The sequence below is a fragment of the Solibacillus palustris genome, assembly GCF_022549215.1.
GTDB lineage: Bacteria > Bacillota > Bacilli > Bacillales_A > Planococcaceae > Solibacillus > Solibacillus daqui.
The window spans coordinates 1-115,343 of sequence record NZ_JAKZFC010000005.1 but is presented as its reverse complement, the minus strand read 5'-3'; the positions used below and the strand labels follow the sequence as shown (position 1 = coordinate 115,343).

112 protein-coding genes, 17 tRNA genes, 1 rRNA gene, 1 pseudogene and 1 other annotated feature (1 of these 132 running past the window's edge) are annotated in these 115,343 nt (G+C 37.6%); of the genes and pseudogenes, 34 read left to right on the top strand and 97 right to left on the bottom strand.

Translation table 11 applies throughout. The features are described from left to right. The 3 genes in view from LZ480_RS13450 to LZ480_RS13445 are tightly spaced (at most 14 nt apart) and all read right to left on the bottom strand, a layout consistent with a single transcriptional unit that may run on beyond the window. Nucleotides 1–234, bottom strand: the 5' portion of a protein-coding gene (locus LZ480_RS13450; RefSeq protein WP_241370011.1) for a TPM domain-containing protein. Its footprint begins 537 nt before the window's first position; only the first 234 of its 771 coding nucleotides appear in the window; the start codon lies at nucleotides 232–234; its stop codon lies beyond the left edge, outside the window. Nucleotides 235–248: 14 nt separating this feature from the next. Beyond that, entirely contained in the window at nucleotides 249–383 is a 135-nt protein-coding gene (locus LZ480_RS19910) for a hypothetical protein (protein ID WP_255731447.1), read from the bottom strand. Between the two features lies 1 nt (nucleotide 384). After that, nucleotides 385–981: a LemA family protein gene (locus LZ480_RS13445; RefSeq protein WP_241370009.1), complete on the bottom strand. Its 597-nt coding sequence runs from the start codon at nucleotides 979–981 to the stop codon at nucleotides 385–387. 92 nt (nucleotides 982–1,073) lie between these two features. Here LZ480_RS13445 and LZ480_RS13440 point away from each other — a divergent pair, with 92 nt between their 5' ends. Continuing rightward, on the top strand, nucleotides 1,074–1,685 hold the full coding sequence (locus LZ480_RS13440) for a spore coat protein (protein WP_241370007.1): 612 nt from the start codon (nucleotides 1,074–1,076) through the stop codon (nucleotides 1,683–1,685). A gap of 284 nt (nucleotides 1,686–1,969) precedes the next feature. Here the strand turns inward: LZ480_RS13440 and LZ480_RS13435 are convergent, their stop codons facing one another. The 8 genes from LZ480_RS13435 to LZ480_RS13400 all read right to left on the bottom strand — a co-directional run bounded on the left by LZ480_RS13435 (nucleotide 1,970) and on the right by LZ480_RS13400 (nucleotide 13,547). After that, complete coding sequence (locus LZ480_RS13435; protein ID WP_241370005.1) at nucleotides 1,970–2,182, bottom strand: hypothetical protein; 213 nt, start codon at nucleotides 2,180–2,182, stop codon at nucleotides 1,970–1,972. 20 nt (nucleotides 2,183–2,202) lie between these two features. Beyond that, nucleotides 2,203–3,684 (bottom strand): NCS1 family transporter, encoded by a 1,482-nt coding sequence (locus tag LZ480_RS13430; protein ID WP_241370003.1) that lies wholly within the window; start codon nucleotides 3,682–3,684, stop codon nucleotides 2,203–2,205. Nucleotides 3,685–3,719: 35 nt separating this feature from the next. After that, nucleotides 3,720–5,003: an NAD-dependent dihydropyrimidine dehydrogenase subunit PreA gene (gene preA / locus LZ480_RS13425; RefSeq protein WP_241370001.1), complete on the bottom strand. Its 1,284-nt coding sequence runs from the start codon at nucleotides 5,001–5,003 to the stop codon at nucleotides 3,720–3,722. Nucleotides 5,004–5,014: 11 nt separating this feature from the next. Then, complete coding sequence (locus LZ480_RS13420; protein ID WP_241370218.1) at nucleotides 5,015–6,352, bottom strand: NAD(P)-dependent oxidoreductase; 1,338 nt, start codon at nucleotides 6,350–6,352, stop codon at nucleotides 5,015–5,017. A gap of 59 nt (nucleotides 6,353–6,411) precedes the next feature. Then, nucleotides 6,412–7,809 (bottom strand): dihydropyrimidinase, encoded by a 1,398-nt coding sequence (gene hydA, locus LZ480_RS13415; RefSeq protein ID WP_241369999.1) that lies wholly within the window; start codon nucleotides 7,807–7,809, stop codon nucleotides 6,412–6,414. A gap of 1,204 nt (nucleotides 7,810–9,013) precedes the next feature. Next, nucleotides 9,014–10,531 (bottom strand): CoA-acylating methylmalonate-semialdehyde dehydrogenase, encoded by a 1,518-nt coding sequence (locus LZ480_RS13410; protein WP_241369997.1) that lies wholly within the window; start codon nucleotides 10,529–10,531, stop codon nucleotides 9,014–9,016. A gap of 17 nt (nucleotides 10,532–10,548) precedes the next feature. Next, entirely contained in the window at nucleotides 10,549–11,904 is a 1,356-nt protein-coding gene (locus LZ480_RS13405) for an aspartate aminotransferase family protein (protein WP_241369996.1), read from the bottom strand. 107 nt (nucleotides 11,905–12,011) lie between these two features. Next, complete coding sequence (locus LZ480_RS13400) at nucleotides 12,012–13,547, bottom strand: PucR family transcriptional regulator (RefSeq protein ID WP_241369994.1); 1,536 nt, start codon at nucleotides 13,545–13,547, stop codon at nucleotides 12,012–12,014. A gap of 130 nt (nucleotides 13,548–13,677) precedes the next feature. On the opposite strand from LZ480_RS13400, the gene LZ480_RS13395 reads away from it, so the two are divergent. Next, entirely contained in the window at nucleotides 13,678–14,925 is a 1,248-nt protein-coding gene (locus tag LZ480_RS13395; protein WP_241369992.1) for a Zn-dependent hydrolase, read from the top strand. Between the two features lie 573 nt (nucleotides 14,926–15,498). On the opposite strand, the gene LZ480_RS13390 is transcribed toward LZ480_RS13395, so the two are convergent. Next, nucleotides 15,499–15,570 (bottom strand) — tRNA-Arg (locus LZ480_RS13390). Between the two features lie 183 nt (nucleotides 15,571–15,753). Here LZ480_RS13390 and clpP point away from each other — a divergent pair. Next, entirely contained in the window at nucleotides 15,754–16,347 is a 594-nt protein-coding gene (gene clpP / locus LZ480_RS13385; protein WP_241369989.1) for an ATP-dependent Clp endopeptidase proteolytic subunit ClpP, read from the top strand. A 447-nt stretch (nucleotides 16,348–16,794) separates the two neighbouring features. Here the strand turns inward: clpP and LZ480_RS13380 are convergent, their stop codons facing one another. From LZ480_RS13380 to LZ480_RS13280, 21 genes are all read right to left on the bottom strand, one after another. Then, nucleotides 16,795–17,052: an HPr family phosphocarrier protein gene (locus LZ480_RS13380; RefSeq protein WP_241369988.1), complete on the bottom strand. Its 258-nt coding sequence runs from the start codon at nucleotides 17,050–17,052 to the stop codon at nucleotides 16,795–16,797. A gap of 107 nt (nucleotides 17,053–17,159) precedes the next feature. After that, nucleotides 17,160–18,101 (bottom strand): DNA-binding protein WhiA, encoded by a 942-nt coding sequence (gene whiA / locus LZ480_RS13375; protein WP_241369986.1) that lies wholly within the window; start codon nucleotides 18,099–18,101, stop codon nucleotides 17,160–17,162. A gap of 48 nt (nucleotides 18,102–18,149) precedes the next feature. Continuing rightward, complete coding sequence (locus tag LZ480_RS13370; protein ID WP_241369985.1) at nucleotides 18,150–19,115, bottom strand: gluconeogenesis factor YvcK family protein; 966 nt, start codon at nucleotides 19,113–19,115, stop codon at nucleotides 18,150–18,152. Nucleotides 19,116–19,119: 4 nt separating this feature from the next. Continuing rightward, the gene (gene rapZ / locus LZ480_RS13365; RefSeq protein WP_332844042.1) at nucleotides 19,120–20,001 is read right to left on the bottom strand and encodes an RNase adapter RapZ; all 882 of its coding nucleotides are present in this window, start codon (nucleotides 19,999–20,001) and stop codon (nucleotides 19,120–19,122) included. A 15-nt stretch (nucleotides 20,002–20,016) separates the two neighbouring features. After that, entirely contained in the window at nucleotides 20,017–20,487 is a 471-nt protein-coding gene (locus LZ480_RS13360) for an NUDIX hydrolase (protein WP_241369982.1), read from the bottom strand. A 242-nt stretch (nucleotides 20,488–20,729) separates the two neighbouring features. Then, entirely contained in the window at nucleotides 20,730–21,674 is a 945-nt protein-coding gene (gene trxB / locus LZ480_RS13355; RefSeq protein ID WP_241369981.1) for a thioredoxin-disulfide reductase, read from the bottom strand. Between the two features lie 76 nt (nucleotides 21,675–21,750). Beyond that, complete coding sequence (locus LZ480_RS13350) at nucleotides 21,751–23,283, bottom strand: tetratricopeptide repeat protein (protein ID WP_241369979.1); 1,533 nt, start codon at nucleotides 23,281–23,283, stop codon at nucleotides 21,751–21,753. Nucleotides 23,284–23,459: 176 nt separating this feature from the next. After that, entirely contained in the window at nucleotides 23,460–24,083 is a 624-nt protein-coding gene (gene hisIE, locus LZ480_RS13345; protein WP_241369977.1) for a bifunctional phosphoribosyl-AMP cyclohydrolase/phosphoribosyl-ATP diphosphatase HisIE, read from the bottom strand. Beyond that, complete coding sequence (gene hisF / locus LZ480_RS13340; protein ID WP_241369975.1) at nucleotides 24,080–24,838, bottom strand: imidazole glycerol phosphate synthase subunit HisF; 759 nt, start codon at nucleotides 24,836–24,838, stop codon at nucleotides 24,080–24,082. The genes hisIE and hisF overlap by 4 nt, the downstream gene beginning before the upstream one ends. Then, nucleotides 24,832–25,452 carry an imidazole glycerol phosphate synthase subunit HisH gene (gene hisH / locus LZ480_RS13335; protein WP_332844041.1) on the bottom strand — a complete coding sequence of 207 codons (621 nt, stop codon included), beginning with the start codon at nucleotides 25,450–25,452 and terminating at the stop codon, nucleotides 24,832–24,834. Before hisH ends, hisF begins: the two co-directional genes overlap by 7 nt. Further along, the gene (gene hisB, locus LZ480_RS13330) at nucleotides 25,449–26,039 is read right to left on the bottom strand and encodes an imidazoleglycerol-phosphate dehydratase HisB (RefSeq protein ID WP_241369973.1); all 591 of its coding nucleotides are present in this window, start codon (nucleotides 26,037–26,039) and stop codon (nucleotides 25,449–25,451) included. Before hisB ends, hisH begins: the two co-directional genes overlap by 4 nt. Then, the gene (gene hisD / locus LZ480_RS13325; RefSeq protein WP_241369972.1) at nucleotides 26,039–27,322 is read right to left on the bottom strand and encodes a histidinol dehydrogenase; all 1,284 of its coding nucleotides are present in this window, start codon (nucleotides 27,320–27,322) and stop codon (nucleotides 26,039–26,041) included. Before hisD ends, hisB begins: the two co-directional genes overlap by 1 nt. Nucleotides 27,323–27,335: 13 nt before the next feature. After that, nucleotides 27,336–27,959: an ATP phosphoribosyltransferase gene (gene hisG, locus LZ480_RS13320; protein ID WP_241369970.1), complete on the bottom strand. Its 624-nt coding sequence runs from the start codon at nucleotides 27,957–27,959 to the stop codon at nucleotides 27,336–27,338. A 2-nt stretch (nucleotides 27,960–27,961) separates the two neighbouring features. Next, nucleotides 27,962–29,122, bottom strand: coding sequence for an ATP phosphoribosyltransferase regulatory subunit (locus LZ480_RS13315; protein ID WP_241369969.1), 1,161 nt, complete (start codon nucleotides 29,120–29,122; stop codon nucleotides 27,962–27,964). 277 nt (nucleotides 29,123–29,399) lie between these two features. Continuing rightward, on the bottom strand, nucleotides 29,400–29,933 hold the full coding sequence (locus LZ480_RS13310) for an acyltransferase (protein WP_241369967.1): 534 nt from the start codon (nucleotides 29,931–29,933) through the stop codon (nucleotides 29,400–29,402). A 2-nt stretch (nucleotides 29,934–29,935) separates the two neighbouring features. Then, on the bottom strand, nucleotides 29,936–30,577 hold the full coding sequence (gene ppaX / locus LZ480_RS13305) for a pyrophosphatase PpaX (RefSeq protein ID WP_241369965.1): 642 nt from the start codon (nucleotides 30,575–30,577) through the stop codon (nucleotides 29,936–29,938). Nucleotides 30,578–30,634: 57 nt separating this feature from the next. Further along, on the bottom strand, nucleotides 30,635–31,501 hold the full coding sequence (gene lgt, locus LZ480_RS13300) for a prolipoprotein diacylglyceryl transferase (RefSeq protein ID WP_241369963.1): 867 nt from the start codon (nucleotides 31,499–31,501) through the stop codon (nucleotides 30,635–30,637). A 60-nt stretch (nucleotides 31,502–31,561) separates the two neighbouring features. Next, nucleotides 31,562–32,500, bottom strand: coding sequence for an HPr(Ser) kinase/phosphatase (gene hprK / locus LZ480_RS13295; RefSeq protein WP_241369961.1), 939 nt, complete (start codon nucleotides 32,498–32,500; stop codon nucleotides 31,562–31,564). A 136-nt stretch (nucleotides 32,501–32,636) separates the two neighbouring features. Next, nucleotides 32,637–32,954 carry a cytochrome c551 gene (gene cccB, locus LZ480_RS13290; protein ID WP_241369959.1) on the bottom strand — a complete coding sequence of 106 codons (318 nt, stop codon included), beginning with the start codon at nucleotides 32,952–32,954 and terminating at the stop codon, nucleotides 32,637–32,639. A gap of 52 nt (nucleotides 32,955–33,006) precedes the next feature. Next, nucleotides 33,007–33,870 (bottom strand): YitT family protein, encoded by an 864-nt coding sequence (locus LZ480_RS13285; protein WP_241369957.1) that lies wholly within the window; start codon nucleotides 33,868–33,870, stop codon nucleotides 33,007–33,009. A gap of 239 nt (nucleotides 33,871–34,109) precedes the next feature. Further along, the gene (locus LZ480_RS13280; RefSeq protein WP_241369956.1) at nucleotides 34,110–35,090 is read right to left on the bottom strand and encodes an ABC transporter substrate-binding protein; all 981 of its coding nucleotides are present in this window, start codon (nucleotides 35,088–35,090) and stop codon (nucleotides 34,110–34,112) included. A gap of 182 nt (nucleotides 35,091–35,272) precedes the next feature. Here LZ480_RS13280 and LZ480_RS13275 point away from each other — a divergent pair, with 182 nt between their 5' ends. Genes LZ480_RS13275 through LZ480_RS13265 form a run of 3 tightly spaced genes read left to right on the top strand, consistent with a single transcriptional unit; the run spans nucleotide 35,273 to nucleotide 38,138 of the window. Further along, on the top strand, nucleotides 35,273–36,274 hold the full coding sequence (locus LZ480_RS13275) for a FecCD family ABC transporter permease (protein ID WP_241369954.1): 1,002 nt from the start codon (nucleotides 35,273–35,275) through the stop codon (nucleotides 36,272–36,274). Beyond that, nucleotides 36,274–37,329: a FecCD family ABC transporter permease gene (locus tag LZ480_RS13270; protein ID WP_241369952.1), complete on the top strand. Its 1,056-nt coding sequence runs from the start codon at nucleotides 36,274–36,276 to the stop codon at nucleotides 37,327–37,329. Before LZ480_RS13275 ends, LZ480_RS13270 begins: the two co-directional genes overlap by 1 nt. 14 nt (nucleotides 37,330–37,343) lie before the next feature. Continuing rightward, entirely contained in the window at nucleotides 37,344–38,138 is a 795-nt protein-coding gene (locus tag LZ480_RS13265) for an ABC transporter ATP-binding protein (RefSeq protein ID WP_241369950.1), read from the top strand. Between the two features lie 138 nt (nucleotides 38,139–38,276). On the opposite strand, the gene LZ480_RS13260 is transcribed toward LZ480_RS13265, so the two are convergent. Beyond that, entirely contained in the window at nucleotides 38,277–39,515 is a 1,239-nt protein-coding gene (locus LZ480_RS13260; protein ID WP_241369948.1) for an EAL and HDOD domain-containing protein, read from the bottom strand. Between the two features lie 98 nt (nucleotides 39,516–39,613). Here LZ480_RS13260 and LZ480_RS13255 point away from each other — a divergent pair, with 98 nt between their 5' ends. After that, the gene (locus LZ480_RS13255; protein WP_241369946.1) at nucleotides 39,614–40,390 is read left to right on the top strand and encodes an enoyl-CoA hydratase-related protein; all 777 of its coding nucleotides are present in this window, start codon (nucleotides 39,614–39,616) and stop codon (nucleotides 40,388–40,390) included. Nucleotides 40,391–40,496: 106 nt separating this feature from the next. Here the strand turns inward: LZ480_RS13255 and LZ480_RS13250 are convergent, their stop codons facing one another. The 9 genes from LZ480_RS13250 to LZ480_RS13210 form a co-directional block, all read right to left on the bottom strand. Then, the gene (locus LZ480_RS13250; protein ID WP_241369944.1) at nucleotides 40,497–41,135 is read right to left on the bottom strand and encodes a DedA family protein; all 639 of its coding nucleotides are present in this window, start codon (nucleotides 41,133–41,135) and stop codon (nucleotides 40,497–40,499) included. 211 nt (nucleotides 41,136–41,346) lie between these two features. Further along, the gene (locus LZ480_RS13245; protein WP_241369942.1) at nucleotides 41,347–43,320 is read right to left on the bottom strand and encodes a S9 family peptidase; all 1,974 of its coding nucleotides are present in this window, start codon (nucleotides 43,318–43,320) and stop codon (nucleotides 41,347–41,349) included. Nucleotides 43,321–43,437: 117 nt separating this feature from the next. Then, the gene (locus LZ480_RS13240) at nucleotides 43,438–44,988 is read right to left on the bottom strand and encodes a fatty acid--CoA ligase family protein (RefSeq protein ID WP_241369940.1); all 1,551 of its coding nucleotides are present in this window, start codon (nucleotides 44,986–44,988) and stop codon (nucleotides 43,438–43,440) included. A gap of 138 nt (nucleotides 44,989–45,126) precedes the next feature. Further along, entirely contained in the window at nucleotides 45,127–47,067 is a 1,941-nt protein-coding gene (locus LZ480_RS13235) for an FtsX-like permease family protein (protein ID WP_241369938.1), read from the bottom strand. Next, complete coding sequence (locus tag LZ480_RS13230; protein WP_241369936.1) at nucleotides 47,033–47,806, bottom strand: ABC transporter ATP-binding protein; 774 nt, start codon at nucleotides 47,804–47,806, stop codon at nucleotides 47,033–47,035. The genes LZ480_RS13235 and LZ480_RS13230 overlap by 35 nt, the downstream gene beginning before the upstream one ends. Before the next feature lie 16 nt (nucleotides 47,807–47,822). Beyond that, nucleotides 47,823–48,245 (bottom strand): hypothetical protein, encoded by a 423-nt coding sequence (locus LZ480_RS13225; protein ID WP_241369934.1) that lies wholly within the window; start codon nucleotides 48,243–48,245, stop codon nucleotides 47,823–47,825. A 10-nt stretch (nucleotides 48,246–48,255) separates the two neighbouring features. Beyond that, nucleotides 48,256–49,239, bottom strand: coding sequence for a sensor histidine kinase (locus LZ480_RS13220; protein WP_241369932.1), 984 nt, complete (start codon nucleotides 49,237–49,239; stop codon nucleotides 48,256–48,258). Continuing rightward, a complete protein-coding gene (locus LZ480_RS13215) occupies nucleotides 49,239–49,943 on the bottom strand; it encodes a response regulator transcription factor (protein ID WP_241369930.1) in 705 nt (234 codons plus the stop codon). Before LZ480_RS13215 ends, LZ480_RS13220 begins: the two co-directional genes overlap by 1 nt. 687 nt (nucleotides 49,944–50,630) lie before the next feature. Then, on the bottom strand, nucleotides 50,631–51,623 hold the full coding sequence (locus LZ480_RS13210; protein ID WP_241369928.1) for a lipoate--protein ligase: 993 nt from the start codon (nucleotides 51,621–51,623) through the stop codon (nucleotides 50,631–50,633). A gap of 139 nt (nucleotides 51,624–51,762) precedes the next feature. Here LZ480_RS13210 and yhfH point away from each other — a divergent pair, with 139 nt between their 5' ends. Next, a complete protein-coding gene (gene yhfH, locus LZ480_RS13205; RefSeq protein ID WP_241369927.1) occupies nucleotides 51,763–51,888 on the top strand; it encodes a protein YhfH in 126 nt (41 codons plus the stop codon). Nucleotides 51,889–52,041: 153 nt separating this feature from the next. Here the strand turns inward: yhfH and LZ480_RS20010 are convergent, their stop codons facing one another. The 9 genes from LZ480_RS20010 to hemE form a co-directional block, all read right to left on the bottom strand. Continuing rightward, complete coding sequence (locus tag LZ480_RS20010) at nucleotides 52,042–54,228, bottom strand: YhgE/Pip family protein (protein WP_241369925.1); 2,187 nt, start codon at nucleotides 54,226–54,228, stop codon at nucleotides 52,042–52,044. 89 nt (nucleotides 54,229–54,317) lie between these two features. Continuing rightward, complete coding sequence (locus LZ480_RS13195) at nucleotides 54,318–54,893, bottom strand: TetR/AcrR family transcriptional regulator (RefSeq protein ID WP_241369923.1); 576 nt, start codon at nucleotides 54,891–54,893, stop codon at nucleotides 54,318–54,320. 88 nt (nucleotides 54,894–54,981) lie between these two features. Then, nucleotides 54,982–55,488 (bottom strand): FixH family protein, encoded by a 507-nt coding sequence (locus LZ480_RS13190; RefSeq protein WP_241369922.1) that lies wholly within the window; start codon nucleotides 55,486–55,488, stop codon nucleotides 54,982–54,984. Continuing rightward, nucleotides 55,488–56,876, bottom strand: coding sequence for a sensor histidine kinase (locus tag LZ480_RS13185; protein WP_241369920.1), 1,389 nt, complete (start codon nucleotides 56,874–56,876; stop codon nucleotides 55,488–55,490). Before LZ480_RS13185 ends, LZ480_RS13190 begins: the two co-directional genes overlap by 1 nt. Further along, the gene (locus LZ480_RS13180) at nucleotides 56,873–57,571 is read right to left on the bottom strand and encodes a response regulator transcription factor (RefSeq protein ID WP_241369919.1); all 699 of its coding nucleotides are present in this window, start codon (nucleotides 57,569–57,571) and stop codon (nucleotides 56,873–56,875) included. Before LZ480_RS13180 ends, LZ480_RS13185 begins: the two co-directional genes overlap by 4 nt. A 5-nt stretch (nucleotides 57,572–57,576) precedes the next feature. Beyond that, nucleotides 57,577–58,527, bottom strand: a complete 951-nt coding sequence (locus tag LZ480_RS13175) for a YncE family protein (RefSeq protein ID WP_241369917.1) — start codon at nucleotides 58,525–58,527, stop codon at nucleotides 57,577–57,579. Between the two features lie 339 nt (nucleotides 58,528–58,866). Beyond that, nucleotides 58,867–60,291, bottom strand: a complete 1,425-nt coding sequence (gene hemG / locus LZ480_RS13170; protein WP_241369915.1) for a protoporphyrinogen oxidase — start codon at nucleotides 60,289–60,291, stop codon at nucleotides 58,867–58,869. A gap of 14 nt (nucleotides 60,292–60,305) precedes the next feature. Beyond that, a complete protein-coding gene (gene hemH, locus LZ480_RS13165; protein WP_241369913.1) occupies nucleotides 60,306–61,238 on the bottom strand; it encodes a ferrochelatase in 933 nt (310 codons plus the stop codon). 173 nt (nucleotides 61,239–61,411) lie between these two features. Next, nucleotides 61,412–62,464: a uroporphyrinogen decarboxylase gene (hemE, locus tag LZ480_RS13160; protein ID WP_241369912.1), complete on the bottom strand. Its 1,053-nt coding sequence runs from the start codon at nucleotides 62,462–62,464 to the stop codon at nucleotides 61,412–61,414. 215 nt (nucleotides 62,465–62,679) lie between these two features. On the opposite strand from hemE, the gene LZ480_RS13155 reads away from it, so the two are divergent. The 4 genes from LZ480_RS13155 to LZ480_RS13140 all read left to right on the top strand — a co-directional run bounded on the left by LZ480_RS13155 (nucleotide 62,680) and on the right by LZ480_RS13140 (nucleotide 65,476). Continuing rightward, a complete protein-coding gene (locus LZ480_RS13155; protein ID WP_241369909.1) occupies nucleotides 62,680–63,186 on the top strand; it encodes a Target of RNAIII-activating protein in 507 nt (168 codons plus the stop codon). Between the two features lie 298 nt (nucleotides 63,187–63,484). Next, nucleotides 63,485–64,039: a chromate transporter gene (locus LZ480_RS13150; RefSeq protein ID WP_408641620.1), complete on the top strand. Its 555-nt coding sequence runs from the start codon at nucleotides 63,485–63,487 to the stop codon at nucleotides 64,037–64,039. After that, nucleotides 64,036–64,563, top strand: coding sequence for a chromate transporter (locus tag LZ480_RS13145; RefSeq protein WP_241369907.1), 528 nt, complete (start codon nucleotides 64,036–64,038; stop codon nucleotides 64,561–64,563). The genes LZ480_RS13150 and LZ480_RS13145 overlap by 4 nt, the downstream gene beginning before the upstream one ends. 61 nt (nucleotides 64,564–64,624) lie before the next feature. Then, complete coding sequence (locus LZ480_RS13140; RefSeq protein ID WP_241369906.1) at nucleotides 64,625–65,476, top strand: flagellin N-terminal helical domain-containing protein; 852 nt, start codon at nucleotides 64,625–64,627, stop codon at nucleotides 65,474–65,476. Between the two features lie 22 nt (nucleotides 65,477–65,498). Here LZ480_RS13140 and LZ480_RS13135 read toward each other — a convergent pair whose 3' ends face one another. Beyond that, nucleotides 65,499–66,677: an ABC transporter permease gene (locus LZ480_RS13135; protein WP_241369904.1), complete on the bottom strand. Its 1,179-nt coding sequence runs from the start codon at nucleotides 66,675–66,677 to the stop codon at nucleotides 65,499–65,501. Next, a complete protein-coding gene (locus tag LZ480_RS13130) occupies nucleotides 66,661–67,410 on the bottom strand; it encodes an ABC transporter ATP-binding protein (protein WP_241369903.1) in 750 nt (249 codons plus the stop codon). The genes LZ480_RS13135 and LZ480_RS13130 overlap by 17 nt, the downstream gene beginning before the upstream one ends. Nucleotides 67,411–67,564: 154 nt before the next feature. Between LZ480_RS13130 and LZ480_RS13125 the strand changes: the two are divergent. The 5 genes and pseudogenes from LZ480_RS13125 to LZ480_RS13105 all read left to right on the top strand — a co-directional run. After that, nucleotides 67,565–67,999: pseudogene (locus LZ480_RS13125) on the top strand (HIT family protein); the annotation flags it as partial. A gap of 129 nt (nucleotides 68,000–68,128) precedes the next feature. Beyond that, nucleotides 68,129–68,500, top strand: coding sequence for a YtxH domain-containing protein (locus LZ480_RS13120; protein ID WP_241369899.1), 372 nt, complete (start codon nucleotides 68,129–68,131; stop codon nucleotides 68,498–68,500). Between the two features lie 181 nt (nucleotides 68,501–68,681). After that, complete coding sequence (locus tag LZ480_RS13115) at nucleotides 68,682–69,254, top strand: HTH-type transcriptional regulator Hpr (RefSeq protein ID WP_241370214.1); 573 nt, start codon at nucleotides 68,682–68,684, stop codon at nucleotides 69,252–69,254. A gap of 195 nt (nucleotides 69,255–69,449) precedes the next feature. Next, the gene (locus LZ480_RS13110; RefSeq protein WP_241369897.1) at nucleotides 69,450–69,992 is read left to right on the top strand and encodes a DUF3267 domain-containing protein; all 543 of its coding nucleotides are present in this window, start codon (nucleotides 69,450–69,452) and stop codon (nucleotides 69,990–69,992) included. A gap of 28 nt (nucleotides 69,993–70,020) precedes the next feature. Next, nucleotides 70,021–70,206, top strand: coding sequence for a hypothetical protein (locus LZ480_RS13105; protein WP_241369896.1), 186 nt, complete (start codon nucleotides 70,021–70,023; stop codon nucleotides 70,204–70,206). 97 nt (nucleotides 70,207–70,303) lie between these two features. On the opposite strand, the gene LZ480_RS13100 is transcribed toward LZ480_RS13105, so the two are convergent. Beyond that, nucleotides 70,304–70,408, bottom strand: coding sequence for a YjcZ family sporulation protein (locus tag LZ480_RS13100; RefSeq protein WP_241369894.1), 105 nt, complete (start codon nucleotides 70,406–70,408; stop codon nucleotides 70,304–70,306). Nucleotides 70,409–70,549: 141 nt separating this feature from the next. Between LZ480_RS13100 and LZ480_RS13095 the strand changes: the two genes are divergently transcribed. Continuing rightward, nucleotides 70,550–71,401, top strand: coding sequence for a peptidylprolyl isomerase (locus LZ480_RS13095; RefSeq protein WP_241369892.1), 852 nt, complete (start codon nucleotides 70,550–70,552; stop codon nucleotides 71,399–71,401). Between the two features lie 46 nt (nucleotides 71,402–71,447). Here LZ480_RS13095 and LZ480_RS13090 read toward each other — a convergent pair whose 3' ends face one another. Further along, nucleotides 71,448–71,783 carry a zinc ribbon domain-containing protein YjdM gene (locus tag LZ480_RS13090; RefSeq protein ID WP_241369890.1) on the bottom strand — a complete coding sequence of 112 codons (336 nt, stop codon included), beginning with the start codon at nucleotides 71,781–71,783 and terminating at the stop codon, nucleotides 71,448–71,450. Nucleotides 71,784–71,896: 113 nt separating this feature from the next. Further along, complete coding sequence (locus LZ480_RS13085) at nucleotides 71,897–72,667, bottom strand: formate/nitrite transporter family protein (protein ID WP_241369888.1); 771 nt, start codon at nucleotides 72,665–72,667, stop codon at nucleotides 71,897–71,899. Nucleotides 72,668–73,166: 499 nt separating this feature from the next. Between LZ480_RS13085 and serC the strand changes: the two genes are divergently transcribed. Further along, on the top strand, nucleotides 73,167–74,264 hold the full coding sequence (gene serC / locus LZ480_RS13080; protein ID WP_241369886.1) for a 3-phosphoserine/phosphohydroxythreonine transaminase: 1,098 nt from the start codon (nucleotides 73,167–73,169) through the stop codon (nucleotides 74,262–74,264). A gap of 381 nt (nucleotides 74,265–74,645) precedes the next feature. Further along, entirely contained in the window at nucleotides 74,646–75,896 is a 1,251-nt protein-coding gene (locus LZ480_RS13075) for an MFS transporter (RefSeq protein ID WP_241369884.1), read from the top strand. Nucleotides 75,897–76,219: 323 nt separating this feature from the next. Here LZ480_RS13075 and yhaM read toward each other — a convergent pair whose 3' ends face one another. Further along, a complete protein-coding gene (gene yhaM, locus LZ480_RS13070; RefSeq protein ID WP_241369883.1) occupies nucleotides 76,220–77,155 on the bottom strand; it encodes a 3'-5' exoribonuclease YhaM in 936 nt (311 codons plus the stop codon). A gap of 197 nt (nucleotides 77,156–77,352) precedes the next feature. On the opposite strand from yhaM, the gene LZ480_RS13065 reads away from it, so the two are divergent. Further along, a complete protein-coding gene (locus LZ480_RS13065) occupies nucleotides 77,353–77,538 on the top strand; it encodes a YhzD family protein (protein WP_241369881.1) in 186 nt (61 codons plus the stop codon). A gap of 57 nt (nucleotides 77,539–77,595) precedes the next feature. On the opposite strand, the gene LZ480_RS13060 is transcribed toward LZ480_RS13065, so the two are convergent. The 3 genes from LZ480_RS13060 to LZ480_RS13050 all read right to left on the bottom strand — a co-directional run bounded on the left by LZ480_RS13060 (nucleotide 77,596) and on the right by LZ480_RS13050 (nucleotide 81,374). Then, entirely contained in the window at nucleotides 77,596–78,765 is a 1,170-nt protein-coding gene (locus LZ480_RS13060; protein WP_241369880.1) for a hypothetical protein, read from the bottom strand. Nucleotides 78,766–78,887: 122 nt separating this feature from the next. Further along, nucleotides 78,888–79,667, bottom strand: coding sequence for an enoyl-CoA hydratase (locus LZ480_RS13055; RefSeq protein ID WP_241369878.1), 780 nt, complete (start codon nucleotides 79,665–79,667; stop codon nucleotides 78,888–78,890). A gap of 60 nt (nucleotides 79,668–79,727) precedes the next feature. After that, the gene (locus LZ480_RS13050; protein ID WP_241369876.1) at nucleotides 79,728–81,374 is read right to left on the bottom strand and encodes an FAD-binding dehydrogenase; all 1,647 of its coding nucleotides are present in this window, start codon (nucleotides 81,372–81,374) and stop codon (nucleotides 79,728–79,730) included. A gap of 674 nt (nucleotides 81,375–82,048) precedes the next feature. Then, nucleotides 82,049–82,294 (top strand) — a binding site (T-box leader). Between the two features lie 76 nt (nucleotides 82,295–82,370). Between LZ480_RS13050 and serA the strand changes: the two genes are divergently transcribed. Next, nucleotides 82,371–83,993, top strand: a complete 1,623-nt coding sequence (serA, locus tag LZ480_RS13045) for a phosphoglycerate dehydrogenase (RefSeq protein ID WP_241369875.1) — start codon at nucleotides 82,371–82,373, stop codon at nucleotides 83,991–83,993. Between the two features lie 314 nt (nucleotides 83,994–84,307). Continuing rightward, nucleotides 84,308–85,549 carry a polysaccharide deacetylase family protein gene (locus LZ480_RS13040; protein WP_241369873.1) on the top strand — a complete coding sequence of 414 codons (1,242 nt, stop codon included), beginning with the start codon at nucleotides 84,308–84,310 and terminating at the stop codon, nucleotides 85,547–85,549. Nucleotides 85,550–85,590: 41 nt separating this feature from the next. Here the strand turns inward: LZ480_RS13040 and LZ480_RS13035 are convergent, their stop codons facing one another. The 5 genes from LZ480_RS13035 to LZ480_RS13015 all read right to left on the bottom strand — a co-directional run bounded on the left by LZ480_RS13035 (nucleotide 85,591) and on the right by LZ480_RS13015 (nucleotide 90,120). After that, the gene (locus LZ480_RS13035) at nucleotides 85,591–85,968 is read right to left on the bottom strand and encodes a DNA polymerase III subunit delta (protein WP_241369871.1); all 378 of its coding nucleotides are present in this window, start codon (nucleotides 85,966–85,968) and stop codon (nucleotides 85,591–85,593) included. 117 nt (nucleotides 85,969–86,085) lie between these two features. Continuing rightward, the gene (locus tag LZ480_RS13030) at nucleotides 86,086–86,874 is read right to left on the bottom strand and encodes an HAD family hydrolase (protein WP_241369870.1); all 789 of its coding nucleotides are present in this window, start codon (nucleotides 86,872–86,874) and stop codon (nucleotides 86,086–86,088) included. 144 nt (nucleotides 86,875–87,018) lie between these two features. Continuing rightward, nucleotides 87,019–87,270, bottom strand: coding sequence for a DUF3006 domain-containing protein (locus tag LZ480_RS13025; protein ID WP_241369868.1), 252 nt, complete (start codon nucleotides 87,268–87,270; stop codon nucleotides 87,019–87,021). Beyond that, a complete protein-coding gene (locus LZ480_RS13020; RefSeq protein WP_241369867.1) occupies nucleotides 87,257–88,447 on the bottom strand; it encodes an MBL fold metallo-hydrolase in 1,191 nt (396 codons plus the stop codon). Before LZ480_RS13020 ends, LZ480_RS13025 begins: the two co-directional genes overlap by 14 nt. Nucleotides 88,448–88,614: 167 nt before the next feature. Beyond that, nucleotides 88,615–90,120 (bottom strand): coproporphyrinogen III oxidase, encoded by a 1,506-nt coding sequence (locus tag LZ480_RS13015; protein ID WP_241369866.1) that lies wholly within the window; start codon nucleotides 90,118–90,120, stop codon nucleotides 88,615–88,617. Nucleotides 90,121–90,588: 468 nt separating this feature from the next. Here LZ480_RS13015 and LZ480_RS13010 point away from each other — a divergent pair, with 468 nt between their 5' ends. Then, complete coding sequence (locus LZ480_RS13010) at nucleotides 90,589–90,963, top strand: hypothetical protein (protein ID WP_241369865.1); 375 nt, start codon at nucleotides 90,589–90,591, stop codon at nucleotides 90,961–90,963. Between the two features lie 31 nt (nucleotides 90,964–90,994). Here the strand turns inward: LZ480_RS13010 and LZ480_RS13005 are convergent, their stop codons facing one another. Further along, entirely contained in the window at nucleotides 90,995–91,339 is a 345-nt protein-coding gene (locus tag LZ480_RS13005; protein WP_241369863.1) for a YlbF family regulator, read from the bottom strand. Between the two features lie 21 nt (nucleotides 91,340–91,360). Next, nucleotides 91,361–92,506, bottom strand: a complete 1,146-nt coding sequence (locus LZ480_RS13000; protein WP_241369861.1) for a DUF445 domain-containing protein — start codon at nucleotides 92,504–92,506, stop codon at nucleotides 91,361–91,363. A 107-nt stretch (nucleotides 92,507–92,613) separates the two neighbouring features. Between LZ480_RS13000 and LZ480_RS12995 the strand changes: the two genes are divergently transcribed. Both LZ480_RS12995 and LZ480_RS12990 read left to right on the top strand, forming a co-directional pair. Further along, nucleotides 92,614–92,823 carry a YheE family protein gene (locus LZ480_RS12995; protein ID WP_241369860.1) on the top strand — a complete coding sequence of 70 codons (210 nt, stop codon included), beginning with the start codon at nucleotides 92,614–92,616 and terminating at the stop codon, nucleotides 92,821–92,823. A gap of 704 nt (nucleotides 92,824–93,527) precedes the next feature. Further along, nucleotides 93,528–94,832: a hemolysin family protein gene (locus LZ480_RS12990; RefSeq protein ID WP_241370213.1), complete on the top strand. Its 1,305-nt coding sequence runs from the start codon at nucleotides 93,528–93,530 to the stop codon at nucleotides 94,830–94,832. Nucleotides 94,833–94,899: 67 nt separating this feature from the next. Here LZ480_RS12990 and LZ480_RS12985 read toward each other — a convergent pair whose 3' ends face one another. The 5 genes from LZ480_RS12985 to LZ480_RS12965 all read right to left on the bottom strand — a co-directional run bounded on the left by LZ480_RS12985 (nucleotide 94,900) and on the right by LZ480_RS12965 (nucleotide 100,442). Further along, nucleotides 94,900–95,550 (bottom strand): response regulator, encoded by a 651-nt coding sequence (locus LZ480_RS12985; protein ID WP_241369859.1) that lies wholly within the window; start codon nucleotides 95,548–95,550, stop codon nucleotides 94,900–94,902. A gap of 11 nt (nucleotides 95,551–95,561) precedes the next feature. Then, complete coding sequence (locus LZ480_RS12980) at nucleotides 95,562–96,674, bottom strand: GAF domain-containing sensor histidine kinase (protein WP_241369858.1); 1,113 nt, start codon at nucleotides 96,672–96,674, stop codon at nucleotides 95,562–95,564. 340 nt (nucleotides 96,675–97,014) lie between these two features. Then, complete coding sequence (locus LZ480_RS12975; RefSeq protein ID WP_241369857.1) at nucleotides 97,015–98,295, bottom strand: DUF4179 domain-containing protein; 1,281 nt, start codon at nucleotides 98,293–98,295, stop codon at nucleotides 97,015–97,017. Between the two features lie 2 nt (nucleotides 98,296–98,297). Beyond that, nucleotides 98,298–98,798, bottom strand: a complete 501-nt coding sequence (locus tag LZ480_RS12970) for a sigma-70 family RNA polymerase sigma factor (protein ID WP_241369856.1) — start codon at nucleotides 98,796–98,798, stop codon at nucleotides 98,298–98,300. A 102-nt stretch (nucleotides 98,799–98,900) separates the two neighbouring features. Next, on the bottom strand, nucleotides 98,901–100,442 hold the full coding sequence (locus LZ480_RS12965; RefSeq protein ID WP_241369855.1) for a carbon-nitrogen hydrolase family protein: 1,542 nt from the start codon (nucleotides 100,440–100,442) through the stop codon (nucleotides 98,901–98,903). Nucleotides 100,443–100,616: 174 nt separating this feature from the next. Between LZ480_RS12965 and LZ480_RS12960 the strand changes: the two genes are divergently transcribed. From LZ480_RS12960 to LZ480_RS12950, 3 genes are read left to right on the top strand one after another with little or no spacing between them, the layout of a single operon-like run. Further along, the gene (locus tag LZ480_RS12960; RefSeq protein WP_241369854.1) at nucleotides 100,617–101,042 is read left to right on the top strand and encodes a disulfide oxidoreductase; all 426 of its coding nucleotides are present in this window, start codon (nucleotides 100,617–100,619) and stop codon (nucleotides 101,040–101,042) included. A 1-nt stretch (nucleotide 101,043) separates the two neighbouring features. Further along, on the top strand, nucleotides 101,044–101,514 hold the full coding sequence (locus LZ480_RS12955; protein WP_241369853.1) for a thioredoxin family protein: 471 nt from the start codon (nucleotides 101,044–101,046) through the stop codon (nucleotides 101,512–101,514). A 60-nt stretch (nucleotides 101,515–101,574) separates the two neighbouring features. Next, nucleotides 101,575–102,408, top strand: a complete 834-nt coding sequence (locus tag LZ480_RS12950; RefSeq protein ID WP_241369851.1) for an RluA family pseudouridine synthase — start codon at nucleotides 101,575–101,577, stop codon at nucleotides 102,406–102,408. A gap of 50 nt (nucleotides 102,409–102,458) precedes the next feature. On the opposite strand, the gene LZ480_RS12945 is transcribed toward LZ480_RS12950, so the two are convergent. Then, nucleotides 102,459–103,010, bottom strand: coding sequence for an acyl dehydratase (locus LZ480_RS12945; protein WP_241369850.1), 552 nt, complete (start codon nucleotides 103,008–103,010; stop codon nucleotides 102,459–102,461). Nucleotides 103,011–103,043: 33 nt separating this feature from the next. Beyond that, nucleotides 103,044–103,874, bottom strand: a complete 831-nt coding sequence (locus LZ480_RS12940; protein ID WP_255731438.1) for an aldo/keto reductase — start codon at nucleotides 103,872–103,874, stop codon at nucleotides 103,044–103,046. Nucleotides 103,875–104,105: 231 nt separating this feature from the next. Here LZ480_RS12940 and LZ480_RS12935 point away from each other — a divergent pair, with 231 nt between their 5' ends. After that, a complete protein-coding gene (locus LZ480_RS12935) occupies nucleotides 104,106–105,722 on the top strand; it encodes a long-chain fatty acid--CoA ligase (RefSeq protein WP_241369849.1) in 1,617 nt (538 codons plus the stop codon). Between the two features lie 54 nt (nucleotides 105,723–105,776). On the opposite strand, the gene LZ480_RS12930 is transcribed toward LZ480_RS12935, so the two are convergent. Next, nucleotides 105,777–105,938 (bottom strand): hypothetical protein, encoded by a 162-nt coding sequence (locus tag LZ480_RS12930; RefSeq protein WP_241369848.1) that lies wholly within the window; start codon nucleotides 105,936–105,938, stop codon nucleotides 105,777–105,779. A 380-nt stretch (nucleotides 105,939–106,318) separates the two neighbouring features. On the opposite strand from LZ480_RS12930, the gene LZ480_RS12925 reads away from it, so the two are divergent. Together LZ480_RS12925 and LZ480_RS12920 are read left to right on the top strand one after the other, a co-directional pair. Continuing rightward, nucleotides 106,319–107,206 carry a VOC family protein gene (locus LZ480_RS12925; protein ID WP_241369847.1) on the top strand — a complete coding sequence of 296 codons (888 nt, stop codon included), beginning with the start codon at nucleotides 106,319–106,321 and terminating at the stop codon, nucleotides 107,204–107,206. A gap of 104 nt (nucleotides 107,207–107,310) precedes the next feature. Next, nucleotides 107,311–108,078, top strand: coding sequence for a sporulation protein (locus LZ480_RS12920; protein WP_241369846.1), 768 nt, complete (start codon nucleotides 107,311–107,313; stop codon nucleotides 108,076–108,078). Nucleotides 108,079–108,258: 180 nt separating this feature from the next. On the opposite strand, the gene trmL is transcribed toward LZ480_RS12920, so the two are convergent. Both trmL and queG read right to left on the bottom strand, forming a co-directional pair. After that, the gene (gene trmL, locus LZ480_RS12915; protein ID WP_241369845.1) at nucleotides 108,259–108,732 is read right to left on the bottom strand and encodes a tRNA (uridine(34)/cytosine(34)/5-carboxymethylaminomethyluridine(34)-2'-O)-methyltransferase TrmL; all 474 of its coding nucleotides are present in this window, start codon (nucleotides 108,730–108,732) and stop codon (nucleotides 108,259–108,261) included. Nucleotides 108,733–108,752: 20 nt separating this feature from the next. After that, a complete protein-coding gene (queG, locus tag LZ480_RS12910) occupies nucleotides 108,753–109,883 on the bottom strand; it encodes a tRNA epoxyqueuosine(34) reductase QueG (protein ID WP_241369844.1) in 1,131 nt (376 codons plus the stop codon). 92 nt (nucleotides 109,884–109,975) lie between these two features. On the opposite strand from queG, the gene LZ480_RS12905 reads away from it, so the two are divergent. Both LZ480_RS12905 and LZ480_RS12900 read left to right on the top strand, forming a co-directional pair. Further along, on the top strand, nucleotides 109,976–110,665 hold the full coding sequence (locus LZ480_RS12905; RefSeq protein WP_241369843.1) for a B3/B4 domain-containing protein: 690 nt from the start codon (nucleotides 109,976–109,978) through the stop codon (nucleotides 110,663–110,665). Nucleotides 110,666–110,678: 13 nt separating this feature from the next. After that, entirely contained in the window at nucleotides 110,679–111,188 is a 510-nt protein-coding gene (locus LZ480_RS12900) for a hypothetical protein (protein ID WP_241369842.1), read from the top strand. 257 nt (nucleotides 111,189–111,445) lie between these two features. Here the strand turns inward: LZ480_RS12900 and LZ480_RS12895 are convergent, their stop codons facing one another. The 19 genes from LZ480_RS12895 to rrf form a co-directional block, all read right to left on the bottom strand. Continuing rightward, nucleotides 111,446–112,357 carry a S66 peptidase family protein gene (locus LZ480_RS12895; protein WP_241369841.1) on the bottom strand — a complete coding sequence of 304 codons (912 nt, stop codon included), beginning with the start codon at nucleotides 112,355–112,357 and terminating at the stop codon, nucleotides 111,446–111,448. A 249-nt stretch (nucleotides 112,358–112,606) separates the two neighbouring features. After that, entirely contained in the window at nucleotides 112,607–113,320 is a 714-nt protein-coding gene (gene nagB / locus LZ480_RS12890) for a glucosamine-6-phosphate deaminase (RefSeq protein ID WP_408641624.1), read from the bottom strand. Nucleotides 113,321–113,612: 292 nt separating this feature from the next. Beyond that, a tRNA-Leu gene (locus LZ480_RS12885) sits at nucleotides 113,613–113,694 on the bottom strand. Nucleotides 113,695–113,743: 49 nt separating this feature from the next. Next, nucleotides 113,744–113,817: transfer RNA gene (locus LZ480_RS12880), tRNA-Cys, on the bottom strand. Nucleotides 113,818–113,824: 7 nt separating this feature from the next. After that, nucleotides 113,825–113,899: transfer RNA gene (locus LZ480_RS12875), tRNA-Gly, on the bottom strand. Between the two features lie 7 nt (nucleotides 113,900–113,906). Continuing rightward, nucleotides 113,907–113,981, bottom strand: a tRNA-Gln gene (locus LZ480_RS12870). Nucleotides 113,982–114,008: 27 nt separating this feature from the next. Beyond that, a tRNA-His gene (locus LZ480_RS12865) sits at nucleotides 114,009–114,084 on the bottom strand. A 33-nt stretch (nucleotides 114,085–114,117) separates the two neighbouring features. Further along, nucleotides 114,118–114,193: transfer RNA gene (locus tag LZ480_RS12860), tRNA-His, on the bottom strand. 27 nt (nucleotides 114,194–114,220) lie between these two features. Beyond that, nucleotides 114,221–114,294: transfer RNA gene (locus tag LZ480_RS12855), tRNA-Trp, on the bottom strand. An 8-nt stretch (nucleotides 114,295–114,302) separates the two neighbouring features. Then, nucleotides 114,303–114,386: transfer RNA gene (locus tag LZ480_RS12850), tRNA-Tyr, on the bottom strand. A 6-nt stretch (nucleotides 114,387–114,392) separates the two neighbouring features. After that, nucleotides 114,393–114,468, bottom strand: a tRNA-Thr gene (locus LZ480_RS12845). Nucleotides 114,469–114,475: 7 nt separating this feature from the next. Next, nucleotides 114,476–114,551: transfer RNA gene (locus tag LZ480_RS12840), tRNA-Phe, on the bottom strand. Nucleotides 114,552–114,574: 23 nt separating this feature from the next. Next, nucleotides 114,575–114,650, bottom strand: a tRNA-Asp gene (locus LZ480_RS12835). A 3-nt stretch (nucleotides 114,651–114,653) separates the two neighbouring features. Next, a tRNA-Met gene (locus LZ480_RS12830) sits at nucleotides 114,654–114,728 on the bottom strand. 21 nt (nucleotides 114,729–114,749) lie between these two features. Beyond that, nucleotides 114,750–114,825 (bottom strand) — tRNA-Val (locus LZ480_RS12825). 27 nt (nucleotides 114,826–114,852) lie between these two features. After that, a tRNA-Glu gene (locus LZ480_RS12820) sits at nucleotides 114,853–114,927 on the bottom strand. 15 nt (nucleotides 114,928–114,942) lie between these two features. Next, nucleotides 114,943–115,034, bottom strand: a tRNA-Ser gene (locus LZ480_RS12815). A 10-nt stretch (nucleotides 115,035–115,044) separates the two neighbouring features. Next, a tRNA-Asn gene (locus LZ480_RS12810) sits at nucleotides 115,045–115,120 on the bottom strand. Between the two features lie 14 nt (nucleotides 115,121–115,134). Further along, nucleotides 115,135–115,250, bottom strand: a 5S ribosomal RNA gene (gene rrf, locus LZ480_RS12805). Between the last annotated feature and the right edge of the window lie 93 nt (nucleotides 115,251–115,343).

The following is a 115,343-nucleotide window of genomic DNA, read 5'->3' as shown; positions in this document are numbered from 1 at the left end:
AAATTCATACGGTTCCAAGCCACCAATCGTATCAATCGTCATCATCACAATGACATTTCCTGTTGATCCTTCAAGTGCTTTTGCTGCTTGAATTAATTTTTGCTCAACGTCATCCGAGATAACATTTCCGTAATCATAAACATACGAATTATAAGCGGGCTTTTGTGGAATTATCGCAAATGTTTGTAATGGCATTACGACTAAGAATAATGCCAATAACAATAGCTTTTTCATATGCCCTTCCCCCTTTAGAAGCTGCGATCTAAACTGCCTCCTCCACCTGAATACGAACTATTCGAGCGTGAATCATACGAGCTATTATCATAGGAATAGTTTGCAGCTTCCTGTATTTTACGATTACGCTCTTCTTCCTCTTTTTTCAAATTACTCACCACTTCCAAAATCAACAGATGGCGACTCTTTTACACCCTCTTTAATTTCAAAGTAATCTTTTTTCTCAAAACCAAACATACTAGCAATCAAGTTACTTGGGAAGCGACGTACATCACTATTAAACGTTTGAACAGTATCATTATAATCTTTACGTGCAACCGCTAAACGATTTTCCGTTCCAGCCAGTTCATCCATTAAACGTGTAAATTGTACATTCGCTTTCAACTCTGGATAATTCTCTACAATGACTAATAAGCGCGACAATGCAGAAGATAAATCATTATTTGCATCTGCGGCTTCTTCTATTGTATTGGCATTTCCATATTCTGTACGTGCATTAGCTATTTGTGTAAATACTTCTTCCTCATGGCTTGTATAGCCTTTTACGGTATTTACTAAATTGGGAATTAAATCAAATCTGCGTTGTAATTGGTTTTCAACTTGCGCCCAAGTAGCTTCCACCTTTTCCTCACCTGTTACTAAACTGTTATATTTTGGCACAATCATTACTACCGCAATAACGACGATCGCTACAATTGCAATGAGCGCAATGAGTAACGCACTTCCCTTTTGATTTTTCACATGCATAACAAACACCCTCTCTTTGAAAATTACGTATAAAAAATTTTTTATTCTCCACAATAAGAACGTACGAAATTTCTAAAAATGGAGGTTTATAAATGTATACCCAATCATCACAATCTCAAGACAATCAAATGCCTTTCTCGCAGAACCACGGTGCCCACGAGTTACTTGATGTTCACGAAGTACTTAGTTCCATGATCGCCGGACTGAATCAATATGTACTACTACGCGACCATGTACAAGATAGTGAGCTATTAAATATTATGGATCGTCAGTACGCTTTCATGCTTGATGAATACAATATTACGATGGAGGCATACAAAACAGGCCATGACCCACAGCATCCAACTCGTAGCTACAATATGCAAATGGGTAATGACACAAAATATGGCTTGACACCAGGTACCCCGAAAGCACCAATGACTGCTGCAAGCGAGATAAATGATGCTGTCATTTCAGGCTTCATGTTAGGCTGTCATAAAGCTGGTGCAACAGGTAAAACTGCTGCTGCACTCGAAACAACAAATCCAGTCGTACGCAGGGTTTTACAAGATTCTGTCCCCAACTGCATCGAAATGGCGTATGAAGTTTCACTTTACGAAAACAAAAAAGGTTTTTACCAAGTACCACAATTATCTGAGCAAGATATGAACGCAATGCTCAATAGGTACGGCCAAGCACAAAAAGCGAAAAACATGCCAAACTAAAATCATTTCTCTTACCAAGTATACGGATGATTTAATCAAAAGTTTCTATTTGCCATAAAAATACAGAGCATGCGCACAAAATAAAGGCGCATGCTCTTTTTGTAATTTTTATCTAACGTAGCTAATGAAGAATCTTCTTTCTTCTGAACCTAATCCACTTCACCATGAACATCCACAGTTCCTACTGCCAAGATTGTAGTGGGCTTATACCACTGAGTTGTTGTACACTCCGGGCACAATAAAACTAGTACTTTTATTCTCGACAAAAGTACTAGTTTTCAAAGTTACTTATTTAGTTGTTCATGTAACTTAGAAGAAAAATATTTTCTCGACTCTGCCATTTTAATATGCAATATTATCTCATCTTTCGTTTCTTCATTCATAAATGTAACATATGCGCCCTCTAAGTCTTCGGTAATATTTGTGAAAATATAGTTTTGCGCAAGTAGTTGATCAATTTGCTGAACTTCCTTTTCGACAAACTGAAATTCTGACATAATCCCACCTCTTTGACATGTTATTCTGTAGAAACTGTTGATGGAACATTAATTGGTTCTGCTTCCACATCAATCTCCCAGCTGCGTCCCGTTGTAATTCCTAAATAATCTTCATCACTTGGATTCACTATTTCAGCTTGCGGATACTTTTTGAACCACCAGAACTTCGCTAAAATAAAGTAAATGGCAGCACCTACAAAAAAGCCGATTAATGAAGAATACGCTGGCCAAATATTAGCGATCAGCCCACCAATAATCCAAGCAATAAGTCCCGCTAAATTTACACCTTTTAAATAACGATATTGCCCATTTACTTCATATAAATCTTTTACATTTACACGACGTTTTCGAAGTAAATAATAATCCGCAAATAAAATACCGACAATAGAAGATAAAATACCACCAATAATAAGGAGCACGCTATTTAAAATATCGAACAAACTCCACGGTTGAACAACCGTTCCAACAATCCCTGCAATAACTACCCCTACCCAGAAAGGCACTTTTGGTCCGCCGATATTCGAAAAAATGGTAGCTGCTGGAATTACGTTTGCAGAAGTATTTGTCGACCATTGAGCTAAGACAATCATCGATAATAGCATTACAAGTACAAATCCACCCGCTGCCTGCTGGAGTGCATTAATTGGGTCACCCGAGCCTGTTGCCATATAACATACCGCTCCGATTACAACCATTAATGTATTAAAAGCAGGTTGAACAACAAGAGAACCTAATAATTGCGTTTTATTTCGTTTGAACCAGTTGCGTTCATATTTTGGTGCTTTAAAGTGACGAGAAAGCGTTGGCATATCGGCAGCCAATGTCGCCCAAAAGCCCATAATTGCTGTTGCGATAACCATAAATGCGGTAAACTGTTCAAAGCCTGTTTGTGGTGCTTCCACCCAAGACCATACTGCCTTTCCTTGTTCCTTTGCTTCGGCAGACAATTGTAAATACATCCAAATCGAGATGAAGATAATGATTGGCGCTGCGAAATCTGCAAAACGCTCGATCGACTTAATCCCCAATGATACATTTAGCAATTGTAACCCGGCAAATACGATGAAACATACAAACCAATTATCAAAACCAATCAAAATATTTAAAATTCCATTTATTGCGGCAGCACCAAAAAACGTATTAATACCAAACCAACATGAAGCGGTAAATGCACGGGCAAATGATGGTAAATGGGTTCCGATTGTACCAAATGGAGCCCGCATGTATACCGGAAACGATAAACCATGCTCTACACCGATATCACCGATAATTACCATAAATATTCCGATTAATACAGACCCAACTAATGTCGCCAATATTAACATTGGCATACTTAAATTAATAATACCTCCAGCACCGATTGCAAATGCTGCTAATACAATGGCCATACCCACCCAAATTACACCAAAACCTAACATCCCTATATTACGGTTTTCATACTTAATAGGCAGTAAATCAGGAGACTTTAAGTAATTATCACTTGAACTTTTGGATTTTGACATGCTACACCTCATTTAATTAGATTTCTTTAAACTAATTAACGGACAACATTTGAATTATTCGCACTGAATCCTGCAAGTAATGATTGTCTTTCATTCCATGTCATTGTTGCTTGTGTACGAGGTAATTCTTTCATCGTAATTGCACCTTCAGCCGGACAAACAATGGAGCATAAATTACAACCAACACAGTCCTCTTCTCGAACTTTTAACATTGGACGCCCATTTTCCGAATACAAATCGATACATTGATGAGAAGTATCTTCGCAAGCTATATGACATTTATTACAATTAATACAGATGTCATTATTAATTTCTGCGACAATTTTATAATTTAAATCTAAATCCCCCCAATCCGAATATTTCGGGACTGTTTTTCCAACTAAATCCGTTACTGAAGCTAAGCCTTTTTCATCTAAATAATTGCTTAAACCATCAATCATATCTTCTACAATACTAAATCCATGATGCATGGCTGCTGTACAAATTTGTACGCTTGTAGAACCCATCAAAATAAATTCTGCTGCATCTTGCCAATTTGATATTCCACCAATGCCTGAAATCGGTACGTTTATTAATGGGTTTCTAGCACATTCCCCTACCATATTTAGTGCAATCGGTTTAACGGCTGGTCCACAATAACCTCCGTGTGCACCTTTATTTCCGACATGCGGAATCGTATTCCAAGAGTTTAAATCCACTCCGGCTAAACTATTAATCGTATTAATCATACTAATGGCGTCTGCACCACCACGAATCGCCGCTTCTGCTGTTAGGGTAATATCTGTAATATTTGGTGTTAACTTCACGATTACCGGAACTTCAGCATACTCTTTTGCCCAATAAGTTTGCTTTTCTACTAGTTCTGGCACCTGCCCTGAAGCGGAGCCCATTCCGCGTTCGGCCATTCCATGTGGACAACCAAAATTCAATTCAAAGCCATCAACACCGACAGCTTGTACTTTCTTAACGATTTCATGCCATTTTTCAGCCTTTGGTTCAACCATTAACGACGCAATAATCGCATGATTTGGAAATCGTTTCTTTGTTTCATAAATTTCTTTTAAATTCACTTCTAATGGACGGTCTGTAATTAACTCAATATTGTTAAAGCCTGCAACTCGTTGTCCATTAAAACTAACAGCTGCAAAACGTGATGTAACGTTTAATATAGGATCCCCCAATGTTTTCCAAACTGCGCCACCCCAGCCTGCCTCAAACGCCCTTTGCACTTGGTAACCCGAGTTAGTTGGTGGTGCCGATGCTAGCCAAAATGGATTTGGTGACTTAATGCCTGCGAAATTAATCGATAAATCTGCCATTTGAAAACCCCCTATGCAATTTCTGATTTTGCGTTCAGTTCATTATGAATTGCGTATGCCGAATCTTTTCCTTGTTGCGCCGCGGACACGACCGTTGCTTCACCATAGCCATTGCCATAAATAACGTCACCGCAAGCATAGATTTTCGGATTTGATGTTTTCAAACTATTAATGTCTACATCAATCACACCACGTGTATTCGCTAATCCTAAATGCTCAATCAGTTCATAATGTTTCGTTTGACCAATTGCTCGAATGACTGCATCTGTTTCAATGACAAATTCAGAGTTAGGAATTTCCGTTAACTTTCCTTTTCCATTCTCTATATCTGTTAACTTCATTTTCACACATTCCATTCCAATGACTTGACCATTTTCATTGCCAATAATTCGTTTAGGTAGTGATAACCATCTGAATTCCACACCGTCCAGTTTGGCAAATTCATATTCAAAATCATAGGCCGTCATTTCTTTGGAGGTACGACGGTAAACAATTTGCACTTGCTCCGCATCTAAACGGACCGAGCAGGTTGCAGCATCTATCGCTGTATTCCCAGCACCAATGACAACTACTTTTTTCCCTACTACCTTATCAGTAAATGTAGCTTTTGATTCTTTTACATAATCAATCGCATCATATACGCCCTCTAAGTTTTCACCCTCAATGCCAAGCATCGGTACTTTCCCCATCCCGACCGCTACGATAATGCGGTCAAAATTGGCAAGTAGTTCATCTACGAGCACATCTTCCCCTATTTTTGTGTTTGTTTTTATTTCTACACCTAGGTTTTGTACTTGCTGCACTTCCCATTCAACGACATCTTGTGGTAAGCGGAATGAAACAATACCGTAGTAATTTAAACCGCCTGCTTTTTCATCTGCTTCATAAATCGTTACGGCATATCCTAATAACGCCAATTCACGTGCGGCAGATAAACCTGCGGGGCCACTCCCGATAATTGCGATTTTCTTACCATTTTGCGGTTGTGGTGTAAATAATTTTACGTTCGATTCACGTAGCCAATCAGTTGCATAGCGTTGCAAATGACCAATTTGAATTGGTTTTTCCTCACTATTTAATACACAAGCTCCCTCACAAAGCTCGATTGTTGGACAAACTCTCGCACAACTTGCACCTACAGGATTTGACTCCATAATGACGCGAGCAGAACCCTTCATATTATTCGAAGCAATTTTCTTTATAAAGCTTGGAATATTAATACTTGTTGGACAGGCTTGAATACAAGGTGCGTCGTAGCAATATAAACATCGATTTGCTTCAACCGTTGCGGTATATGTTGTTAAGCCACCAAACATTTCTTCAAAGTTTTTTGATAAATCATTACTCATTTTCATAACAATCCTCTCCCCAGTGTGATTTGTTATTACTTGTCTAGTGGGATCAATACTTATGAAGATACTTTAGTTGTGTTCTTTACTTCTCGTCGGATATACTTGCCACTTCCAAGTTTACCTACGAATTTTTTTTCTTTAATTACGTATTCACCACGTACTAAAACGCTTGTCGGTTCACCTGTTACTTCCAACCCTTCAAATGCGTTATAGTCCACATTCATGTGATGCGTTTCCGCTGAAATCGTACGTTTAACTGTCGGATCAAATAAGACAATATCGGCATCTGATCCAATCGCAATCGTTCCCTTTTGCGGGAATAATCCGAAAATCTTTGCGGACTGTGTAGAAATCATATCAACAAATTCATTAATTGAAATTCGGCCTTTTTCTACGCCTTCTGAATATAAAACAGAGAAGCGATCCTCAATAAATGGCCCTCCATTTGGAATTTTCGAGAAATCATCTTTCCCTAATGATTTTTTGCCGTTAAAGCTGAAAGAGCATTGATCTGAACCAATTGTTTGTAGTTGCTTCGCTTTCAATGCATTCCATAATACTTCCTGATGCTCTTTCGGGCGTAAAGGTGGTGACCATACATATTTTGCCCCTTCAAAGTCCGGCTTTGCTAATGCTGATTGGTCCAACACTAAATAAGGCGGGCATGTTTCACCTAAAACATTGTAGCCTTTATTGCGCGCTGAAATAATTTCATCAACGGCTTCTTTACATGTAACATGTACAACATATAATTGCGCTCCCGCTAAATTTGCAAGTTCAATCGCACGTTTTGTCGCTTCTCCCTCTACTTCTGGAGGACGCGTTAATGCATGATAAATTGGAGCTGTATTGCCTTTCGCTTTCGCCTCTTCTACTAGCTCATCAATAACCGAGCCATTTTCACAGTGCACCATTACCGTTGCACCTAGCTCTTTTCCAACTTTAAATGCTTGGAATAATGTACGATCTGTTGCCTGGAATTCTTTTGCATATGCTAAAAATACTTTAATTGAACTAATCCCGCCTCGTTCTAGCGCTTCAGGTAATTCTTTTAGACGTTGCTCATTTAAATCACCAATCATTAGGTGGAAACCGTAGTCAATAACCGCCTTTTCTTTCGATTTGCTATGCCATGTATCAATGGCATCCATTAAAGTAGGAGAACCGGCACTAATACAGAAATCAATAATTGTTGTCGTTCCTCCAAATGCTGCTGCAATCGTCCCTGACTCCCAATCATCATCGGTAACGGTATTATTAAAAGGCATATCTAAATGGGTATGCGGATCAATTCCTCCTGGGAAAACAAGCTTTCCTGAAGCATCAATAATTTCCGCATCTTCCTCTTGTATACTCGGTGCAATTTGCGTAATTACCCCGTCTTCGATTAATAAATCTGCTTTATACGTATCGGCAGCCGTTACAATAGTTCCTCCAGTTACGATTTTCTTCATAATTTCTCCTCCTAGTTGCTAAAATTATTTATCAAAAACTCTATTAAAGAATTGATAAAACAACAGAATACAAAATATTCAGACTATCAATGATGTGCTTATCCTACATTAATGCGCCCACTTAAAATGATAAGTGTTTGGAGACAGCTAAATGAGGGATCCACTATCCCTATAAGCACGCTTGGTGAAAGCTAATGCTCGAAATAAGATGAAGAATATCCCGTCGAGCAAAGAAAATTTCACTTTATGCAATTAAATATATTTATGAAAAGAATTTTGATAATATCCATACGTTGGACAAATCTGATGTGAACTAAAGCTTAAATAACTTTTGCGGGAAAGCGTACTACTAAATATTTTTAGCAAGAACAATTTCATAGAATGAGGGAAAGATGTTTTATATTTTGAATAATAATCTAACGTTGAGCAAATTCACTAACAGAAAATGGATTAATTACAGTGTTACTTTTTTTGGCGGGCTACGGCATGACCGCATTATGGCCACGTGGTACGTGTCCATACTACTGTCTTTAATGCCGCATGCAATGCCCGCCATACTAAAATGTTGCGTTTTAATTTAGTTAAAAGCGTCCAATGCTGCCGCTTGCGCATTCGCGAGGCGGCGGGGATACATAAAATATGTCGCTGTTTACAATATTGTATCTTCAATTAAATGTTATCTCTGTAAATAAAAACTAGCTATTTTGAATGTCTTAAAATAAAACCATTTTTAGATGAAAGTAGACTTTATTTCAATAACTAAGATTAATTCAGCACACTTCATTAAATAGCTTTGTAATAAAAGCCCTCTTTAGTTATATAGTAGAGTGCCGCTAAGAGAAGGGGCGGACTCCTTGGGGATAAAGCGTGCGCGGAAAAAAACAAAGTTGCTCCTGCGGTTACTCGTCGCAAAGCGTTTGTCAACGCTTTGGAGCCACCCCCCCAGGAAAGCATGCCCCGTAGCGTAGCAGAACGAATTATTTTATCTGCGTGTACTTCATTCCAAATATTGTATTAGAAAATACTCATTGTGAATAGTAATTTTAATTTTACAAGATGGATTGTTGCGATTTAATATACACTACGTAATGTAATTTATATTAAATTGTGGACATTTTGTAAAAGTAATAATGAATAAAGGAGCAATTCCATTATTACTTATCCAAAATGTAATAAAGCATATGCTCCTTTTCAATCCATCTATTTAATTATTGCTAGGGAAGGCAAATGTAGATTCGGTTTTTTCTGTTACTTCAATCCAACGCTCTGAAATCGTCTTCGTTTTCGTATAAAAGCGGGCTTGATCTGGTCCAAACATATGGCCTTCACCGAAACGAGAGCCTTTGAAACCGGCAAAATTGTGGTAACCTACTGGTATTGGAATTGGCACGTTTACGCCAACCATCCCTACGTCAATTTCGGTTGTAAACTTGCGTGCAGCTGCACCGTCATTCGTAAAGATCGTTACACCATTTGCTAATTCTTGCGAGTTAATGACAGCAATTGCTTCCGCTAAAGAAGCTACGCGCACAACATTTCGAGCGGGACCGAATACTTCTAATTCGAAAATATCCATTTCCGTTGTAATATTATCTAATAATGTGGGACCTACAAAGTAACCATTTGAATTTTCCGCCATGTTTAATGTACGCCCATCATTGACCACCGTTGCCCCTTGCTGCTCCGCTCGATCAATCGCTTTTAAAATTCCCTCTTTGGATTCTTTCGAAATGACCGGACCGAAATCTGTTCCTTCTTCGGTATAACTACCGACTTTTAACTTACTAATTTTCTCTTTTAAAATTGCTACTAATTTATTTGCCGTCTCTTCGCCAACCGGCATAATTGTAGAAATGGCCATACAGCGTTGAGAGGCCGCTCCATATGCCGCTCCGATAAATGCATTTGCTACTTGCTCTATATCTGCATCGGGCATGACAACCATATTATTTTTACCACCACCAAGTGCAGTTACACGCTTTCCATATTTTGAGCCAGTCTCGTAAATATATTTCGCTATCGGCGTTGAACCTACAAATGAAATTGCTTGCACCGATGGATTTTCTAATAGTTCATTTACGGCCTCTTTACTACCATTTACTACTGTCCAAATGCCATCAGGTAAGCCCGCCTTTTTCCATAATTCACTGACAAATAACGCTGTCATCGGTACTTTTTCAGAAGCCTTTAAAATAACGGCATTCCCAACAGCTACAGCCATCGAAGTTTGCGCTAACGGAACCATAATTGGGAAGTTAAACGGCGATATCGCAGCAACAACCCCTAAAGGATATTTTGCCGAATACGAATTAATTTGACCGCCTACATTGACAGAGTATTCCCCCTTCATTAAATGCGGCGCTCCAATAGCTAAATCAACGGATTCCAATCCACGAATAATTTCACCGCGCGCATCTTCTAAAGTTTTTCCGCTTTCTGTACAAATGATATTTAGTAACTGATCTATGTTTTCTGTTATGAGTTGACGAAAACGTATGATAACTTCTACTCGTTTAGCAACGGCGATATCACGCCATGCAGGGAATGCAGCCTCAGCCGCGGCAATTGCTTCACTCGTTTCCTCGGCAGTTGCAAGTGGCACTTCTGCAATCACTTCACCCGTTGATGGATTATATACATTTGCATAATTACCACTTTTACCTTCTACTAATTGCCCATTAATGAAATGCGTTAATTTTTTTACTGAAACCGCTTCTGCCATATGAGAAATTCCTCCTTTTACTTAATGCTGTTTACAGCTTCGATAAATGTATTGGCAATAAAGTTCATTTCTTCAAACGTAATTGAAAGTGGTGGGGATAATGTTAAAACATTATTAAAGTTCGCAACGGTCACACCATTTTTCCCAATGATTAATCCTTTTGCCTTACAATAAGCAATAACGGCATTTACTTTATGGATATCTAATGGTTTTTTCGTTGCTTTATCTTCAACAAGCTCAATTCCTAGCAACAAACCTTTCCCACGAATATCTCCAACATATGGGTGGTCATTTAAATTATTCTGTAAGTATTGCATCAGTTCTGTACCTAGCTTTACAGATTGTTCAAATAAATTTTCACGTTCCATAATTTCGATATTTTTTAAAGCAACTGAACACGCTACTGGCGAGCCGCCAAATGTATTTACATGACGCAAAAACTCGTAGTCTCCATTGCTTGTGAATTGTTCATAGATTTCACGACGTACAGCTGTAGCAGATAATGGCATATAGGCACTCGTCAGCCCTTTAGCCATAGTCACAATATCCGGTTTAATTCCATAATTTTGGAATCCGAAAGCTTTACCTGTACGACCAAAGCCACAAATTACTTCATCAACAATGAGCAACGTACCATGCTTTTCACATACTTCTTTCACACCTTTTAAGTAGGCCTCATTCGGTACGATTACACCGCCACCCGTAATGATTGGCTCCATAATAACGGCAGCCACTGTTTCTGACATTTCCCACGTAATCGTTTGATCAATTGTGTTGACACTTGGTAATGTCGTTGGATCATTATTTTGCATCTCTTCAGGATTGCGATATTGATCAGGTGGTGCAACGTGTAGGAAGCCTGGTGCAAGCGGCTCATATTTATATTTTCGTTGTGCTTGGCCTGTTGCTGCAAGCGAGCCCATTGTATTTCCATGATACGCGCGGTAACGAGAGATAATTTTATAGCGATTTGTTTCACCTTTTTGTTGATAATATTGACGAGCGATTTTAAATGCTACTTCATTCGCCTCGGAACCGCTATTCGAATAAAAGACAACATATTCATCGCCTAATAATTCACTAATTTTTTGACTTAATAAAATCGATGGTGTATGACCATAAGAAAGTGGTGTATAGGAGTTTTTAATCATCTGTTCATATGCTACTTCTGCCATTTCCTTACGTCCATACCCAATATTAGTACACCAAAGTCCTGCCATTGCATCTAAATATTTGTTACCATCAATATCTGTCACCCAAGCGCCTTCAGCTTGTTCAACAATGAAAGTTGCTTCAGGATTATAAGGTTTCATTGAATGCCATACGTATTTTTCATCATTTGCTTTCCAGTTATACTCAACTGATTGACTCATGAACATCCCTCCTAATTTTCAACACTTACACTTATTTTCTCTTATTAGAATTAGTAGGGCACTATACATTGTGTAAAACAATTATTTCAACGTATTTCACATTTAGCTCATTCTTTCGTTCTGACCTGATTTTGTTTTGTCATTAATAGCATAATTTCAAGGCATAAACGATTTTCGTAATTCATGAAATCACTACCAATTACTTGTTCAATTTTTTCAAGACGATGATAAAGCGTTTGACGAACAATAAATAATTTTTCGGCAGTTTCTTTCTTTAAGCCATTACACTGCAAATACATATTTAATGTTTGAATTAAGTTACTATTATGCTTGCGGTCATACAGTCGAAGCTTCTCTACTTTTTCATTGGCCATTTGCATCAGAATCGAATTATTTTGTAAAACTTTCACCATGTGATAAAGTGTCAGTTCATCATAAAAATAAGAAAGCTTCATATTTTTCATCCTTATTTGTAAGGAATCTTGCGCCGTTTGATAGCTTTCGGTCAGCTCATTATAGTTGTACACATATTTTCCTACCGCAAATAATGTATCCAGTCGGTATTGATTCACAATTTCATCCATCGCACGTTTCATGCGTTCCTTATACGTATTTTCTTGCAATAAATCACTTAAAATAAAAATTAAACAATGCGACTGCTCGACAATAAACGTATAAAAACCTTCTTTTTGTAAGGATTGGCGCAAATTAATTTTATAGTTTGTTAAATCCGTCTTTTTGTTTTCCTTTCGTAGTTGATGAATCATAACTAACCAACCATTTTGTGTTAAATTACGTTCAATTTCTTCTAAAAAATAGCCCATTTCTTCATTGCTATTTTTCCCTTCTAACCATTTTTCGAAAAATTTACGGTGCTCACTTTCGAGCTTCTCTTCAATATATAAATCTCTTAAAACAAATTGAGACAAAGTAACGACCGTTCTATCCAAAATTAAAATATCTAAATCGGTAATTTCCTTTCTTTCTGAATAAATATAGACGGTGCCATACGCTTGATCAAATATATTCAATTCATTGCTCGCACGGTACTTATCTCCTAGCTTCACAATGCAATCTTTTGAATTTTCAGTTTTTTTATCCGGGATTGATAGGCTTGCTCCTGTATTTATTTCAAAAAATACATTTACATTTAAATACTTTTGCATATATTGAAGGATCTTTACTTTATCATTTACTTTTAAAACATATTTATTAATTTTTTGGGAATAGTCTTCTAACTGTTTTAAAATATCGTATTGATGATGAATAATAACTGTATGTAAATCCTGTGTAATTTCAACAAACGGCACAATTTCTTCAAAAATAATTAAGGGGAAATCCAATTGGTTCGCTAGCTTTCTGACGCTTTCAGGAATTTCTTTTATATACATGCCAAGCTCCACACAAAGTCCTGCCACACCTAAATCGCTCAATTGCTGGACAAATTGAAGAAATCCTTTCTCGTTATCTTTTAAAACGACTCCAGTTGTCAGTAGTAATTCATTGCCCTTTATTAATTGTTTCACATCGGTAACTTCCATTATGTGTATCCATTTAATGACACGGCTTAAGCCAGTATTGCCTGCAACTACTTTGGAACATTCAAAATATTTTCGCTGTAAAACCTCTTGAACCGTTAACATTTATGACCCCCCTCAAAATTTACATATTGTACATGCTATTATTGTAATATTTTACAATATGTATATACAAACATATTTTATAATAATGATATAGTAAAAATGAATTGCTGACTTTAAAGGAGGTTAACCATTGTTCAAAACGAATCGTGAACGACTTAAAAAAAATATTGAGTTATTTAGTCAAATTGGTGCTACCGAAAATAATGGGGTCACACGTTTAAGTCTTTCTGCTGAAGATATTATGGCGCGCGACAAATTAAAATCTATTTGCGAGCAGCTTGGAATGATCGTTACAGTTGATGACATGGGCACAATGTATGCAACACTGCCTTGTAAAACAAATAACTTACCTATCGTGATGGGCTCACATTTAGATTCCGTTATTAAAGGCGGACGCTTTGACGGCGTTCTTGGCGTATTAACGGCTTTAGAAGCAGTAGAAACGATTATCGATGCTAATATTGAACTTAATCATCCTTTAACAATTGTGAATTTTACAAACGAAGAAGGCGCCCGTTTTGAACCTTCACTAATGGCTTCTGGGGTGCTTTCAGGAAAATTCGAGAAGGAGAAAATGTTAGCTTCAATCGATCGCGAAGGTATAACATTTGAAAATGCGTTAGAAAAAAGTGGCTATAAAGGCGAAGAAGTAAATCGTTTAACCAAAGCGCATGCCTACTTGGAACTTCATATTGAACAAGGTCCCGTTCTGGAGCATTACAACAAAGAAATTGGTGTTGTAGAAGGTGTTCTAGGAATGGTATGTTATGACATAACTTTAACTGGGGAATCCAATCATGCAGGTACAACCCCTATTTCCATGCGTAAGGATAGCATGTTTGCCGCGATGCAGATTATTTCGATCTTACAAAATAAATTAAAGCAGCTTCCTGAGGATCTCGTTTATACGATTGGTCGTATTAACGCCTATCCAAATATTCACACCGTCATTCCAAGCCATGTAACTTTCTCATTAGAATCCCGCCATCAAGACCCTACAGTTATTCAACAAGTAGAACAAATTATTTTTGATTTACCAAAAGAAATTGAAAATTGTCAGCTTGAATATACGAAATTATGGAATCGTGATACGGTCTATTTTGCTCCTACAGTAATTAATGCCGTAGCAGCAAGTGCCGAAGAATTAGGCTATTCTCGCCACCATATATTTAGTGGGGCTGGTCATGATGCGCAATTTATCGCACAATTTATCCCTTCTACAATGATTTTCGTACCAAGTGCAAAAGGCTACAGTCACCGCGAAGATGAATTTACTTCATATGAGGCATGTTCAAAAGGGGCTGATGTTCTAGTGAATGCTGTATTAAAAGTTGCAAATCATGCCCTATCACAAGCAAATTCAGCTAATGCCTTTTAATATATAACAAACATCCCCCAAAATCCGTCCTGTCCAAAATTGCAAGACGGATTTTTTAGTGCCTGTATTTATTTCTTTACACAAAAAAACTGTTTCTTCGGCATTGTGCTTTTGAAACAGTTTTGAATTCTTCATGTTATTTGTTTGAATGAATTATTGAAAAGAATGAATTTAGGATAAAAAGAAACGGTACAGTGAATCTTTTTATCCTAGTAAAACTTCACTCTCCGTTGTAAAAACTCAAAACTACAATTCGATTTTTTACAACAGCTATAAAAAGTATATTAAAACAGTAAAATGGTGCCCACGAATGGACCTAATAACAGTGTGTAGTGCCTTTGATTATTTGTTCTAATTAGCAACTTTCACCATTAACACGACATTTACTAATTTACTAATTTTCGACACACTTTTCAAGTATTATTTCTCATAATAATAAAGAAATTAAGTATTTGAAGAGTTTTTCCAATGTTTAATTTATCCGAAAGCGGGAAACGTATTCATGTAAAAAATCCCCTTAACAACCATTCGTGCCGAAATGGAAAAAATAGTGAGAAATGTCGATTGAATAAGCGCCCTCGGAGGGAATCGAACCCCCATTTTAAGAACCGGAATCTTACGTGCTATCCATTACACCACGAGGACATTATAATATTTATCTAGCATTCCCATTATACAAAGTGCACTGATTGTTTTCAACTGTTAAAAAGCAGACTTTATATTTGACCATAATTGACTAATACGTGTATGATAGGTTTACAGCTGAAATACTTACCAAATTCAGCAAAGGTATACGAAAATAGGCTTTAACAAAGGGAGGATTTTTCAATGAACTTAATTCCTACAGTTATTGAACAAACAAACCGCGGCGAACGTGCATATGATATTTACTCACGTTTATTAAAAGACCGTATCATTTTATTAGGTAGCGCAATCGACGATAACGTTGCCAACTCAATCGTAGCTCAGCTTTTATTTTTAGAAGCAGAAGATCCAGATAAGGATATCTACTTATACATCAACTCTCCAGGTGGTTCAATTACTTCTGGTATGGCGATTTACGATACAATGAACTTCATTAAACCTGATGTATCAACAATTTGTATCGGTATGGCAGCTTCTATGGGCGCATTCCTATTATCGGCTGGTGCACAAGGTAAACGTATTGCCTTACCAAACGCCGAAGTAATGATTCACCAACCACTTGGTGGTGCACAAGGGCAAGCGACTGAAATTGAAATCGCGGCAAAACGTATTTTATTCTTACGTGAAAAATTAAACAAAATTATGGCCGAAAACAGTGGTCAACCATACGAAACATTAGCGCGCGACACAGACCGTGATAACTTCATGACTGCTGAGCAAGCAAAAGAATACGGTTTAATCGATAAAATCTACGAGCGTAACCAACTTAAAAAATAATTTTTATTAAAAGCGACAGAGCGATTCTGCCGCTTTTTTGTTTTAAAATTAGCTTGTGTAAACAACAAGAGGTAGCACTAGATAACACAACTCGCGCTAATATCGCCCGAGCTGATTAGTATAGCCATTCTAACTGTTATTCGATATTTGTAGCCTGATATTTTTCTTTATTCAATCGCTTCAGTAAGTCTAGTAATACCCCATGTTGATCTACTGGAATGTTCTCTAAAAGCCTATCCGCAATTTCATTTTGTAAAACACGCGAAAAAATTTAACAAGGTTACTTAATAAATCGTCCCTAAATAATGAGTAACCTCACTATTAAATTTCATTATTATCTATTCATTATTGTTTTTATAGCAAATTAACTCTATCTCACTTTACATACAAAAAAGAAGTGCTCATGAAATTATTTCACGAACACCTCTATGATTACGCTTTCAAAAATTAATCTGCTTTTTCGATTAATAGCTGTAGCGCATGCATCGCTTTTTCTTCATCATGCCCATCTGCGCTTAGCGTCACTGTCGTACCTTTTGCTACCGCTAAGCTCATAATGCCCATGATCGATTTGGCATTCACCTTTTTCGCTTCTTTTTCTAAAAAGACATCTGATTTATAACGATTCGCTTCTTGAACGAATAGTGCAGCTTGTCTTGCTTGTAATCCTGATTTTAGCTTGACCTCTACTTGTTTTTCGATCATTTTGAAATACACCCTTTCACATCCGTACATCACCTTATTTATTTCATCTTATCGAAATTATCCGAAAAGAACAACAATAGAATGCAATATTTCGAAAACTTGCCTTTCTAAATCTGCTCTCCGCGACGAAGTGCTTCCGCGATTTCATCGATTTTGCGTAAGCGGTGATTCACGCCCGATTTACTAACAACTCCCGTTGAAACCATTTCACCTAGTTCTTTTAACGTGACATCTTGATACTCGACACGTAATCGTGCAATTTCCCGTAGTTTTTCTGGCAACTGATCTAAACCAATCGCGTTGTCAATAAAACGAATATTATCGACCTGGCGTAATGCCGCGCCGATTGTTTTATTTAAATTAGCAGTTTCACAGTTTACAATGCGGTTTACACTATTACGCATATCGCGTACAATTCTGACATCCTCAAACTTTAACATAGCTGAAGTCGCACCTACTAAATTTAAAAAGTCCGAAATTTTTTCTGCCTCTTTTAAATACGTGACAAAGCCCTTTTTACGTTCAATCGTTTTCGCGTTCAAATCATAGTGGTTCATCAGATCAGCCAACGCCTCCCCGTGCTCCTTATAAAGCGAATAAATCTCTAAATGATACGAAGACGTTTCCGGGTTATTCACTGAACCACCGGCTAAAAACGCACCACGTAAATAAGCACGGCGCTGATTATTTTTTGGAATGATCGACTGTGCAATTGTATGATTGAACTCGAAAGAATTCGAAACAATTTCTAAATCCGCTAAAATTTCACGAGCCCCTTCACGTACACGGCAAATGTATACATTGTTTTTCTTTAGGCGCATTTTTTTGCGTACTAACAACTCAACATTATAAGGATAAAGCTTTTTAACAATTGTATAAAGTCTACGTGCAATCGCTGCATTTTCCGTTTGTACATCTAAACTTAATTGACGATTGGCAAAACTTAAGGATCCATTCATTCGTATAAGGGCGGACACTTCAGCTTTTAAGCTTGTGTCATCCGCTTCAATTTGCGTGAGCTCTTTTTTTGTTTCTGATGCAAATGACATTTCGGTGTTCCCCCTTTCTAGCAAACTATGTAGTATTTAGTACTGCATTTATTGTTGCTTTTGTGCGGCATAATCACATAGCCAATCTGCTAAATTTTTTGCATCATGACGTACTGTGCCGTCTTCAATAAGTGCAATTTCTTTTTTTATTATTTTCAAACCCATTTGAGTTAATTTTTCAACATCAAAATGTACGGGATCTGCATTTTCTTCACGATAATGAGCGTAAATTGCAGGAGGTAAATCTTTTTCATTAAACAACACGGATTCGATAAAGGATTCACCAACATGTTCATGAATTGCTTCTATGTGCTGTGATACTGAATAATTGATTGTTTCTCCTTGCTGCGTCATTAAGTTTGCAATATATATTTTTTCGCCTTTTGCCTTTACGACCGCTTGCCCGATTCCTTTTACTAAAAGGTTTGGAATAATACTAGTATATAAACTTCCTGGACCAATTAAAATAAAATCGGCACGTTCAATCGCATGTATTGCTGCTGGCAACGGCTTTAAATTACTTGGTTCTAAAAAAACACGTTTAATAGGCGCATGACCTGATGGAATTTTGGATTCTCCAACAATTGTTGTTCCGTCCGTTAGTTCGGCATGCAGTGTCACTTTTTTATTTGCAGCTGGAACGACCTTACCGTGAACATTTAATACCTTACTCATTTCAGCAATGGCATGGTTAAAGTCACCTGTAATTTCGGTAAGCGCTGTTAGCATTAAATTGCCTAAAGAATGTCCATTCAAATCATTGGACTGCGAAAAGCGAAACTGAAACATTTGCTCGACTAATGGTTCCACATCAGATAGCGCCGCAATAACGTTTCGTACATCCCCAGGTGGTGGTATATCATAGTCATCTCGTAGTCGCCCAGAAGAGCCACCATCATCTGCTACTGTAACAATCGCTGTAATATCAAACGAATGCAGCTTTAATCCCCGTAGCACTGTCGATAGCCCTGTGCCTCCCCCAATGACTACGATGCGCGTTTTCTTTTTTTTCATGCTATCAATCCTTCCTATGATTGATATCTCTGTGTGAAATAATAACTCGATCATTTTTTGTTAAAAACTTACCAAAGTATTCTGCAAGTGTTACGGAGCGGTGTTGACCACCTGTACAGCCAAATGCAATAACAAGCTGTGATTTCCCTTCATTACGGTACTGTGGAATCATAAAGGCAAACAGGTCAGTTAATTTAGCAATAAGCTGCTGTGTTTCATCAGTTGCTAATACGTACGATGAAACTTCTGTTTGAAGCCCTGTTTTATGACGAAGTTCTTCCACATAATAAGGATTTTTTAAAAAGCGCACATCAAATACTAAATCGGCATCAATTGGAATACCATGCTTAAAGCCAAACGACATGACATTTACTGAAAACGAGGGGCTACTTTGATTATCAAACTCTTGAGCGATGCGCTCACGTAATTCACGCGGTTTTAACGAAGAAGTATTAACAATCGTTTTTGCTCGTCCTTTTAATTCAGATAATAATTGGCGCTCTAACTGGATTCCTTCAAGTGGTAACCCTTGAGGAGCTAATGGGTGTGAGCGGCGTGATTCTTTATATCGGCGCACAAGCGTGGCATCATCCGAATCTAAATATAAAATACGTGCTAATAAATCCTCTTCTTCTAAAAGAGTATCTAGCGTTTCAATTAACGAATCGAAAAACTCACGCCCACGTAAATCCATCACAACAGCAATACGGGATATTTTCTTTTCAGATTCCTTCATTAACGCCAAAAAAGTAATTAATAAATCTGGCGGTAAATTATCAACACAGTAATAGCCTAAATCTTCAAAGCTATGAACAGCAACTGTTTTACCTGCGCCCGACATCCCTGTAATAATGACCAACTCATGTGTATAGCTCAAACTCCCCACAGTATTTCTCCTCCTCTAGTTTTCTTCGATTGAATTTTGGATTTTTTCGCTAATCAACTCAAAATCTTCTGTATATTCAAATGTACCATATTGTATACCTTTGTTTAACGCTGCAAACAATAAATTAGTTCGATCACCTTCAGCCATCGGAAGTTCGTTGATACTGTCAATGGAATGCCAACCTAAAATTCCTTCGCGTGTTTCAATAAATTGTGTACCTTCCACATCATTTGCAACAAATGTATACAGCATCCACTCGTCGACTACTATATCTTCATTTTTAATAACCATTGTATATATGCCTTTTAAATGAGCAGCTTTTGGTGTTAAGTTTGTTTCTTCTTGAAATTCGCGTACAGCGGATTCATAGATGGACTCCCCTAACTCCATTTTCCCTCCTGGCGCAACAAACCAACCGCGCCTCGGCTTTTGGAGTAATAATACTTTTCCATCCTTTATAGCTAATAAATTCGTAATACGTTGCATATTTAACACCTCAATTCTTTCATGTAAGCTTACTTCTATTATACCTTGTCCTATGCATTCCGTAAAAGCACACGTTTCCATTTAATGTATACCAAAACGCCAACTACGCAAAAAGAGGTCGCTTCGGCGTAGGTACGCTCGAAACAACCTTAAACAAATTTGATTATAAGGGGGTTAAAACGAATTCATATGTTTAGTATACCCTACCTTTGTAACGATTCGATTACAATTATGTTAAAGAATTATTGATTTATTTTTTCTTTTAATTCTTCGATGTAATGTTGTGCTGATTGCGCTGCGATACTACCATCACCTGTTGCTGTAACAATTTGACGAAGCATTTTGTCTCGAACGTCACCAGCTGCATAAATACCTGGCACTGCTGTCTCCATTTTTTCGTTTGTTACAATATAGCCCGCATCATTAAGAATGTTTAACGGTGCAAATGGTGCAGTTAACGGCAGCATACCCACATATACGAAAACGCCGTCAGTTTCTACTTGAGATTCTGAACCATCTTCTGTTGATACTAACGTTACTTTACCTACTTTACCACCGACTTCGTGAATTTCGCTAACTGTTGAATTCCAAATGAAGTCGATTTTTTCATTTGCAAATGCACGGTCTTGTAAGATTTTTTGTGCACGTAATTTATCACGACGGTGAACGATTGTTACTTTATCCGCAAAACGAGTTAAGTAAACGCCCTCTTCTACTGCCGAGTCACCACCACCGATAACGATTAAGTTCTTTTGTTTGAAGAACGCACCGTCACATACAGCACAGTAACTTACGCCACGACCGCCAAGCTCTGTTTCGCCTGGAATGCCTAATTTTTTATATTCTGCACCTGTTGTAATAATAATTGTGCGTGTTTTATATTGTTTTTTGCCTGAAATGATTGTTTTGTAGTCTTCACCGTCAATGATTTCTGAAACATCACCGTATGCGTATTCTGCACCGAATTTCTTCGCGTGTTCGAACATTTTCGTTGAAAGTTCAGGACCTAAAATTGTATCAAAACCTGGGTAGTTTTCTACAGCTTCTGTGCTCGCCATTTGACCACCTGGAATCCCACGTTCAATCATTAATGTTGATAAATTTGCGCGAGATGTATAAACGGCAGCTGTCATCCCTGCTGGACCAGCTCCGATAATGACAACATCATAAATTTTTTCTTCTGACATGAAAATCCTCCTCTTGCGTGTACCAATTCCTAGTATTTATCGTATAAGATTACTGTAACAAATACAAATTTACTGCTTATTCATAGTCGGTTGGTACAAAATTATATAATTCATCGTTATATTTCGTTAAAGTCGATGTGGAAATACCATATTTCTCAGCCATTTCCTTTTTGGTTACTTTATTTTCAATTGCTACATGAAATGAATATTCAATTGATGCTGCTAATGCCGCGCTATTTTTGAATGCATAGCCTTGCTTAAATGCTATTTCCCCAAGTGCAAACCAAGTGCTTAAAATTTGTGCGACCTCTAAATTAATAGCTTCATTTGTTTGGACGATTAATTCTGCAACTTGCATAAAGCTTAAAAATGTCTGTTCTTCCTTACAGGCTTGATTAAATTCGTATTCAAGAGCATACGCCAAGCTTAATTTTTCAAGTTCAGAAAAACTTGTCACATTTAATAATGTAGGATGGGCCACAATTTCTTGCCTATGCGCAGAACGTTTCAGCAAAAATAATCCGAACAATCGGCTCGATTCGTGCTCATCTGATAATTGACGAATGATGAAATCACGATGGTTTTCTGCAGAGTTACCCATTCGCCCAACTTCACCATGCAACCATGGCTCCATGCCTTCTTTTGTCGGGTCGATTTTAATGAGTGTTTGCCACGCCTCATTTGCTCTTTGTTTGTGTCCAGTGAAATGTGCTGATTGCGCCAACCAAAAATAAAATCCAGCGTCGCCCTCATAGCCACGCTTACTCATCGAACGTAACCACTTGTATGCACTTTCATATTCACCAATTAATGCAAAAGTAGCACCTAGCTTATAACGATTATCCCAATCATATGGCTGAATTTTATTTAAAAGTTCTAGTAAATTACCAAGCTCTTCATTGTTTTTTTCGTAGTAAGCAAATACCGCTAAATTACATAAAGCATGCAAGTTCCCTTGGTTTTCACGTAGCACTTTGTATAGTAGCGCACGCGCTTGCTCGGCTTCACCAATGTAAAAGTATGCCAGTGCTAAATTATTATAGGCGTTCCACAAATCCGGAAACTCCTCTATTGTCTGCTCCAACACTTCAATTGCAGACTGAAAATTACCTTGTTCCATTAGACGGCGTGCTTTTTCTTGTGCAACGAGCTTCTCGCCATCATACTCATCCATGTCTTCGATTGCCTCTGATTCCGATACATAATCAAAGAAGTCCAAAATTTCTGTAGCATCTTCAATATATGTACCATTTGGATCCATCTCTAAATATTTCGCTGCATATTTTTGTGCATCTGCAATATGTCCGATACAGCCTGAAACTTCAGCTAACATAAACACAATTTCTGCCTCATTTGGCTCAATACTATATGCCGTATGAATCAATTCATACGCATGGTCGAAATTTTGTAATTCCATTTCTAAAATGCCATATTGTAATAGCACATGTGCGTCATCTTGGCTTAAATCTGCGGCACGTTTAATGTACTTATACGCCTTATCCATTTCATCACGATCTATCGCTTTTAATGCTTTATTGTAGTAATAATCACCATTCGGAACAAACGACACGACATTAGTAGATTTTTCTTTTAAACGTTTATTTTCCAATAAAATTCCTCCGAGTAAATTTCCGTTCGTTTACTTTATATGAAAGGCTATACTTGTTTTTATACAAAGAAATAAGGAACGAGCATGGTGTCGTTCCTTAATCAATTCTTATTATTATAGCATATTTATGCTCATTAGCATAAAACCTCACATTACAAAGTCGTGAAATTTGCTCATTATTTTTGTGGTTTTTTACCTTCGTGACGTTTTTGTAGTACTTCTAACACCTCATACACATCTATTTTTTGTTCCTGTAGTAAAACTAATAGGTGATAGATGAGGTCTGCTGCTTCCCATTTCACTTCTTCTTTATCACGATTTTTCGCACCAATTACTACTTCAGTCGCCTCTTCCCCGACTTTTTTACAAATTTTATCGATTCCTTTTTCAAATAGGTACGTAGTATATGCACCTTCTGGCATATCGATTTCGCGCTGTCTAATAACTTCAACTAATTGCGGTAAAATTGCCACTGACCCTGGGCGTACATTATCTACAATTGTTTCAGTAAAGCATGATGTTGTACCGTTATGGCAAGCTGGGCCTTCTGGAAGCACCTCGATTACTAACGCGTCTTGATCACAGTCCGCTTTAATTGATACAACTTGTTGCGTGTTACCGCTCGTTGCACCTTTATGCCATAATTCGTTGCGTGAGCGAGAGAAGAACCATGTTTCGTTCGTTTCAATCGTTTTTTGTAATGATTCCTCGTTCATATAAGCTACTGTTAATACTTCTTTTGTTTGTGCATCTTGGACTACAGCAGGAATTAAACCTTGCTCATTAAACTTTACATTCATCGTACGTGAACCCCTTTTTCTTGTAAGTAGCTTTTTACTTCGGCTACGCTCGTTTCTTTATAGTGGAAAATGCTTGCAGCAAGTGCAGCATCTGTATCAACATCTTGAAGTACTTCACGGAAGTGTTCGGCATTACCAGCACCGCCACTTGCAATAACCGGCACAGTTACAGCATCACGTACCGCTTTTGTAAGCGCCAAATCGAAACCTGATTTTTCGCCGTCTTGATTCATCGACGTTAGTAAAATCTCACCCGCACCAAGTCGAACTGCTTCTTTTGCCCAGTCGACTGCTTTCCACTCGGTTTTATTGCGACCGCCATGTGTATAAACCATCCATGTCGCATCTTCTTCTGAGTAACGCGCATCAATCGCACAAACGATGCACTGTGAACCGAAATAATCAGAGCCTTCTTTAATTAGCTCTGGGCGTTCTAGTGCAGACGTGTTTACAGATACTTTATCAGCACCTGCACGTAAAATACGTTTCATATCATCTAATGTACGAATGCCACCACCAACTGTAAATGGAATGGCTAATGTGGACGCTGTTTGGCGTACCACGTCCACCATCGTTTCGCGCCCTTCATGTGAGGCCGAAATATCTAAAAATACAAGCTCATCTGCACCTTGCTCATCATAAAATTTCGCTAGCTCAACTGGATCACCTGCATCGCGCAGCTCCACAAACTGTACACCTTTTACAACACGGCCTTCTTTTACATCGAGGCACGGAATAATTCGTTTCGTTAACATACTGTATCCATAACCCCTTTCGCCCACGCTGTTAATAAGTGCACACCAAACTGACCTGATTTTTCAGGATGGAACTGCATGCCTGTAAAGTTTTCCTCTGAAACAATTCCTGGTACCTGTATATTTTCATAATCCGCATAAGCAACGAGTTCCTCGACATTCATATCGCTCGCATAAAATGAGTGCACAAAATACACATGACGCGCTTCTGGTAATGATTGCACATTTAGCCAATTGGGTGTTTGTTGTAACTCCAAATTATTCCACCCCATATGTGGAATGCGCGAAACTCCTTCAAAACGCTTTATACGACCAGTGAAAATGCCAAGTCCCTTTGTTTGTGTAACTTCATCACTTTCTTCAAATAACAGCTGCATCCCTAAACAAATTCCTAGTAGTGGCTTTTTTGTTGTTTGAATGAAATCGATTAAATCCGTTTCTTCTAGGCGTTTCATTGCATCTGGAAATGCACCAACACCTGGTAGTACTAATGCATCAACCGCTTGCAATTGCGCTTTATCACTTGTAACAATAACTTCAGCATCAAGCTTTTTTAACGCCTGCTCAACGCTGAATAGATTACCCATTCCGTAGTCAATTACACCAATTTTCACGTTAACAGCCCCTTCGTTGATGGCACACCTTTTACGCGTGGGTCAATTTGGATTGCATCATCTAACGCACGTGCTACTGCTTTAAAGATGGCCTCAATAATATGGTGTGTATTTAGACCATAAGGCACGAGAACATGCAAATTAATGCGAGCCTCTAATGCAAACTTCCATAAAAATTCATGTACTAATTCTGTATCAAATGTACCAACTTTAGCATTAAGAGTTGGTGTCACACGATACTCTAAATGTGGGCGATTCGAACAATCAACTATAACTTGTGCTAACGCGTCATCCATTGGTACAAAAGCATTCCCATAACGTTTAATCCCTTTTTTGTCACCTAATGCTTCGCGGAATACTTGACCTAATACGATACCGATGTCTTCTGTTGTATGGTGATCGTCAATCCACGTGTCGCCATTAGCAATAATTTTGCCATCAAACAAACCGTGCTTAATGAAAAGGTCGAGCATATGGTCCATAAAACCAACGCCTGTTTCAATTTCTGCTTGACCTGTACCGTCTAAAGTTAGTTCTACTGCGATTTTTGTTTCATTCGTATTTCGTTCGATTTTTGCAAAACGCATTATGCTTCGTCTCCTTTATCCCATCCACGTGATTCTACTGCACGAGCATGTCCTTCTAACCCTTCTAAACGAGCTAGTCTGGCAATTTTTGACGCATTTTGTTGCCATGTTTTTTGACTATAATACACAACGCTCGTACGTTTTATGAAATCATCAACATTTAAGCCACTTGCAAAACGTGCTGTTGAGTTTGTTGGTAACACGTGGTTTGTTCCTGCAAAGTAATCTCCCACTGGCTCCGAGCTATAACGCCCGATGAATATCGCACCTGCATGCGTAACCATCTGTGATACTTGCTCTGCATTTTCCGTTACAACTTCTAAATGCTCAGGCGCTAAAGAGTTTACCGCACGTACAGCTTCTTCGATTGATTCTGCCACATATATTTGACCAAAGTTTTCAATCGCTTTACGTGCGATTGCTTCACGTGGTAATCTACTTAACTGTATTTCAACTTGCTCGGCTACTTCATCGGCTAAATCATCACTCGTCGTAATTAATACTGCGCACGCTAATGTATCATGCTCGGCTTGTGATAAAAGATCCGCTGCAATTTCATCCGCATAGGCTGTATCATCTGCTAATACGCAAATTTCTGAAGGACCGGCAATCATATCAATCGCCACTTCACCGAACACTTCACGTTTTGCTAAGGCGACGTAAATATTACCTGGACCTGTAATTTTATCAACCGGTGCAATCGTTTCTGTACCATAAGCAAGTGCGGCAATCGCCTGTGCACCGCCCGCTTTATAAATTTCTGTAACCCCTAAAATATGTCCTGCTACTAACACGGCTTCTGGTAATTTACCATCCTTACCAGCAGGTGATGTAATAACGATTCGTTTTACGCCCGCTACTTGCGCCGGGATCACATTCATTAGTACCGAAGATGGATACGTTGCTGAACCACCTGGTACATATAAACCAACCGCATCAAGTGCTGTAATACGCTGCGCTAAATAAGAACCATCAGCAAGCGGTAATTGGAATCCGTTACGCTTTTGTTCATTATGATACAGACGAATATTGTCAGCTGCTTCTTGTAAATCCATATATAATTGGGAGTCAAAATTATTTACTGCATCTGTAATTTCCTGCTTAGTCACACGTAAGTTTTCTGGTGCAAAACCGTCCCATTTTTCACTATAGTATTTAATCGCCGCATCGCCTTTTGCACGAACATCTGCAATGACTTCACGTACGGTTTGCAGTTGCTGTTCGTTGCCTTGCTCTAGCTGGCGTTTTAACGAAATATCACTTGTTAACGTTGTAATTTTCATAACGAAGCCTCTCTTATTTCACACATTTTTTTAAGCGTGTTACTAAGTCTTGAATACGCTCGCTCTTCATACGGTAGCTTACTGGATTGGCAATTAAACGTGAAGAAACCTCTGCAATGCGCTCATATTCGATTAAGCCGTTTTCCTTTAATGTACGACCTGTTGAAACGATATCAACAATACGATCTGATAAGCCAATCATTGGTGCTAATTCAATCGAACCGTTTAATTCGATAATTTCCACTTGCTCGCCGATCCCTTTGTAATATTTCATCGCGATGTTTGGATATTTTGTCGCTATGCGTGGTGCAATTTCGTTCATTGTTGTATTGGGTAACCCAGCTGATGCGATATAGCATTCACTAATTTTTAAATCGAGTAGCTCATGGACTGTACGTGCTTGTTCGAGTAAAACGTCCTTACCAGCAATGCCGATATCTGCAACGCCATGCTCTACATAAACCGGTACGTCCATTGGCTTTGCTAAAATGAAGCTAATTTGTTCTTCTGGAATTTCAATCATCAGCTTGCGAGTCATTTCTACTTCTTCTGGAAGGTTAAAGCCTGCTTCTTGTAACATCACATATGCTTCTTCAAAAATACGACCTTTTGGCATCGCAATAGTTAGTGCTTTCATGCTTATGCCTCCTTGCTTTTAAATTCGTTTACTAGTTTAAATTGTGCTTTAAGTGCATTCACATTTTCGATACCTTCATATGCTTGGAATGTCACTTGTTTACCTTGTTCACGTAAAAGTTGCGCCAGTGTCATTGCTTCAGAAAAACGCTCCGCTGAGAATAATACAAGCACATCATTGTTGTCGATTTCGATTTTTGGCATCGCTTCAAATACACGATCTACACGTAAGCCAAAGCCTGTTGCACCAACCTGTGAACCGAAATGCTCTAAGAGTCCATCATAGCGACCACCATTACCTAATGGGAATCCACTCCCTGATGCAAACACTTCAAATAACATCCCTGTGTAATAGCTCATATGACTTGAAAGTGTAAAATCAAAGGCGATATACGGCTCATAGCCCGCAGCATCTAAAATACGCGATAAATTACGCATATATTCAAGTGCCTCGTTTTTACGTACATATTTTTCAATTGCTTCAATTGAAGGTAGGCTAATCGCTTCTTCAATGTAAGCCAGTAAAGCATCCGATTTTGTTTTCGGTAAATCAAAAGCAAGTACCGCCTCTTCAAAGCCTACATAATTGCGTTTTACAAGGAGTTCATTTAACGCCTTTGCTTGTTGTTCACTTTCTGTATAGTCTTTTAAAATGCAACTTAATACACCTGCATGACCAATTGTTACTTTGAAATCTTCAATGTTATAGGCCTTTACTAAATCAATCGCTGTCATAATGACTTCTGCATCAGCAAAAACACTTGAATCTCCAATTAGTTCGATGCCCATTTGATCGAATTCTGCTGGGCGGCCACCTTCGCGCTGTTGTGCACGAAACACATTGGCAAAATAAGCTAGGCGTTGTGGAATTTTTTCTTTTAATAATTTCGATGTCGCTATACGCGCAATCGGTGTTGTCATATCTGGTCGTAATACAAGCGTATTTCCTTGATTATCAACTAATTTAAAAAGACGCGCATCTGAAATTGCCGATGCTTTGCCGACTGTATCGTAATATTCAACAGAAGGGGTTTTAATAAATTCGTAGCCGCGTCCTCGAAGTAGCTCTCGTCCTGTTGAGCGGATTTGTTCTAATTTTTCGTAGATATTGGGAAATGTATCGCGCATCCCAAGAGGTTTTTCAAACATTTTAATTGCTGACATTTTGACACATCCTAAACTTTAAATAAGATTTCCGTTCCGATCTTCACTTTAATCTGCTAGAGTGATAAATCACTAGTGTATGAAAGTATTTTACTGCTAGAACTGATTACAGTCAACCCACTATTCTTAATAGATTTATTAAATTGAATTTTCTGATATATTTCATTATACACCAATTTCTCATCAACTTTGACGTGACATACTGGATCCCATTACGTCATTAGTATTTGTGCGTAAGAAAAAAGCAAAACCTCTAGAATGAGATTTTGCCTTTGTATTATTTATTTTGCCAAACCGGATTGTCTGATTTTTTACGCTCTGCCATCTCTTCTGCAGTAAAAATAATACGCATTGGATTTCCACCAGCCATCGCCCCAGCCGGTACATCTTTATGAACAAGCGTCGCGGCTGAAACAATCGCACCGTCACCTATTTTAACCCCCGGTAAAATGGTTGAATTTGCACCAATCATGACATGACTACCAATTTCAACATCACCTAAACGATATTCTTCAATCAAATATTCATGCGCTAATATTGTCGTATTAAAACCTATTATCGTGTTATCACCAACTGAAATTCGTTCCGGAAACATCGAATCTGGCATGACCATTAACGCTATTGACGTTTGTTTACCAATTTTCATTTTTAAAAAAGTACGATATAGCCAATTTTTCACTGATAAAAACGGTGTGATTCGACCAATTTGAATAACCGTAAAGCATTTCATAATTTTCCAAAACGACACCGTCTCATAGACATTCCACAATGAATTCGCACCTTGTACACGGTAGCGCTCCGTTCGTCTCATCGCTATTCCCCTTTCACAATTTCAAGTAAGTCGCGCATATGATGCAGCATATATGTCGGTTCGAAAGTTTTTAAAAAATCGACACCTTTTGCAGACCATGCCACCCCTGCTGTACGCACACCAGCATTTTTTCCCCCTTCAATATCATGCGAATTATCACCAATCATAATCGCTTCTTCTTTTGGTACTCCTAATTTTTCTAGTGCTAATAATACTGGTTCAGGATGCGGCTTTACATGCTCAACATCATCTACTCCTACAATCACTTCAAATAAGTGCTCTGCTTTTAAGATATTTAAGCCACGTGCTAAGCCCTCACCACTTTTTGTCGAAACAATTGCTAATTTAATACCCATTGTATGAAGCGCTTCTAATGTTTCAAGTACAGCATCATAGCCTGTGACAAGTGCGTCGTGATTCGCTGCATTCCATTCTTTATACTTAGCAATCATCTCATCGGTTTCACCTGGCGTTATTTCGTCAAATGTCTGCTTCAATGACGGACCAATGAATTGTAAGCAGTCTTGTGTCGAATATTTCCCCGGAAATTTTTCGTCAAAAATATACATAAACGTTTGAACAATTAAGTCATTGGTATTTAATAACGTACCATCAAAATCAAATAAAAGTGCGGTTGTTTTCATTTTATTGCCTCTTTCTTGTAAAAAACCGTTCGCAACAATTGCAAACGGTCTACATCATTATTTCTTTTTCGTTTGTTTTTTCTTCGCCGGTGTTGTCGTTGCTTTATCTTTATCTAAATAATAAATAGCAGGTTTCACATTCACACGGCGGTAAATAATACAAATTAATCCGACTGCAAAGCCAATGATCGAAACAACTTGTGCTGAACGTAAGTCACCTACTAAATATAAGCTGTCTGTACGTAAACCTTCGATAAAGAAGCGTCCAAATGAATACCACATTAAATAGAAGAAAAACATTTCGCCGCGACGCCAGTTCCACTTGCGGGCGAATAATAAAATAATTAAGCCGATGACATTCCATAATGACTCATATAAGAATGTTGGATGAACATATGTACCATCTTCTTTAATATACATTTGCTCAATAATCCAGTTTGGTAAAAATAAATTTTCTAAAAAACTGCGGCTAACAGGCCCACCATATGCTTCTTGATTGACGAAGTTGCCCCAACGACCAATAATTTGACCAATCAAAATACTCGGTGCAGCGATATCTGCCAAATGTAAAAAACTCGTTTTACGTTTTCTCGTAAAAATGTAAGCCGTAATAAATGCTCCAATTAGCGCTCCATGAATGGCAATTCCACCATTCCAAATTTCAATAATACGGCCCGGATTTTGGCTATAATAATCCCATTTCATTGAAACGTAATAGATACGCGCACATAAAATCGAAATCGGCACTGCCCAAAGTAATAAATCAGCAATATACTCTGAATCATAACCATGGCGCACCGATTCACGCTGCGCAATAAAATAAGCAAGTACAATTCCTAATCCAATTAAAACTCCGTACCAGTACACCGGGATAGGTCCCAAATGAAAGGCAACAGGGTTAATGGCTAAAACAACTGATGACATAATATTCTCCCTTCAATTACAGCATTATCACGTTGACGTATATGCAGTTCCAACAACTGATTAAAAATCATCCATTTCATCTCTAGGAACAAGCATATCATCTAATCGACGTGAAAATTCCTCCGCTGCATTCACACCCATTTTTTTCAGGCGATAATTCATTGCAGCAACTTCAATAATTACCGATACATTTCGTCCAGGCTGTACTGGAACGGTTAGCTTTGTAACCTCGGTATCAATGATTCTCATTTTTTCTTCATCTAATCCTAGACGATCGTAAAACTTATTAGGATCCCAGTTCTCTAGTTCAATAATTAAAGTAATGCGTTTATACGGACGCACAGCACTTGCGCCAAATAACGTCATAATATCAATTATACCTATACCACGAATTTCAAGTAAGTGTTCCAGTAATGGCGGTGGACTACCAATTAACATATTTTCACCTTCTTGGCGAATTTCCACACTATCATCGGCAACAAGACGATGACCTTTTTTCACAAGTTCAAGTGCAGTTTCACTTTTCCCTACTCCACTTTTCCCCATAATTAATACGCCAATACCATATACATCGACAAGTACACCATGCATCGCTGTCGTTGGTGCTAACTTACTTTCTAAAAAGTTCGTTAATCGGCTTGAAAAACGAGTTGTTGTTAGGGACGTGATCAGTACAGGCACATGATTTTCATTGGAAGCATCGATTAATTCCTGTGGCACTTCCAAACCACGTGAAATAATAATTGCTGGTGTTTGCTCAGAACATAAACGCTTCATGCGGCTTACTTTTTCATCTTTAGGCAGCATTTCAAAAAACGATAGCTCGGTTTTTCCTAACAATTGCACACGATTTGCCGGATAGTGTGTGAAATAACCTGCCATCTCTAGCCCTGGGCGGGAAATATCACTTGTAGTAATATAGCGCCCAATTCCTACTTCTCCACTTACTAATTCCAACTGAAATTTTTCCATAACATCTCTTGTGATTACTTGAATCATGAATTTGATACTCTCCTATCTTCAACCCATCTCCACTGTATTTTAACATGTAACCAACAATTGCTATATAATCTGAACTTAATTTTTTGAAAATAAAAACGATGAAGCCTATTCGCCCCACCGTTTTATAGATAAATTACTTTAATCCTGATAAATATTCAGCTGCAGCTTCAGCTTTTTCTCCTTTAATAATACCAGGAGGCATGCGATCCTTACCATTTAAAATAATATCTAAAATTTCTTCTTGCGTGTAAGTAGCGCCTAATTTATCTAACGCTGGCGCACTTCCACCTTGTAATTGACCACCATGACAAGTTGCACAAGATTGCTGTACGATTTTTTTACCATCCAATTCTGCTGTTTCTCCGTTTGATGATTCTGAATCACCGCCACCACATGCTGCTAAAAATAGTGCAGACCCTAATACAATTGTAGAAAGTAAACTTTTCTTCATTCTGAACCCCTCCAAAAATGAACTTTTCTATTCGTTCACTAGTATAACAAATTTACGCTTGTTTGAAACCTTCTCCCAACACTTCATATGCGTCCGAAACAATAACAAACGCTAGTGGGTCAACATCTTTCAACACTTGTTTCAGCTTTGTGAACTCTGTTTGATAGACAACAACCATCAGCACTGGGCGATTTTCACCTGTATACCCACCAATTGCAGACAGCTTCGTAACACCACGGTTAACTTCTTTATAAATTGCATCACGCACTTCGTTTTCCCTTTGTGTAATAATATAGACCATTTTAGATTGACTAAAACCGAGTTGAATAATATCAATTGTTTTTGTTGTCACATAAAGGCCAATAAGTGCATATAACCCTTTTTCTAAATCAAATACAATTGCCGCGCTCACTGCAATAATTCCGTCAATTAACAGCACGCTCGTTCCAAGGGTTAGACCTGTATATTTCGTAATAATCTGTGCTAACAAGTCTGTTCCACCAGTAGATGCATTACCCTTAAACACTAAACCAATTCCGAAACCAACGATGATTCCACCAAAAATTGAACCTAATAACGGATTTAGTGTCCAAGGCTCCCAATCCTCTGTGAAAATAACGAACATTGGTAACGCCAATGTCCCTACTAGAGACTTCACACCAAATTTCTTCCCTAGAACTAAAACACCTGCAATGAATAATGGTATATTAAACGCATATTGTACAATCCCCGCATTCCAACCAAACATACCGTGTAATATTGTACTAATTCCGCTAACTCCACCAGAGGCGACTTGGTTTGGGAATAAAAAAACATTGAAACCAAGTGCAATCACCGCTGCACCAACAATTACAAATATATATTCCTGTATAACATTTTTCACAGAATTACGTGATTGATAAACTGTCTTTTCCATGTAAATCCTCACTTCTTTTCCAAATTCCATTGAATTATAGCAAATTCATTCATAAAAGAGAACTTCATTACGTTAAAGGAAATATAGTTAAACATTGCACAAAATACAAATAGTATTTCAGTATAGCTTTTAGTAGGGACGATAAATGAAAAACGCTATACTTTCATCATTATGTCGATAAAAGTATAGCGTTTTTTATTCATATAATAAGTGAAGTGCCTTTTAGATATAAAAAACTTTTATTTCGTAAAGATTTCTTCTATTTGGTCAAGCATAATGTTAGCTGCTAATATACCACCTGCAGTATTCCAAATTACATCGTCAACTTTATGTGCATTTCCTTTTTGTACAGCAGTTAGATTTTTCCAAAGTGGATCTTGTGTCCACTCTGTTTCAGTAGCTAATGCTGAATTATCATCTTTTGGCATGTAAGTAAAGTAGAAAATTACATCTCCATCCATTTTCGGAATTACTTCTTTTCCAACTTCAACAGCTAAATTCCCTAATTTTGCATTATCTTTAAATAATTCAGCTTGGGCTGGTACACGTTTGAATCCTAATGAATCAAAAATAACTCCTGAGAATGAATCAGTATAATAGATTCGAGATTTATCAGCCATAAAACGGACAAATGAAACTTCTTGATTTGTTTTATCGCCTAAATTCCCTTTGACAGATTGTACTTTATCATCGTAAGCTTTTAAAACTTCTTCACCTTTAGCTTCTAGATTTACTGCTTTTGCATATAGTTTGAAGTTTTCTTTCCAATCACCACGTAATGTTTCTGAGAATACTGTTGGAGCAATTTTGCTCAGTTTTTCGTAGTCTTTTTCTTGTCTTAATTTATTCCCAATGATTAAATCGGGCTTCAATGAAGCAATTTTTTCAATATTGACTTCGCTTTCAGTGCCTACAACTTCAACACCTTCCATATCGTCCTTAATATGATCGTACCAAGGATCACCTGTCCAAGATTGAACTGCTCCAACTGGCTTAATACCTAAAGCTAAAATTGCTTCTGTTCCTTCATTTGTTAAAACAACCACACGTTTTGGTGTATCTTGTACCTCTGTTGTACCCATAGCTTGTTGTACAGTGTACGCTTTACTCTCATTTGATTTTTGTTCTTTCGGTTCTTCTTTTGTATTGCCACATGCAGCTAGGGCAAATACAGCCACTATTGCAAGCAATACTAGTAATTTACGAAATACTTTTTGCATCTTTTCTTCCCCCAATGTATGTGATAGAATGTTTAAGTAGATTTTTGAAAATGAGAATCAATTTCATTTACTTGAGAACGATAATAATAATATTGTAAGAATCTCTTGCTGTCAATAAATAAAAAATAAAATTTTATTTTTTATTGTAAAAACAATCTATTTAGAAAAGAGTTTGACATTATATGATTTTTAAAAGTAATTTTTCAAAAATGATTGCATTAATAGTTGGAGCGCTACTTTTACTTTTATGCATGGGCATAAGTATTGTATATGGTTATGCAGATACTTCCATCCAAACAACGTATCAATCATTTACACAATTCAATAATTCTAACGAACACATCATCATTCAAAACGTTCGCATCCCGAGAGCTCTCATTGCTACTTGTGTGGGTGCTTCCTTAGCTATAACTGGAGTACTTATGCAAACATTAACGAAGAATCCTTTAGCTTCGCCTGGGATACTAGGAATTAATGCGGGAGCCGGCTTCGCAGTCGTATTTGCAATGATTTTCTTCCATATATCAAGTCTGCAATCTTTTGCATGGATTGCATTTTTAGGTGCAACAATTGCAGCACTAGCTGTTTATGGCATTAGTTCGTCAGGTAGAGATGCAATAACCCCTGTCAAAATAACTTTAGCTGGAGCAGCTATTAGTGCTTTATTTGCGTCTTTTACTCAAGGGTTACTAGCAACAAATGAAGCAGAGCTCGACCAAGTACTATTCTGGTTGGCTGGATCTGTACAAGGGAGAAAGCTTGAAATCTTACTTGCTGTACTACCCTATTTAGTATTTGGTTGGATTGCCGCTCTACTGATTTCTTCAAAAATGAATATTCTTGCGCTTGGAGATGATGTAGCAAAAGGATTAGGGTTACCTTTAGGATTCATGAAGGTAGCGGTTGGTCTTATTGTTATTCTATTAGCCGGTGGTTCAGTTGCAATTGCTGGTCCTATAGGTTTTATTGGGATTGTGGTACCCCACTTTGCCCGAAAGTTTGTTGGTACAGATCATCGTTGGGTTATCCCAATGGCTGCTTTATTAGGTGGCATTCTTTTACTACTTGCAGACGTAACAGCCCGTTATATCATCATGCCTCAAGAAGTACCAGTAGGAGTTATGACAGCAATAATCGGGACACCTTTCTTTATTTACCTTGCGCGAAAAGGTGGAAAAAAATAATGAAGCATTTCAAACCCATTCGTTTATTACAAAATAAAATATCCTTTTTACTTGATGTGAGAGCCTCAAAAAAAATATCGATTATTAGCATTATTGCAATAGCTGTTTTCTTATTTAGTGCTTCATTAGGTGAATCATTTATTAATCCTGTTAAGGTGTTTCAAGTTCTTATGGGTAAAGGTACTGAATTCGATCAATTAATTATTGTCGATTTCCGATTGCCAAGAATTTTTATTGCTGCTTTTGCAGGAATGGCATTGGCAGTAGCAGGTGCCATTTTACAAGGAATTATTAAAAATCCACTAGCTTCTCCTGATATAATTGGCATTTCAGCTGGTGGTAGTGTTGCTGTTGTTGGTTTTTTAGCCATTTTCAGTGATTCTAATCATTCTTTAACAGTTAGTATTGAATGGCTACCACTAGCTGGTTTTATCGGCGCTACTTTCGTTGGTATGATCGTGTACCTATTTGCTTGGAAAGATGGTGTAACACCCAACCGCCTTGTATTAATCGGTATCGGTGTTTCTGCTTTTATGCAAGCTATCACAACGATGCTGATGATTATTGGTCCCATTTATAAGGCAAGTGAAGCGAATAAGTGGATAACAGGAAGTGTTAAAAGTGCAACTTGGGAACAGGTTCAAATAATTATCCCAGTGATACTGGCACTTCTACTTATCACAATCTTTATTACACGACAATTAAATGTCCAAGAACTGGGTGATGATATGGCGGGGAGTTTAGGACAATCTGTTCAAAAAACACGTCTCCTTTTATTAATCCTAAGCTCGAGTTTAGTAGCCAGCGCCATTTCTTTCGCTGGTGCAATAGGGTTTGTCGGTTTAATGGCACCACATATTGCTCGACGCATTGTAGGTCCATCATTTAGTGTTTTAATACCAACATCCGCAGCAATAGGCGCATTACTCGTTATGGTTGCAGACATTATTGGTCGCACTGCATTTAGTCCATTAGAAGTACCAGCTGGTGTATTTACCGCTGCCATTGGTGCTCCTTACTTCATCTATTTATTATTTAGAAACCCTAGGAAATAAAGGAGTCAGATTGCATGACTGAATCTATAGAAACAAAATCACTTACACTTAGTTATGGTGATATAAACATCATTGAAAATCTAGATTTGTCTATTCCAATGAATGAGATTACCGTGTTAATTGGTGCCAATGGTTGCGGAAAATCTACGCTTTTACGCTCAATTGCACGATTATTAAAACCGAAGCAAGGATCTGTATTATTAGATGGATCGGACATTTTTAAGTTATCAACAAAACAAGTAGCAAAAAAACTCTCCATTCTCCCTCAGTCACCCGTAGCACCGGAGGGATTGACAGTTCTACAACTTGTTAAGCAAGGCCGTTATCCTCATCAAAGCTGGAGAAAACAATGGACACCAAAAGATGAGGAAATAGTTTTGAATGCATTAAAAGCAACTGGTGTTGAACACCTTCAAGATAAATCCGTGGACGAGCTTTCTGGTGGTCAACGTCAACGCGCATGGATTGCGATGACTCTTGCACAAGATACAGATATAATTTTGTTAGATGAACCAACAACATACTTGGATTTAACACATCAAATAGAAGTATTAGATCTGCTATTTGAATTAAATCAACAGCAAAATCGAACAATTATTATGGTCCTTCATGATATAAATCTCGCATGTCGTTATGCCGATCACATCATAACTGTTCGTAATCAGACAGTATTTAATCAAGGAAAACCTAAAGAAATAATGACTTCCACATTGGTAAAACATGTATTTGATCTTAAATGTAAAATGATTGATGATCCGATCTTCGGTACACCTTTATGTATTCCATATGGTAAAGGGCATAAAATCTAAAATAAGGCACTTCTTGTTCGATTTTGAACAGGAAGTGCCTTATTGATTTAACTATACCTTATTCTTTTTCATGGAGCAGCTCAATATGCATTTCATATTAACCGAAGATCATTGCGACATCTTCATCTTTGTTTATTATTAATTCATATCAATTGCTTCATTCACCCAGACACGCGCTTCTTCATATATCGGTATAATCTTATCTTTCGAAATGTTTAATTGTCGCGCTAGAGGTACGATTTCCGCCCAATTTAGTTTGCTTAGCGCAATGCTAAATTGCAAATATGGCGTCATTTCCGTCTCGGCACCGCTAATCGTTTCTATAATATTTTCGGCTAAAGGCAGTTGCACTAAAATCGAATTGATTGGACGATTTAATAATGCGTCTATTAATGAAAATAACCCAATTAAAAAATACTCTGAATAATTATTTTGATAATTTAATCGCGCACATTTTTCGCATACTTTCGCTCTGAATAACGAAGCATATATTAATTCATTGAATACCTCGCCTTTTTTCTGTATATCTGACTCGTGCATCGCTAGTAAGTAAATCCATTTTCGAAGCTCTGTTAGCCCCAGTAATATTATTGCCTGCTTAATAGAACGAACTTTCGATTTCGAACGCTTCGATGAATTATTAATTAGCTTTAATAGGCGATAAGTTAATGAGATTTCCCGTTCGATATATTCAACTAACATATCAATATTCGTATTTTCATCACGCATTAACGAAATAATTTGGAAATATTGAAATAGGTTTGCCGGTATGTCTGTAGCTTTTAAAATTTGCGGTCGTTGAAAGAAATAACCTTGAAACAATGAATATCCTAAATACTTTGCCTGTTCATATACCTCACGTGTTTCTACTTTTTCTGCAAGTAGTTGAATATGCGGGAAATTGGCTTTTACTTTATTTTCAATAATGGCTCTCTCTTGTTCAGATGTCTGTATAAAATCAAGTTTAATATAGTCTACTAACTCAAATAAATTGTCATAGATGAGCACGCTTTCGTCCATCGTAAAATCATCTAATGCTAGTTTAAAACCATTGCGCTTTATTGTTTTAAGTCGATCAATTAATGCTGGAGTAATTGGGATATTCTCTAAAAGTTCAATTACTACTTTTGTCGGATTAAAAAAATGAAGCTCCTCCTGCATAATCAAATTTTCTGTAAAATTGATAAAAGATGGGAGACCATTCGATACTTCCTTAAAACCAATCGTTATAAACGAATTGATCAAAACATCTATGGTCGCTTTATCGGAATCAATTTGAGAAAATTTATTTACATCATTGTTTCGATATAAAAGCTCATACGCAACAATTTCTTCTTCACTATTAAATATAGGTTGCCTGCCGATGAAAACTTCCATTTTAAATTCCCTTCCTCAATTTTATTTAGATTCATTGTATTTTTCTTATTTTCCATTGTACTATAAAGTAGATTAACAAAATATAGGAGGTTATAATTGTGAACACTATAAAATATGAGCAAAAAGATTTTATCGCCTATGTTACATTAGATCGTTCTGATATGTTAAATGCTTTTAACTTTGAAATGCTAGAGCAATTACGCAAAGTAATTGAATCGATTCAAATTCACCCTGATATTCGACTTGTAATTATTACCGGCGCTGGTGATAAAGCCTTTTCAGTTGGAGCGGATTTAAAGGAACGTAAAACTTTGCCTGATACACTTGTTAAACGAAATTTAAATCGCTTTGGCGAGGTGTTTTCACTCATTGAGCAATTGCCACAGCCAACAATTTGTGTCTTGAATGGCTATGCTTTTGGTGGTGGTCTTGAACTAGCGCTTGCTTGTGATTTCCGTATTGCCGCAGATTCCATTACACTTGGCTTAACGGAAACAAGCCTCGGGATTATCCCAGGCGCAGGTGGTACGCAACGTTTACCGCGCTTAATCGGCGAAGCAAAGGCACTAGAATTAATCTTAACTGCCAAACGTATGACAGCCACAGAAGCACTACACTATGGCGTAGTCACAAAAATTGCACCAAGAGAACAGTTACATGAGATAACAGCAGAGTTCGCAGCAGTCATTTTAAAAAATGCACCAATCGCCATTCAACAGGCAAAATTTGCTGTAAAGCAAGGTATGAAAACAGATATTCAAACCGGATTACAAATAGAACGTAAAGCTTATGAACTTACGATTCCAACAGATGATCGCATTGAAGCACTTAACGCCTTTGCAGAAAAAAGACCTCCTCAGTTCCGAGGAAAATAAGGTCTTTTAAATGCTTATGAATACTTTATGTATTTCTCTTTCTATATTCATAAATCAATAGTTAATACAAAAGGGCATCGCTAAATGTTTAGCAATGCCCTTTTCATTATTTTTTACGTGCTTTTAGTGCACCAATAATTGCTGGTAATACTGAAATCACAATAATTAAAATAAGTACTAACGAGAAGTTTTCTTTAATAATTGGAATATTACCGAAGAAGTAGCCGAGCAGCGTACAACTCATTACCCATAAAAACGCACCTAATACGTTATAGAATAGGAAGTAACGATAGTTCATGCGACTTGCACCGGCAACAAACGGAATGAATGTACGAATAAATGGCATGAAACGTGCAATAACAATCGTTTTACCGCCATGTTTATTAAAGAAGCGCTGTGCAATTTCTAAACGCTCACGATTAATAACTCGTCCGATAAAACTGTTTTCCGGAATAGACATCCCTACTTTATGTCCAATATGATAATTGACTGTATCCCCGAGAACTGCTGCCGCGAAAAAGATAATCAATAATGTATATAAATTAAATGCACCTAATGCGGCCAGAGTACCACTCGCAAATAATAGTGAATCCCCCGGTAAAAATGGCATAATCACTATGCCTGTTTCAACGAACACAATCGTAAATAAAATCCCGTACGACCAATTCCCAAACTGTTGGATAATTTCAACAAGATGTTCGTCGATGTGTAAAATAAAATCAATTAACCCATAAATGATTGACATCGTTACTCTCTCTTTTCTGCTAAATTATTTTTTTATTTTACCATACTATGAAAGTGATGGTTGATTATTTCGTCTATGTAAAGACGTTTAGTACGTTGAATTGTTGCCACAACTCAATGTTTGCTAAACAAATTTACAAAACTGTAATATTACTTTGCAATTAGAAACAAAATGAAAAGGCATCCACTTTCGATGGATACCCTTTTTCATGTTATAAATATTTAATAAACCAACCCGTAATTTGAGCTAAACGCTCTACTCGTAAGCTCGGAATCCCTGTACGTGATAAGTTATGGTCACTTTCTGGGAAGCGAACAAATGCTACTTCTTTACCCATACGTTTTAGTGTAATGTATAATTGCTCTGCTTGCTCTATTGGACAACGGAAATCACGTTCGCTATGCAAAATTAATAGCGGTGTTTCCACATTTGCTGCGTACTTTAATGGTGAGTGATGCCATAGCTTTTCGACATTATTCATATCGGCAAGCATTTGCCATTCTGTGAAGTAATAGCCAATATCCGATACCCCATTAAAACTAATCCAGTTTGAAATTGAACGTTGTGTTACCGCTGCTTTAAAGCGGGTAGTATGTCCTACCGCCCAGTTTGTCATGAAGCCACCGTAGCTACCACCCGTTAAGCCAAGACGCGCCTCATCAATCCAATCATAGTTGGCTAACGCATAATCTAATCCAGCCATAATATCTTCATAGTCTCCGCCACCATAATCACCGCGCACTGCATCTACAAAGCTTTGCGAATAGCCATGACTACCACGTGGGTTTACATATAAGACGCCATAGCCTTGAGCTGCTAATAGCTGCATTTCGTGGAAGAATGTGTTGGCATAAAGTGTATGTGGTCCGCCATGAACTTCTACAATTAGTGGATACTTTTCACCCGCAATGTAATTTGCTGGTTTCATAATCCATCCATGCACAGTGAAGCCATCTTTTGTTGGATAAACAATTGCCTCTGGTGTTGAAAGTGTTGTGTTTGCTAGAAATTCGGCATTAAATGTTGTTAATTGTTTGCGCTCACCTGTTGTAATATCAAAATCAAATAGCTCTCCAGGAAATGTTGGATTTGATACGGTCATTAATGCACGATTACCATTTTTAAAAATCGCATAGCCATATACGTGTTCATTTTCAGGGGATGCCGGATAAATCGCCCCTTCAAGCGTTGCATAGTACAAACGAACATCACCTTCTGTTGACACTTGGAAATACAAATCATTGTTTTCCGTCCACATGACAGTTGGTGCTGATGCAGCTTGTTGAGTGTCTCCTACCGCATAATCCCCTACTGGTACATCAAACATTTCTGTTAGCTTTTGTCTATTTTTTGATTGTGTATCGTAAATATAGACATGACCATGCGTTGCGTTTTTAAATGTTTGATCTGAACCGCCAAATGCAATATAGCGGTCATCAAATGAAAACGCAGCGTCTCCATAATAACCATCTTCCTCGATTAACATTATTTCTTCTTTTGTGTCCACATCTACTAAATAAAGCGGTGTGCGGAATACATCATCAGTGTTGTCAACTCTGTTTACTGCTACTACTAGCGTTTTCCCATCATGTGAAATTCCTTGTAAGCTATGTGAATAAGGTGCATCTGTATATGCCGTTACTTCTTTTGAGCTCAATTCAACAACAGCAATTTGTGCATGGCGATTTTGAGGTAATAGCCCTAAGCTATCGGCTTTATACTTCATTTTGTCGACTACATATGCTTTCGGAAATTTTTTATCTTCCTTTTCTTCCTCGTCAGTAATTGCTAGCCCTTCTTTGACTGAAGTTGTCAGCCAAATCTTTTCACCGCAAGGGCTCCATAAAAATGAGTTAACCCCATTTGGTAATGTCGTAAGTTCTTGCGCTTCGCCTCCGCGACTATTTAATAAATAGAGCTGTTGTTTTTCGCCACGCTTCACTAAAAATGCCACTAGTTTACCATTCGGCGACCAAGCTGGACTTGAGATTCGTTCGTTTCCAAATGTCCATTGTGTCAAATGGCCTGATGCTAATTCAATGTGAAATAAATGGGCATTATAATTATTTTCTTTTTCGTTCATTTGTGTACGAATAAATAGCGCTTCCTGCTCATTTGGCGCTAGCACTGGATTGGTAATCGATTGTAGTTCAAATAAGCTTTCTTTTGTTACAAAGTTTGTCATAAGTCACCTCATTATTATTTCGGATTACGTAATATATAGTTTACCAGTTTTTATTTAAAATTCAAAATATAAAATAAATAACACTTACCACCAATCAAAGCGGTAAGTGTCGAATTATTAGGCTTTCATCGCTTCTTTTAAGGAACGACGCAAAATTTTACCTGTCGTATTTTTTGGTAACTCATCAATAATTTCGATGACTGTAGGTACTTTATATTTTACGATATGCTGCGCGCAGTATTCTTGAATATTTTCTACTGTTAATGAAGGATCCTTTAGTACAACATAAGCATGCACTGCCTCACCGAAGTTTGGATCTGGGAAGCCGACAACAGCCGCTTCTACAATACCGCTGTGTGAATACAACACTTCCTCTACTTCACGAGGATATACATTAAAACCACCTACAATAATTAAATCCTTTTTGCGATCCACGATAAAGAAATAATCTTCTTCGTCTTTTCGTGCTAAGTCACCTGTATATAGCCAGCCATCGCGAATCGTAACCGCTGTTTCTTCTGGCATTTTATAATAGCCCTTCATCACATTTGGTCCACGAACGATTAATTCGCCTACCTCACCAATTGCGACTTCTTGACCAGTTTCATCAACAACTTTATTTTCTACATTAATGATTGCTTGTCCGATTGAACCAGGCTTACGGTCACGATCAATTGGATTAAAACAAGTAACTGGTGAAGCTTCTGACAGACCATAACCTTCTGAAATTCGTACATTAAACTTATTTTCAAAGTTATGTAGTAATGATACTGGCAATGAAGATCCACCTGAAATCGCTACGCGTAATGTAGATAATGCACTTACATCGCCACCTTCAAATTGGTATAAGAAGTTAAACATTGTCGGTACGCCTGCAAATACCGTTGCTTTATGGGTAACAGCTAACTCAAAAATTTCACCTGGGCTAAAGCGTGGCGCTAATAAAATTGTAGCTCCACGTGTTAATGGCGCATTCACTACTACCGTTAATGCGAATACGTGGAATACCGGTAACGTGGCAATAACACGATCTTCATGTGTCATTTTTAAATAATCACCAATATCTCGTGCATTTGAATAAAGATTATTATGTGTTAACATCGCACCTTTCGGATGACCTGTAGTACCTGATGTATACAAAATAATCGCTGTATCATCTGGTGCCACTTCTACTGGGTCAACAGAACGTGTTGCACCCGCTAACACTTGTGTAAATAATTTTGTTTTCACTTTCACTGTGTCAGATAACGCTGCATATTTCTCGCCAATATCAGGTGTCGTTTCGCATACGATGTAATTTGTCACTTGTGGGAATCCTTGCACCCCTGCCTCCACAAGCGGTAATAACATATCTAGTGCGATAACAACCTTTACATCACCATTTTTAATAATGTACGAAATTTCGTCTGCTGTATAAATTGGGTTGATTGGAATAGCAACTGCCCCAATACGCATTGACGCGTACAAACTAATGATAAAATGCGGTGTATTGCCGAGTAAAAGGCCGATATGATCTCCCTTTTGTACACCTAAATCTTTTAGAGCTCCAGCAAAACGTGAAATTGTTTGCTCTAATTCTCCATAAGAAGTGCCCTTCCCTAAAAAGTGATACGCTGTTTTTTCTGGTTGTTCGAAAGCTTGTTGTCGTACTTTTTCAACTAAATTCAATACACCCATCCCCTTTTCACGTAAAATGAAAGAATATTCACTTTAATAGAAGTATAAAATAAGTATATTAATAAAACAACATCAATTTCTGCGTTATTACATAAATATTGTTTTTAATACACTTTTCCCAATTTTTCATTACCCACTAATATGCGAAATATAGCGCCAACGAATTAAGAAGAAATAGACAATTTGGATAAATATAAAGCTCGTAAATGAAAACACCACCTCTTTTGCGATGGACAAATTCATATAATCATTTAACACCATTTGCACGACATAAAATGCAAATGCGCTGTGCATCAGGGCTAATCCCCACGGTAAGAAAAATTGAATGACTAAATTCCGAGTGACAATTCGGTTCATTTCTTTGTCTGTTAACCCAATTCGCTTTAATGTATTAAACTGCTTTTTCTCTCGATCTAAGTTTGCATAAATTTTGAAATACACAAAACTACCCGAAGCAAGTAAAAATACAGCAACTACCAAAATTCCAACAAGTGTCAATAATGAGTACGTAGCTAATATATAAGAATAATTTAGCCCTGCATTTTCAAAATAAAATGGCAATGAGTAATTTCTATTCAGCACATACTCACTTGCAACCATTTGCTGAATACCTAGTCCAACAAATTCGGTTTCATTCCAATTCGGAATATCAAACGTAAATAAATGGTAGCCAGGCTCAACATCTGGTGCACGTTCGAATTCATTTACTAGCTTTTCAAAATCTTCGTCACTAATAATAATCGAATTACTACTAATCATCGCCGCTGGGAAAAACATTTGCGGGTACACACTATTAATCGTTAGTGCAACATTATTTTCCTTTAATGTTGTGTGCACAACCGTTTCACGAAGCTCTTTTATTGAATCCTCCGAATACGGAATGAACATTGCTTCTCCACTATTCAAACTAACAAGCGGGTATTTATACGAAAACAGCAAATGATTAACATCAGTTTCCCGAAAAACCTCTACCGGATTCGATGTAAAAGTAGACGTTTGACGCACTACGGAAAAGCGTGTCATATGATAACTAATACCGTTTTGCTCTAGATCCTTAATAATTGAAAGTACATGTTCGATTTCATAAGGATTATCGATTTCCCCCTTATAAATAATGCCAATTGGGTTGATTTTATCATATTGAGATGTGTAGGATGACATCGCAGATAACACGCCTACTGTCAAAAACGCCAATGTCGAAACAAGTGTCACGACAAAAAACATTCGCGAATTTACACGCAGGACTTGTACTTGATCGGCAATCAATACCATACGGGATTGCTTCCAGTACACATGCTTGCGTCGCTTAATACGGTCAATTACGAGTAACGTCGTATCTGAAAAGAAATAATACGTACCAAACGTCACAAATATCGGAATAAGTAACGTATACGTAAAAATAGACGATTTAGTTGTTAAAAGTGCCAAGCTATATCCAACAACGATTAATACAATACCCAAAATTGCTTTGCATTTCGAATATGACTGCTCAATTTCAATCGATTGCTGTCCACGAATCAAATCGCGGATCTTTAAGTCAGGAATAAACATCATACTAATCGTCGAAATAATGACAAATGCACTTAAATAAACAAAAAGAGTAAGTACAAAAGGTTCCCACGAGAAATACATTGGCAATGCCGATAAATTCAAAATTTCTCGCACTATCATAAAGAAAAAATTCGAAAAAGCAAAACCAAAAACGATGCCCAACAAACACGAAAACAGCCCGATTGTCATCGTTTCAATGAAAATTAACTTTCCAAGCTGATGACGACTCATGCCGAGCTGTAGTAATATTGCAAATTCCTTCGAACGTGCTTCTAAAAATGCACGCAACGAATAGTAAATAAAAAACCATGAAAATAACACGAGTATAATTTCCGCAAAAACCATGCCCGCAATCGAGACTTCTCCTAAAAAGCCACTTTCAATTTCAGGGTGAAACATGAGCATTGAGTAAATAAAAAAAACAAACACACTAAAAAAGGTGGCCATAAAAAACGCCGCATAATTTCGGAAATTGCGGAAAACGTTACGGTAAGCGAATTGAAGAAAAGTCACCAACATGTCCCCCTAGTAGGCTTAGTACATTTAATATGCGTTGGAAAAACGTTTGACGACGGTCATCCTTATAGATTTCATTGAAAAATTCACCATCTTTTATAAAAATGACACGGTCACAATAACTAGCAGCGATCGGATCATGCGTCACCATTAATATGGTCGTCTTGTTTTCTTTATTCATTTTTACAAGTAGCTCTAACACTTCACGAGATGCATTGGAATCTAAATTCCCTGTAGGCTCATCTGCTAAAACCAGCATCGGATCATGGATAAGTGCACGTGCAATTGCTGTACGCTGCGCCTGCCCACCTGATATTTCGTTTGGACGCTTATGCAAAATTTGCGTTAAATCTAGCTTATCACTTAAGAATGCAAGACGTTCTTCCATCACTTTAATTGGCTGTTCATCAAGCGTTAATGGCAAAATAATATTTTCCTCCACCGTTAACGTTGGCAATAAATTGAATTCTTGAAATACAAAACCTAACTGTCTACGGCGAAAATAAGCCAGTTCCTCACTCGTAAATTTTTGTGGTTTCATACCATCAAAAACGACTTCACCCGAAGTTGGTACATCAATCATCGACACAACATTCATAAGCGTTGTTTTCCCACTACCAGATGGTCCCATAATGGCAACAAATTCACCCTTTTCAACCTCAAAACTTAACTGATTGAGTGCACGGTTTGTTACTTTACCCTCATAAACTTTCGTCACTTCATGTATTTGTAAGATTGACATAATTACTCCTTCATACTTAAACTTCCATTTTCACTTCTAGTACCCAAGGCAGCACCACTTCAAAGCTAATTTCAATGATTGAACCTATCATTACGATAGGTACCATATCAAATTCAGATGTTAACGAAAAACAATGTGTATCCAATACGATATCCCACGCATCTAGTTCCCCTTCAATCACTTCACCGATAATATGATATTTACCTGAATACATTATCGCTGCATTATTATTAACATGAAGGCTCTCTAACTGACTTGGCTTAGCTAGGTCAATTCCTAGTTTATTTGCAAACTCAAGTACAACTGGACCCATATGATTTTCGCATGCTTCAACAAAATTACGACACTCTTCACTTTCACAAAGGTAGCTATTGAATTCAAACGCCATTTTCGTATTTTCTATATCTATCGCTAATAACCAATCTTCTATTTGTACCATCGCGCTCCTCCTAAGATTGAAAAATCACTTCGATTTGAGTTCCTTTGTCTACTTCTGATGTAATTACAAGTTGATGTCCGAGCCTATCACAAATTTCCTTTGCAATATAGAGCCCCATGCCAGTAGACTCTCCTGTTTTGCGCCCATTTTCGCCTGTATAAAAAGCCTTTGTCACACGCGAAAGGTCAGCCATTGGAATGCCGATACCTTCATCACGAATCATTAGATGAATTTGATGCTCTATTTTTTTAGCTGAAATATAAATTTTTTTATTTGGCTCAAATGTATATTTCACGGCATTTGTGATGAATTGCTCTAAAAAAAAGCGCAACCACTTCAAATCACTCATGACGACAATCGCCTCATCTACTTCCACTTCAGGAAACACTCGATTCGCGATAAATAAACGCTTATTGTCATTTACTGCTGTCATTACTGCTGATTTTAATGAAATTTGGACGATTTGCATATCGTCGGAAAAGTTTTCTAGCCTTGCATGCATAAGTACCATCTCTAACCCACGTTTTAACCGTTCGACTTCTTCTTGTACACTTTTTTTATCTAGTTCTTCTTCCTGCTGTAAAAGTAGCTCTAAAATGGATACAGGGGTTTTCATTTGATGTACCCACTGATTCATAAATTTATATTGCCTTGATTGTGTCGCATATAACGTTTGTACTTCATGCTGATAAATTTTATAGAGCTCTGATAAATACTGTTCTGTAATGGCGTACTCAGATGTTTTTGAATTTTTTTGCAGCGCATCCTCCATCCTTACCGGTAACTCTACGATTTTTGCTAAATATCTGCGACGTAGCATATAGCGCACCACTAAAAACGATGTAATTAATAACATACTAATCGCAATAACATAAATGGCCGTACTTACATTTCTTAAGCCATCCAACCAAAAAAGCACAAGTAAAAATGCTATTAATACCACTTGAAACAAAACATAGGAAATATGCTCTCTTATAAATAACTTTATAGCCACTACATTTCCTCCGCGCTTAAAAGAAAGCGATATCCAGCCCCACGCACAGTTTCAATGCTTGATATTATGCCGTAATCCGCTAGCTTTTTGCGCACACGCGTCATATTAACATTCAGCGTATTTTCATCTACAAACGCTTGATCATCCCACAGTTCTTCCAATAACTGATCCCGAGACACGACTTTTGGAGCCTGTCCCATTAACAACCCAAGAATAATACACTCCTTTTTTTGTAGCGGTACAATTAATTCTTTCAATTGTAAATCCATGCGCTCCAAATAAAGTGTGAGCTGTCCTTGAACCACGGTGCGCTCTTCTTGACGTGCCGAATATTCACCGTAAGTACGACGTAGATGACTGCGAATTTTTGCAAGTACAATTTCATAGTTAAATGGCTTTGTAATAAAATCATCGCCTCCATTTTCTAGCGCAAAGATTTGATCCATTTCCCCTGAACGTGCCGAAATAAAAATAATTGGGCATTTTGTATAAGAACGTAATTTACGGCACCAATAATAGCCGTCGTATAAAGGTAAATTGATATCTAATAAAATCATATGAGGTGCAAACGCCACGCATTGTTCGCTTATTGTTTCAAAGTCTTGAACTGTCTCCACATCATACTGATACTTCCTCAATGTATCTGCTAGTAATGAGGCGATTTTCGGATCATCCTCTACGATAAAAATCCGATGCTTTTCCATCACCAATGCCTCCTTTATATTTCTAAAATCTGTCTATACAGTTGGTTCTATTGTAACAAAAAAACAGAGCACTCGAAAATACAAGTGCTCTGTTTTATAAATTGAACTTTTATTTTAAAAACTAACATTTAGCAAATGTACTAACAGAAAATGAATTAAGCACAGTGCTACTTATTTTTGGCGGGCTACGGCATGACCGCATGCAAGGCCCGCCAAACGAAAATGTTACTTTTTCCCATATAATTAAGAACGCAAAATGTTGCCGCTTGCGCTATCGCGAGGCGGCGGAGATGAAGAAAATAGTACGCTGTTTACAATTTGTATCTTTGATTAACAATTAGCTTTGTAAATAAAAATTGCAATTTTAGTATTTCAAAAATAAAATCATCTTTAGACGAAATTAGCTTTTTTTCAATTACAAAGTTCAATTCAGCACACTTCATTCAAACACTTTGTAATAATAACCAACTCTAGTTTTATAGTAGAGTGCCGCGAAGTGAAGGGGCGGACTCCTTGGGGATTAAGTGTGCGCGGAAAATCCACTATATGCTTGCCGCCGTAGTGGCAAGCATATAGTTAGTTGGAGCCACGCCCCCAGGAAAGCATGCCCCGTAGCGTAGCAGAACGGATTTTATTAGATAAACGGACTTGATTCCAAACTTTGTATTGAAAATTGCTCGTTGTGAGTTAATAAATCAGCTGTAAAAAATCCTCTTCTGTAATCCCACCAAAGTATGTTGGAATATCGAGATCTTTTAGCACTTCCCCGATTGCTGTACGGTCGTACTTTGTACCGATTAAGTGCTGTGCTACTTCTTCTACATCGCCAACCCCAAAGAAATCACCGAAAATGGTTACATCTTCAATAATCCCTTTGTTTACTTCTAGTCGAATATCGATGCTACCAGATGGAAAGCGTTTTGTTTTTTGGATATTGAATCGTGGTGATTTACCGTAATTCCATTCCCATAATTGATAGCGATTTTTTGAAATTTCGTGGATATTTTCCCAATCTTCCTCTGTTAGCTCATAGTATTGAATGTTTTCTTCGCCACCGAAAATAGATTTTAAAATTTCGCTGCGGAACTGTTCTACAGTAATTTTTTCAGGTAAAAAATCAATAATGTTCGCTACACGAGATCGAACCGATTTAATGCCTTTTGATTCGATTTTGTCTTGTTTTACTTTTAATGAATTCACAACAGCGTCAATGTCTAAATCAAACATTAATGTGCCGTGACTAAACATACGGCCACGCGTTGAGTATTGCGCATTACCAGACACTTTTTTACCTTCAGCTAAAATATCGTTACGACCGGATAATTCAGAGTTTACCCCTAATTTTGCAAGCGCATCTACTACAGGCTGTGTGAATTTTTTGTAGTTGCTGAAGCTGTTTCCATCGTCTTTTGTAAGGAAGCTGAAATTTAAGTTGTTTAAATCATGGTATACTGCGCCACCACCAGAAAGACGGCGAACAACTAAAATATCATTTGCTTCTACGTAGTCTGTGTTAATTTCCTCAATGGTATTTTGATTTTTGCCAATGATAATCGAAGGCTGATTGATATAGAACAGTAAAAAATCATCCTTCTCAATATCCATGTTTTTTAATACGTACTCTTCTATTGCTAAATTAATTCGTGGATCTGTAATTCCTTTATTGTCGATAAAATACAAGATGGTCACTCCTTCACAAATTGTCCATAATTATTTTAACCTAAATTTTATGTTTTGTGTTGACGAATCTCAACTGTTATAATACAATATAAAATATAAACAGAAGTAATATAACAGACATTAAAAGGAGGCACACACAATGTTAGAAAACGTAGTGGAATTTTTCAAAAACTTACCAGATAAAATTTGCGTATCATGCGGTGATAAAATTGAAGAACAAAGCGAGTGCTACAGCAACAATTGTGAAAAATGCAACTCTCTTTAATTCTTACTCACTGTTTAACTAATCTTTAAATACCTTCATCTTAGACTAAGATGAACCTAAAACGCTTACTTCAAACCATAAGCTCGCTCAAAGCTTATGGTTTTTTTCTGCATAAAACAAGCGCACGGAACAAAAATTCCATGCGCTTGTTTTTTATGCTTCTGTATGATGTTTTGAATAACGTTTTTTGTGTACTAATGCGAAGTAACCAAATGTAATCACTAAGCATGATAGCATTACAGCTGCTAATAATGACCAATTGAACATTAAGAATGTTGTATCACCTGTTGAAATAGCTGCTTTGAAGCCTTGAACAGAGAACGTCATCGGTAAAATTTTATTGAAGATTTGTAATTGCTCTGGTACTAATTCGATTGGGAATGTACCTGCACTTGTTGTTAATTGTAGAATTAACACAATGATCGCTATAAAGCGGCCAGGGTCACCGAATATTGACACAAGCATTTGAACAATTGCTAGGAAAGTAAAGCTTGTTAAAATTGTTGTCAAAATAAACTGTGGCATGCTATGAACTTCTAGCCCTAATCCCCAAACAACAATAGCTACGGATAATAGTGATTGCATAATACCGACACCCATTAATACAGTCACCTTACTTACAAACCAACTTGCACCTGTTTTTGGGATAATTGCTGGTTCCACAAGTGGGAAAACAATTGAAATTAATAATGCGCCTACAAATAACCCTAATGAAATAAAGTATGGTGCAAATCCTGTACCATAGTTTGGTACGTGGTTTACTGCTTCTTTTTCAACTTCCACTGGAGAACTTACCATGTCATACGTATCTTCTGTTGGATTAACGTCTACTTTTCCACCAGCTTCTGATAAATTATCAGTTAATGTAGTAGTTCCATCTTTTAACTCTTTTGTACCATCTACTAATGTAGTAGAACCTTGTGCTAATTCACCTGATTTTTCGGCAAGTAAGCTTGTGCCATCATTTAATTGGTTTGAGCCATCTGCTAAAGTATTTAACCCTTGTGCTAATGCATTTGCTCCTGTTGAAGCACTTGTTGCACCTGCGCTTAATTCATTTAACTTATTAGCGATTGTTGTAGTGCCTTCTGCAAGAGAAGTTGCACCATCTGTAAGTTGAGCAGAATTTTGTTGTAACTGTCCAACACCTGCACTCACTTGTTGTTGACCCGCATTTAATTTATCGGCACCTGCGCTAATGGCCGCGATTTTATCGTCTAAACCGTTCGTACCTTCATTTAATTGGTTTAAACCACCACTTACTTGTTTACTACCTGCTTGTAATTGTGACAATGCTGTTTTTAATGCGGCTTGATTTTCTTCTGGTAGCGTTGGAATAATTGCTTCTAGCTGAGTAGCTAATTGATCAATGCCTCCTGCTACATTGGTAGATCCATCAGCTAATGCTTTAATTTTGTCATCAATATTAGTTGTGCCCTGAGTTAGTAATGATAAATTTTCTGCTAAATTAGCCTGGCCAGTTGTTAACTCTTTTTGGCCGCCTGCTATTTGAGCAACCCCATTCGTATAGCTCGTAATGCCCTGTTGTAATGCATTAGCACCATCTGCGGCTGTTTGTGCTCCGACTGCTAATTGTTTACCGCCATCTGCAATTTTTGCTACTCCGGTTGCTAATTCATTAGCACCATCTGCGGCTGTTTGTGCACCCGCTGTTAATGTATTTGTACCTTCTGATAATTCAACTGAGCTTGAAGCCAATTGCTCTAAATAACCTTTGAATTCATCCGCACCATCTGCTAATTTTTTTGCACCTTCATCTAATTTTCCAGCGCCATCAGCTGCTTCAACGAAACCGTCTCCAAGTTGGGTAATTGAATCGAATAAACTTTCAGCATAGATTGTGGAAACTTGCTTATTTACTTCCGCCTTAATAAGCTCCATTGCAGATTCACCAATTTGAGCACTTAAAAAGTTAAAACCTTCATTTGGAATGTAATCAATCACTAATTTTTGTGGTTGTTCATCTAATAAAGTTGTGGCATGCTCAGAAAAGTTTTCTGGAATTTTAATTAAAATATAATATTTTTGATCTAATAATTGTTGATTGGCATCTTTTGCATCGATTTCTTCAAATTGAAATTGCTTACTATCTACGAGCGTGTCAACTAATAGTTGACCCATCTCCATTGTTTCACCGTTCATCGAAGTACCTTTGTCTTCATTGACAATTGCTACGGGCATGCTATCTAAATTTGAGTACGGATCCCAAAACGCCCATAAGAACATGCCACTATACATGACTGGCACGAAAAGTACAGCAATTACAGAAATCAGCATTTTTTTCGTTTTAAAAATTTTAAGCCATTCCGCTTTTATCACACTATTTCCTCCTTATAATACCCAATGACCGAAAACGTCATTGGGTCATTTCACTACAAAAAGAAACTCACTTCACATGGAAGTGAACGTTACTTTTTCTTTGCTAAACCACGGAAAATTGTTTTACTGAATAAGGTCAAAATCTCTTGTTCTTTAAGTGGCTCATGATGTGTCAACTGCCAATCTACAATAAAGGCTAAATATGATTTGAACAATAAATAAGCTACATGCTCAGGGTTACAATCAATTATTTCATCTTTGGTAATCCCATTACGAATACGCATTGATACATACGAAATAATTTCTGCTTCAATTTTTAAAAGCATTTGCTGTACTTCTGGTGTACGTAGCGCTTTTTCTTCTTCTATCAATTTTGCAAATAGCATATGTTGCTCACGGAAGTGGAGCATTTTTACTAAGGCGGTATGCGCATTTTGCATAAAGCTTGCGTTATGATCGATGAGTTGATCTGTTTCATATTTCATTTCGTTAATAAGATGCAACACTACCTCTCGAAATAGCTCTTCTTTATTTGAGAAAAACGTATAAATTGTCCCTTTACCAACATTAGCGATTTTCGCTACTTGTTCAATAGTCGTCGCTTTATAACCAAATAATGAGAACGATTTTGTAGCAGCTTGTAAAATTTCATATCGACGATCCATAAATCCACCTCCTTAAAACAAAAGTGACCAGAAAACCATTCCGGTCATCCAGTCATCATTATACACCGTTCATTTTATTTTGCAACAATTAATGATTGTGATCTTCTTCTTTTTCTTTGTCTTTATCTTTTTCTTCGTTTTTATGTTCTGAATGCCCCATAGAGTTTGAGCTTGTGTCTTCTAATACCTTGCTCATATCTGGCTTCCCTACAACAAGCTCTTGTTTTGGCATGACATGCATACCACGCGCTGTTGTATGAGCGAACATATAGTAAACCCCGTCATGATCGAATGTATAATCCACTGCGTATACACCATCTGACGTTAATTCTCCAAATAGCATCTTTCCTTGTTCACGCATTCCTGATTCCCATACTTCGAATTTCACTTCATCTGCATCATCAACCGCTTCTTCATTTTGCGTAATACGTGCAGCTAATTGAATCGGTTCACCTGCAGATAATAATTTGGCTGTTTGAATTTCAACTTCAACAATTGCCGGTGCTTCAGTATTGGCATCCGTTTGAAGTTCTTCTTCACCACAGCCAAATAATAAAAACGGTACTGCTACAACACTATAAATCCATTTTTTCATCATGATTCCTCCATTAATGGGAGCGTTACGATTACGCGTGTCCCTTGTTCGCTTTTGCTTTCAATTTTTAATGTTCCGTTATGTTGTTTGACGATTTGCTCTACAATTGACAGCCCAAGTCCACTCCCACCATCTGCTCGACTGCGCGCCTTATTCACACGATAAAAGCGCTCTGTTACATGAGGTAAGTCATCTTTTGGGATACCTATCCCAAAATCCTGTACTGTAATTACAGCTTGATTTTCTCGTTTGGACGTTGTAATGATAATCTGTGCTTGCTCATGTGAGTAACGAATCGCATTTTCAATCACATTGATCCATACTTGTTGTTGCTTTTGCTCATCGCCAAGTACGATGAGTTCTTCATCAAAATTTTGTATAATTTGAATTTGCTTATTCATTACTTGTTGGCTCAATAAACAAATCGCATCACGCAGATTCTCAGCCAATACAAGTGGATCAAATTCACTTGCCGTAATATCATCTTTTCGTGCTAGCTGCATTAACTCATTCGTTAAACGTTCCATACGCGACGCTTCTCGTGAAATAATTTGAATAGCCTCTTCTCTTTGTTGCACATCAACTAGTCCATTTTGAATGGCTTCACTATAACCCTTGACATAGCTAATTGGTGTACGCAGTTCATGCGAAACGGTTGCTAAAAAGGATTTTTGCGCTTCATCTTCTCGTTGAATAGCTGCTGCCATTTGGTTAAAAGCTGCTGATAGACTTCCAATTTCATCATTTGATGTAACTGTTACCCGCGTTTCATATTGGCCTGTTGTCATTTTCCCTACTGCTCGCTGTAATTTTGCAAGTGGCTGCAATATTTTACGCATTCCATAGTAAACAAAAAACGCTGCAACTATTAAGAACATCACCGCCCCCGTTACAAGTAAAATGACTTCTTGTTGGGCTAGCTCTGAAATTTTAGCAAGTGGATAATACACATAAATAATACCCTCTAAACGATTTTGGTCGGTGAATGGTAAAATGACAGAAATGATTTGACGCTCAAAACGTTCCTCATAGCCTATTTTCGTAACACCCTTCCCCTGCAACAGCTGCTGCCTTTCATCCACACCAATCAGTGCATCATAATCAATTTCAAACGGAACACAGGCACTTAGCTCACGCGGATTACGTACCGCAAAAATTTCAAGATTTGAGTAAGCGGCGTACGCATCAATTTCAGCTATGAGCTCATCCGTAACTTTTCCACCTGTATATTTTGTTTGCAGCTTTTCGCCTACTTCAATCATTGTAGTCTTCGTATCTTCTACATATAGTTGCTCATATAAAAAATGTGTAAATATAAACATGAACACAACCGTCGCACTTAAAAACAGCACAATCAGCAACCAAATTTTTGACGACAGCTTTTTCATAAATTCTTTTCAAAGCGATAGCCTACTCCCCAAACGGTTTGGATATAATCGCTTGCTTCCTTTGATTTTTTTCCTAATTTAATGCGCAACGTTTTAATATGCGTATCTACAGTGCGTGTGCCACCAGAATAATTCAAATTCCAAATATGCTCTAGTAACTGTTCACGTGAATACACATTATTTGGATGCTTCATAAATAAATACAGCAGTTCAAATTCTTTTAATGTTAACGCAATTAATTCATCCTCGATACATACTTTGCGCGATATTTCATCCATTTTGATTACACCGTGTTGTAGAAACTGTACTTCGGTCTCTTGAATTAGAGTCCCTGTGCGTCGTAATACGGCATAAATACGTGCTACTAATTCCTCTGCAGTAAATGGTTTTACAATATAGTCATCACCACCAATCATAAGTCCCTTTACTTTATCGTCTTTCGCATCACGTGCCGTTAAGAATATAATCGGTACTTTGTCCATGGTCATGGCATGAATCGCTTTACATACTTCAAAGCCATCTTCACCAGGCATCATGACATCTAAAAGCACTAAATCAATCGAATGTTGACTAATTGCTTGATAGGCTTCTGCCCCATTTTCGGCATGAATCGTTTGGAAGCCTGATTTTACTATTACTAAATCAATGAGCTGACGCATATTATATTCATCATCAACAATTAATATCGTCGTCATTGTTGTCACTCCCTTACTAATAACTGAAATGCACCTTTTCCTGTATCGACTGTTTCAATAATATGAGCATGCTCTGCCACATAAAGCGTTTGATCATCATAGCCCGCTACAACCAATCGACCATCAAAATAAGCAACCGAAAACGGATTAGCCGCAACTTCTTGTTGCCAATTGATAGTTCCATCCAACGAAGTACTATAAACCATATTCGAGCCATGACTAGCAATAATTACTTCTTGTTCCTGCTGTATTAATGTGATTGGCATCACCGGTACAGCAATTTCTTTTTTCACCATACCTGTTGTTAAATCGAATACTTGCACCATTTCGTTTGGCTTACTTCCTTGTCCATGTCCACCTAACCAAAGCTCATTTGTTTCTTCCACAATTAGTGCTCCTTGAGATGAACTTTCAATCAGCCATTCATCGATTGCCTTAAATGTTGTTGTATCAATAACGGAAAGGAATGTATCTTTATAATTCACAACATAAAGCATATTTTCATGCAACGCCATGGACATTGGATAATTGCGGAGCTTCAAACTTTGTTGTAACTCACCCGTTACTGAATAACTTGTTAATTCATTTGTTTTACTATTTGTCAAATAAATGGCATGTGCTTGTTCATCATAAAGTGCATTTGTCGTGCCAATACCTGTTTTCAATTTGACTATTTGCTTCCCTGAAGAAAGGTCATAGAGTTCGGCTTCGTCAAGCTGATGGCCATAAAGCAAAATTGCGTTTGTTCCAACTAACGTCGCCCCTGTATATGTATTATCCAAATCCCATGTCGCTATCAATGCAAAGTCTTCATCATAAAACGTAATCGAAGGTTCTAAAATATTGACAGAGGCTAAAAAACTTTGATGTTCATCAATTGCGTCAAAAACTGATTCATTACACCCAGTCAAAACTAACAGGTAGCATACTACAAATAATGCTTTAAAAAATTTCATGGCGTAAACACCTCGTATTTAAGCGTACTAAATAAATGTGAAATTTGCATGAAATGAAAAGGATAAATTTGTGAAATTTACATACAAAAAACGCTGGACTAAAAGCAGACACTTTTAATTCAGCGTTTTCGTTCTATTTGAATGGATGAACAATCAATTACGTCTCGGCGTAATTTCATCCAGATTTTTTCGAGTTTGTCCGAAAAAAATCTGTGACATCCGCCGGAGGCATTAACTTGCTTCAGCCGGTGTTTGAACCCACACAGAATGAAGGACATACTTGGCATTCGTCCCCCACTTACAAAAGTGGATGACTTCAGCTGAAGCAAGTTAAATTGATTATTTCCCCTGTGTAAGCTGCGAGATAATTCGCTCGGCTGTTTCTTTTCCTTGGGTTACACAATCTGGAATACTAATGCCTTCATATGAGCTACCAGTCAAATAGACATTCGGAAATTCCTTGCAAAACTGTGCTTTCAATAGCTGAACACGTTCTTCATGACCAATTGTATACTGTGGCATCGATTCTTTCCAACGTGCGACTATCATTAATGATGGCCTCTCATTTAAGCCAATCGCCTTTTTTAAATCCTGTAGCACAATTTTTTCGATTTCACTATCTGATAATTCCACAATCGATTCATCACCGACACGTCCAATATAGACGCGTATTAATTCATGACCTTCAGGTGCAACATGGTCAAATTTACGATTGCTCCATGTACATGTTGTGATGGCAAAATCACTATTACGGGATACAAAGAAATTCATAGCATCGGTATACTTCTGCACTACTTCTCTATCAAAGGCTAGTGTCACAGTTGCAATCGTTGCGTAATTCATTGTATCCATATTATGAAGTGTTTCTGAATCCCGGAATATTTTTTTGGTTACATTAAATGGTGTCGTCACAACGATTTGATCAGCTTGAATGGACGTCCCATCATTTAAATACAGCTGTTGTGTTAAATCCGTGTTTTTTTCGATTGTATCCACTTTTAAGCCTTTTAAAATTGTGACGTTTGTTAACGCAGCTTCTAAAGATTCCACCATCGTTTCTAAGCCACCATCAAACGATTCATAATGAATTTCACCTGGCATATCGAATAGCGCATAAATGCCTCTCCCTGTCTTTTTCATTCCAAGTAAAAGGCTTCCATAATCTTTCTCTAACTGGTAAAACTGCGGGAACATAGATTGCATACTTACATGATCGACATCACCAGCATAAGTTCCTGCTATCACAGGTTCGACAAGATTTTCTACCAGTTCCTTACCGAAACGACGACGGAAAAAGTCGCTAATAGGCTCATCCTTCTCATGCGATAATTTTGGTAAAAGTAAATCTCCAGCCGCGCGAATTTTACCACTTAAAGAAAGAAAATTCGAAGTCAACACAGATAAGATTTTAGGTGACCCCCCAAGCAATAAATTACTTGGGATTTGGTGAAGTTTGTTGCCGATTGCGATAAATGTTCGACCGTTATTATTTTGTATAATTTTATGTTCGATTTTTAAATCACGTGCTAAACTATGAACACTGTTACTTGTATCAAAAAACGATTCAGGGCCACGTTCAATTATGTAGCCATTTTTACGAACAGTGTGGATTTTTCCACCTAGACGTAATGACGATTCAATTAACACAATTTCTAATGATAAATCGTCTTCCATCGCTTTTTGCTGTAAATAGTATGCCGTCGTTAAGCCCGTAATTCCACCGCCAACGATTACAATCTTACTCCTTTTTAAAGTCACCTTCATCATCACTCTCTATATTATTTCGCTAATTTTTTATCGATTGCATCTACCATCGCATCGATGAATAACGGATGCGTGTTTGGCATTGCAGGACGATAATAGCTAGCGCCAATTTCATCACACACTACTTTACATTCAATATCGTTATCGTAAAGAACTTCTAAGTGTTCTGTTACGAAACCAACAGGTGTATAAATGAATGATTTGTAGCCTTTTTGTTCGTATAATTCTTTTGTTAAATCTTGTACATCTGGTCCTAGCCATGGTTCTGGTGTTTGACCAGCTGATTGCCAACCTACTTCCACGTTTTCAATATCAGAGGCCGCTTCGATTAAACGAGCTGTTTCGATTAATTGCTCTTCATATGGATCGCCAGCTAATTTAATTTTTTCTGGTAATGAGTGGTTAGACACGATTAAGCACGCAGTTTTGCGCTCTTCTTCAGTCATTTTTGCTAATTCACCATTTACTGCTTGTTTCCAAAACTCAATGAATTTTGGTTCGTTATACCACGCTTCTACAGAAGTGATATTTAATGTGCCACCTAATTTTTCAGCCGCTTCTTTTGCACGACCGTTATAAGATTTAATTGAGAATGTTGAGAAGTGTGGTGCAAGTACGATTGATACCGCTTCTGTAATGCCTTCGTTCATCATTGCTTCTACTGCATCTTCTACGAATGGCTCGATATGTTTTAAACCAATGAATAATTTATATTCTACTTCGTCTTGTACCTCATTTAAGCGTGCACAAAGAGCTTCGGCCTGTGCTTTTGTCATTTTTGCAAGGGGAGAAATCCCACCAATTGCGCGGTAACGCTCCGTTAAATCATCAATATGCTCTTGTGATGGCTTGCGACCGTGACGAATATGTGTGTAATAACGTTCAATATCTTCTTCTTTATATGGTGTGCCATATGCCATGACTAATAAACCACGTACTTGTTTCATGTTTTATCACCTCAAAATATTATTATCCCGCATTAAAGGTCAGTAAGACGTCCACTTCAAACTGGCAAGTGTTAGGAGACAGGTAAGTGGGCGATTCACAGTCCCTAAAAGCCGGATTGGTGAAAGCTAATGCTCAGTGAGGATTAAAGCCCCCCACCGAGCAAAGCTTCAATTTATCCGCGCTTTGCTATTTGCTCACGGCTATAATCATGAACAAATGTCGTTAAACGTTTTAATACAGCTGGATCTACTTCTGGGAATACACCGTGGCCTAAGTTGAAAATATGACCATTTGAATGTGCTAAACCTTGATCCACAATATCTTTTGCACGCGCTTCTAATACATTCCAATCTGAAATTAGTAATGTTGGGTCTAAGTTCCCTTGTACAGCTTTCGTTATACCTCGTGCTCCTGCTTCACGAATTGGTAAACGCCAGTCTAATCCCACAACATCAATTGGAAGGTCGTGCCACTCATTTACTAAGTGAGATGCACCGACACCAAATTGAATTAACGGTACATTTAGTGCACGTAACTCGCCGAAAATACGTGTCATTATAGGCTTGATGAAAATACGGTAATCTTCAACACTTAAAGCACCAACCCACGAATCGAAAATTTGGATTGCCTTTGCGCCAGCTTCTACTTGGGCTGAAATATCCATAATGATCATATCTGCAAGCTTGTCCATTAACTTAAACCAAGCTTGTGGTTGTGATACCATAAATGATTTTGTCTTTGCGTAGTTACGGCTTGGACCACCTTCAATCATATAGCTAGCTAATGTGAATGGTGCGCCTCCAAAACCGATTAACGGTACATTTAATTGTTCTTGCGTTAACATTTTGATTGTTTCAAGTACATAAGGTGTATGCTCTTTTGCATTGAACTCGCCTAGCTTTTCAACATCCGCTACAGAACGAATTGGGTTTGAAATAACTGGTCCTACACCTGCTTTAATTTTTACATCGACACCGATGCCTGGTAGCGGTGTTACGATATCTTTATAAAGAATCGCAGCATCTACGTTATATTGTTCAACTGGTAAACGTGTTACATAAGCACATAATTCCGGTTGCATTGTAATTTCTTCTAATGAGTATTTTTCTTTAATTTCACGATATTCAGGCTGTGAACGTCCTGCCTGGCGCATAAACCAAACTGGCGTATGATCGACTTGCTCCCCACGAGCTGCACGTAATAATGTATCGTTAAATTTCGTCATGTTTGATGTTACTCCTTATCAAATAGAATTTCTTGATTTTTCCAATCCATAAAAACGTCATTGATATCCATTATCGACTATAAACTTTTCTATAGAAAATGTATAGATTTCTTAAGTAAATGTCATAAAATCGCCCTTAACGCCACATAACATTTTGACAAAAAGCTGGAACAGCTTTATAAATGAAAATAATAGAATAAAGGAGGTTTAAACTTATGAACTTTTATGTAACATCTGGTACACCAGATTATATGGAGAAATTAATCGAAAAAAATGCACAACACCCTTTAATCCTACTACATGGTAATGGTAATTCAGTCGTTTTACATGAAAGCGACAAAAAATCCATTTTTGCTGTCCCAAGAAAATTCGAGGTAATCGCTCAAAAAGGGCAGTTTGAACAAAAAGGCTATTTCACTTTTTACAATATGCCTATTATGTCAGATGAGCGCCCAGTTTTCGAGGAAAAAGCACTAAATACCCTTTCATTGCTTGATTCAAACGATGCTGTCATCGCATATCGTTTGTTACGTCCTATTAAAGAAGAAACGTATTTGTTCATTACTCAATGGGGTGGACCAGTCTCCTATGAAGTTTGGAAAAATAGCGCAGTCTATGCAGAACGTTTTGCACCTCTTTTCGAAAGCAAAGCAGCCGTACTTCAATCAATGTTCAATTCACCTTCCTATATTACGACATATAATGCACCACCAAAAGAATAATGCCCGTATAAGAAAAGCGCTAAAGCGCCCTTCCAGCCCCGAGTGGGCAAAACGCCACGTCCATGTGGCATGCCCCCAATGACTCACGTCGTGTGAGCCTCAGACATTGGAGAGCCCTCCTGCAAAAGTAAACGCACCCCCACTTTTGCAGGAGGGATCTAATGGTGCGAGGGGCTGGTGCTTTAGCCTAGACACTTTGAAAAAATTATACTTTCTTATATTATAAGAAAGCTGTGGGGGCAATATTTTTTCTCACAGCTTTTGTATTGTGAAAAACTAAGTCATGATGGAGGAAATCATGTTGGCTAAACAATTACATATATTTATCGCCTTTTTTCGTTCTGGTATTCTAGGCTTTGGCGGTGGTCCTACAACGATTCCACTCGTACATAAAGAAGTCGTCAAAACATATGGTTGGATGACAGATGAAGAATTTGCTGATGTCATTTCAATCGGTAACACATTGCCTGGCCCAATCGCTACAAAAATGGCTGGCTATATTGGCTACCGAATTGGTGGCTGGCCTGGGCTAATTACCGCCCTATTTGCAACGGTTGTACCAACTGTAATACTAATCATTTTATTATTAAGTTCATTAAAACAATTTCATGAATCAAAATTTGTCAGTGGCATGACAAACGGAGTTATCCCAGTAGTGGCTGTGATGATGGGTGTGTTAACGTACGATTTCTTAAAAAAATCAAAAGCTTCTCTCGGTTTCAAAATTGCTGCACTTATATTTATCGTGAGCTTTATTGCCATTATTCTTTTAAATATTCATCCGGGCATTGTTATTTCTATTTTATTGGTGCTTGCTATTGCATTACCTGTTAAAGGAGGTCAAGAATCATGACTTACCTCCATTTATTTATCGCTTTTTTCTTTCCGAATATTTTAGCGTATGGCGGGGGACCCTCTGCAATCCCATTAATCGAGCATGAAGTTGTAGAAAAATATGAGTGGATGTCTAAAACTGAATTTAGCGAACTGTTGGCACTTGCCAATTCATTACCCGGACCAATTGCTACAAAAATGGCTGGCTATATTGGCTTTGAAGTAGCTGGTGTTTTAGGAAGCATTGTTGCCTTATTTGCAACAATTGCGCCATCACTTGCATTGATGCTACTATTATTAAATTTGTTGTATAAACATAGTAACTCACCACGTGTTAAACGTTTATCGAGCTTTGTATTACCTGCAATTGCGGTACTAATGCTATCGTTATCATTTGATTTTTTACAAACATCATATAAACATAACAATTGGATTCCAACGGTACTACTTGTTGTCGCTAGCTACTTCGCATTAGAAAAGTTTAAAATTCATCCTGCATTCGTTATTTTAGCAGGACTTTTAATTGGTGGATTATTTTTATAATGGAAAATTACGTAAGATTGCCGATATAACCCATGAGTATGTTTTATGGGAGGGGAGCAACATGCGTATTGGAAGCTGGAGCAGTGCTGGACTTGCGATTTATAACAACTATAACCGCCAGTATAACGCAATGAATAAAGCACTGTATCGTATTTCCACAGGGTATCGAATCAATAGTGCTGCTGACGATGCGGCAGGACTTGCCATTTCTGAAAAAATGCGCGCACAAATCCGTGGTTTAAATATGGCAGGTAAAAATATTCAAGATGGCATTTCGCTCATTCAAACGGCTGAAGGTGCACTAAACGAAACCCATGCCATTATACAACGAATGCGTGAATTGTCGGTACAGGCAAGTAACGATACATTAACTGACGATGACCGAAAGCTACTCGATATCGAATTCCAAGAGCTAAAAAAAGAAATTACCCGCATTTCTACCGATACCGAATTCAATACCCGCACATTATTAAACGGTGACTATAAAGATAGCGGTTTGAAAATTCAGGTTGGTGCCAACAGTGGGCAAAATATTGAAGTATTAATTGGTGAAGTAAGTAGCTCCTCATTAGGCTTAGACGGTTTATCAATTGCAACAAGAGAAGATGCAGAAAAATCACTGAGTCAATTGGACAAATCATTAAACCAAACGTCAATGGAACGTGCTCGTTTAGGAGCTTATCAAAACCGATTAGAACATGCCTATAATGTGACTATGAACACATCTGAAAATTTAACAGCTGCGGAATCACGCATTCGTGACGCGGATATCGCAAAGGAAATGATGAATTTCACTAAGGCAAGCATTTTAATGCAGGCTACACAATATGCCATGCAACTACACATGCAACAAGCACATTCTATTCTAGATTTACTAAACTCCGGTTTATCACCGAAAAAAAGATGGGGTTAGCTATTCGCTAAAACCCCATCTTTTATTTTGACATACGCAATGTCAATTCACTTACAACAATCATTACGACAGGAACTATAAAAAACAGCGGCTGCATGATCGCGCATAACATCACTATGATTGCTTGTACAACACTTAATTGACGCAATAACTTTGCAACTGCCTGCTTTCTTGTATCGCGTGCAATTGGATAGAGCATATCCATTCGGAACTCACCAGCGTTCATCAGCGCATATTTTATTTGTAATGTCGTTGCAAAGGCCATTGCTGCTACAACAATCCATGTCACAAATGGAATCGAAATAAATAGTGCAATCCCCCCTGCAATTGCAGTTAAACGCACCCATAAGTAAAAGTGGTCATCCGTACGAATAAACGTACGATAAACTAAGTATGCTTGTGTATTTCCCTTTTTGAATGCAATCGTTTTATAGGCAACATCTAACCATGCACGACGCTTTACCGAACCTTTTAAATGCGGTACATCAGTAAAATAGTTGGCAAAACGGTAAAAGCCCATCATACGATTTTGCTCAAGCTTAATAAAATGCTCATATGGCACAGGATTGTTCACCGTTTTTTTCTTTAAGACAAAAATGTAATACGCTAGCATTACTAAAAATACTGAAGCAATAAAACCATCCGCTAATGACATTTGAATTCCTAAAATTGTTACAATTACACGTACAAAACGATCCAATAGCACCGCTTTGCCACGATTGACAAAACGATAATAAAACTCCGCACGCACATTAAGCCACTTTAAAACTGCTACAAATACGACCGTTAACCATAGTGATAATACCGATAAATCGGTCACTGCTTTTAATAATGGAATTGAAACAATAAAAAGCACAACAGGCACAAGCACTTGCGACCAAAAAGTCCAATTCATCGCTTTATGAAAATACCCTTGCATCTGACTTTCAAGCGGCAGTAAATACACTTGGTCTGGCTCTTTTAATAATGTTACAGGCCGACTAAACGCAATCACAAATCCGATAATAACCGCAATTATCCACTCCGCAGGGAAATCCGGCTCAACCACTTTTAGCCACTCGCTATATTGATAGCCCCCTGCCCCAACAATAAAGACAAGCACAATGGCAATATGACCTGTAAAGATGAAGCGCATATATTTCATCACTTCGCCAATATAGTGCTCAAATCGCTTTCCCCATACACTATGCATGTTGTTCATTGTCTTGCTCCTTTGTCATCGCAATGTACAGATCATCTAGTGTCGCAGTCGGCATATTAAACGCTTTTCGTAAATCATCCATTGTTCCTTGTGCACGTACACGACCCTCATGTAATAAAATAATGCGATCACAATGCTTTTCTGCAGTTGATAAAATATGTGTCGACATTAATATCGAAGCACCCGCCCTTTTTTTATCGTCCATTTGGTCAAGTAAAGATTGAATACCAAGTGGGTCTAGTCCTACAAACGGTTCATCGATAATATACAAACTTGGATTCACTAAAAATGCGCACATAATCATCACTTTTTGGCGCATACCTTTTGAAAAGTGCGAAGGAAACCAGTTTAAACGCTTTTCCATACGAAATTCTTTTAATAGGCTTTCTGAACGGTCTTTTAATGTTTTTTCATCTAATCCATAGGCCATCGCCGTTAACTCTAAATGCTCTTTTAATGTCAATTCTTCATATAATACAGGTGTTTCAGGAATATATGAAAAACTTGAACGGTACTTATCCATATCCTCTTTTAATGTTACACCGTTTAGACGAATTTCTCCTGCACGAGGTAAAAGCGTTCCGATAATATGCTTAATCGTGGTACTTTTCCCTGCCCCATTTAGCCCAATCAAGCCGACAAGCTCACCTTTATTTATTTCAAACGATAAATCTTGAATAACAGGCTTTTTTGTATAGCCGCCTGTTACATTTTGAAGTTGTAAAATCGTCATAGTGGTCACTCCTTTTTCTAAATTTTAGTTTATCAAAAGCTTTTGAAGTTGAACACCGAATGTACCCATTTGGTGAATGGAAAATGAAATTTTTCCTATATAATAAGATAGTTTTCCATATTTTCTATGTTAAAATGAAAGGAAATATCACGGAAAAGGAGCGACTAAAATGAGTGATTGCTTATTTTGTAAAATTATTGCCGGAGAAATTCCAAGTTTAAAAGTATATGAGGATGAGCATGTATATGCATTTATGGACATCATGCCCTTGACTAAAGGACATACCTTATTAATTCCAAAAACACATTGCAAGGATCTTTTTGAAATGCCAGAAGATGTTGCCCGTAATTTATATGCAGCCGCACCAAAAGTAGCCAACGCGATTAAATCTGCATTCAATCCTGTAGGTATGAATACAATTAACAACAATGGCGCAGAAGCGGGTCAAACGGTGTTCCACTATCATCTTCACCTTGTACCACGTTATGACGAGACAGACGGCTTAAAAGTACAATGGAACGGTCGCCAAGCTGAATTCCCGCCTGAAGTACTTACAGAACTTTCAGCACAAATTAAAGCAAATCTATAATCATCTGGGGGTACGAAAGTCATTCACTTTTAGTACCGCTTTTTTATCCAAATACAGACAGTCTATGTTTACTATAATTAGAATATGGAAATGAGTATATCAATAACACTCTCGAAAGGACGTAATTCAATGAAAGCAAAATCATTTCTTATAGGGTTAACAACTGGATTAGTTAGTGGCGCTGTAGTTGTATTATTTTCAGCTCCACAATCTGGTGCACAGCTCCGTCAATATATTGCTAGCAACACGACAGGGGCAAAATCAAAATTACAAGATGTACAAGCCGAAATAGGCAATGTAAAACAGTCGATTGGAACGCTAAAATCCGAAGCACAGAATAGTATACCTAGTATAATAAATGAATTGAAGGATAACTTCACAGCATTTAAAACTGAAATCGAGCCAGAATCAGAAAAGTTAAAACAAGAAATCGAAAATTTACAGAATTCTATAAAAGAAATCGAGAAAATTATCCCTCAAAGCAAAAATATCGCACAATGAACAATCATTCACGATTAATTCTTTAGAACTATTCCACTCGTAAAAATAGGGTGTTTTAATTCCAAAAATATCATTTTCTAGTATTTTTAAATCAACATTTAATTATTCGATTTTTCTAACTTTAAACTTTTTTCTTTTATTGCTATAATATTTTCAAAATGATAAATGAAAGAAGAAGGTGATTGCTTTGACAGAAGATTTATACTCACAAAGAGAGGCTATGCTATTTAGCCAAAGAGTGGCACAATTATCAAAAGCCCTTTGGAAAGCTATCGAAAAAGATTGGCAAACATGGATTAAGCCTTTTGATTTAAACATTAATGAGCACCACATTTTATGGATTTCGTACCACTTAAAAGGTGCCTCGATTTCAGATGTAGCTAAATTTGGTGTCATGCATGTATCTACTGCTTTTAATTTTTCAAAAAAATTAGAAGAACGTGGATTACTCACTTTCTCTAAACGCGATGAAGATAAACGTAATACATACGTGGAGCTGACACCAGCTGGCGCAGAGCTAATTTTATGTATGTATGAACATTATCACGATACAGAACATACTATTTTACAAGGTGCGCTTCCATTAAAAGAATTATATGGTCGCTTCCCTGAATTTTTAGATGTGATGGCTGTCATCCGAAATATTTACGGTGACGACTTCATCGAAATCTTTGAACGCTCATTTTTCAACTTTAAAGAAACGATCGATGAAACAGGCAAAAAAGTTATTACTGCACCTGCATCTACACTATAACCAACTGTTTACGAAGAAATGTCCTCATCTAAAATTTGAAGACATTTCTTTTTTAGTGTATAAAAAAGTATAGGGTTTAAAAAAAATACATCATTATGCTTAAAATGTGTTTATTACTTTTAGTTTAATGGGAAAACATAGAAAGAGGCCGTCTAAAAAACGTTTTCGAGACGAGCCCCACATAGGAGGATATCTGTGCACTGTTGGAAAACCATTAATATCGAACGCGAGTACGGAACAACACGACTTTATTTACTAGCGATCATCCTGTTCGTTCTTGTATTTTGCTTTTCATACATTGCGTTTAGCTTTAATTTCACAGGGCGGCATATGGATCGTTATTTATGGTTGGTCTTTTTAATTGTGACGGTTATTTACCCCCTTCATAAATATTTGCATTATATCGCGCTATTTCATCACAAAAAATCGCTCGTTTTTCGCTTTAAAATTCAATATCATTTCGTACCCATTTTTTATATGCGATTGCAACATGGCATTCCGAAACGTTCTTACATTTTCGCGTTAATAACACCATTCGCTGTACTGAACACTGCATTTATTGTTGGGGGCTTCCTCTTACCAGAGTTTGCACATTATTTTAGTGTGCTGCTTGCTTATCATAGTAGTATTTGTTTAATGGACTTTTTATATATCAAAAATTTAAAGTCCGCACCAAACAATGCTATAATTGAGGAAACACCAAGAGGATATGAAATTTTAGTACCACTTGATCTTTAATTTTTTTGTTTAGAGGGGAGGAATAAATTTGTTACTTCTTATCGTAATTTTATTTTCAGTAATATACTTATTCCAAATTAATCGAATGACGGCCGCATTATGTAGTCGCCGCGAAATTCCAGAAGAAAAACAACCTAAAATTTTCCGCACTATTAATGTACTCATTACCATTTTATTAATTTCCATGTATGTGGAAGTTCTGTTAGCCGTTTAACTTATAAATTACTCACATTCACAACATTTAAAGGTGATGCGCTTAAAATATGCGCATCACCTTTTAAGTCACATAGCTATTGTAACTTACCTAAAAATTAGTAAAGAAACGCTGCGCCAACGATAATTAATAAGATAAATAACACAACGATTAACGCAAAGCCTGAACCATGACCGCCACCATTGTAGCCACTGCCGCCCATACTAACACCTCCTTTCTCCCTTTATCCTATGCACCTGCTTTTGTAAAACTTAGGCAACCTCGGCATGCAACCATTTTGTTTTTAAAGCGTTTATGTTATAGTAACAAAAGATTTAAAGTTCAGTTAGGAGCGTAATCAAACATGAAAAAAACTCTTTTAGCATTAACATTCGCTGCATCTCTAGGTTTAGCAGCATGTAGTAATCCTGGAGATGAAGTAGTCGTTTCAACAAGCGTAGGTGACATTACGCAAGAGGAATTTTATAACTCAATTAAAGAAATTGCTGGTGATCAGCTTTTACAACAAGTAGTTATCGAACAAATCTTAAACGACAAATATGAAGTAACAGACAAAGAGGTAGACAAAGAATTAGCTGCTGTTAAAGAACAATACGGCGATAGCTACGAAGCTGCAATAGCTCAAAGTAACTTAACAGAAGATATGTTAAAAACGAACATCCGCTTCAGCTTATTACAAGAAAAAGCGACAAAAGATGTTGAAGTAACAGATGAGGAAATTCAAAAGTACTATGACCAAGCCTCTCAAGAATTAAATGCTCGTCACATTTTAGTTGAAGACGAAGCATTAGCTAAAGAGATAGTTGCAAAACTAAAAGCTGGTGAAGATTTCGCTAAATTAGCGAAAGAATACTCTACAGATACTGGTTCTGCTGAAAAAGGCGGCGAATTAGGTTGGTTCTCAGTAGGAACTATGGTTGAACAATTCAACGATGCAGCGTATGCTTTAGAAGTCAATGAAATTAGTGAACCTGTAAAATCTGACTTCGGTTACCATATCATTCAAGTTACAGACAAACGTGCTGTAAAAGACTACGGTACACTTGAAGAGAAAAAAGAAGAAATTCGCGATGCAATCGCTGCTACAAAAGGCGACTGGAATAAAAAAATGGCTGAGTTAATCAAAGAATCAAAAGTTGAAGTAAAAGACAAAGACTTAAAAGGTGCTTTCGAAGGCATAACATCAGCGGAATAATCTAAATAGAAAAAGCGAAGTCCAACAAATTGGACTTCGCTTTTTTTTAGTTTTTCTTTACAAATTCTGATTTTAATTTCATTGCACCAAAGCCATCGATTTTGCAGTCGATGTTGTGATCGCCTTCCACAAGACGAATATTCTTTACGCGTGTACCAATTTTTAATGTAGATGAACTACCTTTTACTTTTAAATCTTTTATGACTGTTACTGTATCACCATCAACAAGTAAATTGCCATTCGCATCACATACAACTAAGCCCTCTTCTTCTATAACTTCAGCAGTTTGAGGCCATTCATGTGCACATTCAGGACATACAAAATTTGCACCATCTTCATACGTATATTCAGAGCCACATTGTGGACATTTAGGATATTCCATTTTACATACCTCCAGCATTTATTCTTCTTCATACTGTCATACTTCTCACCAAGAAACAACTTTAGCTCAATAATTCACGCAAATTCTACAAAATTCACCCAATTTTATCATTATTAGTATTCGCGATTTCCAGTTTCCGTTAACCAAAACGCAACTCCTAATAATGCGCCACCTAGTGCATTACCTATTGTTACTGGAATTAAATTATGAAAAAAATGATCGATTGAAAATACAGCACCCTGTGGAATCATTGATGCTACAGAAAACACCATCATATTGGCAATACTATGCTCGAACCCACCTAGTATAAACGGAAAGATACAACAAAAAATCAACGCAATTTTCGCTGTTTCACTTTTCACGCGATATGTACACCAAACTGCCAAACATACTAAAACATTGCAATAGATTCCACGAAACAATAGCTCACTAAAACTAGCAGACGTTTTTAGATGCGTTACTTTTTCAACATAGGCAGCTAAATCCCCTACAACATAGCCGGTCATCACTAATAACCACGCACAAAGATAAGCTCCGACAAAATTGCCACCATAACTAACTATCCAAACTTTTACTAAATCAAGCCACGATGTTCGTTTTTCTAAAGCTCCTATTGTCATGACCAAATTATTGCCGGTAAACAAATCAACGCCACCTAGCATAACCATGCAAAGCGCAATTCCAAATACTGCTGCTTGTATAATCTTTACATAAGGCACTTCTGCAGGTGTGAGCATCCCGCCAATAACGATAAACGTTAACATACCAAATCCTATAAAAAGCCCACCAAGTAAAGCCAACATCAAATAACTAAAAACACTTCGATTTACTATATTTACTTTCTTTTGTGCTACTGCTACAATTGCTTGAAAAGTTTCATTCAAAAGAAATACCTCATTCCCAATAAGTATTCTATCAATTACGCCTCGGCGTAATTGCGTCCAGATTTTTTCAAGCTCGGGGCCACAGGACGTGGGTCAGTCAGCCGTTGTCACACGATGTGACGTCTTTAGGCTGACTTCCTCTTTTAAAATTCACCTAAAAAATCTGTGACATCCGCCGGAGCTTAACTTGATTCAGCCGGAGTTTGAACTCCCGCTGAATCAAGTTAAATTATACCAAGTTAATTAACAACATGTGTGTGGAAGTTCCAAATACATTATTTTTCTTAACATTCGAATATAAATCACGCTTAATATTCTAATTAAAGCCCACAAAACCGAACATTATTTTTTCACTCAATACAAAAATTCGTGAATTTGATATATGTTCTGCTCTTTTTTGTTTGTTGTAAAAATTATTTTAAGAATTTTCCCACTTTAAATGTAAAAGGGTATATTATCAAGTAAGAGATTATTTAACTTTACACAAGGAGTGTTTCCATTGACATTTACTACAAAACGCGCATTTAACTTTAATGCAGGTCCATCTGCATTACCACTTGAAGTTTTACAAAAAGCACAAGCCGAGTTAGTTGACTTCCAAGGAACTGGCATGTCAGTTATGGAGCTTAGTCACCGCAGTGCAACTTTTGAGGCTGTACATAATGAGGCCATTGCACGCTTACGTAAGCTTTTCGAAATTCCTGAAAACTACGAAGTGTTATTTTTACAAGGTGGCGCAAGCTTACAATTCACAATGATTCCAATGAACTTTTTACAAGAAGGTAAAAAAGCAAGTTACATCCAAACAGGTGCTTGGTCAGAAAAAGCGTTTAAAGAAGCAAAATTTTTCGGTACACCAGTTGAAGCGGCAAGCACAAAAGAAAATAACTACAAAAACATCCCTGCTATTGAGAATATCAACATTGATCCAGAAGCAGCATATGTTCACTTAACTTCGAACAATACAATTTTCGGTACACAGTGGAAGACATTCCCGACAACTGGCGATATTCCGTTAATCGCGGATATGAGTTCTGATATTTTATCGAAAAAAGTAGACGTAAGTAATTTTTCAATGATTTACGCTGGCGCACAGAAAAACTTAGGTCCTTCTGGTGTAACAGTCGTGATTGCACGCAAAGACTTATTAGAAAAAGCAAACACAAACATTCCAACAATGTTACAATACGCAACACATGTAAAAAACAATTCCCTTTATAACACGCCACCAACATTCGGTATTTATATGTTAGGTGAAGTATTAAAATGGGTGGAAGAGCAGGGCGGTTTAGACGTAATTGAAAAGCGTAACGAGGAAAAAGCTGCATACATTTACGATGTTATCGACAACTCAAATGGCTTCTACTACGGTCACGCAACAGAAGATTCTCGTTCACTGATGAACATTACATTCCGTGTAGCTGACGAAGAATTAGAAAAAAAATTCTTAGCTGAAGCAAAAGAAGCGGGCTTTGTTGGCTTAAATGGTCACCGTTCAGTTGGTGGTTGCCGCGCATCTGCTTACAACTCAGTACCTGTTGAAGCATGTAAGGCACTTGCTGATTTCATGGTAAAATTCCAACAAGATAATCAGTAATTCTTAAAAAATTGAAAATGCTCCCGAGTATACGGGAGCATTTTTTAGTCGATGGTGAAACATAATTTTTCCAATGAAATCCACATAAGAAAAGCGCTTAAGCGCCCTTTTAGCTCCGAGTGGGCAAAACGCCACGTCCATGTGGCATGCCCCCAATGACTCACATCGTGTGAGCCTCAGACATTGGATAGCCCAACTAGAAAGTATGCGCTTTTCCGACTTTCGACGGCGGGATCTAATGGTACGAGGAGTTGGCGCTTTAGCCTAGACATTGTTACAACGGAAAAAATTATACTTTCTTATATTTTAATAAAAACATCAAATCGCGCCAAAATAGCTCGATTTGATGTTTTTCTAATCTCTACATTTGGGGGTGTAGCTTTGAAAAAATGGCATTATAGTTGGATTATTTTAGCTGTTACATTTGTATCGATTATCGTTGCTGGCATTATCCGTTCTTCTGCTGGTGTATTTATCGACCCATTTGAGCAAGATTTTGGTTGGAGCCGTCCGTCGATTTCCTTTGCATTTGCCGTTAGTTTATTTTTATACGGCTTTTCTGGTCCATTTATGGCCGCATTCGTTGAAAAGTACGGCTTAAAACGCATGATGCTTGGCTCAATGTTCCTATTATCCATCGCGCTAGCTTGTACATCTATCATGCAAAAGGAATGGCAGCTTATCCTCATTTGGGGCGTCATGATGGGGATTGGCTCGGGATTATTTTTAACGGTATTAAGTACACAGGTGGCTAATCGTTGGTTCGATAAACAACGCGGTTTAGCTGTAGGTATATTAACTGCTGCAACTGCAACAGGACAGCTAATATTGCTTCCCGTTCTTGCAACATTAATAGAACAATATTCATGGCAAACAGCAATCATGTTAATCTTCATTTTAAGTTTGCTAATGCTAATAATCATTGCGCTCTTTATGCGTAATGATCCGAGCGAAATAAATATCAGTCCGTATGGTAGTGATGAAGTCATTGAACCTGTAAGGGCAACTATTGGCAACCCATTTAAAATGGCTTTAAGCGCTTTAGCTGAGGGTTTAAAGGTAAAAGAGTTTTGGCTATTAGCGGGAAGCTTTTTTATTTGTGGGCTATCTACAAGTGGTCTTATTGGGACGCACTTTATTTCGTACTGCATTAGCTTTGGTATTCCTGTCGTAACTGCTGCTGCAATGTTATCTTTTATGGGCGTTTTCGATTTAATTGGCACGACGCTTTCTGGTTGGCTTACTGACCGTATCGATAATCGTTGGCTACTATTTTGGTATTATTCATTACGTGGGCTGTCATTATTAGCGTTACCATTCGCTTTAGCAAGTGGTTCCTATACATGGTTAATCATTTTTTCTATTTTTTATGGACTTGACTGGATTGCTACTGTACCGCCGACAATCGGCTTAACACGTCAACGCTTCGGCATTGAAAAAAGTGCCATGATGTACGGCTGGATGGTCGCAGCTCATCAAGTAGGTGCTGGGGTTGCCGCTTATTTTGGGGGCATTGTTTTTGAAGCAATGGGTTCGTATAAAATAGCGTTCTTATTAGCAGGTGGTTTCTGCTTACTTGCTAGTTTGTTTGTTATCGTGATAAAAAAAAAGCCAATTCTATCAGCTAGATAAAATAAGCATGGGCCGTAAAAGACGACCCATGCTATTTTATCAATTACGCCTCGGCGTAATTGCGTCCAGATTTTTTCAAGCTCGCTTGAAAAAATCCCCTAAAAAATCTGTGACATCCGCTGGTGCTTAGGCCAACACGATGTTGGTCACTCAGGCGTTGCCGCACGACGCGGCGTTCTTAGCCTGAGTTCCCCTATTCAGCCGGGATTGAACTCCCCACTGAATAGAATTACATATTTGACATTCATCCCCCACTTATAGAAGTAGGGGACTTCTGTACCTGTCGCTTTGCTTATGATACAAAAAGAATTTTAAGAATCAAGTTAAATTGTTGGCTTATAGAACGAACGATTATCTAATGGGAATAATCGCTCTGTAAATTCGCCTGGCTTTGTTTTATCAAGTGCACGCGTAAGCATGTTCATTTTTGCATCGATATTATCGATGTAATGTAAAATTTCAGCTTCTTGAATCATCGGCTTTTTCGGGCTTCCCCACTCTTCTTTTCCGTGGTGTGATAATACTAAATGTTGCAGTAACATCACTTCTTCGCCTTCAATTTTTAATTCTGTTGCCGCTTGACCAATTTCATTGACCATTATTGAAATATGTCCTAATAAGTTCCCTTCTACCGTATACATTGTGCCAACTGGACCGCTTAACTCTATTACTTTACCAATATCGTGTAAAATAACACCTGAATATAATAGGTCACGGTTTAATGTTGGGTATAAATCGCAGATCGCCTCGCTTAATTTCAACATTGAAACGACATGGTCAATTAAGCCTGATGCGTAATCGTGGTGATTTTTCGTTGCCGCTGGATAAACGATTAGGCGGTCTTGATATTTCTTTACTAGAAAACGAGTAATTCGTAAAATATTTGGATTTTGAATTTGGAAGAAATATTGTGTAAGCTCTTCTAATAGCTGTTCTTTTGGTACGGCTGATGTTGGTAGTAAGTCACTAATAGTAACTCCCTCATCTTCACGCGCTGGACGAATTTGTTTTACACGCAGTTGATTTTTACCGCGATAATCATGAATTTCGCCACCCACTTTTACGATGGATTGTGCACGATATAAATTTTCGTGTTCATCATTCGTATCCCATAGTTTCGCTTCAATGTCCCCACTTCGATCTTGCAAAATAAGCGACATAAATGGCTTCCCTACTGTAGTAACACCTTTTTTAGCTTCTTTAATTAACAAATATTGATCGACTTGATCCCCAGGTTGAAGTTTCGTAATTCCATTCACAGGCAATCGCTCCTTTATTACTCTATTACAAGTAATTGTAACATGTAAATACGAATGATACCGACTAAAAGACTGTACAATTGTTCATGAACATTTCAATAATACAAATATTTTCTAACAAAAGTAGAATTGTACCGTGAATTGTCGAAATATTTTATGTATAATGTAAATATCTTGCTTAAAAAGGGTGGTTTAATATGGAGAATTATCGTTTTACAGCTTTTGAAAAAACAGGTGAAACTTTATTTGATGAAGTTTGGACTTTTGATAATGACCAAACAGCAAAAGTTGAGGGTCAAAAACAAATCGACGAAAAAGGGATTGCCGAAAAAACTCATCGCTTAGTAAACTCACAAGGTAAATTAATTTTATTTCACGTGTAAACTGGCCTATACAAAGTCAAAAGGTGGACATCCTAATAGCCTGGATATCCACCTTTTTTATGTTAGTCGCTCAATCATTTCATATAGCTCTTGATTGGTTGGTACTTGTAAAAACATACGTTGACGTACGATACGATCCATTTCCTTTTCAATCATCCCACATGCAAATGCTTCACGATTATCCGAAGCGTACATATTACGAAATTCTTGTGGCATATTATATATTTCATTAAAATCATGCAATACTTGCTGCAGTTCATCTTCATTCAATAAATATTGTTGTGCTAAATTGACAAGTTCTTCATTAAAAATATCGAGCATTTTTACTACATCATCTTTAATAACGAAATCTAACACTTTTTGCATTAGCTTTGTAGTAACAACACTACCTAAAATAAGTCCAATAATGCCGCCAATTAAACTAATAACCGCTGTGCTTACATTTGGGATGGTAAAGCCGATTCCTCCACCAATAACTAAGCCTGCAATACTCCCAACAACATTTGCTGCTGTTTTCGAGACATTTTTAAATAGTTGTGCTGGTGACATTTGACCTTTTATCATTCGTACTATATCTACGCTCGACATAATACCTGTTACAATTGCACCTGTCACAACATTGGCATTCAATAAGGTAATGGCTTTTTTTGCCGCAATCGAGCTATACATCACTTTTTTCGTTGCCGAGCCCGCCATTTTTTTTACGACCGCTTTGGCACCGTTCTTTTTTATTGCCCCAACAATACCAGCATCTAATTCAATATGATCAATTAGATTTACAAGCTGTATATGCTGCTCTATCACTTCTTCTGCAAATAATTCACCAACAACCGTTAAACCCGTAAAAACAGCATTTTCAACAGCAACTTCTCGTTCAGCACCATTCCATTTACTTTGTGCAAACGAAATAGCTGTACTCATGCCAATCGTTTCTTCAAAAAGATAAATCATTCCTTGTGTATCCATCGTTAAATGATGGACATTACCAGCTTCCGCAATATGGCGCACCTGCTGATAAGTGAATGCACCTTGCTTAATATAATCATTATTATTAAAATGCGCTGAAATCTGCTCAAATTGTTCGAATGGTACTTCAAAATAATTAATTTGACCTTCATCTAGCTGCTTTAATTCAACTTCACAGATTGCAATCGTTTGTTCCACAGTTGGACAATATACATTATGCAATACTTGTCGTTGTTTTTTAGAAAGCAGTATTTGTTCCACAAGGCTACCTCCATTTTTTAAATTCTTCATTATCATAATGGCAATCAGGAATGTTGTACAGATTTTTGTTCTGCGATAAAATTGTAAAAAAGGACTAGCACATCACATGCTAGCCCTCCTAACTATTCTCCTACAAACTGTGGTATACGTTTTGCTACAAATGCTTGAATGCCTTCTAAATGATCTTTTGTTTGACGCATTTTTACTTGCCCTTCTGACTCGCCTTGTAAAATTTGCTCAAGCGTACTTAAATTGGCATTATGCAAAATTTGCTTCGTTTCAATCATCGCTAAAATTGGTGAAGCTAATAACTTCCCAACAATTTGGTCTACTACAACACTAGCTGTACCATCAGCCACATTGTAGTCAACTAAACCAAGTGCTAATGCTTGTTCACCATCTAACATTTTACCTTCCCAAATCATTTGCTTCGCCTTTACTGTACCAAGACGCTCCTTCATGAAGAAATGCCCTGCGCCATCTGGTATTAAGCCAATTCCAATAAAATTCATCGCAAGCTTACTTGACTCTTCAGCTACAATAAAATCACTGCCTAATGCCAAACTAAACCCTAATCCAGCCGAAGCACCGTGTATTTGGGCAATCGTAATCATCGGAAGCGTATAATAGGCTTTTACTAAACGTGCAATATCTCCCATGATGGTACCAAAATCTGAAAAATCATCCGAAGCAACCATCATCTTTACATCGCCACCAGCAGAAAATACTTTTCCTTCCCCTTTGACCACAAGTACTTGAACTTCTTTTTCATTATGCAGTGCCTCAAAGCAATCTGCTAATTCGCGCATCATTGTAAAATCCATGGCATTCATTGCGCTTGGTCGATTTAACGTAACTGTCGCTTTTCTCTCTGCTACTTCTAATTGAATAGTTTCATACATTGTTCAAACACCCCTTTTTATGAATAACCATTCATTTCGACAACGTGTAGCATTTTCCCTTTATTTACTCAAAAATTTCCCAACTTGAAGCCCTGTATACAGACAGCCACCAAGAAATGTACCTTCTAAAGAACGGTAGCCATGGACACCGCCTCCCCCAAAGCCACTTACTTCACCCGCTGCAAAAAGTCCGGAAATTGGGTCACCATACTCATTCAACACTTGCCCATTTAAATTCGTTTGCAGTCCACCCAATGTTTTTCGCGTTAAAATATTTAAACGCACGGCAATCAGTGGGCCAGCTTTTGAATCTAATAATTTATGTGGCTTCGCTGCACGTATTAATTTATCTCCAATATAATTTCGTGCACCATGGATTGCTGTAATTTGCGCATCCTTGGAGAATTTATTTTCAATCTCACGGTCACGCGCCAAAATTTGCTCCTTTATGTGCATAAAGTCTAGCAGCTCACTTCCAACAAGCTCATTCATCCCCATTACTAAATCCTTCAGATTATCTGCGACAACAAAATCCTCTCCATTATCCTTAAAAGCTTGCACAGCTGCTGGGGGACCTGGTAATACACGTTTCAACACTTCTTTAATACTTTTATTTGTTAAGTCTGAATTTTGTTCAGAACCTGATAATGCAAATTCTTTTTCGATTATTTTTTCGGTTAATATAAACCATGAGTAGTCATAGCCTGTTTTTTGAATTGCTTCAAGGGTACTAAGCGTATCAAAGCCAGGAAAATTCGGCGCTGTAAAACGATTTCCCACCGCATCAAACCACATAGATGATGGCCCCGGTAAAATGCGAATGCCGTGATTTTGCCAAATCGGATTCCAATTTTTCAACCCTTCCGTGTAATGCCACATCCGATCACGATTGACGATGCGCCCTCCAATTTGCTCGGTAATTTCGAGCATTTTTCCATCAACATATGCCGGTACGCCAGATACCATATTTTCAGGGGGGGTTCCTAGTCGTGCTGGCCAATTTTTCTTCACTAATTCGATATTGGCACCAATTCCCCCACTTGCAACGACTACGGCATCTGCATGATATTCAAAATGATCAATCACGACACGCGAACTTTCTTCACCTCGTGCTATGGTAGCCGCTTCTAATATATTGCCACGAATGCCTGACACCTCTCCGTCTATTGTTATTAGTTCGGTTACTTGATGACGTGGCTTGTAATCGATTTTCCCTTCACTCACCGCTTGTAATACTTGGTTGGAAAATGGCTCAACCAAGCCCGGTCCAGTTCCCCAAACAATGTGAAAGCGCGGAACAGAATTTCCATGCCCCCCAGCAAGTGAACCACCACGTTCGGCCCATCCCACTACCGGAAAAAAACGAATGCCTTTTGATTGTAGCCAACTATATTTTTCACCAGCCGCAAAATCTACATAGGCTTTAGCCCATTCATATGCCAAAACATCTTCATCTTCTAAACGGTCAAATCCAGCAGTGCCAATCCAATCTTGCCAGGCTAATGCCTTACTATCTTTTATCCCAAGTCTTCTTTGTTCAGGTGAATCAACTAAAAATAATCCTCCAAATGACCAAAACGCCTGCCCACCAATTGAATTTTCAGGCTCCTGATCAACAAGTAATACTTTTTTATTTGCATCAATTAATTCACAAGCAGCTACTAGACCAGCAATTCCGGCTCCAACAACTATGACATCATAACGCACTCAAAATGCCCCCTTTATTTCCCACAATTAAACTGGCTTCAGCAAACTCTTTTGTACAATAAGCAAAGCGACAGGTCAGAAGTCCCCTATTTCTATTAGAAGGGTAATAAATGCCAAGTATGACTTCATTCAGTGAAAGTTCAAATCCTGGCTGACTAGATGAACGAAGGAAAAAATAAGGAACAAATACCAATGGCGCCACGTCCTGTGACAACGCCTTCGTGATCAACTTTGTATTGACCTATTGCCCATCAGATATCACAGATGTTTAGAGATTTTTTTAAGAAAACTTGAAAAAATCTGGACGCAATTCCCCCAAGGTATAATTGATAATTTCGTGCTCGTTTATATATCCCCTTCTAAATGGGAAGAAATAAAATTAGTCATAAAAATTTTTTTGTGACAAAATTATGTCACAAAAATAAAAAACGAATTCCATCTTTATAATTTCACCCGTAATATTTTCAGTAAATTCAATCAAAAGGCATAATACCAACATCGTTAGCGCTTACATCTAAAAATCCAAAAAACGAATATTAAATCCTATTAAACGTAAAATAGTTCGTATTTATACGTTTACAAGTTAATGGAAACGAAAAAATTTTCAGAAAATCGAATATACCGTTGACAAAGGTGAACATTCGGGTTTATGATGTTATCAAATTTAATCACGATAAACTATTGCGATAGAGACATGCTTTTCGATTTGTATAGCAAAGAGAGCTGGTGGTTGGTGTAAACCAGTATATACGACGATAAAGTTCCACTCTTGAATAGAATAGCTGAAAATGTTAGTAGGTTATTCCGTCCCATGCACGTTACGCATATGGATGAGGTTGTACGAGTATTTATCTGAATATTACGTCAACAAATAAGGGTGGTACCGCGATTCTGATATTTCTTAGCCTTTCGCCCCTTACAGTGACATGTAAGGGACGGAAGGCTTTTTATTTTATTTCAAAAAATGGATAAACCATTAAGGGAGAGAATTTTATTATGGCAACTGAAGTTATCGAAAAAGGCACAAAAACAATTAACGTATTTATTGCAGATCCGCTTAGTGAAGATGGGATTTTCCCATTACGTCAAGAAACGGAATTAGACTTAAATATTATTATCGACACTGGCCTTGCTCCTGAAGAATTAATCGCAAAAATCGCTAACGTAGATGTACTCCTTGTTCGTTCTCAAACAACGGTTACCCGCGAAGTAATAGAAGCTGCGAAAAACTTAAAACTAATCGGTCGCGCTGGTGTTGGTGTAGATAATATTGATTTAACAGCTGCAACAGAACACGGAATTATTGTTGTAAACGCACCAGACGGTAACACAAACTCTGCTGCTGAACATACAATTGCAATGATGACATCTTTAGCACGTTACATTCCACAAGCATTCAACACACTTAAAAACGGTAAATGGGACCGTAAATCTTATGTTGGTGTTGAGTTAAAAAATAAAACATTAGGCGTTATTGGTATGGGCCGTATCGGTGCGGAAGTAGCATACCGTGCAAAAGGTCAACGCATGAACGTTATCGCTTATGACCCATTCTTAACAGAGGAACGCGCAAAAGAGCTTGGCATAACAAAAGGAACAGTTGACGAAGTATGTGCAGCTGCTGAATTCATCACAGTACACACGCCGTTATTACCTGAAACTCGCAATATCATTAACAAAGAACGTTTTGCGATTATGAAAGACGGCGTTCGTATTATTAACTGTGCACGTGGCGGTATTATTAACGAGGACGATTTATATGATGCAATCGTAGCAGGCAAAGTAGCAGGTGCAGCACTAGACGTATTCGTGGAAGAGCCAGCTACAGATCACAAATTACTAACATTACCACAAGTAATTGCAACGCCTCACTTAGGTGCATCTACAGTAGAAGCTCAAGAATCAGTTGCAGTAGACGTATCAAACGATATTATTAAATTTTATAAAACAGGTACTGTTACAAACCCAGTAAACATGCCATCAATTCCAAAAGAAAAACTTGCGCAAGTTGAACCATTCTTTGCATTAGCTGAAAAACTTGGAAAATTCTTAATCCAAGTAACTGAAGAAGGCATTCAACAATTAAATATTTCTTATGCAGGTGAAGTAGCTAATTTTGATGTTCGCCCATTAACTGCAAATGCTATTAAAGGTTTACTTTCTACTAACCACGGCTCTCACGTAAATGATGTAAACGCACGTTATTTAGCTGAGCGTATCGGTATGCAAATTAACGAACACAAAACAACAACTGCAAAAGGTTTTACAAACTTAATTACAGTTGAAATTATCACAGAAACAGAAAAACACACAGTTGCAGGTACTCTATTAAACGGGCTTGGTGCTCGTATCGTTAAAGTTGAAGGTTTCGTAGTAGACGTGGTTCCTGAAGGCAACCTACTTTACATCAAAAACCAAGACAAACCAGGTTCAATCGGCCGTGTAGCGACTAAGTTAGCCGAAAAAGACATTAACATTGCAACGATGCAAGTAGGTCGCGACCATGTTGGTGGTTCTGCAGTTATGATGCTTGCTGTTGATAATGAAGTAACAACTGAAGATTTAGTCTATGTTGCACAACTTGAAAATATCGACGAAGTAAAAGCGATTTCTCTATAATTTCATTACGAAAACGGATAAGCAAAATTCAATGCTTATCCGTTTTTTTATTTGATTTACAATTCAATTTAGTAAATGAATATTTAACTTGCTTCAGCGGGGGGGGCAAACCCACACTGAAACAAGTTAATCCCCGGCGGATGTCACAGATTTTTTTGAGGATTTTTTCGAGCCTGCTCGAAAAACTCAGGACGCAATTACTCCGGGGCGTAATTAATCTAGGGTTTATTCATATTTTGCGTAAAGAATTGTATACTTGTAGTATTAAGTGAATTTTTAACAATTCATTCTAACTCGATGAAGGAGTTTTCTACATGAAAAAATTAATTTTTTGCGCAGTTATAATGGTACTGTTTAGTTTATATTTATCTCTTTATTCCAGTGCTGCAACTAACGCTAATATTAAAATGACAACGAATAAGAGTGAATTGTTCGATGATTCATTGCAATTAGTTATGCATGAATTACCTCAAAATGTGCCCGTTATTGTGTTGGAAGAGCAGGAACAATGGTCAAAAGTTCAATACAAAGAGCAAATTGGCTACATTAATAACGAACTATTAACTACTGTGCAAGCAAAATATATGCTCGTGCATTCTAAAGCAGATTGGCCAATTTATCTAAGTGATGCGCAGCAAGGACAACTGCTTGGAAGAATTTATTTGAACAGTATTGTAGAAGTGTTCCCTAGCAATTCACCTAATTATATTTTTATCCGCTATGGTCATTTAGCCGGCTATGTAGATAAACAAGCTGTTGTCGACCCATCCACTAAAAAGAAAATTGTTAACGATCCAAAAGGACTTATCGTACGTACCACTGCTAGCCTCTCTAGTGATATACTTGGGCATCTTTCGGCTAATACAGAAGTAACAATGTTAACAAATTTTAACGGCTGGGCGTTTGTCACAACAAAAGAAGTTTCAGGCTATGTTTTAGCAAGTAGCTTAAAAAATGCTACTACAAAACCACTTCCTCCAAACAATACGACAAGTAATAAAACAAAAAAAATAGCGCTCACTTTTGATGATGGACCACATCCAAAAGTGACACTACAAATTTTAGAAATTTTAGAAAGATACAACGCTAAAGCGACATTCTTTGTTGTTGGTAATGAAGTGAAAAAAAATCCAAAAATATTAAAATCAGTAGCAGATGCCGGGCACGAAATTGGCAACCATACATATAATCACACGAAATTAACAACATTACCACTTCAAAAGGCCAAATTACAAATCGATTCTACTGATGCCGTCATTAAAGCTACAATCGGACACAATGCTACTGTATTTCGACCTCCATATGGTGCGTATGACAAAACCATCATAAACCAATTAAAAGTGCCAAACATCCTTTGGACAATTGATACGCTCGATTGGAAGCACCGTGATCCGAAAAAAACATTAGCTGCTGTTCAAAAAAACGCCAGAAATGGTAGTATCATACTCATGCATGATATTCATCAAACGACTGCCGATGCATTAGACCCCATCCTAGCGACATTACAAGAGCAAGGCTATGAATTTGTCACTGTATCAGAAATTATTAAGAAATAAAAAAGTGTCACGTTCGAAACAGGCTTCGAGCGTGGCACTTTTTAACTTAACGATTTCAGTTGTATAAATGTTAATGGCTCTTGATTTGCTATAATACTAGACGCACTTGGTAGCAAATTTACTACATCGAATCCCTGTGATACACCCATAGCTAGCACAATCCCTGCAACAAACACCGTACCTACAGATATTAAGCTCGATAACAAGCGGTGCGCTTTTTGCATTTCTTCGTTGGACTCTTTTACGTCTTTTTTACGTACAAGTTTAAAAAAACGCTCTTGCTGTGGAGGCATTGATAACACATGTGCACATGCTAAGCACAAATTGGCGCTATGACGCTCTATCGTCACTAAATTCACCTGTACATATTCTGTTGTACGTCCGCAGTTTTCACAGCTGCATGCCTCATAGTTACCCATAAAAAAACCTCTTTCATTTGTTCATGTGTCTATTATAACATAAATTTTCAGAAAATTCTCTATTTGGGTTTTTAATTATGCAAAAAACGCACAAATTTTTGTGCGTTTTCCTAGTTTTTATAGTGTTTTTACAAGCTGTAAAAACTCAGTTAATGATGATACTTCATATGTTGGCATAACATCAGGATTTTTTGGCTTGTCCTCACGGTTAATCCAAACATTACGCATATTCACTCGAGATGAACCTAAAATATCTGTCATTAAATTATCACCCACCATAATGCCATCGTCTTTTGAAACATTTGCCTTTTCCATGACAAATTCGAAAATCGATGCATCCGGCTTTCCTTTTCCGAAGTCACCTGAAATGACAATATGGTCAAAGTAAGGAACAATTTCTGGTGTAATTTCTAATTTTAAATTTTGTAAACTTGGTGCACCGTTTGTTAATAATACAAGCTGGTACTTCCCTTTTAATTCATCTAATACAGCAAATGTGTCTTCATAGAAGAACGGTGCTTTTTTACGTTCTTCTACAAAGCGTTCGCCAAGCTCTGCACCAAACTCCGCATCATCAATACCAAGTGCCGCTAAACCGTTCGTCCACACCTGTGCACGATAGCTCGGTACAATTCCCTTCATTTGTTGGAATTGTGGCGTTGGGTCATCGAATGTTCCCCATAAGCCTTCAAATGGATTGATGCCAATTAGCACTGTATAATCATAGGTTTCATAGCCTTCATATAACGCACGTGCCGCATTACGCACTTCTTCTTCAAGGGTAATCGAGTCAACATTTTTGACAGTACTTGCATATTCGCATGTTTTTTCAAACGCTGTTTTAACAGATTTTTGATCATATAACAGCGTATCATCTAAATCGAAAATAATTGTTTTAATCGCCATGATATTTGCTCCTAAACTATAATGATATACCTCAATAGTTTACCATAATAAAGCGTTTATTTTTATTTCATTTTGATTTTTCTAAATTTTAGATACGAAAAGGCTCATTCAAAATTTGCTTATTGGACGCCCTTTCATCAACTACTATTTATTCTTCTCACGTAGTTGCTGCATTAAATTTGTAATATGTTGTTTTTGATTGGCTGTTTCTTGTTTTAACACCTGAACTTCGTAAGTTTGACCGTTGTCATAAATAGTAACAATATCGCCTTGTTTAACTTCTACCCCTATATCTCCCAGATGAACCAATAGCTGCTTTGTTTCATCTGGATGCTGCAAAAAAATCGCGTAATCTCCTTCAAAACGGTCTAATGTATATTTTTTATGGTAGCTCACTAACGATTTCTCCCTTCGCATTTTTTAATTTTGCGGCGTCACCAGAGTTAAGCCAGATTTGCTTTTTCGTCCATTCAAGCGCATTTCCACTCGCTTTGGCATCAGTTCCACTTGTCACATAAATTTTCTTACCTGGTACTAAATTGATGTTTGGAAAGTTAAACTCTTGATTGCCTTCGACCGAAATCAATTTCCAGCCTTGTAAGTTTACTGTTTCGTTACTATTATTTTGAATGGCTACAATCTCAGTTTGTAAATCTTTACTTATAAGTTCTACCTTGTCTGACTTTGATAAAGTAATTGAACTTGTTGCACCAATGCCAGTCCATTGTTTCGCATTCACATCATAGGTAACCCCATCAGTTGCTACGACAATAGTTCCTGATTCTGCAGTGCCATAAAGATCACTACCTGCTTGTTTAAGTGTATCTACTACTTCCGCATGTGGATGACCGTATTTATTGTCCTGACCATAGCTTAATATTGTCGCCAATGGATTTACCTCTTTTATAAATTGACCCGAACTACTTGTATTTGACCCATGATGCCCAGCTTTTAAAATTGTCGCTTCGACATCAACTCCTGAATTTAATAATTGTTGTTCAATGCCATGGTCGGCATCACCCATTAATAAAAACGAAATTTGTTGGTACGCCACACGCAAGACAATTGAAGCATCATTATTATCGACTGCATTATCATCACTTGCCAATACATCTACGTTAACTACCGAATCAAGTGCTATTGTATCTCCTGTCGTTGGAACGGTATAGTGAATATTTTTGTTATGTATTAATGTCAGCATTTCCTCATATGTTTGAGACGTATGAACTTTTCCTGAATCGATAAATTCTTTAACTGAAATCGAATTCAGTACAGCAATTAACCCTCCAATATGGTCCGCATCTGGATGTGTTGCCACTACATAGTCAAGTTTCGTCACACCTTGTGCATGTAAATAATCTACAACGGTTTTCCCGGCGCCTTTTACCCCACCATCAATCAGCATTGTTTTACCATTTGGGGATTCTATGAAAATCGAATCTCCCTGTCCGACATCAATAAAATGTACTGCCATTTCTTTCCCTGATACTGCTGGCGTATTCGTTTCCTCCAAGTCTGTACAACCTGCTAGCATCAATAACAAGGCTAGTACAAACCATAATAATCTTTTCATATTGTCAAATCCTTTTCTTATACTCCCTTTAAGTGTACACAACATTAGACGAATAGAAAAACACATTCGGAATAAAACCGTGTCGCAGTTTTGTGGATTCCTCCACTTTCTTACTCAGAACAAAAAGAGTGAACTGCTGCAGATGTAACAGTTCACTCTCGATTGTATTAGGATGAATACATCTCATCTAATATTTTTATTTTTTTCGCAATGGCATCTTCAAATGTCATAATATATGCTGCTGGATCTTTCGGATTGTGGAATTGCGTAATTTTACCTGTTTCTGGGTGTACAAATTTCGAGGATGCACCACAACCAACACCTAAAATCGTTTGTACTTCTTCCATTATAACGATATTGTATATCGATTCTTCACTCGGTTTACAGTATCCTACATTTTCTAAATTACCTAAAATATTTTTTTGACGGTATAAATAATAAGGGACATAGCCATTAGCAGCTGTCCAATCCGTTGCCATTTGCATCATTTGTGCGACTGTATCACGGTCAGCTACTTTATATTTGTCTTTGTTACGCGTCATTTCCGATGCACGTTTAAAACTTAATGTATGCACCGTTAAGCTTTCTGGTTGCATTTTAGCCGACTCTTCTAATGAATGCTGGAATTCCTCAATCCCTTCATTTGGTAAGCCTATGATTAAATCCATATTAATATTGTTCATGCCTGAATTACGTGATAGCCAAAACTTTTCAATGGTTTCCTCTACTGTATGATGACGGCCAATTGCCTTTAATGTTTCTTGCGTATAACTTTGTGGATTTACTGAAATACGGTCAATGCCCCACTTTTTCAGCACTTCAATTTTCTCTGGTGTAATCGTATCAGGACGACCTGCCTCTACCGTAATTTCTCGTATCGATTCAGGGTTTGGGAAGGCATCAAACATCGTTTTGTAAAGTGCATCCATTTCATGCGCTTCGATTGACGTTGGTGTACCTCCACCCCAATAAATCGATGTAATGCGCATATTTTTCTTCGTAAGCCATTTACCCATTTCCTGTAATTCAATGTGCAAACCGTCGATAAATTTCTCAACTCGGCCCGCTTTACGATTGGATTGAATCGCATAGGCTGGGAATGTACAGTATGCACACATTGTAGGACAGAAAGGTACCCCGATATAAATCGAAATTTCTCGTCCTAGCTCATCTAAATCTGGAATGACCTTTATTTGACGCTCAACAATCGCTTTCATGAGTGCGATTTTTTGATCAGAAATTCGGAAATCCTCTTTTAAAATTGTTGCGATTTCTTCATCAGACTTCCCTGCTTTACGGTACTTGTGATACAGCTTCGTAGGACGAACTCCCGTTAAAATGCCCCACTGCTGTGTCATCCCTGAATATTGCTCTAACACATCTAGCATGACATGCGATAACGCACGCTTCATACGAATGCTTTGCTCTTTTTCAGTACCTTCCGTTGCATAACCAATCGAATAGCTACTTGTAAAGGCTTGACCATCTACTAATAATTCTGCCGCCGTGTGAATTGTAAACGAGGCATCAATAGAATGCTCAAAAGCTAATGTCATATCCGCACCATCGTTTTCAATTTGAATGACCGAGTCTTCGTAAAACAGATTGGCAATATGATTTAACACGCGTGTCCAATCCTCTTTAAATTGTTCATTTATATGAATTGTTTTCATTATTTATTCTCTACTTTCCTATCTAAATGAAGATTAGAAAAGATTTCGCGCATAATAGCGAAAATCAATGTCTTTTCTAATATGGATATTCCCTAAAAAAACCTAGTTTCTTAATTACTAATAACAAAATCCATCTCATTGTAACAAAAAATGAAATGGAATAAACGAATACTGCTTATATTTTTTGAAAAACACCTTTCTAGCAAAACCAATGCGACTGATACTTTTCTATATGAAATGAAGTAGAAATTTCCGCGCTCGTATCCACCTTAAAAAAATTACCAATTTTTAATAGTCATTTAACTTAATTTTAACCTTTCATCTGTAAAATTAGTTATAAATTTAGGATACAAAGGGGTTTCCACTATCTATATAGTAATAACATGGTAATTTTTTACTATATTTCATTAGACTAACTTTATAGAATATTCTATACTTTTTATTATCAACTATTAAATGGAGGTAGCAATGATGGTTCGACCACTAAACTTTACAACTCAGAAATTCACTGATATAGTAAATCAACTTTCTATCGGCATTCATACGTTTGATATAAATCGCTGCGATGAGCGTACATTTTACATTACAATAAATGTTACTTATGCAAATAATTCAACTACTTGCGATTTAATTTTCTTGATTGATCGCGACGAATTATTTGGCGCGATTTCATTAAACGACCTTTATGAAAATGTGCAACATTTCTTTTCACAACACTTTAACTATCAATTACTTTATACAGACGAAATGCAAATTGCTAAGCTCGTTACAAAGCATCCTAGCTTTTCAGAGAGCATTCGCAAATACTCAAAAAAATTCCCAAAACACTCTATTTCATTATAAAAGGCTCACACAATTGTGTGAGCCTTTTATCTTATAGTCCGTCGTATAATGACTGGATTGGCTGTGTAATAATGCGGTTTACTTCTTGAATAACTGCGCTTAAAGCCATTTCTGCTTCTAGCATTGCTAAAATTTTCAGGTCTTGTTGCGCTAATTGAGCTACTTTTTGTAAATACACATATTCTTCTTCTGTAATTTCTTCACCTGCATTTTGCTTATCTTGCATCTTCATTTGTACATCGCGGAAATTTGTGAATAGTTTCTTTGCTTCTTCATCTTCACGTACTGCATCTACCGCTTTTTGTAGATTTTCGAACTCATCTGTTTTGCGGAATGTTGCTTGAAGTTTATTAATATCTTCATAAATGTTAATCATCTTAAATCCTTCTTTCTCGTTTTAGTTCGTCAACAAGACGACAATTGCTTGAATAACCCCTACAAGACCACCAATAATACCACCTAACCAAGTGATTAGCTTGAGCTCTTTGCTAATAATACCAAGTACAAGCTCCTCTAATTTAGCAATCGGGAATGAATCCACCTGCTCACGCACGACTTCCGCTAAATTTAATCGTTTTAACACATCTTCAATTTTATTTTCTGCTACGATAAACAACTTCTCCATGACTTTAGGTAATAGCTCAACCGTTACCCATTGTATTCCTTGTGGCCAATAATCATTAATCGTTTTGTCTAAGCGTGATTCAATCGCTAGTGCATTTTTTGCATAGCTTTGGATGCTATACTCAATCGTATCAAAGTTTACATCATTCATAAAGTCCATCGCTGGACGATTTTTAATTTTTTCCCATTCTGAGCTAAAAATTCGCTGTAATAACGCCGCTGTGCCTGGTGCTTGTAAAAATTTCACAAGCTCACGCTGCACTTTATCAACAAGTGATGTTGAATCGCCTAAAAACATTTGAATCATGCCACCGAATGAACCCTTAGTCGATAAAAAGTCATCAAGCATATTTTTGATTGCCATTGCGCCTTCTTGTGATAAGAAATAATCTTCACCCTTTTGTAAAATTTGCTCAACCGCTTCATCCACTTTACGGTCTAATACAGGCTCTAAATCAGTCGGTAAAATTTCACGAATCGCTTTTGACGATAATGTATTTTTCACCGACATCAATTGACTATGAATAATTTCATCCACTTTTCCTTCAACCGTTTGTGGTAATGTTTGAATTCCGGCTAAATGCAACCAATCATTTATCGTTTTTTCATCCGTAAATATTTCTTGTTTCACCTTGTCCTGCGCAAATGTTAATACACTAGCTCGCACTTCTGTAGATAAAAATTTCTTTTTAATCGTATCAGGTGTTAATAAATAATCCGTTACTGTTTTGCCTAATTGAATCGCTAAATCACCACGACGCTTCGGAATTAGACCTGGTGTTAAAGGTAACTTCCACTTTTTGAAGTAAATCGGCTTATACGGTCTAAATAGCATTTTAATCGCCATGTAGTTCGTTGCTGCACCAACGACCGCACCGACGACACCAAGTAAAAGTAATAGCGTAATAAATTCTCCCATTGATCTCACTCTTTCCTCATCTATATCTATTCTATTATTAATTTCTTCAAACAAAAATTGCAACAACTGACTACTTTCTTGTACGATTAAATCGGGAGGGAAGTTTCATGATTCAACATTTTAGCTATAAACCACTATTTGAAAACAGCCAAATTCCAGGCTGGTCTGTTAGTTTCTTTTTTAAAAATGAGCGATTTACTGCAGACTATTATAAAGATGGCAGTATTCGCTTCATTGGTAATGCCCCACAACAAGACGAACTTGCCAACGTAGAAAAAATGGTACATGAGTTGATGTTATTCCACGTTTATGAATGAATGAGAAAAGCGCTATAGCGCCCTTCCAGCCCCGAGTGGGCAAAACGCCACGTCCATGTGGCATGCCCCCAATGTCTCACATCGTGTGAGCCTCAGACATTGGAGAGCTCGACGCAAAAGTAAACGCACCAACACTTTTGCAGGAGGGATCTAATGGTGCGAGGGGCTGGCGCTTTAGCCTAGACACTTTAAAAAAATTTATTAATTTTATACGTTCTTATTTTTTTAAGAAAAAAAGCACCCTCACTTTTGAGGATGCTCTCTTTATCCCGCATTAAGGGACAGTAAGAAGCAAACTGTCCCTAAAAGCCCGATTGGTGAAAACTAATGCTCGGTGAGGGATAAATCCCTCACCGAGCAAAGTTTCACTTTATGCGCATTCAAGTAAATTATTAAAATAGCTGGCTAGAGAATTTATTTGCTGGCATTTTTTAAAATAAATTTCTCATCTATTCAAATAATTACTTGTTCAATAGATTACCATTAAATTACTGATAATTCAATTTTTAATACATTATTTTTTAGTGTATGCACAAAACCCCCTAACATTTCAAATAACATAATTTGTTTTTTTAGCATAAATATTTTATCATTGTAGTATTAAAATTTTTTTAGGAGGTGTACTCTTTATTTGCCGTGCCCATTTGTGCCGCAAGTAAGGAATATATTTGGACGTAGACATAGGTATTGAACTAACCATTAGGTTGATAGTATTTGCTATCTTAATTGCCGCTACGGCATTTTTCGTTGCAACTGAGTTTGCAATAGTTAAAGTAAGAACGACAAAAATCGATCAGCTCGTTGCTGAAGGAAACAAAAAAGCAATTCGTGCAAGAAAGGTCATCACTAATCTTGACGAGTATTTATCTGCTTGTCAATTAGGGATTACAATTACCGCTCTTGGACTTGGATGGCTTGGAGAACCAACCTTTGAAATTATTCTCCACCCACTATTCGAATTTTTAGGATTAAGTGGTAGTGTTACATCCGTTCTTTCATTTATTGTTGCCTTCTCACTCGTAACGTTTGTACACGTTGTCGTAGGGGAATTAGCACCTAAAACTCTTGCAATTCATAAAGCAGAAGAAATCACTTTAAGTTTATCAGGCGCAATTATTTTGTTCCACAACATCATGTATCCTTTTATTCGTACTTTAAATGGTTCAGCACGTGCATTAACAGGACTTTTTGGTTTAAAAATGATTTCTGAATCTGAAGCAGCACACTCTGAAGAAGAGCTTCGCATGATTTTAACAGATAGCTATAAAGGAGGAGAAATTAACTCCTCTGAATACGAATACGTAAACAGTATTTTTGAGTTTTCTGAACGCATTGCGAAGGAGATTATGGTTCCTCGAACTGAAATTATTAGTATCGAAAAAGATCAAACAATTCGTGAAGTATTTGAGCTAATGGGAATCGAGCAATATACACGTTATCCGATTACCAATGGCGATAAAGACCATGTTATCGGTTTAATTAACATGAAGCATTTATTAACCGCTTATATTAAAAATCCAGCAAATGGTGATAAAAAGGTTGAAGAATATATGCAACCTGTTATCCGTGTTATTGAAACAATTCAAATTAGTGATTTACTTTTAAAAATCCAAAATGAACGCATTCATATGGCAATTTTAATGGATGAATACGGTGGTACATCTGGTTTAGTAACGATCGAAGACATTATCGAAGAAATCATCGGTGATATTCAAGATGAATTTGATGATGATGAAATTCCTGAAATTCAAGAAATCGCAAAAGACCACTATATCTTTGATTCTAAAATGCTGCTAGAAGAAGTAAACGACATTTTAGGAACAGACATTGAAGATGAAGACATCGATACAATCGGTGGTTGGTTCATGACGCAACGCTTTGATGTTGAGCTAGGCGATATAATTGAAATGCAAGGATACAAATTTAAAGTTACCGAGTTAGATGGTCACCACATTTTGTATTTAGAAGTTACAAAATTACCTAAGTTTGAAACGTCAGACAAAGAATAATTTTTAAAGCCCGCATTTTCTTAGTAGAAAGTGCGGGCTTCTTCTATTTAAATAGGGTTGAATCATATTATGCGTTTTCACTTGGCTCTGTTAAATTATGCTTAACTGCATATAAAGCAGCTTGTGTACGGTCTTGTACTTGCAACTTTGTAAAGATATTCGAAATATGCGTTTTTACCGTTTTTTCCGTTACATATAGTGATGAAGCGATTTCACGATTGCTTTTCCCTTTTGTTAGCTCTGCAAGTACATCTTGTTCGCGTGGTGTTAATGGGTTAATAAAATGCGGTTTATTTTCCTCTTCCCGTAACCCTTCTTCTAGCTGCGTAGTTGCCTCTGGATGCAATGTATTTTCACCGCGCATAATTTGACGAATCGATTCCACTAAATCATCCGGCTCAATATCTTTCAATTGATAACCTGATGCCCCTGCCTCCATGGCGGGCAGCACATGGTCTTTATCAGAAAAGCTTGTCAGCATTAATACCTTAATATCCGGCCATTTACTCTTAATTTTTTTCGTCGCTTGAATGCCGTCCATCTCTGGCATAACTAAATCCATTAGTACAATATCTGGTGCAAACTTTTGGACAAGCTCAATTGCCTCTACACCGTTTTTTGCTTCACCAACCACTTCAATATCCTTTTGCGTTTTTAAGAAAAATAATAATCCACGACGTACAACGTGATGATCGTCTGCAATTAATACTCGAATCATTGTAACTCCCCCTAATACGGCAAGCGGACTAATAGCTCTGTCCCTTTACCAATCTCACTTACCCAATCCGCCGTTCCACCAACCGCTTGCGAACGATCTTTTATTGACTGAATCCCAATTGATGGAATGTCATCGATTGCATCAACATTAAAGCCCTGTCCCGCATCTTTTACAACTAGCAATACATCTGTTGCGGTTATATTTATGAAAATTTGGACTTGTGTTACACCGGAATGTTTTCGCACGTTATTAAGTGCCTCTTGCGCGATTCGAAACAGTGTTTCCTCCACGCGAGACGGCAATTGAATAACACCTGCTACATTGACCGATAATTGTAAGTTCATCATTTCCGCATAAACTTTAATTGCTTCAATAAGCCCACTTTCCAGCCCTTTTGGACGTAATTGCCAAATAAGTGCTCGCATTTCTGTCAATGCCTCTTGTGTGAGCTGCTGAATATCTTTGAACGTTTCTTTTAACTCTTCTTGCTCCGTCATTTCAATACCTGCACGAGCTGTTAATGTCACAGAAAATAATAGTTGATTAACGGAATCATGCAAATCACGTGCTAAACGGTTACGTTCCTGTACGAGTGCAATTTCTTGCTGCTCATTTGTTAAATAAATACGCTTAATGGCCGAGCCCATTTGAAACGCAACGGATTCAAGTAAATCAAGCTCTTCATCCGTAAAACGCACCGTATTGCGTGATGCAACATTGAGTATGCCAAAACGTTCTTGTCCAGATTGCAATGGCACTGTCGCATGGTGTGTAATGTCATTATGATCTCCGTCATTTGCTTCAATCGCACCTTCAATACGCTGGCATTCGATAATATTCGAAGCTTTTTTTAGTTCATCATTGCGGAAACGTGACACACACCAACATCCGCCGCGTTTTAAATGCTGACAATCATTATAACTAAGCGCATCGGGTAAGTTTTGCTTTACAACAAGCTCGGATTTTCCCTTTTCATCAATAAAGAAAATCCAGCCTGTTTCAAATTTCGTCCCGCTTAAAAATTTTGATAATGCGCCATTTAACATCGGAATCATTTCGGTTTCTTCGTTTAACAGCTCAGCAATTTCTTTTAGTATTGCAATATTAGAATGATTATTCGTCATTGGCATTCGTCCCTTTTCATTGCGCTTTCTATTATCATATCACGCAAGCAAACGCCTAGCATCGCAATCTCCCTCATACTTTTGAATGAAAAGGGAGTGTGCGAGGAGTATTTCTGGGACACTCCCTTTTTGCCGAGGGTGGAGGGTGGTCATGAATGCGTTGTCACACGATGTGACGGTTTTAGCATTCGTTTCTATTCTGACCACCGCCTAAAGCGGAATATTACTGCACGAGGTTTGAACTGTCCAAAAAGTGATGACTTTTTTGGACAGCCCCTAGTGGTAATATAATTCGAACACTGCAGAAGTAATATGCTATCGCTAATGCCGCTTTGCTAAGTTAATCTTGTAATGGAATCGTTACTTCTGCTGTCCCATTTAAATACTTCGGATAGCTATAGAAATAAATCTTAATTGGATTTTGGTATTTTTCTAAATCATAGCTAACTGTCGCTTCATGATACTTTTCATCTATCCCTGAAACAGAAGAACTTTTTTCGCCTAGCACCTTCCCTGTTGCATCAACAGCCTCACCAAATAATTGTCGATAATGACTCATATTAGCAGGCTTATATTGTACTCTCACTTGCATTGGGTATACTTCCACTTTTGATAAATCAATAAAATCTGGAGCAAAGACGACTTGCTGTTTCTCAAAATCAACTTCTATATAATCTTGCCCTTTTGGTAATGCTTCCACTTCAGCAATTTTTAATGTTAATGATTTTGGCTCTCTAAAATAATTACTTTGTAAATAATGGGTCATCGTCTGTTCATCCATTGAGCCCATTCCCGAAATGCCATTCGAAACTTTACCCCACACCTCATTATTTTCATCTAATAGTTCAAGTGAATTAAAGCTTAATATACGTTGGTCATTTGTTGGATCGATTGTAATTTCAATGCCTACACGAAGCGGTGAAATCTGAACCTCATTTACCGTAAATCGTTGCCCATCAATTTCTAACTGTTCATTTAGTGTATAAACTTTTGTTTTCTTAATTTTATTTTTTAATGTAAATGGGACGCGAATTGTTTCGTCCTTTAAAATGAAATGCACTTCGAAGTTTGGTTGACTGTAGTCCATGCCTTCACTTGAAGCAATTTCAATTGTATTCGCAAACTCATAAATTTCCTCATTGATAAAGTTACTATACGTCACAGCAGCTTTTACAAGTTCGCCATTTTGAAACACTTCAATTTGCATATCTTTATATTTTTGTAAATCTTGCTCACTACTTAAACGATACATAATAAACATCCCTGTTTCATCTGCTATTACCTCTTCAATTACTGCTTTAATGCCCTCCTGCTCAGTGGTAGCGTAAATCTTCTCGTTATAGCCATGCTCTAAGACATCCTCAAATCCTTTATTATGCGTAATGAGTTCCACAATCGTTTGTAAGCCCGGAACTTTGGCAACTGCATATGCGATTGTCGGTGAAACACGAATTGATAAAATGAACAGGCAGATGGCTGCAGCGGTTATTAAAGAAACCGTCCATCTTTTACGCCTTTTTTGTTCCGTTCTTTTTATTCGTAAAGCACGCTCCCTTGCTTGTGCTAATGCTTCGTGAGGCGTATTAAGCTCCTCTAAATATTTTTTTAACTTGTCATCCATTATCATTCACCTCTTTCTATTAACAGCCCTCGGAGTTTTCTTATTGTATAGTGCAATCGGGATTTAATGGTACCTTCTGAAACTTGTTGGATTTGTGCGATATCCTTCATTTTTAAATCTTTAAAGTATCGTAAAAAAATGAGCTCCTGTTGTTCAATTGGGAGTTCGGCAATTACTTCAGCGAGCTCTAAAGGCTGTGCCTCTTCATTCGGAATTTCTAGTTCCTCTTTCAACTCATACCGAGCTTGTTTCTTTTTCATATCTAAACAAATATTAATTAATACGCGTATAAGCCAAGTGTGTAAGTATTCAGGTTGTTTGACGGTATGTATTTTTTTTAAGCAACGGTACGTCATTTCTTGAATGGCATCAACTGCATCATGCTCATTTTTTAAATAGGAAAAAGCAATTTTATAAAAACCATCTTCATATCGTTCTAAAAGTGTAACAATGGCATTTTCATTTCCGGCAATGGCACTTTTTATTAACTGCTGCTCATCCATAATCAGCCCTCCTTTATGTATTAGACATTTTTACGTTCACTTTCGTTCAATTACGAAAAAAATTCTGCCACCTTTTACAATAGCAGAATTTCCCATCGTGTATTATTTCAAATAATCGACACGGTACACATCATGGCGACGATCTTTTAAGTGTTTCACCGTTCCGTCTTGGCGCTGACGACGCAGGATTTCCAAATCAACATCACCAATGAGTACCATCTCTAAATTCGGACTTGTTTCACCTACAATGCCATCGCGCGCAAACTCAAAATCACTTGGCGCAAAAATACCAGACTGAGCATACTGAATATCCATGTTTTCCGTTTCAGGTAAGTTGCCAACCGTTCCCGAAATAACGGTGTAAATTTGATTTTCCACTGCGCGGGCCTGTGCACAATAACGCACGCGTAAATAGCCTTGACGGTCCTCGGTACAAAACGGTGTGAAAATAATATTGGCCCCCATATCCGTTGCAATGCGCGCTAGCTCTGGAAATTCAATATCATAACAAATCTGAATCGCAATTTTCCCGCAGTCCGTATCGAACACTTCTACTTTATCACCACTGCTTATCCCCCACCATTTACGTTCATTTGGCGTAATATGCACTTTATATTGCTTTTCAATCGTTCCATCACGTCTAAATAAATACGCAATATTATAGATTTCTTCGTCCTCTTCCTCTACAAAGTGTGAGCCGCCAATAATGTTCACGTTGTATCGAACCGCTAAGCTCGTAAACAACTCCATATATTCCGGTGTATATTTCGTTAATTTACGCACTGCCTGTGAAGGGGACTTTTCATTTAAAAAGCTCATCAGCTGTGTTGTAAAAATTTCTGGAAATACAACAAAGTCCGACCCTGCATCCGAGCCAACGTCCACAAAATACTCACATTGCTTAGCAAAATCTTCAAATGAATCGATTGCACGCATCATGTATTGTACAACACAAATACGTACAGGATAGCTCGTCTTAAAATGGCGTTTCGAATGCGGACGATAATCAACATTATTCCATTCCATTAACGTTGCATACTTCCCTGAAGCAACATCGTCCGATAAATAATTCGGATTAATACGCATCAATATAAAACCATTCATCATTTGAAACGTTAACACTGGATCATAAATTTTATGGCGGCTTACCGCGTCCACATAATCACGAGGACTCATTTCCTCTGAATGCACATGAAAATTCGGAATCCGTCCCCCGATAATAATTGATTTCAAATTAAATGAACGTGCTAAATCTTTTCGTGCTTCATATAAACGATGGCCTACCTTCATACGCCGATACTTTGGATGGACCATCACTTCAATGCCGTACAAGTTATAACCATTTGGATCATGATTCGTGATAAAGCCATTATCGGTAATATCATTCCACGTATGTCGGTCATCGTATTCATCAAAGTTGATGCGTAAACTCGAACAAGAACCGATTACCTTGCCGTCCAATTCTGCTACGATTTGCCCTTCCGGAAAAATCGTTAAATGACTATATAAATGTGCCCGTTCCCATGGTTCCATGCCAGGAAACGATAAGCGCTGAATTTCTAAAATTGCTTCTATATCCTCTGTTGTCATATTACGAATAATCATTGGTTTTTCAAATTTCGAAATGTCTAAAGCATCGGTCATATAAAATTCCCCCTTTACTATTAAACTTTTCCTTTTCATAGCATTTATTAAACGTAACAATTTCATTTTAAGCAATTTTTTTAAGCTTCTTCATTGCATTTCCATAAATTGATTTTTTCTTGAATTCAAACTATAATCAATGCAGGTTAAATTTTGAAACACGAGGTATAAGTAATGTCAAAAAAACTTGAAAATGCCTTACTCATGATTTGGGTCGTGTCATTAACAGCGACACTTGGATCATTGTATTTTTCTGAAATACGAGGCTACGAACCATGTACCCTTTGCTGGTACCAACGCATCATTATGTATCCAATTGTTCTTATTACGACTATTGCTTACATCCAAAAAAATGCAAAAATTGCATTAACAACGGCTGTATTTTCTAGTATTGGGGCGGCTACATCCCTTTACCATTACAGCTTGCAAAAACTTGATTTTTTACAAGATTCCGCACCTGCATGTGGTCGCGTACCATGTACAGGTGAATATATTAACTGGCTTGGATTTATTACAATTCCATTTTTAGCATTAACGGCATTCGTCATTATTGCTGCAACTAGTTTTTATATGTTAAAAGTTTTGAAGGAGGAGAAATAACATGAAGAAACTTGCTATTGTTGGCGCAGTCGTAGTCTTATTATTTGCCGCGATTATCGTCCTAACGAACATGAAAAATGCTGACAAACTAAAAGATAATCCATACGAAACAGAAGAATTAAGACAATCGACAATCGATTTACTAGACGATAAAAATTACCAAAACATCATTTTACCAGATGCATTAGCTGATAAAATTGCATCAGGTGAAGGAGTTGTGGGTTACTTCTTCAGTCCAGAATGTTCACACTGTAAAAACTACACACCAAAAATGATGCCAATCGCCAAAGATTTAGGTATTCAAGTCGACCAATTAAACGTATTAGAATTCCAAGAAGCTTGGAACACTTACAACATTACAGCAACACCGACAATGATTTACTTTGAAAACGGTGAAGAGGTTGCGCGTGTTGAAGGCGACGCACCAGATGCAACTACTAGGGATTTCTTTAACAATATTGTGTTAAAATAAGAGGATATTCAAAATCGTGCTTTATTATAAGCACGATTTTTCATTTGGAGGAAACTAGACATGTTCACATATACAATTTATGAAAACGGGCAAACGGTAGAAGATTTACTACGTAATAAATGGCGACTGGGAAAAAAGCTTGTGCATGAGCTTCGTATGGCAAAGGCGGTAACAATCGACGGGGAGCCAATCATGTGGAAGGAGCCATTCGATAAAGGAACGAAAATCGAATTTAACTTTGAAATCCCAGCCTCTAACTACATCCCAACACAAACTTGTGATGTCATTATTCGATATGAAGACGAGCACTGTTTAATCGTTTCAAAACCTAAAGGAATGGCAACACATCCAAACGAGCCAACCGATAACGATACATGTATGAACCATGTCATGCGTCACATCGTTGATAATGGTGGGCATTACGCAGAGCATGTACACCGTTTAGATCAAGGAACAAACGGCCTATTACTTGTAGCGAAACATCCAATTGCCAAATCTATTTTCGACCGAATGATTGAAGAAAAGTCAATCATCCGAACATATGCAGCTGAAGTACAAGGAAATATTCGTACAGATAATGGCACAATTAGAGCGGCTATCGGCAAAGACCGCCATCATAATACTCGCCGCGTAGTTGCACCCAATGGACAAAACGCTGTTACGCATTATGAAGTTGTAAACCGCTACAAAGGGACATGTGTTGTTCACGTTGTACTAGAAACAGGTCGCACACACCAAATTCGCGTACATATGGCGCATATTGGTCACCCAATCGTTGGCGATACACTCTATGGCGCACGCGAATCAGCAGCCGGCACATATGCCTTACACGCCATTCAATTAGCTTTTTCACACCCATTTTTAAATGAGGATATTGTTGTAAAGGATATGTAAGAAAATAAGGGACGAGAAATAGCATCATGCATTTTCTCGTCCCCTATTTTTTAATCAACTTTCTCACGCTCTACATACGGTATGCCGTTTTGAATTGAGTAATGATAAATATAGCTTATTGCTTGCGAGTTTAATTCTTTTTCTTTAATGACAAACGAATTACCAGACTTGGCAATTAGCTTCACTTCGCCCTTGTTATCTCCTACGACATATTCATAGTACACTTCCGAAAGCTCTGTCCATTCATACTGATCGTTCATCCATAAAAAATTGCGCTCAATTTGCTCGTTACTAATTTTCAAATAGTTTTGCGTCGAATAATAGGCCGTACTGCCACCAATTACAAGTAACAAAAGACTAATTCCATAAATTACTTTTGTACGCTTATACGCTAATAAGCCAAACATCGCCCCAAAAACGAGGCTGGCTCCTATAATAAGACGTATGGTAATTGGATTTATTAGAAATACATCTTGATCTTCTGGCTTTACGAAAAAAAAACTTTGAAATATCGGTTGTAATAACATGATATATGGCGTAAAAATCAAAATGGTAATGGCAGCCATCGAGAAAAATAACCCTGGCGAAAAATTTTTAAACATCATCTCATCCCCCAAGAAATGTGAATTTACACGTTAAAAATCAAACTTAAAGCTATCTGGATTTTGTCCGAAGCGTTCATTACGATTCAAGGCATTGATTTCCTGCATTGTCACTTCAGTTAATTCGAAGTGGAATATTTCACTGTTTTCCTTAATACGTGATGGCGTTACTGACTTTGGAATGACTATAATATCATTTTGTAGATGCCAACGAATTATTACTTGTGCTGGTGAAACACTATATTCATTTGCAATACGTACTATTGTGTCGTCATTTAATATTTGCCCTCGACCAAGTGGTGACCACGCAGTAACGCCAATATTGTGTTCCTTACAAAATGCGTGTAGTTCCGCCTGATTTAAATAAGGCTGTAATTCTACTTGGTTAACCATTGGTGCGACGTTACAGTTTACTAATAGTTGTTGTAAGTGATGCTCATGGTGATTGGATACACCCGTTACCCGAATTAATTTTTCATCATATAAACGTTCGATTGCATGATACGTATCCACAAATTTACCTTCTACTGGCCAGTGTGTTAAATACAAATCAACATAATCCATATCTAATTTTTTTAATGAAGTTTCAAACGCTCTTAGTGTATTGTCATATCCTTGGTCAGAATTCCATACTTTAGTTGTGACAAAAATATCTCCACGCGCAACAGATGAATTGCGAATGGCTTCTCCTACTTCTTCCTCATTGTAATACAGTGCAGCTGTATCGATTGCACGATAACCTAAATCTAATGCAGTTGTAATAGCTTGCAATGTTTCATCACGGTCTGTCATTTTATATACCCCTAGGCCAAGTCTAGGCATTTCAACGCCATTTGCTAATGTTTTTGTTGATTGTAAATTCATATGAATCACCTCGGTTTTAATTTCAATCTATTATAGCATTATTCAGATTAGTTAATTACCATATTTTATCATCTGATTTACGGATATAACTTAAAATAGTTTCAAAATTCTTGAAATTACCATTGTTTTTGTAGATAGAAAACATATTGTCTAGTATAATTCTATTTACAGAAAATTCTTTCAACTAGAGTTCTACGTAAAATTATTATTTTCGTTTAGGAGCTGATAACTATGATGGATACACAGTTAGTTTTGACAGGATTTTTAAAGCGTGCAGCACGGTATTTTCCAAACAAGCAAATCATTTCACGTACAAGCCCTACGACTACACATCGCATTACTTTTAAGGATTACGTAAAACGTACACACCGCCTAGCAGATGCTTTAGCGAAGCTCGGTATGACGCGCGGCACAAAAGTCGGTACATTCGCATGGAATCATCATCGCCACTTAGAAGCGTACTTTGCGGTTCCATGTAGTGGTGCAATTTTACACACAATTAATATACGCTTAGCACCCGAACATATTATTTATATTATTAATCACGCGCAGGACGAAATTCTATTAATTGATGGCGACCTGTTCCCATTAGTCGAACCTGCACTCAGCCATTTAAAAACGGTCAAGCATATTATCATCATGAGTGATGACTTGGCAGCACCTGAATCATCATTTACAAATGTGTATAGCTACGAGCAATTACTAGAGCAAGCTGATGAAAACTTTGTATTTCCAGATGACTTAGACGAAAATCTACAAGCTGGTATGTGCTACACATCTGCGACAACCGGCATGCCAAAAGGTGTTGTTTATACACATCGTAGCATCGTCCTGCATAGTTTGGCGCTAGGTCTTGCCGAATCATTTGCTTTAACAGAGCGTGATGTCTCGCTACCAATTGTGCCAATGTTCCATGTAAATGCATGGGGCTTCCCATTTGCAGCACTTAACTTTGGCTCAAACATTGTGTTACCAGGTCCGATGGTAACACCAGGCATTATTTTAGATTTAATTGAACAAGAAAAAGTGACAATTACTGCTGGTGTTCCTACAATTTGGCTTGGTGTTCTTGCTGAGCAAGAAAAGCATCCGCGTGACCTGTCATCGATTCGATTAGTTATTTCAGGTGGTTCTGCATCACCAAAAGGTTTAATTCAAGCGTACAACGAAAAACTTGGTGTACCTTATGTCAACGCTTATGGTATGACCGAAACTTCACCACTTGTCAGCATGTCGCATCCAACTTCTGAAATGGACAACTATAGTGCCGATGAGTTGTTAGATATGCGTGTTACACAAGGCTTAACCGTGTCGTTAATTGAAACCGAAGTTGTAAACGAAAACGGTCCTGTTCCATGGGACGGTGAAACGATGGGTGAACTACGAGTACGTGGTCCATGGATAGCGTCTAGCTATTATCAAGATGAGCGTTCAAATGAAGCATTCCGTGAAGGTTGGCTGTACACAGGTGATATCGCTATATTAACAAAAGAGGGCTATATTAAAATAACCGATCGAACAAAAGACTTAATTAAATCTGGTGGTGAGTGGATTTCTTCTGTAGATTTAGAAAATGCACTGATGTCACACCCTGCCGTATTCGAAGCAGCCGTTATCGCTGTACCTCACCCAAAATGGCAAGAGCGTCCACTAGCTTGTGTTGTCTTAAAAGAAGACGCTAGCGCTACAAAAGACGAACTTCTCTCATTTATTGAACAAGAGGTTGCAAAATGGTGGATTCCAGACGATGTTGTCTTTTTAAATGAAATTCCAAAAACATCTGTTGGAAAATTTTTAAAAGCCAAATTACGTGAAGATTTAAAACACTACGAAATTCAAACAACTTAATAAGCAATATAAGAAGTCCGCTATCAAAAAATGATAACGGACTTCTTATATTGCTTATTCGGTTTTTTCATCATCAAATTGTTGTGGGTCTGCAATTCGATTGGTTTCTTCTAGCTGTTGCTCATCACGCATATTTTCCATTTGCTTGCCTAGTAGGCGTAGCTCTTCCATTGAATTAGCCATATTCCCATTGACGATTTCTTCCCGTTTTTTCATTAATTATTCCTCCTATCCCATTAAACTTTTACCAAATTAGAACCATTTCTGTCATAATATTAAGTATTCACATCCATTTTTTGTGCTATACTGAAAAAAGAGACAATTAAAACATGAGGAGGACACTTCCATGAAATTAATTTTAATTCTTGGTGTTTGTGTATCATTCTTAACAGCTATGTTCACAGCTGGTTACGATAGCGATAACAAGCCATTCGCTAAAACTAAAAACTAATTTTAGCTAGCTTTCACTAAAAGACAATTGTGTTTTTAAACACAATTGTCTTTTTTTGCTTGACATCTTTACGGTGGCAATTTATATTAGTTACATAAAGTAAGTTACTTATAAATTACAATCTATATAAAGGAGCAATTAGACAATGGCTACACATTTTCATAAAAAACCAAATTTGTATTCATCTCATGTTCAATTAAAGGTTTCAAATTTAGCACGTTCAATCGAATACTATACAACTATTATTGGCTTTAAAGTTCTAGAACAAACAGAAACGGAAGCTTTTTTAACAACTGATGGTCAAACAAGCTTAGTATCACTTGTGGAAGTTCCAAATGCATCTCCACTACAACGTGGTTTCACTGGGCTTTACCACTTTGCATTATTATTACCCTCTCGCAAGGATTTAGGAAACATCGTCCAACATTTTGTTAACTTAAATATACGTATTGGAGCTGCAGATCATGATGTTTCAGAAGCATTGTATTTAAATGATCCTGACGGTAATGGTATCGAGATTTACATCGACCGTGACGAATCGGAATGGACTTGGTTCGAGGACGAGCAAGTGCATATGGTTACGGAGCAACTAAACTTCCAACCAATTTTAGCGGCAGCTGATGGCAAATGGGATGGCTTACCAACTGGCACTGTAATGGGGCATGTGCATTTATCCGTTGCAAGCATTGAAAAATCAGAGCAATTTTATACAAATGTATTAGGTTATAATGTCGTGACACGATATGGCGCACAAGCATTATTCATTTCAACAGGTAAATATCACCACCACTTCGGCTTAAATACGTGGAATAGCAACAACGGCCACGCACCAACAGAAGATATGGTTGGGTTAAAATCGTTTACCGTTGTACTAAAAGATGTAGCATATGCTGAAACAGTTAAACAAAGCTTGCTCGACAATGGCTATTTAGTAGAACAATTTGAAGCAGCACCTAAATATGGAGGCGAACAAGCCTTTTCAACAGTTGATCCAAATGGCTTACGCATCGTGTTCACAATCGAAGGGAACTAATATAACAGGGCGGAAGGAAAATAAAAATTTTCTTCCGCCCTTTTGAAACTTAATTTTATTTAATTCGTATAAAGTAGATAAAATAATAAATTGGGGGAATTGTATTGTCACTATTTAATAAAGTTTTAGCAAGTGTTGGAGTTGGGGCGGCTACGGTTGATACAAAATTACACAAATCAAGTTACACAATTAACGAAATGGTTACTGGTGTTGTAGAAATTGTCGGTGGCAATACTGAACAGCAAATCGATGCTATTTATTTAACGCTCTACTCAAACTTCATTCGTGAAATTGATGATAAAAAAGTCAATGATCAAGCTGCATTACAAAGCATTAAAATTAACGAGCCTTTCACAATTCAAGCAAATGAAAAACGTGAAATTCCATTTTCAATGGATTTACCTTCAATTGTACCAGTCACAACGGGTCATTCACGTGTATGGATTCATACGGGCTTGGATATTAAAAATGCCATTGATCCAAGCGATAAAGACTTTCTGGATATTCAGCCAACGCGTTTAGCAAGTGCTGTTTTATCTGCAGTTCAAAATCTTGGTTTCCGTTTACGTAAAGTAGATACAGAGCAAGCACCTTCATACTTACGTAATCGGACAAAAATTGTACAAGAATTTGAATTCCAAACAACGAACAATACGTATCGCCGGTATCTAGATGAATTAGAAATTGTATTTTTAGAGCAATCGGAGCGTTCTGTCGAAATTTTAATACAGGTAGATCGACGCGCACGTGGACTTGGTGGCTTTTTATCTGAGGCGTTTAATATGGATGAGAGCTTTATTCGTTTAACGATTTTCGAAAACGATAATATTCAAGCAAAATTAGCCGATGCCATTGAAAGTAAAATGCGTTAATTTTTCAGCGGGTGTTTGGACACTTGCTTAAAAAATTAACGCCTCCGGAGGATGTCACGGATTCGGTAAGGAGTTCTTTGCGTTTGCGCAAAGCTGAATCCAGACACAATTACGTCGAGGCATAATTGATTCAAATAATGAAAGGTGCACGTATACAATCTGTGCACCTTCCTTTTTTACTTATTTTAATCCCGGATAATTTTGCTGACGTAATGCTTCATAAATCACAATAGCTGCTGTATTCGATAAATTTAATGAACGTACATGGTCGCTTTGTGGTATTCGTAAGCACATTTGCGCACGCTCTTGTGCAAAATCTTTCGGTAAGCCTGTCGTTTCACGACCAAACATGAAATAAATATCGCGCGTTGTATCGCTAAAATCATGTGTTGTATACGGTTCGTCACTATACGTTTCGATTAAATACACATCACCGTTTTTACTATATTCAATAAAATCTTCTAATGAATCGTGGTATACGACATTTACATGCTCCCAATAATCTAATCCTGCGCGTTTTAACATTTTATCGTCTGTTGAAAAGCCTAACGGACGGATTAAATGGAGTGACGTGTTCGTACCAGCACATGTACGGGCTATATTTCCTGTGTTTGCTGGAATTTCTGGTTGATATAAAACAATATGGTTTGGCACTTTTTATCCTTCTCTCTTACTTATTGTAGCAACGCTAGTCCTTTTTGAATTTCGGCTAGCACTTCCTCGTCTTTTTCTACTTCGAGCGCTTTCATCAGTACTTTTTCGGCATTTGCTGCACCGATTTTACCGATTGTCCATGCAGCCGTACCACGAATGACAGGGCGATCGTCTTTTTGTAACAAGTCGATTAAATCTGGCATTGCACTTTCTTCTTTAAAATGGGCGAGTGCTAATATCGCATTACGCTGAATCGGCTTTTTGCCACGCCATGAGCCCGATACATGACCAAACTTCGCTTTAAACTCTTTATTTGAAATTGTCAGTAGTGGTCGCAATAACGGCTTAGCAATTTCAGGATCTGGTGTAAATTCGTCATGTATCCAATTGAGCTTCCCTTTATTTTTTGGACATACCGTTTGACATGTATCACAGCCATATAAACGATTGCCTATTTTGGCACGAAATTCATCTGGTAAAAAGCCTTTCGTTTGCGTTAAAAAGGCAATGCAACGCTGCGAATTTAGCTGTCCCGGTGCTACAATTGCACCCGTAGGACAAACATCTATACATAAATTACAGTCCCCGCAATCATCCTCAATTGGCGTAGTCGGTGCGAATGGAATATTCGTCATCACTTCACCCAAATAAACATATGAGCCAAATTCCGGCGTAATAATCGAACAGTTTTTTCCGACCCAGCCGATACCCGCGCGTTCTGCAACAGCACGATCTACAAGCTCCCCTGTATCAACCATTGATTTGGTCTTTACATTCGGCACATGCTCGATTAACCACGCTTCGATTAACTGTAAACGTTCCCGAACAGCTGTGTGATAGTCAATTCCCCACGAAGCGCGACAAAAAATACCACGGCGCTCCCCTTTTTTCCCTTGTGGTGCATTTTCCATACGTGATGGATAAGCTAACGCAATTGCAATTATACTTTCGGCTTCATCTAATAACCGTAAAGGCTCGGTACGTAATTCGATGTCGGATTCTTCAAAACCAGATTGAAATCCTAATTGTTGCTGACGGCGCAAACGATTTTTTAGTTCATGAAACGGTGCTGCTGTTGTAAAGCCAATTTTATCAACTCCGATTGATTGTGCATATTCAATAAGTTGCGCCTGAAGCTGTGTCACATTCATTTCCCCAGCCCCTTTCATTTCTTCCAAATAGCTATAGCAAATTTTAGTAATTCTTTATTCAATCCATTACAATAATAGATAGGTGATGACATATGAAAATTTCAATTAACGAAACAATCTTTTCCAAAGCCGAGCAATTAAAAATCGGCCTTATCCATTATAGCAAAATTACCGTGGCAGAATCTCCTCAAATGATTAAAGGTCGCACACAACTTTACCAAGAAAATTTATTTTTTGAATTGCAGGAGTCACCCGTAACAGAACGTGTAGGTATTAAAGAATGGCGCCAACTTTGGAAAACATTCGGTGCTGACCCGAATCGTTACCGTCATTCTGCAGAAAGCCTAATGCGTAGAATCTCAAAGCAAAATTATCTAACACCGTTTCACTCGGCTGTCGACTTAAATAATTTCTTCTCGCTACAATACGAGCTTCCGATTGGTATATATGATACAAGCAACATTGAAGGCAATATTGAGATCGCGCTTGGTGATGAAAACACTGGTTACGAAGGCTTAAACGGTCGCTATAACGCACTTGCTAATATTTTGTATTCACAAGATGCGCTCGGTGCTTTCGGTAGCCCATTTGTTGACTCAAAACGCACCGCAGTAACAGAAGAGACAACGGACGCACTACAAATTTTTTATTTACAGCCATCTCTACAAGTAGAACAAGCAGAGCAGCTATTAACGAGTGCTGGCAATATGTTTACGCAAATTAATGGCGGCGATTACACGATAGCAGTACTAGCAAAGGACAACCCGACAATTCAATTTTAAGGAGTGTTTAGATTTGAGTATTAATTTAGCAGAATCCGTAAAATTAAAAAGTATCATTACAAAGAAGATTCAAGAACTGACAATCGCGGTACATCAAGTAACTCATGTTGTAATTGAAAAAGGCGAGGAACCAAAGCAACCCGCCCTTACGCTTGACAAGTTAGAAGCGGATTTAAAACAACTCCGTTACGACTCCCGCAAGCTTGATGCACTCATTTATCGTGCAAACATCGAAAATACCATCGTTTTTAACGATGAAGAAATGCCGATTGTTGAAGCCATTGAATTAGCAAACCAATTGCGCGCTGAAGCAGCGTTTTGTAAAAAGCTTGGCATGGAAGAAAAAGAATCCTATTATCATTCTGTGGGAGATACAATGCTATACCGTATCGCACTTTACGAGCCACTTGACTATTTAAACCGTTCCAACGAACTTGAAAAACAGGCACATCGTTTATCGAATGCAATTAACGCGAAAAATTATCAAGTGGCAATTGCATTTGACGATTCAAAATATTACTAATCCTAGGGCGGTGAGACTCCAAACTAGGTAATAACGAGCGACCCATTTGCAAATGTAAATTTAACTTAGTCTAAACCAATCAACACTTACCTGTTACTTTGTTACCTTTAACTCATGACCAACCATTGTCAAAGCTAACAACAATCAGCGAATTACTTGATTTTTGCTCGTTATTAAAAGACCCTCTACTCACTTTTGGTGAATAGAGGGTCTTTGCTATTTAATCTATACTAAGATACTTTAAGACTGTAGTATTTTTATTTGACGCCCGGCAAAATGCTTAGTGTCTTTTCATCAGCATTTAATATAGCATCCACACCCAATGGAATTGCAACATTTGGCGTACAATGCCCGATTTTAAAGCCTGCAACTGTTGGTTTATTAAAAGGCTTTAAATAGCCCGTAATCATCTCAATTACATCCTCATAACTATATGTGTCATCCGACATATTGAAGTCCCCAATTACAAATCCTGCAGCCTGCTCTAGCTTACGTGCTAAACGTAATTGATTCATCATATGGTCAATTTGCTCAATCTTTTCACCAATATCTTCAAACAGGACAATTTTATTGCGTACATTGATTTCAAATTTCGTACCTAATGTACCTACTAAGCGATTTAAATTACCGCCAACAAGCTCACCTCGCACCACGCCTGGAATTACTGTCATAAGGGGGGCGATGCTTTCTGTATACTGAATTTCAATCGGTTGGAATAACTGCTGGAACATTCTTTGTGATAGCTCATCTAGTGCTCCTTGTGGGCTGGATAACATCGGTCCATGGAATGTTACTAAATTAGAGAATTCATTTACCTGTGTATGTAATGCCGTAATATCCGAAAAGCCCCAAATAATTTTTGGATTGTCCTCTAATAATGGATAACTAATTTTATCAATCACACGTGAAATTCCATAGCCACCCTTTGCTAAAAAAATTGCCTTCACTTCTGGATCTTGTACCATTGCATGGAAGTCAGCAGCACGCTCTTCATCAGTTCCTGCTAAATAGCCCTCATAGCTTTGAATCGTATTTCCTAATTTATAACGTAAGCCAAGCTGTTCTATAAACGCTAGCTTTTCTCCTAATGTTTCTTGTGTAAGCGGGCTACTTAAATTAACTACCCCTACTGTATCCCCTTGTTGTAATCTTGCTGGTCGAATTTTCATTTGTTTGACCTCCTTTTGCTACTGTCGTTATTGTATCATAGCGTTTTATGTAAAGCGCACTACCAGGCTACTCGACATTTTTAGTAACGATTGCCATTGGCGCACTCATGTTACTACCATTCACCGTATTTGAGCTTTTAACAACTTCTCAATCGATTGACATAATAAGAGCGTAAGTTGATGTCTTTATCTCTGTAAACTATTTTCTTTCAAAAAAAAGGTGCAGCATCGGATACTGCACCCCTTTTACTATTTTACGTCAGTATAAATTACCGTTACATTTGAATGGTTATGCAATGCACTTGCTGGGAAATCCTCTGTAATTACACCGCTACGTAAACGATTTATTGCTTCTTGCTTTGATGCACCTGATATTAAGAGCACCACTTTTTTCGCATTTAAAATCGTTTGAATCCCCATTGTAATTGCATGAGTTGGTACTTCTTCAATCGAACTAAAGTATATTTTATTTGCTTCACGCGTTGACTCTGTAAGTTCTACTACATTTGTTCCTAAAGCAAACGGCGTACCTGGTTCATTAAATCCGATATGGCCGTTAACACCAATACCTAAAAGCTGAATATCAATTCCACCGGCAGCCTCAATCTTCGCATCATATTGCGTTGCAGCAGCTTGTAAGTCAATTTTATCCCCTTCTGGTAAATGAATATTGTCATTCTTCATATCCACATGGTTAAAGAGCTGCTGATCCATATAATAGTGATAGCTTGCTTTATTTGCTGCATTAATGCCTACATATTCATCTAGATTAAATGATTGTGCCTTTTCAAATGAAATTTCGCCTGCTTTATTTGCTTCAACAAGTTCTTTATAAAATCCTTCTGGCGTCCCACCCGTTGCCAAACCTAGCACCATCTCAGGGTGTTTCTGTAACTCTTCTTTAAAAATATTGGCTGCAATTTTACTCAATTCATCATAATTTGCAGCTTCAATCCAATTTATATTCGATACTGTAGTCATCATCAATACCTTCTCCCTTTAGAGCGTAATTTTTAATATCTCCATCTTATTTCTTAACATCATCATGTTAATTTTATCTAAAAATTTTATTATATGCTATATATAAAATCGACAAATTTCCTTTTAATAACACTATTATTTTGTTTATTAACCACATTTATAAACACATTATCTATTTAACTTTATTTAATATTTTCATACAAAAAAAGACCCTCAATAGTTGCTGAGAGTCTTAATTTAATAAGGTTTATGACAGTTAACCTTATTAATAGTATACCGATAGTCGGGGTCGAACCGACACTCCCGAAGGAACCGGATTTTGAGTCCGGCGCGTCTGCCAATTCCGCCATATCGGCAAGAAAATGGATATAAAAAAAACCGGATTAACCGATTTCATTAAAAATATGGAGGCGGCAACCGGATTTGAACCGGTGATAAAGGTGTTGCAGACCTGTGCCTTACCACTTGGCTATGCCGCCATATTTATGGAGCGGAAGACGAGGTTCGAACTCGCGACCCCCACCTTGGCAAGGTGGTGTTCTACCACTGAACTACTTCCGCAAATGAATGGCTGGGGAACCTGGATTCGAACCAGGGCATGACGGAATCAAAATCCGTTGCCTTACCGCTTGGCTATACCCCAATAAGGGAAATTTCAATTTAATAAAAATGGGGCGACTGATGGGAATCGAACCCACGAATGCCTGAACCACAATCAGGTGCGTTAACCACTTCGCCACAACCGCCACTATATTATATATTATAAACTGAAAAATAAATGGGGCGACTGATGGGAATCGAACCCACGAATGCCTGAACCACAATCAGGTGCGTTAACCACTTCGCCACAACCGCCATTGTATTTAGTTTAAATGTTAAAATTGGCAGGGGCAGTAGGAATCGAACCCACACTGACGGTTTTGGAGACCGTAGTTCTACCTTTAAACTATGCCCCTAAAAAAGATGGTGGAGGGGGACGGATTCGAACCGCCGAACCCTAAGGAGCGGATTTACAGTCCGCCGCGTTTAGCCACTTCGCTACCCCTCCAGGTAATGGTGCCGGCGAAAGGAGTCGAACCCTCGACCTACTGATTACAAGTCAGTTGCTCTACCAACTGAGCTACACCGGCAAAAATATGGTGGGTTTGGACGGAATCGAACCGCCGACACTTAGAGCTTCAATCTAATGCTCTACCAACTGAGCTACAAACCCATTTATGTATAAATTATTAAAAATGGCGGTCCCGACCGGGATCGAACCGGCGATCTCCTGCGTGACAGGCAGGCATGTTAACCGCTACACCACGGGACCTTTTGGTTGCGGGGACAGGACTTGAACCTGTGACCTTCGGGTTATGAGCCCGACGAGCTACCACTGCTCCACCCCGCGATAATACTATATTATTTTTAATGGTGGAGGATGACGGGCTCGAACCGCCGACCCCCTGCTTGTAAGGCAGGTGCTCTCCCAGCTGAGCTAATCCTCCATGCTGGATATAATGAAATATAATTAATGGTGACCCGTACGGGATTCGAACCCGTGTTACCGCCGTGAAAGGGCGGTGTCTTAACCACTTGACCAACGGGCCATTTAAAAGTTTGCCTGGCGGAGAGTAAGGGATTTGAACCCTTGATGCAGTGTTACCCGCATACACGATTTCCAATCGTGCTCCTTCGGCCACTCGGACAACTCTCCAAGATTTAGATGGCTCCGAAGGCAGGACTCGAACCTGCGACCTGCCGGTTAACAGCCGGATGCTCTACCAACTGAGCTACTTCGGAATAATTATATGTTAGCCTAGCGACGTCCTACTCTCACAGGGGGAAACCCCCAACTACCATCGGCGCTAAAGAGCTTAACTTCTGTGTTCGGTATGGGGACAGGTGTGACCTCTTTGCCATCATCACTAGACTAATTTCGAAAGACATTTATTATTATACTTTAATTAACTTATTTCGTCAAGTATTATTATATTTTTTTATTCTTTCAAAACTGGATAAACGG

Excerpts from the sequence above, each read along its gene's own strand:
- LZ480_RS13445 (WP_241370009.1), bottom strand. The coding sequence starts at position 981 with ATGCATGTGAAAAATCAAAAGGGAAGTGCGTTACTCATTGCGCTCATT.
- LZ480_RS13440 (WP_241370007.1), top strand. The coding sequence starts at position 1,074 with ATGTATACCCAATCATCACAATCTCAAGACAATCAAATGCCTTTCTCG.
- LZ480_RS13435 (WP_241370005.1), bottom strand. The coding sequence starts at position 2,182 with ATGTCAGAATTTCAGTTTGTCGAAAAGGAAGTTCAGCAAATTGATCAA.
- LZ480_RS13430 (WP_241370003.1), bottom strand. The coding sequence starts at position 3,684 with ATGTCAAAATCCAAAAGTTCAAGTGATAATTACTTAAAGTCTCCTGAT.
- preA (WP_241370001.1), bottom strand. The coding sequence starts at position 5,003 with ATGGCAGATTTATCGATTAATTTCGCAGGCATTAAGTCACCAAATCCA.
- LZ480_RS13420 (WP_241370218.1), bottom strand. The coding sequence starts at position 6,352 with ATGAGTAATGATTTATCAAAAAACTTTGAAGAAATGTTTGGTGGCTTA.
- hydA (WP_241369999.1), bottom strand. The coding sequence starts at position 7,809 with ATGAAGAAAATCGTAACTGGAGGAACTATTGTAACGGCTGCCGATACG.
- LZ480_RS13410 (WP_241369997.1), bottom strand. The coding sequence starts at position 10,531 with ATGGCAGAAGCGGTTTCAGTAAAAAAATTAACGCATTTCATTAATGGG.
- LZ480_RS13405 (WP_241369996.1), bottom strand. The coding sequence starts at position 11,904 with ATGAGTCAATCAGTTGAGTATAACTGGAAAGCAAATGATGAAAAATAC.
- LZ480_RS13400 (WP_241369994.1), bottom strand. The coding sequence starts at position 13,547 with ATGTTAACGGTTCAAGAGGTTTTACAGCGAAAATATTTTGAATGTTCC.
- clpP (WP_241369989.1), top strand. The coding sequence starts at position 15,754 with ATGAACTTAATTCCTACAGTTATTGAACAAACAAACCGCGGCGAACGT.
- LZ480_RS13380 (WP_241369988.1), bottom strand. The coding sequence starts at position 17,052 with ATGATCGAAAAACAAGTAGAGGTCAAGCTAAAATCAGGATTACAAGCA.
- whiA (WP_241369986.1), bottom strand. The coding sequence starts at position 18,101 with ATGTCATTTGCATCAGAAACAAAAAAAGAGCTCACGCAAATTGAAGCG.
- LZ480_RS13370 (WP_241369985.1), bottom strand. The coding sequence starts at position 19,115 with ATGAAAAAAAAGAAAACGCGCATCGTAGTCATTGGGGGAGGCACAGGG.
- LZ480_RS13360 (WP_241369982.1), bottom strand. The coding sequence starts at position 20,487 with ATGCAACGTATTACGAATTTATTAGCTATAAAGGATGGAAAAGTATTA.
- trxB (WP_241369981.1), bottom strand. The coding sequence starts at position 21,674 with ATGTCAGAAGAAAAAATTTATGATGTTGTCATTATCGGAGCTGGTCCA.
- hisIE (WP_241369977.1), bottom strand. The coding sequence starts at position 24,083 with ATGAATGTAAAGTTTAATGAGCAAGGTTTAATTCCTGCTGTAGTCCAA.
- hisF (WP_241369975.1), bottom strand. The coding sequence starts at position 24,838 with ATGTTAACGAAACGAATTATTCCGTGCCTCGATGTAAAAGAAGGCCGT.
- hisB (WP_241369973.1), bottom strand. The coding sequence starts at position 26,039 with ATGCGTTTTGCAAAAATCGAACGAAATACGAATGAAACAAAAATCGCA.
- hisD (WP_241369972.1), bottom strand. The coding sequence starts at position 27,322 with ATGAAAATTACAACGTTAACAAGTGATATTTCGTTAAAACGCCAGCTA.
- hisG (WP_241369970.1), bottom strand. The coding sequence starts at position 27,959 with ATGAAAGCACTAACTATTGCGATGCCAAAAGGTCGTATTTTTGAAGAA.
- LZ480_RS13315 (WP_241369969.1), bottom strand. The coding sequence starts at position 29,122 with ATGTCAGCAATTAAAATGTTTGAAAAACCTCTTGGGATGCGCGATACA.
- LZ480_RS13310 (WP_241369967.1), bottom strand. The coding sequence starts at position 29,933 with ATGAGACGAACGGAGCGCTACCGTGTACAAGGTGCGAATTCATTGTGG.
- ppaX (WP_241369965.1), bottom strand. The coding sequence starts at position 30,577 with ATGAAAACAACCGCACTTTTATTTGATTTTGATGGTACGTTATTAAAT.
- lgt (WP_241369963.1), bottom strand. The coding sequence starts at position 31,501 with ATGTCATCAGTTGTTTTAGCCATTAACCCTGTTGCCTTTCATTTGGGA.
- hprK (WP_241369961.1), bottom strand. The coding sequence starts at position 32,500 with ATGATTCAAGTAATCACAAGAGATGTTATGGAAAAATTTCAGTTGGAA.
- cccB (WP_241369959.1), bottom strand. The coding sequence starts at position 32,954 with ATGAAGAAAAGTTTACTTTCTACAATTGTATTAGGGTCTGCACTATTT.
- LZ480_RS13285 (WP_241369957.1), bottom strand. The coding sequence starts at position 33,870 with ATGGAAAAGACAGTTTATCAATCACGTAATTCTGTGAAAAATGTTATA.
- LZ480_RS13280 (WP_241369956.1), bottom strand. The coding sequence starts at position 35,090 with ATGCAAAAAGTATTTCGTAAATTACTAGTATTGCTTGCAATAGTGGCT.
- LZ480_RS13275 (WP_241369954.1), top strand. The coding sequence starts at position 35,273 with ATGATTTTTAAAAGTAATTTTTCAAAAATGATTGCATTAATAGTTGGA.
- LZ480_RS13270 (WP_241369952.1), top strand. The coding sequence starts at position 36,274 with ATGAAGCATTTCAAACCCATTCGTTTATTACAAAATAAAATATCCTTT.
- LZ480_RS13265 (WP_241369950.1), top strand. The coding sequence starts at position 37,344 with ATGACTGAATCTATAGAAACAAAATCACTTACACTTAGTTATGGTGAT.
- LZ480_RS13260 (WP_241369948.1), bottom strand. The coding sequence starts at position 39,515 with ATGGAAGTTTTCATCGGCAGGCAACCTATATTTAATAGTGAAGAAGAA.
- LZ480_RS13250 (WP_241369944.1), bottom strand. The coding sequence starts at position 41,135 with ATGTCAATCATTTATGGGTTAATTGATTTTATTTTACACATCGACGAA.
- LZ480_RS13245 (WP_241369942.1), bottom strand. The coding sequence starts at position 43,320 with ATGACAAACTTTGTAACAAAAGAAAGCTTATTTGAACTACAATCGATT.
- LZ480_RS13235 (WP_241369938.1), bottom strand. The coding sequence starts at position 47,067 with ATGTTGGTGACTTTTCTTCAATTCGCTTACCGTAACGTTTTCCGCAAT.
- LZ480_RS13230 (WP_241369936.1), bottom strand. The coding sequence starts at position 47,806 with ATGTCAATCTTACAAATACATGAAGTGACGAAAGTTTATGAGGGTAAA.
- LZ480_RS13225 (WP_241369934.1), bottom strand. The coding sequence starts at position 48,245 with ATGGTACAAATAGAAGATTGGTTATTAGCGATAGATATAGAAAATACG.
- LZ480_RS13215 (WP_241369930.1), bottom strand. The coding sequence starts at position 49,943 with ATGGAAAAGCATCGGATTTTTATCGTAGAGGATGATCCGAAAATCGCC.
- yhfH (WP_241369927.1), top strand. The coding sequence starts at position 51,763 with ATGTTAGAAAACGTAGTGGAATTTTTCAAAAACTTACCAGATAAAATT.
- LZ480_RS13195 (WP_241369923.1), bottom strand. The coding sequence starts at position 54,893 with ATGGATCGTCGATATGAAATTTTACAAGCTGCTACAAAATCGTTCTCA.
- LZ480_RS13190 (WP_241369922.1), bottom strand. The coding sequence starts at position 55,488 with ATGAAAAAATGGATTTATAGTGTTGTAGCAGTACCGTTTTTATTATTT.
- LZ480_RS13185 (WP_241369920.1), bottom strand. The coding sequence starts at position 56,876 with ATGAAAAAGCTGTCGTCAAAAATTTGGTTGCTGATTGTGCTGTTTTTA.
- LZ480_RS13180 (WP_241369919.1), bottom strand. The coding sequence starts at position 57,571 with ATGACGACGATATTAATTGTTGATGATGAATATAATATGCGTCAGCTC.
- LZ480_RS13175 (WP_241369917.1), bottom strand. The coding sequence starts at position 58,527 with ATGAAATTTTTTAAAGCATTATTTGTAGTATGCTACCTGTTAGTTTTG.
- hemG (WP_241369915.1), bottom strand. The coding sequence starts at position 60,291 with ATGAAGGTGACTTTAAAAAGGAGTAAGATTGTAATCGTTGGCGGTGGA.
- hemH (WP_241369913.1), bottom strand. The coding sequence starts at position 61,238 with ATGAAACAAGTACGTGGTTTATTAGTCATGGCATATGGCACACCATAT.
- hemE (WP_241369912.1), bottom strand. The coding sequence starts at position 62,464 with ATGACGAAATTTAACGATACATTATTACGTGCAGCTCGTGGGGAGCAA.
- LZ480_RS13155 (WP_241369909.1), top strand. The coding sequence starts at position 62,680 with ATGAACTTTTATGTAACATCTGGTACACCAGATTATATGGAGAAATTA.
- LZ480_RS13150 (WP_408641620.1), top strand. The coding sequence starts at position 63,485 with ATGTTGGCTAAACAATTACATATATTTATCGCCTTTTTTCGTTCTGGT.
- LZ480_RS13145 (WP_241369907.1), top strand. The coding sequence starts at position 64,036 with ATGACTTACCTCCATTTATTTATCGCTTTTTTCTTTCCGAATATTTTA.
- LZ480_RS13140 (WP_241369906.1), top strand. The coding sequence starts at position 64,625 with ATGCGTATTGGAAGCTGGAGCAGTGCTGGACTTGCGATTTATAACAAC.
- LZ480_RS13135 (WP_241369904.1), bottom strand. The coding sequence starts at position 66,677 with ATGAACAACATGCATAGTGTATGGGGAAAGCGATTTGAGCACTATATT.
- LZ480_RS13130 (WP_241369903.1), bottom strand. The coding sequence starts at position 67,410 with ATGACGATTTTACAACTTCAAAATGTAACAGGCGGCTATACAAAAAAG.
- LZ480_RS13120 (WP_241369899.1), top strand. The coding sequence starts at position 68,129 with ATGAAAGCAAAATCATTTCTTATAGGGTTAACAACTGGATTAGTTAGT.
- LZ480_RS13100 (WP_241369894.1), bottom strand. The coding sequence starts at position 70,408 with ATGGGCGGCAGTGGCTACAATGGTGGCGGTCATGGTTCAGGCTTTGCG.
- LZ480_RS13095 (WP_241369892.1), top strand. The coding sequence starts at position 70,550 with ATGAAAAAAACTCTTTTAGCATTAACATTCGCTGCATCTCTAGGTTTA.
- LZ480_RS13090 (WP_241369890.1), bottom strand. The coding sequence starts at position 71,783 with ATGGAATATCCTAAATGTCCACAATGTGGCTCTGAATATACGTATGAA.
- LZ480_RS13065 (WP_241369881.1), top strand. The coding sequence starts at position 77,353 with ATGGAGAATTATCGTTTTACAGCTTTTGAAAAAACAGGTGAAACTTTA.
- LZ480_RS13055 (WP_241369878.1), bottom strand. The coding sequence starts at position 79,667 with ATGTATGAAACTATTCAATTAGAAGTAGCAGAGAGAAAAGCGACAGTT.
- serA (WP_241369875.1), top strand. The coding sequence starts at position 82,371 with ATGGCAACTGAAGTTATCGAAAAAGGCACAAAAACAATTAACGTATTT.
- LZ480_RS13040 (WP_241369873.1), top strand. The coding sequence starts at position 84,308 with ATGAAAAAATTAATTTTTTGCGCAGTTATAATGGTACTGTTTAGTTTA.
- LZ480_RS13035 (WP_241369871.1), bottom strand. The coding sequence starts at position 85,968 with ATGGGTAACTATGAGGCATGCAGCTGTGAAAACTGCGGACGTACAACA.
- LZ480_RS13030 (WP_241369870.1), bottom strand. The coding sequence starts at position 86,874 with ATGGCGATTAAAACAATTATTTTCGATTTAGATGATACGCTGTTATAT.
- LZ480_RS13020 (WP_241369867.1), bottom strand. The coding sequence starts at position 88,447 with ATGAAAAGATTATTATGGTTTGTACTAGCCTTGTTATTGATGCTAGCA.
- LZ480_RS13015 (WP_241369866.1), bottom strand. The coding sequence starts at position 90,120 with ATGAAAACAATTCATATAAATGAACAATTTAAAGAGGATTGGACACGC.
- LZ480_RS13010 (WP_241369865.1), top strand. The coding sequence starts at position 90,589 with ATGATGGTTCGACCACTAAACTTTACAACTCAGAAATTCACTGATATA.
- LZ480_RS13005 (WP_241369863.1), bottom strand. The coding sequence starts at position 91,339 with ATGATTAACATTTATGAAGATATTAATAAACTTCAAGCAACATTCCGC.
- LZ480_RS13000 (WP_241369861.1), bottom strand. The coding sequence starts at position 92,506 with ATGGGAGAATTTATTACGCTATTACTTTTACTTGGTGTCGTCGGTGCG.
- LZ480_RS12995 (WP_241369860.1), top strand. The coding sequence starts at position 92,614 with ATGATTCAACATTTTAGCTATAAACCACTATTTGAAAACAGCCAAATT.
- LZ480_RS12985 (WP_241369859.1), bottom strand. The coding sequence starts at position 95,550 with ATGATTCGAGTATTAATTGCAGACGATCATCACGTTGTACGTCGTGGA.
- LZ480_RS12980 (WP_241369858.1), bottom strand. The coding sequence starts at position 96,674 with ATGACGAATAATCATTCTAATATTGCAATACTAAAAGAAATTGCTGAG.
- LZ480_RS12975 (WP_241369857.1), bottom strand. The coding sequence starts at position 98,295 with ATGGATGACAAGTTAAAAAAATATTTAGAGGAGCTTAATACGCCTCAC.
- LZ480_RS12970 (WP_241369856.1), bottom strand. The coding sequence starts at position 98,798 with ATGGATGAGCAGCAGTTAATAAAAAGTGCCATTGCCGGAAATGAAAAT.
- LZ480_RS12965 (WP_241369855.1), bottom strand. The coding sequence starts at position 100,442 with ATGACCGATGCTTTAGACATTTCGAAATTTGAAAAACCAATGATTATT.
- LZ480_RS12960 (WP_241369854.1), top strand. The coding sequence starts at position 100,617 with ATGTCAAAAAAACTTGAAAATGCCTTACTCATGATTTGGGTCGTGTCA.
- LZ480_RS12955 (WP_241369853.1), top strand. The coding sequence starts at position 101,044 with ATGAAGAAACTTGCTATTGTTGGCGCAGTCGTAGTCTTATTATTTGCC.
- LZ480_RS12950 (WP_241369851.1), top strand. The coding sequence starts at position 101,575 with ATGTTCACATATACAATTTATGAAAACGGGCAAACGGTAGAAGATTTA.
- LZ480_RS12945 (WP_241369850.1), bottom strand. The coding sequence starts at position 103,010 with ATGTTTAAAAATTTTTCGCCAGGGTTATTTTTCTCGATGGCTGCCATT.
- LZ480_RS12940 (WP_255731438.1), bottom strand. The coding sequence starts at position 103,874 with ATGAATTTACAATCAACAAAAACATTAGCAAATGGCGTTGAAATGCCT.
- LZ480_RS12935 (WP_241369849.1), top strand. The coding sequence starts at position 104,106 with ATGATGGATACACAGTTAGTTTTGACAGGATTTTTAAAGCGTGCAGCA.
- LZ480_RS12930 (WP_241369848.1), bottom strand. The coding sequence starts at position 105,938 with ATGAAAAAACGGGAAGAAATCGTCAATGGGAATATGGCTAATTCAATG.
- LZ480_RS12925 (WP_241369847.1), top strand. The coding sequence starts at position 106,319 with ATGGCTACACATTTTCATAAAAAACCAAATTTGTATTCATCTCATGTT.
- queG (WP_241369844.1), bottom strand. The coding sequence starts at position 109,883 with ATGAATGTGACACAGCTTCAGGCGCAACTTATTGAATATGCACAATCA.
- LZ480_RS12905 (WP_241369843.1), top strand. The coding sequence starts at position 109,976 with ATGAAAATTTCAATTAACGAAACAATCTTTTCCAAAGCCGAGCAATTA.
- LZ480_RS12895 (WP_241369841.1), bottom strand. The coding sequence starts at position 112,357 with ATGAAAATTCGACCAGCAAGATTACAACAAGGGGATACAGTAGGGGTA.